A 109,428-nucleotide genomic window follows, 5' to 3' on the forward strand; every position below is an offset into this window, starting at 1 on the left:
GGCGCGCACGGCGCGGCGGCCGCGGCGGCCGCCGCCCGCGGAGGCGGTGCCGGGGGCCGCGCGCCCCGCGGCGGCGGGCGCCTGGGCGGCGCCGCTCCGGGAGTTAATCACGGCCGTGGTCCTGGAGGACCTGCTGGAAGAACTCGCGTCCCTCGTCGCCGCCGTCGCGCCGCCATTCGGCGATGACGTCCTCCAGCTCGCGCACCTCGCGGCGGCCCCGGATGATGTCCATGACCTTGTCGGTGGTGGGGGTCTCGACGCTGGAGTAGGCGTTGGGCCGCTGGATGCGGATGCCCTCGAACGGGTCCTCGCCCGAGTACTGGACGGCGTCGTTGAACCACTGGCTGCGCGGCTCGACGTAGTCGGGGTACTGGCTCTCCACGATCGGCGAGGGGCGCCCGCTCAGGAACAGGTAGCCGTTGCCGACCTCCTGCCGGCCCAGTTCGGTGAGCTGCGGGGCGCCGTCGACGTATTCGTAGTGCTCGCCCTCGGCGCCGAAGCGGTAGGTGAGGTACTCCTCGGTGCCGAAGGGGGCGGCGCAGTAGTCGAGGATCTGCAGCACCTCCTCGACCTGTCCGGGCTCGAAGCCCTTGCGGACGAAGACGCAGTGCTCGGCTGGGCTGGCGCGGTGCATGTCGGGGTCGTTGCCGTCGCTGCCGAAGACGGGGAGCAGCCCGAGCCGGAAGTCGGGGTCGTCGGGCAGCACGCCCTGGTATGCCTCGATGATGGCGCTGGTGGCGTCCTGGTCGACGAGGATCCGCCCGGAGTTGATGAGCTCCTTGTTGTTGGTGCCGCCGCCGGCGATGTCGGGGTGGACCAGCCCGGCGTCGTAGACGCGGCGCAGGAACTCCACGCTGGCCGCGAACTCGGGGGTCTCGACCTGGTGGACCAGTTCGCCGCCGGTGTAGCGCCATTCGCGCGGCGCCCCGAACACCTGCCGCATCAGCCGGTAGAAGTCGCCGAACGCCCACCGGTTGTTGTCGGGGTCGTTGATCTCCTCGCCGAGCTCGAAGAACTCCTCGGGGGAGGAGGGCAGCGGCAGGTCCATCTCCGCGAACAGGTCGGCCCGGTACAGGAACCACTCGGGGAAGGGGTTGGAGGGCAGGGGCACGCCGTACAGCCGCTCGTCGAAGACGCCCCACTTCCAGGCGTCGCTGCGCAGGTTGGCGAGCATCGGGTAGGGCTCGACGGCGTCGCCGGCCAGGAACGGGGTGAGGTCCTCGAACAGCTCGCCCGCGGCCCGGTTGAACCGGGGGATCAGGTTGATCAGCCAGTCGGGGACCATCGTGATGTCGGCGACGTCGCCGCCGGCGATGACCGCGTTCATCTTGTCGATGATCGTGTTGCCGTCCTGGAAGTTGAACTCGACGGTGGCGCCGAGTTCCCGGTTGACCAGGTCGTAGTGGGAGTTGTCGCCGAGCCCCGGCGGGACCGGGCCCCACAGGGGGGTCATGGCGGTGTAGGAGCCGCCGGAGCCCGGGGGAGCGGTGATGGCGTCGACGGCCCGGGGGTAGGACGTGTAGGCGTCGGGGGCGCCGTCGGTTCCGGGCAGGTCGGGGGCGGGGCCGTCGAACGGGATGAAGGTGGGGATCAGGTCGTCCAGCCGGTCCGCGCCGGCCGCTGCGCCCGCCCCCGGTCGCGGTCCGGTGGGCGCGCAGGCCGTGAGCAGGCCGCCGGAGAACGCGGCGGCGGCTCCGGCGCCGGCGAGGCCGAGGAACCGGCGGCGGTCGAGCGTCATGCGGGGTCGGGGATAACGGGGCATGGCACGTCCTTCGCTGAACTCGGACGGGGGGTCCGTGGGGGTAGGAAAGTCGCGTTCGCATCGCCTAGAATTAGTTTGCGGTCTAGACAAACAAATTACTTGACGGTGACCTGCCCCACAAGATGGCCTCCGGGGCGGTCGGCGGTACCCACGGGAGCGGGGCGGACAGTGATCACACCCTCCAGGGATCCACATCGTGTGGACGCGGCCGACGTCCGCAGCACCAACCTCGCCGTCGTCCTGCGCTGCGTGCGCGACCTGGCCCCTTGCTCGCGGGCCGACATCGCCGCGGCGACCGGACTCAACAAGACCACCGTCTCCAGCCTCGTGTCCGAACTGCTCAAACGCCGGCTGCTCCGCGAGGTCGGCACGACCGGCAACCGGGTCGGACGCCCCGCTGTCCTGCTCACCCTCGACGGCGCCTCCTACGCCGCCATCGGCATCGAGGTCAGCACCGACTACCTCTCCGCCGTGGCCGTCGACATCGCCGGGCGCACCGTGCTGTCGTGGCGCCGGGCCCTGCCCGGCGCCACCGGCTCGCCCGCCCGCGCCCTCACCGCCGTCGCCTCCCTCACCCGCCGGGTGATCGCCCGGGCCGAACGGGACGGGCGCAAGGTCCTGGGGCTGGCCGTCGCCCTGCCCGGCACCCTCGGCCCCGACCCCTCCGGTTCCGCCGGCCTTCCCGGCTCCTTCCCCGCCCCCGCCGATTCCCCCGGTGCGCCGGGCGCGCCCGGATCGCGCGGCCCCCGGGAGCACGCCGGCGATCCGGCGCTCGCGAGCGCCGCCGCCCGAGACTGGCGCGACGCCGATTTCGCCGCCGACCTCGCCGCCGCGCTGCGCCTGCCCGGCCTGCACGTGGAGACCGGCAACGACGCCGACTTCGGCGTGCTGGCCGAACACCGATACGGCCCGCACGCCGGCACCGCCGACCTCGTCTACCTCGCGGGCGGCGGCGCCCTGGGCGCCGGCCTGGTCATCGACGGCGCGCTGCGCGCGGGCAGCGCGGGCTACAGCGGCGAGATCGGGCACATCCCGGTGGTCCCCGGCGGCCCCGCCTGCCACTGCGGCCGGCGCGGCTGCATGGAGGCCGTCGCCGGGATCGCCGCCGTCATCCGCCGCGCCGCCGCCGACCCCCAGACCCCCGACATCGGCGGCCGTCCGCCGATCGCCGAGATGGAACCGCTCATCGACGAGATCACCGCCCGCGCCCGCGCCGGCGACGCCGCCACCCTGGACGCGCTCACCGGCGCCGGCCGCGACCTCGGCGCGGGGATCGCGATCCTGGCCAACGTCCTGGACCCGCGGGTCGTGGTCCTCGGCGGCCACTACGCCGAACTGGCCCCCTGGCTGCTGCCCGCCGCCGGCGCCGAACTCCGCGACCGCGCGATCGCCGCCGAGCACGGCGGGTGCCGCGTCGTCGCCTCCACCCTGGGCCTGGACGCCCCCGCTCTGGGGGCCACCGCGCGCATCCTCGACGCCGTGGAGACCGGGCGGCTGCCGGGCGACCCGCACACCCCGGCGCGGGTCCGCGGCGGCCGCGCCCCGCTCGACCCCTCACGTGCCGCCCGCGCCGCCGAGCGCCCCGCGCTCCCGGCCCCCGTGCCCACCGCGACAGACGGGACCCCTACATGAACGCATCCGCGGACGCCCCCTTCCGCGACCCCGGCCGCCCGCTGCACGAGCGCGTGGCCGACCTGCTCGGCCGGCTCACCCTGGACGAGCGCATCGGCCTGCTCCACCAGTACCAGGCGCCGGTCGAGCGCCTGGGGCTCGGCGCGTTCCGCACCGGGACCGAAGCGCTCCACGGCCTGGCCTGGCTCGGCCCGGCCACGGTGTTCCCCCAGGCCATCGGGCTCGCCAGCACGTGGGACCCCGGCCTGGTGCGGCGGGTGGGGGCGGCCGCCGCCGACGAGGTCCTGGCCTTCCACGCGAAGGACCCGTCCGGGGCCGGCCGCAACGTCTGGGCGCCCGTGGTCAACCCCCTGCGCGACCCCCGATGGGGCCGCAACGAAGAGGGCTACTCCGAGGACCCCTGGCTCACCGGCGTGCTGTCCACCGCCTACGCGCGCGGCCTGGCCGGCGACGACCCGCGGTGGCTGAAGACCGCGCCCACCATCAAGCACTTCCTCGGCTACAACAACGAGACCGGGCGCTGCACCACCTCCAGCAACCTGCCCCCGCGCGTGCTGTACGAGTACGAGCTCCCCGCCCACCTGCCCGCCCTGCGCTCCGGCGCCGCGGTGGCCGTCATGCCCTCCTACAACCTGGTCAACGGCCGTCCCGCCCACCTCAGCCCGCTGATCAACGACGTCCTGCGCGCCGCCGCCCCGGGCGACCTCCTGGTGGTCAGCGACGCCTACGCGCCCGCCAACCTCGTCAACGAGCAGGGCTACCACGGCGACCTCGCGCACGCCTACGCCCACGCGCTCCGGGCCGGGATCGACAGCTTCACGCAGGACGACGAGCGCACCGGCCCCACCCTGGGCCACCTGCGCCGCGCCCTCGACGAGGGCCTGGCCGACCCCGCCGCCGTCGACGACGCCGTCCGCCACATCCTCGCCATCCGCCTGCGCCTAGGGGAGTTCGACCCCGAACCCCCCTACGCCGGCGTCGGCGAGGACACCGTCAACAGCCCCGCCCACCAGGAGCTGGCCCGCGAAGCGGCGTGCCGTTCGATCGTGCTGCTGAAGAACGACGGCCTGCTGCCGCTGCGCGCGCCGCGCCGGATCGCCGTCATCGGCCAGCTCGCCGACGACGTCCAGGAGGACTGGTACAGCGGGACGCTGCCCTACGCCGTCTCCGCCCGCGACGCCATCGCCGCCCGCACCGCCACGGTGTTCTGCGAGGGCGTCGACCGCATCGCCCTGCGCAGCGGCGGCGGGCACGTGACGGCGGGCGACGGCGGCGGCCCGCTGCGCCTGGCCGCCGCGCCGGCCACCGGGCCCGCCGCCGCCTCGGTCGCCTTCGACCTCTTCGACTGGGGCGGCAGCGCCTACGCGCTGCGCGCCGCCGCCGACGGCCGCTACGTCTCGGAGGGCGACGACGGCACCCTCGTCAACGACGCGCCCGGCCCCAACGGCTGGGAGGTCCGCCAGACCTTCCGGTTCCAGGAGCGGCCCGACGGCTCGGTGGTGCTGTTCCACATCGCCACCGGCCACTACGTCACCGTCGCCGACGACGCCGTGCTGCGGCTGACGGCCGACGCCGACGCCGCGGCGGCGTTCACCGTGGACGTGCTGCGCGACGGCGCCGCCGAGGCGGCGGCCCTCGCCGCCGACGCCGATGTCGCCGTGGTGGTCGCGGGCGACCACCCGCTGGTCAACGGCCGCGAGACCGAGGACCGCCGCGACCTGGACCTGCCCGCCGCCCAAGAGGCCGTGCTGCGCGCGGTGCACGCCGCCAACCCCGCGACCGTGCTGGTGCTCACCAGCGGCTACCCGTTCGGCATCACCTGGGCCGACGAGCACGTCGGCGCCATCGTGTGGTCCTCCCACGGCGGCCAGGAGCACGGCAACGCGCTGGCCGACGTCCTCTTCGGCGACGCCGAGCCCGCGGGGCGGCTCACCCAGACCTGGTACCGGTCGGTCACCGAGCTGCCCGACCTGCTCGACTACGACATCATCGCCGCCGACGCCACCTACCTGTACTACCTGGGGACGCCGCTCTACCCGTTCGGCCACGGGCTCGGGTACAGCACGGTGGACTACCGCGACCCGCGGGTGGAGGTGGCCGGGGGCCGGGTCACCGTGCACGTCACCGTCACCAACACCGGGGAGCGGCCGGCCGAGGAGGTGATCCAGTGCTACACCCGGCAGCGGCTGTCGCGGGTGAAGCAGCCGCTGCGCCGGCTCCGCGGGTTCGGCCGGGTCCGCCTGGAACCGGGGGAGAGCCGCACCGTCGAGATCGCCTTCGACGTCGCCGACCTCGCCACCTACGACACCGCCCGCGGCCGGCTCGTGGTGGAGGACGCCCCGCGCAAGGTCCAGATCGGGCGGTCGGCCAAGGACATCCGGGTGTGCGCCCCGCTCGACGTCCCGGGTGAGCCCATCCCGCCGCGCGACCCGTTCGCCGGGCCCTGGGAGGCGATCGCGCACGACGAGTACCACGGCGTGGTGCTGTGCCCGTCGGGGCGGGAGCGGGGCGAGGCGGTCCGCTCCGCCGAACCGGAGGCGTGGGCGGCCTTCCGCGACGTCGACTTCGGCGACGGGGCGGCGGCGTGCCGGCTCGCGGTCAACGCCCTGGCGGGCGGCACCGTCGTACTGCGCCTGGACGACCCGATCAGCGGCCCGGTAGCGGGCACCTGCACGGTCCCGCCCGAGGCCGACCGCTACGCGTTCGCCGAGGTGGAGACGGCCCTCACCGGCGCACAGGGCACGCGCGACCTCCACCTCGTCTTCGAGGGCCCCGAGATCGCCGTCGCCACCCTGGCCTTCACCCGAGCGGGCCGAGCCGGGTGAGCGGCCGAGCGGGCCGGGCGGACTGGGCTACCCGAGCCGGTGGGGCGGGGATCGCAGTGGGCGATCACCCTCCCACCGCCAGGCCGGCGCGGTAGGACTCCAGCCGTTCGGCCAGTTCAGCGGGGCGCGCGAGCATGGGCATGTGCCCGGCGGGGATCTCGTCGGGGACGATACCCAGGCGCTCGCGCGCCACGCGGCGCATGAAGCCGACGGGGAAGAGCCGGTCCTCGCTCCCGATGAGCATCCGGGTGGGCACGTCCGGCCAGGCGTCGAGCGGCCACGGCTGATGGGAGGGGCCGTCCGACTGCTCCCGGGGACGCGCGCGGAGCCCGGCGGCCAGATGGGGCGGGACGTCGTGCAGGAAGTCGTCCATGAGGTCGCCGGCGGTCCGGCCGTCGCGTTCGGCCTGCTCCCGGTAGGCCCGGCCGTGGCCGGTCGCCGTCCACCAGTCGGCCAGCGTTTCGCCGGGAGCGGGGATCATGGCCTCCAGCAGCACCAGCAGGTCGACCCTGATCCGCGCGCACACGAGCAGGGCGGTGAACCCGCCGAGGGAATGCGCCACCAAGACCACACCGGCCTGGTCGCCGACGGCGTCGACGACCGCGTCCGCGTAGTCGTCCAGCCCGGCCGACGGGTCCTCACACGGCAGGTCGACGGCGACGACCTCGTGCCCGCGCCCTTGCAGATCCTCCGCCACCGGATGCCAGTACCAGGGATCACACCCGGCACCCGGGATCAGCACGTAGGTGGCCATCGCTGTGAATCCCCCCATCGCCGGCGCCGCCGTGCCGACGGCGCTCGCGGCCCGGCACCGGCCGCTCCGCTGTTCTCGCACCTGCGACCGGAGCATAGGGGGTCCTTCGGACACGCGGCTCCGGAGCGTTCGCCCCGTCGGCCGGATCAGCGGGACCACCTCGGCCGTCCGGCTGCGGGCGCGGCGGGGTCACGCGCGGGCGGGTTCCGGGGCCGGGCCGGGGAGGGGGAGGCGGCCGCTGTCGAGGGCGTCGATCAGCGCCGTCGCCCCGCCGAGCGCGGCGGCGCCGAGGCCCAGCTCGGACGCCTCCACCAGGCAGCCGCCCGACTCCGCGGCGAACGCGTCCTCGGCCAGCGCGGCGCGGCACGCCGGCAGCAGCCACGGCGACAGCGGGACGAAGTGCCCGCCCAGCACCACGGCGCGCGGCGCCACGATGTTGACCAGGACGGCCGCGCCGCGCCCCAGGTGGGTGCCGGCCTCCGCCAGGGCCGCCACCGCCGTGGGGTCGCCCGACTCAGCGCGTGCGGTGGCGGCCGCCACCAGCTCGCCGATGGCGGAGCCCGACATCGGGCCGGACGGGGCCAGGTCCGGTACGGCGCCGCGCAGAACGGCGCCGAGCCCCGCCACCGCCTCCAGGCAGCCGCGGCGCCCGCACGCGCACTCCGGTCCGTCGGCGGTCACCCGGATATGGCCGATCTCCCCGGCGAAGCCGGTCGCGCCGCGCACCGGGGCACCGCCCATGAGCACGCCCGCGCCGATGCCGACCTCGCCGGTGATGTACACGAGCTCGGGGGTCCCGCGCAGGTGGCCGAGGCGGTACTCCGCGACGGCGCCGAGATTGGCGTCGTTGTCGACGACGACCGGCATCAGCGGGGTGCCGGAGCCGGCCAGCAGCGCGGTGAGGCGGTCGTGCAGCGGGACGTCGCGCCAGCCCAGATTGGGGGCGCGGATGACGGTGCCGGTGGGCGCGTCCACCAGCCCGGGGACGGCCGTACCCGCACCGATGACCGTACGGCCGCGCAGCTCAGGGGTGTCGAGGACGCGTGCGAGGGTGCCGGCGATGCGCCGTGCGCAGGCGTCGGGCCCGGCCGCGCGCGCGTCGAAGGGGACGTGGGTGCGCAGCAGCTCCCGCTCGACCAGGTCCACTGCCGCCACCGCCAGGTAGTCGACGTTGACCTCCACCCCGACGGCGGCGATCGCGCGGTCGTCCAGCGCGAGCATCACCCCGGGGCGGCCCACGCGGCGCTCGGCGGCCTCCTCGCCGGTCTCGCGCACCAGCCGCCGGGAGATGAGGTCGGCGACCAGGCTGGAGACGGTGGACTTGTTGAGCCCGGTCGTGGCGGCCACCGCGGCACGCGAGCACGGAGCGAGTTCGCGCACGGCGCGCAGCACCACGCCGAGGTTGGTCTCCCGGACCGCCTGGAACCCGGCGGGCCCGGTACTGGCGCTCACCACGTCGCCCCCTCGTCTCTCGCACGCGCCGAACGTGCCGCACCCCGGCGACCTGGAGGCGCCGGACCGGCGCCGTCGACGGCCCGTTCCCCGGTCGCGGCGGCGACGTCCTACGGCGCTCCCCTGCGAATGGCGCCCCTGGCCCCGCCGTTTGTCCAGATTAGGCGATGCCCGAGCACGCCCGGTGCGCACGCGATGGACACGACGCCGCACTGACGGCCTGTGGCGCGGAGCTCCGGTGCCGGAGTGGAGGCCGGAACCCGGAGCACGGGGCCCGTCGCATCGCCTCGGATGGCATCGGGCGCAGGCCGTCGACGGCGTCGATCGGGGCCGCGCGGGATCTCGCCGGGGCGGCGTCGCGGGTGTCTCCCTGTGCGGGGAGCCGGTCCCCGGTGGGCGGGGTCAGCCGTAGCGCTGTGACCGGAAGCGTTCACCGGGTCGGCGCGCATGGCTCTCCGGGACGGAGCGCCGCCTTCCGGCAGCGGTCTGTTCAGACGGGGACTTCAAGGATGAGTTCGAGGCCGTCCACCTCGTCCCACTGCTCTCCGACCTCCACGAAGCCGAATCCGGAGATCGTGGCCAGGGACGCGGTGTTCTCGGGGCTGATGGTCACCCGCGCGGTCGTGACCGCGGATTCGGCGGCGGCGCGACGCATCAACCCGGTCAACATCGTCCTGGCGTACCCCTGGCGACGGAAGCCGGGGGCGACCGAATAGCCGATCTCCACCATGCCCGTCTCATCGGGCGGCCCGTGGAACCCGGCGTACCCCACGGCGACGCCTTCGGGCTCGGCCACGACGGCCCGGGTGAGCCACCCCGCGCTACCCGGGTCCGAGGCCAGCTGATCGACCCGATACCGCCACACCCACTTCGCCCGATCAGTGAGGAAGTAGTCGGTGAGCTCGACTCCTGCTTCGGCACTGGCCCGGGTGAGGTCGTCGTCCAGCAGGGCGGTCATGGCCGTGCTGGTGAGATCGACGGACCTCACCGACCTCAGGCCGGTCGGGGCGGGGGACCGGCGGGCGGGTTCATCTGTCACAGCGCGGATGATCGCGGAGCGCCCTGGGGCGCGTCCAGCGGTTTTCGGACCGACCGATGCCCCGCCGGCTCGGCGCGTTCACCCGAGCCGGGTCCCCGTTAACGATTCCGGTCACGGCACTAGGCTGAACAGATGCGAATCATTCGCAATAGGCCGCGCCGGTTCCGGCCGGCGGAGTCCGCGGAGACCGGGCCGGGTGGGACCGGGCCGCTCGGGGGCGGCCGGCGGCGGGTCGGCGGGGTGGCCGTGGCGGGTGCGGTGCTCGCGGCCATGGGGCTGGTGGCGGCGGGGGCGCCCTGGATGGCGCCGTATGACCCGCTGGCCACGGATACCACCGCGGTCTCACTGCCGCCGGGGTCGCCCGGGCACGTGCTGGGTACCGACTCCCTGGGGCGCGACCTCTTCTCCCGGATGCTGCACGGCGCACGGCTGTCGCTGCTGGTCGGCCTGGGGGCCGCCGCCGTCACGGTGGCGGCCGGGACGGCGCTCGGGGCGGTGGCGGCGGTCGGGCCGCGCTGGCTCGACGCGCTCATCACCCGGACCGCCGACGCCCTCTTGGCGCTGCCGATGGTGCTGATGGCGCTCACCCTCGCCGCTGTCGCGGGGCCCTCGGCGGCGACCGTGGTGGCGGCCATCGCCCTCACCGCGTGGATGCCGGTGGCGCTGGTCGCCCGCGCCGAGGTCGGCGCGCTCCGCGAGCGCCCGTTCGTGCGCGCCGCCACCTCGCTCGGACTCTCGCGCACCCGCGTGTTCACGCGCCACCTGGTGCCCAACGCCCTGCCGCCCATCGCGGCCATCGCGGCGTTCGAGGCCGGCCACGCGATCCTGACGGAGTCGACGCTGAGCTTCCTCGGTGTCGGGATCCCGGTCAACCAGCCCAGCTGGGGCAACCTGCTCACCGACGCGCGCGCCCACCTGCTCACCGGCCAGTGGTACACCGTCGCCTTCCCGGCGGCGGCGATCGTGGCCACCATCATCGCGCTCAACGTCATCGCGACCGGCCTGGACCACCGGGGCCCGGTCGAGGGGAGGACCTGGTGATCGACGGCTGCGCTTCGTCCCGTGGAGGCCGGGTTGCGGTCAGGCCGCTTGTGGTCTTCCGGGACGGTCCGCGCCGGGGGTGGGGCCGGGTGAACGCCGGACGCCGCCCCTCGCGCGGAACCCGGGTTACGGCCACACCGCATGCCGCGTTCCGGGTCGGTCGGCGATGGGGGGAGGACCGGTGACCGCGGGCCTCGCGTTGCCCGTTCTCGACGTGACCGGGCTCGCCGTCCGTGTCGGCGGGCGCGACATCGTCGCGGGGCTCGACCTCCGGCTGCCGCCGGGTGAGGTCACCGCGCTGGTCGGGCGCAGCGGCAGCGGGAAGAGCCTCTCCGCACGCGCGCTGATCGGGCTGCTGCCCGATGGCGCCCGCGCCCGTGGCACGGCGCTGCTGGGCACCGGTACGGGCGTCCACGACCTGCTCGGTCCGGCCGGACACCGGCTGCGCGCACTGCGCGGGGCCGCGATCGGCTACGTCTTCCAGGAGTCGCAGGCCAGCCTGAACCCCACGGTGACCGTCGGCACCCACGTGCGCGAGACGCTCGCCGCCCACGGGATCGCGCGTGCGATGCGGCGCGCCCGCGGGCTCGCTGCGTTGAGCGAGGCCGGGATCGAGGATCCCGAGCGGCTGTGGGCGGCCCGGCCCTTCGAGCTGTCGGGCGGCCAGGCCCAGCGGGTGGCGCTGGCGCTGGCCTGCCTCCTGGACCCCCGGCTGCTCATCGCCGACGAGGTCACCTCGGCGCTCGACCCCGTGACCCAGGCCCGGGTGCTGGACCTGCTGCGCGACCGAACGGCGGGCACCGGCCGGGCCCTGTTGCTCATCACCCACGACCTCGCGGTCGCCGGGCGGTGGGCGGACCGGGTCGCCGTCCTCGACGGCGGCCGGATCGTCGAGAGCGGGCCCGCGGCGGAGGTCCTGGGCGCTCCGGTGCACCCGTTCACCGCCGCACTGGTGCGCGCCGGCGCCGGCCGCGCCGCGGAACGGCACGGCGCAGGGGGCGGGGCGGCGGACCTGTGATGGGGGCGGCGCCGGGCCGGGCCGGGAGCGAGGGGGAGGCGTGCGGTTCAGGCGGCGCCGATGGCCGGGCGGGGGACGTCCGTGGCAGGGAGAGCGTGGTGAGCTTCGTCGGCTCGTGCCGGGGGATGTCCGATTCCGGGGGGCCGCGGTGAGTGCCGTCGTCGTCTGCCGTGGGGTGGGCCGGACGCTGGGCCGGCGAGCGCGGCGAATCGAGGCGTTGTCCGGGGTGGACCTCGCCATCGGGGCGGGGGAGTCCGTAGCGGTCGTCGGTGCGAGCGGGGCCGGGAAGTCGACGCTGATGGGGGTGCTGGCGGCCCTGGACCGGCCGCAGGAGGGGCGGCTGATCGTCGGCGGGGCTGATGTATGGGCGGCCCCCGAACGCGAGCGCAGGGCCGTTCGGCGCCGTTTCGGGTGGATACCGCAGGACGCGCTGTCGTCGTTCGATCCCCGCTACCGGGCGGGCGACGTCGTGGCCGAGGCCCTGCCGCGCGGGAGCGCCGACCCCGGCGAAGCCGTCGCCGGGCTCTTGGAGGCCGTCGGGCTGCCGGCGCACTTCGCCGGGCGGCGCCCCGCCACGCTCTCGGGCGGCGAGCGGCAGAGGGTGGCCGTGGCCCGGGCGCTGGCCGTGCGGCCCGACGTGCTGCTGGCCGACGAGCCCACCGCCGGCCTCGACGCGCTGGCCCAGGACCACGTGCTCGACGCGATCGCGTCGGCCGGCCGGGACCGCGCCCTCGTCCTGGTCACCCACGACCTCCGGGTGGCCCGCCGCATGGCCGGACGGGTGGTGGTCCTGGACGCCGGGCGGGTGGTGGACGACGTGCCGGCGGACGAGCTGGAATCGGGCGGCCCGGCACTCGCCCGCCTGCTGGCGGCGACGCCGTCGCTGTGAGTCCCGGCTCCCCGGCGGGTCCGAGGCCGGCGCGGGCGTGACCGCGCTTTGGTCCTGGCTTGGCCGTCGCCCGGCGGACGGGGGCCGCATGGCCAAGGCGTGCGCTCGGATTCGCCGTCCGTTGCCCCTGGGCCGGCGCGGGATCGATCGTGCTGTCGGTGCCCTCGTGCCCCGGCGGCCGGCCTTCCGGGCCCGGGCCCGCACGGGTGCGGTCGTGCGGTGAGCGCTGGTGGGCGGTGGTGCGGCCGCCCTATGGCCCTGGACGTGTGGCGGTGTGGTCGCGCGGTGTGATGGGTCAAGCCCGAGGGCGGGCCGCCGGCACAGGCGACCCGCCCTCATCGAACGGGGATGTGAGCTTCCCCCGGTCTATCCCCCCGGATACGGCACGTGCCGGGGAGATCACTCCGAGCGCTGGTTGGGGATACCGGCCAGCAGAGCGCGGACCTCGGTCTCGCGGTAGCGGCGGTGGCCACCCAGGGTCCGGATCGAGGTCAGCTTGCCCGCCTTTGCCCAGCGCGTGACGGTCTTGGGGTCCACGCGGAACATGGTGGCGACCTCGGCAGGGGTCAACAGGGGCTCCGCCTCGGGCGTGCGAGTTGACATGTGTACGGCCTCTCCTCCTGGATCTGTGTGCCGATCCTGAGCCTTATCCTGGCACTTGGCCCGGATGTCCAATATTGCCCTCTAGGTCTATATTGGCATCACCCGAGGTGATTACGCGACCACTTAACGCGACTTTGTCGGATGGGAGGTCGCAAAGTCGCCCATGGTGCGCGTCACGCTGAGTGATTCTAGCGACACGTTTAGTGGCATGTGGCGTATTCGGTCAAAACTTCGTTCTCCGGCCCTGTTTTTCTCGATCCGGCGGGCCGAAAGTGCTACGGGGGATCGGGCTGAAACGGGTCCGGAAGTCCGGCGCCGCGACGGACGTCACCGTTTTGGCCAGGTCTTTCGCGGCGCGGGGCGGCTGCGCGGCGACGCCGGTCCCATCTTGTCGACTGCTCGCCGCGATCGCCCGGAACCGCGGCGGGGCATGGGGTTTCGATTACGCAGAGTGCGCTCTGTGACGGCACGAACACAGTCTATGTCGATGTCTATGGACTGGTATGCCCAGTTTCGACGAAGTTGATGCTAACTGTGAAGGTCGTCCCAACCTATCCCGCTCTGACGTGCGACGGATTCGGCGCCCCCCGTGAAGAAACCTGGTACACCAGGTTGGCGCCCGGCGTGGCGTACACGCGCAGAACGTGACAGGGCTTCACATTCGACCCCTCTTCTCGGTCACCCTCGGTCGACATCAGGGCGAACCGGGCCACCCGGATCCGCTGCGCCGGCCGCCGGCTTCACCCGGGCCGGACCCGCTCTTGGGGTCCCGTTCACCCGGGCCGCGCGCCGGTCCTGCCTCGACGCGCCCGCGGGGCCCCTTCACCGGGGCCGCGCGCCGGTCGCGCCCCGACCCGCTCTTGGGGTCCCCTTCACCCGGCCCGTCCCCACGGCGCGTCCCCCGGGCCGGGCCGCGCGCGCCCCGCCCCGCCGCCCCGCCGCGCCGCCCCGAGCGGGCCCGCCCCCGGCCGCGCCGCTCAGTTGGCGTGCTCCAGCGCCTGGATCTCCTTCCAGCGCCGGGTAACCCTCCGGTACATGGCGACGGCCAGCTCCTCCTGCCCGGTCTCCAGGCCGGTGATCGCGGCGGCGATCTCCGCCACCGACTCGTCCTCGCGCAGCCGGTCGTCGCCGAGCAGGTGGACGAGGCCCCCGTAGTCCAGCTCGATCAGCGCATCGGGGTGCGCGACCCCGGAGAGCCAGTCGTCCAGGCGCTCGGCCGCGACCAGCGCCGCGCTCTCGCCCACGTGCTCCTGGAGGACCTGGATGGCGCGGTCGAGCCGCTCGCGCGCGAGCGCCATCTCGGTCACGTAGAGCAGGGTGCGGGCGGGCGCCTGCTCAGGGGTTCCCTGTGCCGTGGCGCCGCCCGCCGGGTGGCGTGCGCGCGCGGCGCCGTCGGCCCCCGGGTCGGCGACGCCGAGGATCAGGCACCGCTCCTTCGCCTCGAAGGGCGCGAACCACGGGAGCGGGACGGTCCAGGTGCTGGTGAGGATCTGGGTGCGCAGCGGCTCCCCGCGGTCGCGCCACTCCTCGAAGTCGCGTTCGGCGGCGTCGGCCACGGAGTCGGGCAGGTAGACCGGTGCGAGGGCGGCGGGGGTGGCGGCGTGGAAGTCGCGCAGGCCCAGCCACGACCGCAGGCGGGTCTGCCAGGGGCAGATGTACAGCTCACCGCCCATGCGGCGGACGTAGGCGTCGCGGCTCTCCTGCTCGGGTGCCGGGATCGGCGGGGTCGCCACGAGCCGGCGCAGGCTTTCGGCGTGCTCGGCCGCGACGGCGTGCACCCGGCGCGGGCGGTCCGCGGACTCCGCGTATGCCCTCCAGTAGCGGCGCTCCGGAAGGGAAAACGCGGCAATGGGCTGGTAAACGCGGAGATAGGCGGTGTAGGGCAGCACGCTCGCATCGTGGCATATATTGCGGCGTGCGGCACCCACCCCGACCGCGTGCCGCGGCGCCGTGACACGCCCGGGCGGGGGGCACGCCGACCGGTTAGGCATGGGCGGCGTAGGCAGGTCGGGTCCAAACCGGGTACGGTTGTATCCGTACGTAAGCTGGCGCCTGTCGTCAGTGCGGTGACGGCCGTCAGCCCGGTATTGCGGTTTCGCTAGTGATCTGGGGTTTCTCCAAACCCAATCGTTGAGGGGGTCGAGCCAATGGGGCGCGGCCGAGCCAAGGCCAAGCAGCAGAAGGTCGCTCGGAGGCTGAAGTACAGCTCCGGCGGTACCGACCTTGAGCGGCTGCGGGCAGAGCTGGGTGTCGCTGAGGAAGACGTGTCGCCGACGGAGCCGTCGGACGACACCTATGAAGACCCTTACGACGACCTGGTCGACCGTTATGCGGATCTCGCCGACAAGAAGTATCCCGACGGCGGCGACGGTCCGGCGGAGGAAGGGTCCGGCCGTTCGGACCGGCTCCGCTGATCCATCGCCTCGCGCCGGCGGCGCGCAGCATCCGCATAACCGGGTCCGCTGATCCACAGGCACACATAGCCGGTTCGCTCCCCGCGCGTGGAGTGGACCGGCTATACCTGTGTCGTGCGCCGACCGGGGCCGTCAGCGCGTGACCGCCCCGGACGACCCCCCGGTCACGGGTGCTCGCCATCGAGCCGCACCCCTTCCGGCCCTGCTGTCACCGTCCCCGCGACCCAGGCGTCCAGGCCGCGTGCCGCCAGCACGGCCAGGGCGCGGTCGGCGGAGCCGGCCGCGGTGATCGCGGCCATTCCCACGCCCATGTTGAACGTGGCCTCCATGTCGGCGCGCGTGAGGCCGCCGCGCTCGGCCAGGAAGCCGAAGACCGGCGCGGGCGTCCAGGTGCGGCGGTCCAGGACCGCCCCCGTGCCCTCGGGCAGTGAGCGCGCCAGGTTGGCGGCCAGGCCGCCCCCGGTGATGTGCGCGAACGCGTGCACCTCGACCTCGTCGGCCAGCGCGAGGCAGTCCTTGGCGTAGACGCGGGTGGGCGTGAGCAGCACCTCGCCGAGGTCGGCGCCCAGCTCCGGTACGCGGGTGCCGAGTTCCAGGCCCGCCTGGTCCACCACGCGGCGCACCAGCGAGTAGCCGTTGGAGTGCAGCCCCGACGACGCGATGGCGATGACGGCGTCGCCGTCGCGCACGCGGTCGGGGCCCAGGATCCGGTCGGCCTCGACGATCCCGGTCCCCGCGCCGGCGAGGTCGTACTCGTCCGGGCCCATGGCACCGGGGTGCTCGGCGGTCTCGCCGCCGATCAGCGCGCACCCGGCCTGGGCGCAGCCTTCGGCGATACCGCCGACGATCTCGGCGATGCGCTCGGGGACCACTGCGCCGCAGGCGATGTAGTCGGTCATGAACAGCGGCTCGGCGCCGCTGACCACGAGGTCGTCGACGACCATGCCGACCAGGTCGATGCCGATGGTGTCGTGCACGTCCATGCGCTGGGCCAGCAGCACCTTCGTGCCCACGCCGTCGGTCGAGGTGGCCAGGACCGGCGCGCGGTACTTGGCGGTGTCGAGGCGGAAGAGCCCGGCGAAGCCGCTGGCGTCGGTGACGAGCTCGGGCCGGCGGGTGCGCGCCACGTGCCGCTTCATCAGGTCGACCGCGCGCTCGCCGGCGGCGATGTCGACGCCGGCCGCCGCGTAGGCCGGTGTGGTGTTGGCACCCTCTGCCACGTGGAAAACCTCTCAAGCGATCGTGCCCGTGCCCCGCCATCGCGGGGACGCCGGACGCGCCCCGGGCCGGAGGCCCCGGGGCGTGCGGAAACTAGGGTCGCCCGGCGACCAGCGGCCCGTTGTCGGGGGTGCCGCAGTTCTTCTCCAGGAGGTACTTGCCTCGGGAGTCCTCGTCGACCTCGATGGGGTAGACGCCGTCGAAGCAGGCCCGGCACAGCCGGTCCTTGGGTACCTCGGTGGCCGTCACCAGCTCGTCGAGCGGGATGTAGGCCAGGGAGTCGGCGCCGATGGAGTCGCGGATCTCCTCGGTGGAGAGGTTGCCCGCGATCAGCTCCGCCCGGGTGGCGAAGTCGATGCCGTAGTAGCAGGGCCACATCACGGGCGGGCTGGAGATGCGCACGTGCACCTCGGCGGCGCCGGCCTCGCGCAGCATGCGCACCAGGGCCCGCTGGGTGTTGCCCCGCACGATGGAGTCGTCGACGACGACCAGCCGCTTGCCGCCGATCACGTCGCGCAGCGGGTTCAGCTTGAGCCGGATGCCGAGCTGGCGCAGGGTCTGGCTGGGCTGGATGAAGGTGCGCCCCACGTAGGAGTTCTTCACCAGGCCCTGGGCGAACGGGATGCCGCTGCCCTCGGCGTAGCCCACCGCGGCGGGGGTGCCGGACTCGGGCACCGGGATCACGAGGTCGGCGTCGGCCGGGTGCTCCTTGGCCAGGCGGCGCCCGACCTCGACCCGGGTGGTGTTGACGTTGCGGCCGGCGATCGTGGTGTCGGGGCGCGCGAGGTAGACGTATTCGAAGAGGCAGCCCTTGGGCGCGGCCTCGGCGAAGCGGCGCGAGCGCACCCCGCGATCGTCGATGGTCAGCAGCTCGCCGGGCTCGATCTCGCGGACGAAGGTGGCGCCGACGATGTCGAGGGCGGCGGTCTCGCTGGCCACCACCCAGCCGCCGTCGAGGCGGCCCAGGACGAACGGGCGGATCCCCTGGGGGTCGCGGGCCGCGTACAGCGTGGTCTCGTCCATGAAGACGAGCGAGAACGCCCCCTGCACGAGGGGCAGCAGCTCCATGGCCGCTTCCTCGGTGCTGCGGTCGGGGTTGTCGGCCAGCAGGCTGGTGAGGACCTCGGTGTCGGTCGTCGCGCCGCGGCGGTCGCCGGGCAGCATCGCCGCGAGTTCCGGGGTGTTGATGAGGTTGCCGTTGTGGCCGAGGGCGAGGCCGCCGTCGCGCGCCGTGTAGAAGGTCGGCTGTGCGTTCTCCCACACCGGCGACCCGGTGGTGGAGTAGCGGCAGTGGCCGATGGCCAGGTGCCCGCGCAGGGAGTCGAGGATGGCCTCGTTGAAGACCTGGGAGACGAGCCCCATGTCCTTGTAGACGACGATGCGCTCGCCATCGCTCAGGGCGATGCCCGCGGATTCCTGGCCGCGGTGCTGTAGCGCGTAGAGGCCGAAATAGGTGAGCTTGCTGACTTCTTCGCCGGGAGCCCAGACCCCGAACACTCCGCAGGCGTCCTGCGGTCCGCGTTCGAGTGGATCGATGTCCGTGGTGAGCCGGCCGTCGGGTTGCGACACACCACCAGCTTAGTGCCTGAACGTCGGTAACGGGTCAGGAGGGGCGGGAACCGGTGGCCGGCCGGCGGGAGGGGCCGGTGCCAGCCCCGGCGGCAGGCCCGCCCCCGCGGCGGGTGGCGGCGGGTGCGGAGGCGAGTGTGATCTTCTGCGCAGCCCCGGGGGCCGCGCGGGTGTCAGGGCGGCGGCCAGAGCGGGAGCAGCGGGCCGAGGTCGGCGCGCACCCCGCTGGCGGCGACCTCGTGCGCGGTGACCGCGTCGCCCCACTCCCGCCGTCCCCCCGCCAGCGCGAGCCAGGTGACGGGATCGGTCTCGACGACGCCCGGCGGGGTCCCGCGCGTGTGCCGGGGGCCTTCGATGACCTGGACGGCGCCGTACGGCGGCACGCGCACCTCCAGGCTGTGCCCGGGGGCGCGCTGGGCCAGTTCGGCGAGGGTGCCGCGGACCGCGGCGCGCACCGCCGCGCGGTCGGGGTCCAGGCCGCGGTCGCGGGCGCGCAGGACCGCGGCCGTGCACGCGGAGAGGACCGGGGACGGCCGGTCGGGCCCCGTGTAGGCGGGCTCGCCGAGGGCGGTGAGCTGGGCGTCCAGTGCGGTGCGCAGGGCCGCGTGCCGCCGTTGGGCGGGGGTCGTCTTGGCCGGCATGCCCCGACCCTACCGGGGACCGGCCGGCACCGACCTGTTCCGATCCTGAGCTGCGGATACGGTCCGGTGACGGTCGTCAGAAGGAGGTTGCCCCGAGGCCATCACGGGGGGAAACTGTCGCGGGAGGCAACATGTCCGGACACGGGGGTGAACGCCCGATGTCGATCGCAGCCGGGGCGGCGGCCGAGTGCGCCGGCCGCCCGGTGCAGCCGTTGGCGGTGCGGTCGCCCGGAGGGGGTGCGCGGCGGGCCGGAGGGCGGCCGGGGGGCGCGACGCCCGGTGCTCTAGGTTTTACTGTGCTCCGCGCCGCGTTCCGCGCGTCCGCGGTGGCCGGGGCGGGCCGCCGGATCCAGGATCCGGCAATGGCGGCCGGGACCGGCCTGGTTAGGATGAATATTCCGCTGCGTCGGCATTGGACTGTTGTCGCGCGGTGCACGTGGACAAGGAGTGAATCGCCACCGGGGTCGCGGCGCCGGGGTGCCGCAGGGCACGACCATGTCCGCATGGTGACCCATTTGCCCGATTTGTGCCCATAACATCCTCACGGACGATCAAACGCACTTCGGGAGATAGATGTGCGCCTGCGCCTGACCCCGCGTGATGACACCTACTACGAGATGTTCGCCGACTCCGCGAACAATCTGGTCATCGCCGCACGCCTGCTGGTCGAACTCATCAGCGACGGCGCCGACCGTGATGCCATCACCGAGAAGATGCGCGCCTGCGAGCACGCCGGTGACGAGCGGACCCACGCCATCATGCGGCGCCTCAACGAGAGCTTCATCACCCCCTTCGACCGCGAGGACATCTACCGCCTCGCCTCCTGCCTCGACGACGTCATGGACTCCATGGAGGCCGCGGTCGACCTCATCGGCCTCTACGGGCTGGAGCGGCTGCCCAAGGGCATCATCGACCAGGTGGAGGTCCTGGAGCGCGCCGCCGAGCTGACCGCGCAGGCGATGCCGCGGCTGCGCTCGATGAAGGACCTCACCCGCTACTGGATCGAGATCAACCAGCTGGAGAACCAGGCCGACCAGATCTACCGGCGACTGCTCGCCCACCTGTTCAGCGGCGAGTACGACGCCCTGACCGTGCTCAAGCTCAAGGACGTCATCGAGGAGCTGGAGACCGCCGCCGACGCTTTCGAGCACGTCGCGAACACGGTCGAGAGCATCGCGGTGAAGGAATCCTGACCCCGCCCACGGAGCCCGACCCACACCGTGTCCCCTGAGACCGCCATCCTGTGCGCCGTCGTGCTGGCGGCGCTGGTGTTCGCGTACACCAACGGCTTCCACGACGCGGCGAACTCGCTGGCGACCGCCGTCTCCACCCGCGCCCTCACGCCCCGCGCCGCCGTGACCATGGCCGCCGTCATGAACCTGATCGGCGCCTTCCTGGGCGAAGGCGTGGCCCGCACCATCGGGCGCGACATCATCGCCCCGCCGCACGGCGCCGACGGCCTGGCGGTGCTGCTGGCGGCCCTCATCGGCGCCATCGCCTGGAACGTCGCCACCTGGTACAAGGGCATGCCGTCCTCGTCGTCCCACGCCCTGGTCGGCGGCATGATCGGCGCCGCCCTTGCGTCGGCGACCACCGTCGAGTGGACGGGGGTCGCGATCAACTTCGCGCTGCCGATGGTCGTGTCGCCGCTGATCGGCGGCGTGGTCGGCTACCTGGTGATGCTCGCGATCCTGTGGGGCTGCCGCAACACCAGCCCGCGGCGCGTGGGCCGCAAGTTCCGCCTCGCCCAGAGCGTGTCCGCCGCGGCCATGGCCCTGGGCAACGGGCTCCAGGACGCCCAGAAGACCATGGGCGTGCTGGTGCTGGCCCTGGTCACCACCGGCTACCAGAGCACCTACGACCTGCCCCCGTGGGTGGTGGTGTCCGCGGCGGTGGCGATGTCGCTGGGCACCCTGACGGGCGGCGGGCGGATCATGCGCACCCTGGGCCGGCGGATGATCCAGCTCGACGCCCCCCGGGGGTTCGCCGCCGAGAGCACCGTCGCCGTGGTCTCCTACGCGACCTCGTTCATCTGGCAGGTGCCGATCTCCAGCACCCACACCATCACCTCGGCGATCGTCGGCGCCGGCGCCACCCGCCGCCTGTCGGCCGTGCGCTGGGGCGTCGCCGGCGACATCGTGGGCGTCTGGCTCATGACCCTGCCCGGGGCCGCGGCCATCGCGGCCGCCGCCTACGGAGCGCTGGTCCTGCTGACGGGCTGACCCGTCCCGGCGTCCGATCCCCGGGCCACGTCCCTGAACGCCCCCTGAAGCGCGACGGCGCGCGCCCCGGACCCGGGGCGCGCGCCGTCGCGGCGCGGAGGACCATCACCCGAAGCGGCCGGTGATGTAGTTCTCCGTCTCCTTCTTCTCGGGCTTGGTGAAGATCTTGTTGGTCTCGCCCATCTCGATCAGCCGGCCGGGCTTGCCGGTGCCGGCGAGGTTGAAGAACGCCGTCTGGTCGCTCACCCGCGCCGCCTGCTGCATGTTGTGGGTGACGATGACGATCGTGAAGCTCTCCTTGAGCTTCGAGATCAGGTCCTCGATCGCCAGCGTGGAGATCGGGTCCAGCGCCGAGCAGGGCTCGTCCATCAGCAGGACGGCCGGCTCCACGGCGATGGCGCGGGCGATGCACAGGCGCTGCTGCTGCCCGCCCGACAGGCCGGCGCCCGGCTTGTTCAGCCGGTCCTTGACCTCTTCCCACAGGTTGGCGCCGCGCAGCGACCGCTCCACGAGCTCGTCGGCCGCCTTCTTGGTCATGCGCTGGTTGTTCAGCTTGGCGCCGGCGATCACGTTGTCGTAGATCGACATGGTGGGGAACGGGTTAGGGCGCTGGAAGACCATCCCGATCTCCCGGCGGACCGCGACCGGGTCAACGTCGGGGCCGTAGATGTCCATGTCGTCGAGGAGCACCTTGCCCTGCACGCGGGCGCCGGGCGTCACCTCGTGCATGCGGTTGAGGGTGCGCAGGAAGGTCGACTTGCCGCAGCCCGAGGAGCCGATGAACGCGGTCACCGACCGGGGCTCGATGGTCATCGAGACGTCCTCGACGGCCATGAAGTCGCCGTAGTACACGTGCAGTCCGGAGACATCGATGCGTTTGGCCACTGGAATGTCCTAGGAGAGTCGGAGAGGAGCGGGTGGGCGGGCGGGGCGGGCGCTCATCGGCCCGCCCTCGGGGCGAAGAACCGCGAGACCAGCCGGGCGGTGAGGAACAGCAGCATCACCACGAGGATCAGGGTGAGGGCCGCGGCCCACGCGCGCTCCTCGGCGAAGACGCCGGCGTCGCCCGAGGAGCCCATGGCCCGGACCTGCTGGTAGATGAACACCGGAAGGCTCATCATTTGTCCCTCGAAGAGGTTGCCGTTGATCCGGGTCGAGGCGATGCCCGCGGTGAGGATCAGCGGGGCGGTCTCGCCGATGACGCGCGCCAGGGCCAGCATGATCCCGGTCGTGATCCCGGCGATCGCGGTCGGCAGCACCACCTTCACGATGGTCAGCCACTTGGGTACGCCCAGGGCGTAGGACGCCTCGCGCAGTTCGTCGGGGACCAGCCGGAGCATCTCCTCGCTGGAGCGGACGACGACCGGGATCATCAGCACCGACAGGGCGATCGCGCCCGCCGCGCCGTTGGTGTTGCCGGGCCCGAAGATCATCATCCACAGCGCCACGACGAACAGGCCCGCGACGATCGAGGGGATGCCGGTCATGACGTCCACGAAGAACGTGATCGCCTGCTTGAGCCGGCCCTTGCCGTACTCCACCAGGTAGATCGCCGTCATCAGGCCGATCGGCACCGAGATCAGCGCCGCGAACCCGGTGATCGCCAGCGTTCCCACGATCGCGTGGTAGACGCCCCCGGCGTCCATGCTGGGGATCACACCGTTCATCGACACGGTGAGGAAGTAGCCGTCGAACCGGCGCAGCCCGTTGACCAGGACCGTCCACAGCAGCGACACCAGCGGCACCATGGCCACGGCGAAGCAGCAGTAGACGATCCCGGTGACCAGGCGGTCGACGGCCTTGCGGCGGTTCTCGACGATCGTCGACGCGATGCCGATCCCGGCCAGGTACACCAGCGCCGTCAGCACGGCGAGCGCGGCCGGGTGGAAGGCGTTCACGGCGTACAGCAGGCCGCCCACGACGGCGGCGGAGACCGTGAGCAGCGCCGCGGGGAAGAACCGCGGCAGCGAGCCGGTGAGCAGCCGGGCGGCGTCCGGGCGCGGGGCGCCGGAGGGGCCCGCCGGCGGTGTGGTGGTCGTGGTGGTCATCTAGGAGAACTCCTTGCGCCGCGCGACGATGAAGCGCGCACCCATGTTGACGGCCAGGGTGATCGCGAAGAGCACCAGCCCGGCGGCGATCAGCGCGGACACGCCGTAGCCGGTGGCCTCGGGGTATTGCAGCGCGATGTGCGCCGCGATGGTCTGGTTGCCGCTCTGGAGCAGGAACGGGGAGATGACCAGGGCGGGGGACAGGATCATCGCGACCGCCATGGTCTCGCCCAGCGCGCGGCCGAGGCCGAGCATCGCGCCGCCGATGACGCCGGGGCGCCCGAACGGCAGTACCGCCATGCGGATCATCTCCCAGCGGGTGGCGCCCAGGGCGAGGGCCGCTTCGCGGTGGGCCTGCGGGACCTGGTGGAACACGTCGCGCGACATGGCGGTGATGATCGGCAGGATCATCACGGCCAGGACGATGCCGGCGCTGAGCATGGTCCGCCCGGTCGCCGACACCGGGCCGGCGAACAGCGGGATCCACCCGAGGTAGGTCTCCAGCAGCCCGTAGAACGGCCGGAGCTGGCCGACCAGGTAGACGACGCCCCAGAGGCCGTAGACGACGCTGGGGATGGCCGCCAGCAGGTCCACGATGTAGCCCAGCAGCGAGGCCACGCGGCGGGGCGCGTAGTAGACGATGAACAGCGCGATGCCGATGGCGACCGGGGTCGCCAGGACCAGCGCGATCGTGGCGGCCAGCACCGTGCCGAAGGCCAGCGCGGCGACGCCGAACGCGGGCGTCTCACGGGTGCTGGCGTTCCATTCGGTGGTGGTGAAGAAGTTCGCCGTGTTCGCGCGCAGCGAGTCCACCGACTGGATGATGAGGAACGCTGCGACGCCCGCCAGGATCACCAGGATCAGCACGCCCGCACCTCGGGCGCTGTTGGTGAAGACGACGTCGCCCATCCGACGCTTGCCCTTGGGGATGCGGGCCGTCGCGGACGAGTCCGTGGTGGTCATGTTTAGCGACTCCGGTCGAAATCGGTCAAGATCAGGGTCTGCCCGCGGGAGGCGGCGCCGACCGCGCCGGCGGCAAGGGGTGCCGCCCGCCCGACCTGCGTGCCTGACGCGCGGTGACGGCGCCCCGTACATTCTGAAGCCTGCCCGGGGACGGCGCCGCCATGCCGGGCGGGGCCGGGGGAGTGGACCCCCGAAACGCCGCTAAGGGCGGGGCCTGCACCCATTGGTGCGGACCCCACCCGAGCGGAGATCGGTAGCCGGTCGATCAGGCGCCGGCCGAGATCTGGTCGATGGTGGCCTGGATCGCGTCCCGCGTCTCCTGGGAGAGCGGGGCGGAGCCGGCCTCGTCGGCGGCGGCCTGCTGGCCGCTCTCGCTGTTCACGTAGCTCAGGAAGCTGCGAGCCAGATCGGCGTCGGCCTGCTCGGCGTACTCCAGGCAGGCGACCTCGTAGGAGACCAGGACGATCGGGTAGACGCCGGCCTCTTCGGTGGTGTAGTCGAGCTCGATCGCGTGGTCGTTCTCGGTGTTGGCCTCGCGGGCCGGAGAGGCGTCCACGATCGCGGCGGCGGCCTCGGGGCTGTACTCGACGAACTCGTCGCCCACGCCCACGGCCGCGGTGCCCAGCTCACCCACGTGAGAGGCGTCCACGTAGCCGATGGTGCCCTCGCCGCCCTCGATGGCGCTCACGACACCGGAGGAGCCCTGGGCCGCTTCGACGGGGTCGATCGGCCAGTCGCCGCTGACCTCGTGCGGCCAGGCGTCGGCCGCGGCGGCGGCCAGGTAGGCCGCGAAGTTCTCGGTGGTGCCGGACTCGTCGGAGCGGTTCACCGGGACGATGTCGCTGTCGGGCAGCTCGACATCGGGGTTGTCCGCGGCGATCGCCTCGTCGTTCCACGTGGTGATCTCCTGGTTGAAGATCCCCGCGATCACCTCGGGCGAGAGGTTGAGGGAGTCGATGCCCTCCAGGTTGAACGCCACCGCGATCGGGGCGACGTAACCCGGGAGGTTCACGACCTCGGACCCGGCGCAGCGCTCGGTCGCCTCGGCGGTCTCCTCCTCGTCCAGCGCGGCGTCGGAACCGGCGAAGGCCACCGCGCCGTCGATGAACTGGGAACGCCCGGAACCGGAGCCCACGGAGTCGTATTCGAGAACGGCGCCCTCGCAGGCGCCCTCCCACGCGGCCTTCCAGGCCGCCATGGCGTTCTCCTGGGAGCTGGCGCCGGCGCCGGAAAGGGTGCCGCCGCCCTCGGCACACTCGACGTCGGCGGCTGCCGGCCCGTCGGCGGGGTCGACCGCCTGGTCACTGCCGCAGGCCGAGAGCGCAAGAGTGCCGGCGAGCGCCACCCCTGCGAACGTGCCGTACTTGGAGAGCTTCACAGCCCCGTTGTCCTTCCTCTGGACTTCGTCACCTTTGGGCGAGTCCATCCGATGACCTCGCCGAATGTGACGGTAGGTAGATGAAGTGACCAGCTCTCCCGATAAGGATGAACGCAAGGTGAACGACGGTGAGGGTACGGCGGAAGGGAAGGCGGCCCTCTGATGGATGTGAGGTGAACCACGTGAAAGTCACGCCGACACGCCGTGTGCCACCTGGCTCCGTGACCCGCGATGTGCGATCTGTTACGCGCTGTGCGCGAATCCGCTGGTCGTGTGGGGTGTCGCGGACGATGTCGCGTACATCACGTCGGTGGCGAACACCCGGAACCCCAGCGACTCGTAGAGCCGCACCGCGGCGCGGTTCTCCGCGTCGGTGTAGAGCAGCACCCACGGTAGCCCGCGGTCGCGCAGATACCGCAGGCCGGTGGCGGTGAGGGCCCTCCCCAGCCCGGTCCCCTGCCAGGCCGGGTCCACCCCGACCACGTAGACCTCGCCGACCGGGACGTCGGCCAGCCCGGCTCCGTCGGCGTGCACCTTGGTCCAGTGGAACCCCGCCAGCGCGCCCGTGGCGGTGTCCTCGGCCAGGAAGAACCCCTCGGGGTCGAACCACTCCTCGGCCTCGCGCTCCAAGAGGTCGGCGCGGGTCAGCGTGCCCTGCTCGGGGTGGTCGGCGAAGGCCGCGCCGTTGACCCGCAGCCAGGCGTCCTCGTCGGCGCCGGGGACGAACGCGCGCACCCGCACCCGGTCGCGCACCTCGGGGCGCAGCTCCGGCTCCGGGAGCGGGGCGGGCGCGTCGCCGTCGAGCCGGAGCCGCATCTTGAACAGTCCGCGCACCTGTTCCCAGCCGGCCGAACGGGCCAGCGCCACGGCGCCGTCCAGGCGCCCGTGCGCCCACACCCGCAGCCCCGCGCGGGAGGCGTCGGCGGCCAGCGAGTCGAGCAGCGCCGCGCCGTGGCCGCGCCGGCGCCGGCCGGGCGCCACGACCAGCTCGCCGGAGTCGGGCTCGCCGGCGGCGCGCTGGGCGAAGGCGAACCCCGCGGGCCGGGCGCCGGGTTCGTCGTACAGCAGGTGGAAGCGGGCCGAGCCGTCGGCGGCGCCGTGCCGCACGCGCAGCAGCGTCTGCTCCGACAGCGGAGCGACGCCGTCGTGCCGCTGCGCCTCCTCGGCCAGCGCGGCCACCCCGTCCGCCTCGTGCTCGTCCAGCCGTTCGGTGATACGCACGTTGTCCATGGGACGACCCTAGTTCCCGAGGTGGCGGCGGGTCCGCCCGGCGCGGGATCGGTCAGCTCCTGCGGCGGCGGCCCTTGTACGCGCCGCCGATGCGCACCCGGCGGGTGGGCGACAGCGGGGCGGTGAGCAGCAGCAGGAGGAGCAGGAACAGCAGCAGCACAGCCGGGGTGACCGCGGACGAGGCGGCCGGTTCGCTCGCCGCCGCCGCGGAGGTGTCGCCGTCGCCGCCGTCGCCGGGCTCCACGGTGGGCAGGTCGGCGAGGTCGCCGTCGCCGAGGCCGGGGCCGCCCGGGTCGATCGGCGGCAGCTCCGGGGCGTCCGTGGGCAGCTCCGGGCGGTCGCGGTCGTCGGCGTCGCGGTCGGCGGGGCCGCTGGTGGTCACCGGGCTGTGCGGGGGAGCGGGCCGGCTCGCCGTGGCAGTGGAGGAGGGCCGGTCGTCCTCGGGTGGGGACGTCGGGGCGGAGGAAGTCGGAGAAGACGGGGGGTCGGAGGGCTCTTCCTCCTCGGGGGGCGTAGTCGACGGTGGCGGCGATGACGGAGGCGGCGAGGTGGGGTCGGGAGACGGCGCGGTCGGCTCGACGGTCACCCGCACCGGTGCGGTCTGCACCGTGACGGCGTCGTCCTTGACGGCGGCGCAGTCGGTGCCCTCCGGCGCCGGGGCGTAGTCGACGGTGGCGGTGACGTCGACGGTCTCCTCGGGCTCCCCTGTGACCGCGGCGGACGCCGGAGAGGAGTCGGTGGCTTGATCGTCGGAGACGAAGTCGTGCACCTCGAACCCGTTGTCGACACCGGGCGTGAAGAGGCAGAACCGCCCGCCGTCCGCGGGCTCGCCGTTCACCGCCAGCGTGAGGGTGGCGGTCTCCTCGGCCTTGATGTCGGTCTCGTGGCCGATGAGGGTCACGGTCGGTGCGGTGTCATCGGGGGCGGGCGCCGCCCATGCGGGGGCGCCGAACGCGACGAGGGTCGAGCCGATGAACAGGGTGCCGAGGGGGATCGCGGCGATGCGGTGCAAGGGCAGGCGCGGGCGGGCAGCGCCGGAGGACTCCGTGCCGCTCTGCTGCATGGGTGTGGCCTCCTCGGTCGGTCACTCTCCATGGCCGCGCGGCGGATGACCGGTGGATCGGGCGGTCACCTCGCCGACAGTGCGCCATCCTAATCGGTGCGTTCCGATATTCCGAGACCCATTCGGGCCCCGGGGCCGATCCCGGCCGCCCGCGGGCGGCCGACGGGGCCGGGCCCGCGGAACGGGGCCCGGCCCGGATATCAGTTGACGACCGGTGCCGGGTGCGGCACCGCGGACGCCTCGTGCTCTCCCTCGGCGGCGGTGTCGCCGGCCTTGGCCACCGGGTCCGGAACGAACCGGTAGCCGACGTTGCGCACCGTGCCGATCAGCGACTCGTGCTCGCTGCCGAGCTTGGCGCGCAGCCGCCGCACGTGGACGTCGATCGTGCGGGTGCCGCCGAAGTAGTCGTACCCCCACACCTCCTGGAGCAGCTGGGCCCGGGTGAACACTCTGCCCGGGTGCTGCGCCAGGAACTTGAGCAGCTCGAACTCCTTGAAGGTGAGGTCGAGGATCCTGCCGCGCAGCCGCGCGATATAGGTGGCCTCGTCGATGACGAGGTCGCCCCGGCGGATCTCGTCGGGGTCGTCGGCAGCGGCGTCGGCCTGTCCGATGGCCAGCCGCAGCCGCGCCTCGACCTCAGCGGGACCCGCCGAGGTCAGCAGGAAGTCGTCGACCTGCCAATCCGGTGTGAGAGCGGCCACCCCGCCCTCGGTCAGGATCGCGATCAAAGGGCAGTCGAGCCCGGTGGTGTCGAGTAGGCGGCAGAAGTTGCGTACCGCGGCCAGATCGGTGCGCGCGTCGACCAGAATGGCGTCCACGGGCGCTGTCGCGGTGCGGTCGCCGCCCGAAGCGAGCAGCGCACCGGCCTCCGCGGGCGCGACCCGCACCGAGTGCAGAAGCAGTCCGAGGGCGGGCAGCACGTGGTCCGACGGTTCGTTGGAGTTCGTCAGTAGCAGCAGATGGCTCATGCGTTTCTTCCCGTCACCCCGCATGTCGCGGTCGAACGAAGGCGCCATTGCCCCCGGTGGAGAATATTTCGAGTACGTGCCTCCGACGTGTCCAAGGATAAACAATCGATGGCGAACGGAACCATCAGGTACTGGGCGGCGGCCAAGGAAGCCGCCGGTACCGGCGAAGAACAGGTCGAGGGAAGCACCCTCGCTGACGTGCTGGAATCCGTGCTGGCTCGGCGATCCGGCGATGACCGGCTCGCGCGGGTGCTGGCCCGGTCGTCGTTTCTGATCGATGACCGGCCGGTCGGGACACGCCCGCATTCGGGCGTGGAATTCACCGACGGGTGCACCGTCGAAGTACTCCCGCCGTTCGCCGGCGGGTGAGAGCCGGGAGGACCCGGCGGCGCTCGGTGAGCGGCGGCGGGGCGGAGCAGGGCGAGTGCGCGGAGAACGGAGGCGGGCATGTGGCTGAACCGGCGCAACGCGGTGTGGGCGCCGCGACGCGCGGCGGCAGGCGGTGCGCGGGCGGAACGGGCGGAGGCGGACGGCGTGGACGGTGAGGGGCGCGCCGGGCGGCACGGGACCAGGATCACGATGCTCGGCAAGCCGGGCTGCCACCTGTGCGACGACGCGCTCGCGGTGATCGAGCGCGTGGCCGCCGACCTGGGGGTCGGCCATGAGGTGCGCGACATCACGCAGGCGTCCGCCGAGGAGCGCGACGAGTACTGGGACAAGATCCCGGTGACGTTCGTCGACGGCGAGCGGCACGACTTCTGGCGGGTCAGCGAGGAGCGGCTGCGCGCGGCCCTAGGGGCGTAGATCCCCGACGCCGGAACAGGCGCGGTCCCATCGCCGGCACCGGCCCCGCGGACCCCACCGGGCACGCGCGGCACGGCCCCGCGGTCACCGTGGCCCCCCGCCATCGGCCCCGGGGCGAGGGGCCCGCGCCGCGCGTGCCCGGTGTCCGCCCGCCCCCTGAGGGCGGCGGAGAACCGCTGCCCGCCGGCGCCGCCGGAGGCCGGCCGGGGGGCGCGAGCGCGCCCGAGGAGCCGCCGCGCGGCGGGTTCCCCCTTCGGCCACCCCACTTTGTGCGTGCTTTCACAAGGGCGTAACCTAAGGTCCGAATCCCTCCCGGCCGGGGTCTTGACAGGTGGGAAGCGAGCCCTTAGGGAGCATCGGACCCGAGTCGGCCCGGACGACGACCACGCACCGCCGATCCCGCCCAGGAGCGTACGCCTGTGATCCCCCGTACACCACGGCCCCGCGAGAGGGGAATCCCGGAGGCGACGGTCGCCCGGCTCCCGGTGTATCTGCGCGCGCTCCAGGCACTCAACGAGCGGGGCACGCCCACGGTGTCGTCGGAGGACCTCGCCTCGGTCGCCGGCGTCAACTCCGCCAAACTGCGCAAGGACCTCTCGCACCTCGGCTCGTACGGAACCCGCGGGGTCGGCTACGACGTCGACTACCTGATCTACCAGATCTCCCGTGAACTTGGTCTCACCCAGGACTGGTCGGTGGCCATCGTCGGAATCGGCAACCTGGGCCGCGCGCTGGCCAACTACGGGGGCTTCGGCACCCGCGGATTCCGCATCGCGGCCCTGCTGGACGCCGACGCGTCGGTCGTCGGCGACAAGGTGGCGGGGCTGTCGGTGGGGCATATCGACAGCCTGGAGGCGGTTGTCGGCGACGAGGCGGTGTCGATCGGCGTCATCGCCACGCCGGCGGCCGCCGCGCAGGGGGTGTGCGACCGCTTCGTCGAGGCGGGCGTCACCAGTGTGCTGAATTTCGCGCCGGTGGTGCTCAATGTGCCACCGGGCGTCGATGTGCGTAAGGTCGATTTGTCGATCGAACTCCAGATTCTCGCGTTCCACGAGCAGCGGAAGTCCGATGGGCACGCCGGCCCCGAGTTGGCCGGGCGGGCGGAGGACCCGGCATGACCCGCCGCCGGAGCCCCGCCGGCCGGGTGCGCCGCAGGTGCGCGGTCCCGGCGGTAGCAGCGCAAGAGGTACGGAACCCCGCGATTCCGCCCGCATTGGAGTGCAGATGAGTGTCCTCGCCGTCGGTCTGAGCCACCGCAGCTCGCCCGTGGCGCTTCTGGAGAGGGTCGCCCTCGACGGGCGGACCCGCCTGGAGGTCATGTCCGAGATGGCGCAGGCGCCGTCGGTCAACGAGGTGCTGATGGTCTCCACGTGCAACCGCACCGAGATCTACGCCGACGTCGACAAGTTCCACCCCGCTGTGGCCGCGATCACCGAGCTGCTCTCCTGGCGCACCGGCGTCGCCCTCAGCGAGCTGTCGCAGCACGCGTACGTGCACTACGAGGAGCGCGCGGTCCAGCACCTGTTCTCCGTCACCTGCGGACTCGACTCCATGGTCGTCGGCGAGGGCCAGATCCTCGGCCAGGTGCGCAACGCCCTCAAGGACGCCCAGGCCGGCGGTTCGCTCGGCCGGGTCCTCAACGACCTGGGGCAGCGCGCCCTGCGCGTGGGCAAGCGCGCCCACACCGAGACCCACCTCGACCACGCCGGCGCCGACATGGTGGGCCTGGGCCTGGCGGTCGCCGGCACCCGGCTGGAGCGCGCCCGCGCGGACAACGGGCCGCGCGCGGCCGCCGCCCCCGGCGCCGCCGCGGCACCCGCCGACTGCCCGGTCACCGGCGGCACGGCCGGCCCGGCGGCCGACGTGGCCGCCGCCGTGCCCGAGCCGCAGTCCCTGACCGGCCTGCGCGTCCTGGTCCTCGGCGCCGGTTCGATGAGCGCGCTGGCCGCCAACACCGTCGCGCGCCAGGGCGCCGGATCGGTCATCGTCGCCAACCGCACCTTCGACCGCGCCGCCCGCCTGGCCGAGTGCCTGACCGAGGCCTACGAGCCCATCCGCAGCCGGGCCATCCCCGTCGACGACGCCCCGGTCGTGCTGCCGGAGGTCGACCTGGTCATCTCGTGCACCGGGGCGCAGGGGCTCGTCCTCACCCGCGACCAGGTCCTCGGCGCCGTGGGCGCCGACCGCCGCCGCCCGCTGGTCTTCCTCGACCTCGCGCTGCCCCGCGACATCGACCCGGCCGTGCGGGAGCTGCCCGGCGTGCACCTGGTCGACATCGAGGACCTGCGGCAGGCCGCCGCGGAGGGCGCCGACGACACGCCGGGACGCGCCGGGGCCATCTCCGTCGTGCGCGGGATCGTCGACGAAGAGGTCGCCGAATACGGCGCGGTGCGCCGCGCCGAGCAGGTCGCGCCGACCGTCGTGGCGCTGCGCAGCAAGGCCCGCACGGTGGTCGACACCGAGTTGCAGCGGCTGAACGGCCGGCTGCCCGACCTCGACGACAAGACCCGCGGCGAGGTCACCCACGCCATGCGGCGCGTCGTCGACAAGCTGCTGCACCAGCCCACCGTCCGGGTGAAGGAGCTGGCCGCCCGTCCCGACGGCGGCTCCTACGAAGCCGCCCTGCGCGAGCTCTTCGACCTCGACCCGGCCTCCCCCGAGGCCGTCACCCGCGCCGAAACCGTCCAGCCGCCGGCGCCGCTCGACCGTACGGGCGGCCTCCAGGAGAACCGCCCATGACCACCGACGCACCGGCGCGGCTCGGTACCCGCCGCAGCACCATGGCCACCACCCAGTCGCGGATGGTGGCCGACCTCATCACCGCCCGCACCGGGGTGCCGATCGAGCTGGAGCTGATCACCAGCTTCGGCGACGTGACCAAGGCGCACCTCACCCAGCTCGGCGGCACCGGCGTGTTCGTCACCGCGCTGCGCGACGAGCTCACCGCGGGGACCGTCGACTTCGCGGTGCACTCGCTGAAGGACCTGCCCACGGCCCCGGCCGACGGCCTCGTCCTCGCCGCCATCCCCGAGCGCGACGACCCGCGCGACGCCCTGTGCGCCCGCGACGGCCTGAAGTTCGCCGACCTGCCCGCGGGAGCGACCGTGGGCACCGGGTCGCCGCGCCGGGTCGCCCAGCTGGCCGCGCTGCGCCCCGACCTCTCCTTCGTTCCCATCCGCGGCAACGCCGAGACCCGGCTGGGCAAGGTGACCTCCGGCGAACTCGACGCCGTGGTGCTCGCCTACGCCGGACTGGTCCGGGTGGGCCGGATCGACGACGTCACCGATGTGTTCGAGCCCGAGCAGGTGCTGCCCGCCCCCGGCCAGGGGGCGCTGGCGGTCGAGTGCCGCGGCGAGCGCGCGGCGGCCGACCTCGGCTACCTGTCCGAGGTCGACCACGCCGCCACCCGCGTGGCGGTCACCGCCGAGCGGACCGTCCTGGCCGAGCTGGAGGCCGGCTGCGCCGCCCCCGTGGGGGCCCACGCCCAGCCGACGGCCGACGGCCGGCTGATGCTGCGCGCCGCCGTGGTCGCCACCGACGGCACCGCCGCGGTGCGCCGGGCGCGCGCGGTCGCCATCGACCCGGACGGGCCCGGCGCCACCGCCGCAGCGGAGGAGCTGGGCCGGGAGCTGGCACGCGAGATGATCGCCGCGGGCGCCGGCCGGATCGTGGCCGCGGCCGCCGCGGAGGCGCGGGGCACGCGGCCGTGAGCCGGACCGCCGCGGGCGCGGCGGCCGGGCGGGGGGAGCGGCGTCCCGCCATGATCGGACAGGGACGGGGACGCCGGAGCAGAGGAACCAAGGAGCGAGCGCACAGTGAATCCGCAGAGTGAGACCCAGGAGTCCGGGCCGGCGGCGCAGGCCGCGCCCGCGGCCGGGCACGTCGGCCTGGTCGGGGCCGGGCCCGGCGCCCCGGAACTGCTGACCCTGCGTGGCGCCGCCCTGCTGGAGCGGGCCGACGTCGTCGTCCTCGTCCGCGAGCCCGGCCCCGAACTCGCCCGGTACCGCCGGGAGCTGCTCGCCCATTGCCGCGACGACGTCCAGGTGGTCGAGCCCGCCGAATGCGGCGGCGAGATCGACGCGTTCGCCATCGGCCACGCCCGCGAGGGGCGCCGCGTGGTGCGGCTCTACAGCGGAGATCCGCTGTTCGGCTGTCGCGGCGCGGATCTGGCCGCGGCCTGCCTGCGCGCGGGGGTGGAGTTCGAGATCGTGCCGGGGCTGTCCTCCGTGACCGCGGTCCCGGCCTTCGCCGGCATCCCGCTGATGCCCAAGGGCACCGGCGAGGTGCGCGTGGTCGACGGCCACCAGCCCGACCTCGACTGGGGCCGCCTGGCCGACGGCGACGCGACGCTGGTCGTGCTCTTCCCCGACATCGACGCGGACGACGACGGCGCCCGGCCGGGCCTGGGCTACGACCGCCTGTGCAAGTCGCTCATCGCCGCCGGCCGGCCGGGTACGACCCCGGTCGCCGTCACCCGCATGGGCAGCACCACCGACCAGAGCACCGTGCTGTCCTCCCTGTCGCGGCTCACCGCCGACCTGAAGGCGGCCGACGCCAAGGGCAACAACATCGTCGCGCCCGCCATGTTCGTCATGGGGCCGGGCGTCGGCGGGCAGAAGGACCTGTCGTGGTTCGAGGGGCGCCCGCTGTTCGGCTGGCGCGTCCTGGTCCCGCGCACCAAGGAGCAGGCGGCCCACCTGTCCGAGCAGCTGCGCGGCTACGGGGCGGTCCCCGAGGAGGTCCCCACCATCTCGGTGGAGCCGCCCCGCACCCCGCAGCAGATGGAGCGCGCGGTGCGCGGCCTGGTCACGGGGCGCTACCAGTGGGTGGCGTTCACCTCGGTGAACGCGGTCAAGGCCATCCGCGAGCGGTTCGAGGAGTACGGCCTGGACGCCCGCGCGTTCGCGGGGGTGAAGGTCGCCGCCGTGGGCGAGCAGACCGCCGCCTCCCTGCGCGAGTTCGGCATCCAGCCCGACCTCCTGCCGCCGGCCGACCGCCAGTCGGGCACGGGGCTGGTCGAGGTGTGGCCGCCCTACGACGCCGAGCTGGACCCGATCGAGCGGGTGCTGCTGCCGCGCGCCGACATCGCCACCGAGGCGCTCGCGGCGGGGCTCGCCGACCTCGGCTGGGAGGTCGACGACGTCACCGCCTACCGCACCGTGCGCGCCGCGCCGCCGCCCGCGCCCATCCGCGAGGCGATCAAGGGCGGCGGGTTCGACGCGGTGCTGTTCACGTCCTCCTCCACCGTGCGCAACCTCGTGGGGATCGCGGGCAAGCCGCACAACACCACGGTGATCGCCGTGATCGGCCCCGAGACCGCCAAGACGGCGGCGGAATTCGGCCTGCGCGTCGATGTGGTCGCCCCCAAAACCTCGGTTTCCGCCCTCGCGGAGGCGCTTTCGGAGTACGGTGCGGCTCAGCGGGCCGAGGCCGTCGCGGCCGGGAAGCCCGTTCTCAAGCCCAGCCAGAAGCGGCGCGGCAGGCGGCGCAAGACCGTCTGACCGCCCGCGCCACCGGCCCTGTTCGACCATTCATCCGTCCCGCGTCCGGCCGCCCCGCCGCACGGCGGCCCGGACGCTCCGCAGACCCAGGGGGTCCGACCCACTCATGAGTGCCCGTTTTCCCGTGGTACGTCCCCGCCGGCTGCGCCGCACGCCGGCGCTGCGCCGGCTGGTCGCCGAGACCCGGGTGCGCCCTGAGGACCTCATCCTGCCGATGTTCGTCAAGGAGGGCATCGGCGAACCGAACCCGGTGAGCTCGATGCCGGGCGTCGTCCAGCACACCCGCGACAGCCTGCGCGCGGCGGCGAAGGAGGCCGCCGAGGCCGGGGTCGGCGGGCTGATGCTGTTCGGTATCCCCGAGTTCAAGGACGAGCGCGGATCGGCCGCCGACGACCCGGGCGGCATCGTGCAGCAGGCGCTGCGCGACCTGACCACGGACCTCGGCGACGACATCGTGCTCATGGCCGACCTGTGCCTGGACGAGTACACCTCCCACGGGCACTGCGGGCTGCTCACCCCCACCGGCGAGGTCGACAACGACGCCACCCTGGAGCGCTACGCCGCGATCGCCGTGGCGCAGGCCGCCGCGGGCGTGCAGGTCGTGGGGCCCAGCGGCATGATGGACGGCCAGGTCGGGGCGATCCGCGCCGCGCTGGACCGGGCCGGCTACACCGATGTCGCGATCCTCGCCTACGCCGTCAAGTACGCCTCGGCGTTCTACGGCCCGTTCCGCGAGGCGGCCGAGGGCGCGCCCCGGTTCGGCGACCGTACGGGCTACCAGCAGGACCCCGCCAACGTTCGGGAGTCCCTGCGCGAGGTCGAGCTGGACATCGCCGAGGGCGCCGACATGGTGATGGTGAAACCGGGCCTGGCCTACCTGGACGTCGTGGCCAAGGTCGCCGAGCAGGTCCGGGTGCCGGTATCGGCCTACCAGGTCAGCGGCGAGTACGCGATGGTCGAGGCCGCCGCCGAGCGCGGCTGGGTCGACCGCGAGCGCGCCATCCTGGAGACGCTCACCGCGTTCCGGCGGGCCGGGGCGGGCCAGATCCTGACCTATTGGGCCACGGAAGCGGCGCGCATGCTCCGCTGACGGGAAGAACCGCTTCCCGGCCGGATCGGGTCCTGGGAGCGTGACGGGACACGGGATCCGAGACGGGAACGGAGCATCGATGGCAGAGGTGGTCTACCGGCGGCGGCGCCGGCAGCCGGTGGTCAGCATGGTGGCGGCCGCCCTGGAGTACGCGGCCATGGGCTGGCCGGTGTGCCGCGGCGCGGCGCCCGCCACGGGCGGCGGGCGCGCGTGCGGCTGCGACCGCATGGGCTGTCCCGACCCCGGCGCGCATCCGATGTCGGCGGCGTGGGGCCTGGAGGCCACCACCGATCCCGGCACCATCCGGCGCTGGTGGGCGGCCACCCCCGACGCCAACGTGATCCTGCCGACGGGCCGGGTCTTCGACGTCTTCGACGTCCCGGCCGGAGCCGGGGTCATGGCGCTGGCCCGCATGGGCCGCGCCGGGGTGCACGCCGGCCCGGTCGCCGCGGTCGACGCCCAGCGCTACCTGTTCTATGTGGCCACCCGTTCACCGGCCGACGAGGACGAGTGGTGGTCCTGCCACCTCGACTGCGTCCCCGAGACCATCACCGACACCCCGGGCCTGCGCTGGCACTGCCGCGACAGCTACGTCCTGGCCCCGCCGTCCCCCCTCCCGTCGGGCAACAGCGTCGCCTGGATCCGCGCCCCCCACCCCGGCGAACCCCACGCCGACCTCCCCGACCCCATCCCCGTCCTCGACATCCTCTCCGACGCCTGCGAGGAGTTCACGCCCCAGCCGAACGGGTGAGACCGGCGCCGAATTATCCCGGACCTCGTGCCCATCCGGGGCTCCACCGCATAACCTGGGACCTCAGACCATGTAGCGCAGCACACGCGGATCGGCCTTCGCGTCGATCGTCCAGGAGCAGGGTGATGACCGAGCAGCACTTCCCGTCCGACGCACCGTTGATCTCCATGCCGGCCCTCACGCCCGCGGCGCTGCGCACGGCCATCGCCCAGATCGCCCCGGCCCGGCTGCCGTCGTTCGGCGAGCATCTCGACCAAGCGGTGGAACAGGCGGCCGCCCAGAGCACCACGGCTCCCCTTCGCGCGTTCCTCCAGTACTGGGGGGAGGTCGTCGCGATCCAGCGTCGCCCGGACCGCGCGGCGCGTCTGCGTGAGCTCGAGGCCGCGGCCGACGCCGCGTCCGACCGGGAGACCCTCGACCCCGTGATCGCGGAGATCCAGCAGATTCTGGAATGGGCGCAGCGCGAGGTCGTCGCCGCGTGAGTGACGCGTGGGCGTGGCACTACAACCCCGATGCCCTGTATGTCACGAAGGGGCTGCCCGCCGAGGTGGTCGCCGAAGTCGAACGGCTCGCCGAACAGCTCACCATCCTCGGCCCTGACGCGGCCGCCGCCGGACGCGGGCCCGCGCACGGGGGCGGCCTGCGGACGTTGAACATCTTCGGAGGCCGGGGTTTTTTCATGTATTTGGCCCCGGAGGGCCTGAACGTGATCTCCATAGTCCGGATCGTGTGGGTGCACTAGCCACAGCGCCGGGCTACGGCAGCGGCAGCTGCTCGTCGCTGATGAGGATGCCGTCGTCGTCGCTGTAGAGCCAGGCTTCCGGGCTGAAGACCGCGTTGCCGAAGGCGACGGTGGTGTCGAGGACGCCCGCTCCGGTCTTCGCGGACTTGCGGGGGTTGGAGCCGAGGGCCTTGATGCCGATGTCGATCGAGGCCAGCTCGGCGACGTCGCGGACCGCTCCGTGGATGATCACCCCGGCCCAGCCGTTCTCGGTGGCGGCGCGGGCGATCATGTCCCCCATCAGGGCGGTGCGCAGCGAACCGCCGCCGTCGACGACCAGCACCCAGCCCTCTCCGGGCTGGTTGAGCTGCTCGCGCACCAGGGCGTTGTCCTCGTGGCACCGGATCGTCGCGATCGGCCCGTGGAACGCCCGGCGCGCGCCGAACTGGCGGAACTGCGTCTCGCAGCTGGCGAGCGCGTCTCCGTGCGCGTCGATCAGGTCGGCGGTGGCGTAGACCTCGGTCATCGTGCTCCTCAGCGGATCGTGCGGGCGGTGGCCCCCAACCTACGAGATCCCCGGCATCCGGCGCGGTCCGGGCGGGTCACCGGAGAGCGCGTTCTCTGGTCGCGCTCGCCTCCTCGCTCGGCTTCAACGGCCCCGCGTGGGGCCTTCGGCCGGGGGCGGCGCCGCCTCCGCTCGCTCGTCGGCTCGCCGTCGGTGTTGCCTGGTCGCGCTCGCCTCCTCGCTCGGCTTCAACGGCGCCGCGTGGGGCCTTCGGCCGGGGGCGGCGCCGCCTCCGCTCGCTCGTCGGCTCGCCGCTCCGCGGGCGGTGCCACACTGGATGGGTGAGTACACAGAAGACCTCCGTTGAGCTGTTCGAACGCGCGAGCGCCGTCGTCCCCGGCGGGGTGAACTCCCCCGTTCGCGCCTTCGGCGCCGTCGGCGGGACCCCGCCCTTCATGGTGGCGGGCGAGGGCCCGTACCTGACCGACGCCGACGGCCGGACCTATGTCGACCTCATCTGCTCCTGGGGGCCGCTGATCCTGGGCCACGCGCACCCCGCCGTGGTCGGCGCACTGCGCGAGGCGGCCGGCCGCGGCACCTCCTACGGCGCCCCGACCCCGGGCGAGGTCGAACTCGCCGAGGAGATCGTGGCGCGCACTGCGGCCGAGAAGGTCCGCCTGGTCAACTCCGGGACCGAGGCCACCATGTCGGCCATCCGGCTCGCGCGCGGCGCCACCGGGCGCAGCAAGGTGGTCAAGTTCGCCGGGAACTACCACGGCCACGTCGACGCCCTCCTGGCCGCCGCGGGCTCCGGCGTGGCGACCTTCGCCCTGCCCGACACCCCGGGCGTCACGGGTGCCAGTGCGGCCGACACGATCGTGCTGCCCTACAACGACATCGAGGCCGTGGAGCGCGCGTTCGCGGAGTCGGGCGGCGACATCGCCTGCGTCATCGCCGAGGCGTGCCCGGCGAACATGGGCGTCGTCCCGCCCCGCGACGGCTTCAACGCCCGCCTCAGGGAGATCACCGCCGCCCACGGCGCGCTGCTGGTGCTCGACGAGGTCCTCACCGGCTTCCGGGTCGGCCCCTCCGGCTGGTACGGCCTGGAGGGCGTCGCGCCCGACCTCACGACCTTCGGCAAGGTCATGGGCGGCGGGCTGCCCGCCGCGGCCTTCGGCGGCCGTGCCGACCTCATGGACCAGCTCGCCCCCGAGGGCCCGGTGTACCAGGCGGGCACGCTTTCGGGGAACCCGCTGGCCACCGCGGCGGGACTGGCCACGCTGCGCAACGCCACCCCCGAGGTCTACGCCCACGTCGACCGCGTGGCCGCCCGGGTGTCCGCCGAGGTCGGCGCCGCCCTCAGCGCCGCCGGGGTGCCCCACCGCATCCAGCACGGCGGCAACCTGTTCACCGTGTTCTTCACCGACGCCGACGTCACCGACTTCGACGGCGCGCGCGCCCAGGACACCGGCGCCTTCGCCGCGTTCTTCCACGCCATGCTGGACCAGGGCGTCTACCTGCCGCCGGCGGCGTTCGAGGCGTGGTTCTTCTCGGCCGCCCACGACGACACCGCCGTTGACCGCGTGGTGTCGGCCCTGCCCAGAGCGGCACGCGCCGCGGCCGAGGCGGGCGGAGATCGGTAGGTTGGATCCGACGCCGCCCGCCGGCGCCCCTCGTGCCGAGCCCCCGCAGGTGGGGGCGGGTGCGGGGCCGCGCCATCGCACGACCACCACTGACAAGGAACGGCCGCCCGACATGACCACGACCACCGTCGTCCACCTGCTCAGGCACGGCGAAGTGCACAACCCCGAGGGCATCCTCTACGGGCGGCTGCCGGAGTTCCACCTGAGCGAGAACGGCGTCCGCATGGCCGAACGCGCCGCCGCCTGGTTCGCCGGGCGCGACATCGCCGCCCTGTACTCCTCGCCGCTGGAGCGCGCCAAGGAGACCGCGGCGCCGGTGGCCGATGAGTTCGGGCTGGCCATCCGGCTCGACGACCGCCTGATCGAGGCGGCCAACGGCTTCCAGGGCAGGGCGCTGTCGAGCCGGTCCCTGACCGACGTCCAGGTGATGCGGCGGCTGTACAACCCGTTCCTGCCGTCGTGGGGCGAGCCCTACACCGAGATCGTCGAGCGCATGGTCGACGTCGTCAAGCTCGTCCGCAAGGAGGCGTGGGGGCGCGAGGCCGTCTGCGTCAGCCACCAGCTGCCGATCTGGATGGCCCGCCGGGCGGCGGAGCGCAAGCGGCTCTGGCACCGGCCCGACCGCCGCCAGTGCAACCTGGCCAGCGTCACATCGCTGACCTTTGAGGAGCACCGGCTCGTCGGCGTCGCCTACAGCGAGCCGGCCGCGGGGCTGTACAAGCCGGGGCGCACGGTTCCCGGCGCCTGAGGCCGCGTACCCTCCGGCGGGCGCCCGGCGCCCGCCGGCGCCGCCGCGGTGCCTGGACATCTTGGCGGAGAGGGTAGGCTGGTGCGTCGGGTGCGGCGTTGGTCTATGGCGCGCCACGCGCGCCATGTCCCTCTGGGCGACGCGCCGCCGCATTCTTACCGATGGCACCCCGTGCCGTTCGCACGGGTACTACCGTCGTGTCTCTTTTGTCGTTTGCGAGAGGTGATCCCATGGGTTCCGTCATCAAGAAGCGCCGCAAGCGCATGGCGAAGAAGAAGCACCGCAAGCTGCTCAAGAGGACTCGCATCGCGCGTCGCAACAAGAAGTAGGCTGGTTCGTCGCTCCGCGGACGCCCCCGCTGCGCGGCCGAGGCCGACGCGGAGACACCCCCCTTCATCGCGAACCCCCGTCCTTCGTGGAGGCGTGTCGTCATGGGCCGTGTCGTGCTGGTCACCGGTGCCTCCCGCTACCTGGGTGCCCAGGTGGCGGAGGCGCTTGCGCGCGAGCCCGGGGTCGACCGGGTGATCGGTGTCGACCCCGCCCCGCCCCGCCACCCGCTGGGCCGGGCGGAGTTCGCGCTCACGGGACTGCACGACGACGGCGTGAGCCGGGTGGTGCGGGAATCCGGGGCCGACACCGTCCTGCACCTGGGCCTCACAGCGGCCCTCGGGGGCGCCCGCGGCCGGGCGGCGATGCGGGAGAACAACGTCCTGGGGGCCATGCAGCTGCTCTCGGCCTGCCAGCGGTCCCACACCGTCCGCCGGCTGGTCGTGCGCTCCAGCGCGGCCGTCTACGGCTTCTCGCGCCGCGACCCCGGGCCCTCCACCGAGGACCTGGAGGCGCGGCGGCTGCCGCGCTCGGCCTATGCCCAGGACGCGGCGGAGATCGAGCTGCACACCCGCGGGCTGGCCCGGCGCCGGCCCGACATGTCGGTCGCGGTGCTGCGCTTCGCCAACGTCATCGGCCCGGCGACGGAGACCCCGCTGACCCGGTACCTCGGGCTGCGGTTCGTTCCCATGGTGCGCGGCTACGACCCCCGGATGCAGTTCCTCCACGAGGACGACGGCGCCGAGGCCGTCCGCCTCATGGCGCTGGGCGACCGCGACGGCGTCTTCAACGTCGCGGCCCCCGGGTCGCTGCCGCTGTCGCAGTGCCTGCGCCGGGTGCGCGGGCACGGGCTCGCGGTGCCCGAGCGCGGGCTCAAGGTGTTCGGGGGCCTGGCCCGCCGGACCCGGCTCGGCTACTCCCCGGATCAGCTGCGCGTGCTGTGCAACGACCGGGTCCTCGACGCCACCAAGCTCGAACGCGCCCTCGGCTGGACGCCCGCCTACAGCTCCCAGGAGGCGTTCGAGTCGTTCCTGGCCGGCGGAACACCGGGCGGCCCCGTGCGCGGGCGCCGGGACGGCCACCAGGCGCCGCGGATGCACGCGGCCCTGGGGCGCTGACCGCCCGCCTCCCGCGTTTCCCGCCGCACCGCGGTATCCGGCGTCCACATCGGCCTGCTGTGCGCTCTACGGCGCCGGTAGGCGCTAGAAGGGCCTGCGGCGCCGCATCATGCCCACCGCCACGCCGCCCGCCACCGCGCCCGCGACCGCGGCGGGCACCCCCACGCGCAGTGTCGTGCGGTGCCGGCGGAACTCGTGCACCGGCCACCCGTGCTTCTTGGCGTACTCCAGCAGCGAGTCGTCGGGGTTGACGGCGTTGGGGTGGCCCACCACCGAGAGCAGCGGCAGGTCGTTGCTGGAGTCGCTGTAGGCCGTGCAGGTGGACAGGTCGAGCCCTTCGGCGCGGGCCAGGGCCCGGATCGCGGTGGCCTTGGCCGGGCCGTGCAGCAGGTCGCCGACGAGCCGGCCGGTGTAGGTGCCGTCGACGGTCTCGGCGACCGTGCCCAGTGCGCCGTCGAGGCCCAGCCGCCGCTTGATGATGTCGGCGAGCTCGAACGGGGTCGCCGTCACGAGCCACACGCGCTGTCCGGCGTCGAGGTGGCGGCGGATCAGCCGGTGCGCGCCCTCCCAGATGCGGTCGGCCATGGTGTCGTCGTAGATGTCCTCGCACAGCGACACGAGGTCCTTGACGTCGTGCCCGGCCACGAACGCGAGCGCCGCCTCGCGGGCGGCGTTGATGTGCTCGGGGCGCTCCTGCCCGCTGACGCGGAACACCATCTGGCCCCAGGCGAACCGCAGGAGGTCGCGGGTCGTGAAGAGGTCGCGGGCGGCCAGGCCGCGGGCGAAGTGGTAGATCGACGCGCCGCGCATCAGCGTGTTGTCGACATCGAAGAACGCGATCGGCGCCGCGGGCGCGGCGGATACGGCGGGCGCGGGGGCCTGTGCGGGCGTGTCGGTGCCCTCGGCGCGGGCGGCCGGAGGCCCGTCGATCCCGCGCTCGTCGTCGGCAGCGGCGGTGTCGGCATCCCGGGCGAGGGCGGCGCGGCCGTTGTCGTCTCGTCGGAGATGGCGCGGCATGATTCGAGCCTACGGCCCGCCGGTGGTCGCCTATGCGTCCTGGCGGAGGCGGGACGATGACTCGTGAGGTAACTCACAACTCAATCACCGGATTCCGCCCAACGTGCCGGTAAAAGGTCATTTCGGGTGGATGAATCCCGGCCCGAGTTCACGTCAAGTGTCCAACGTGCACCATGATTAGCGGGATGGTCGAGGTAGGACTGGCATTCGTCTGCGCGTTGGTGGCCTGGAGCGCCGCCGCCGCGCTGATCGCGCGTAGTTACCGGAGCCCCCGCCTGCACACGGCGGCCTGGGTGGCCTCCGCGGTGTCCATGGCGATCGCGTTGAGCGCCGCCTTCCCCGGGGCGCTGCTGGACTTCTCCGGCCTGACGTTCCGCGTGTTCCAGATCGGCGTGGGCCTGCTCGGCCCGCTGCTGCTGGCCTGGGGCGTGGTCGAGTACGCGGTGGAGTCGCCGCGCACGCGCTTCGGTGCCCGCCTGGTCGTGACCACGCTGACCATCGTGCCGCTGGTGGTCCTCAGCATGGACCGGCTGCGCGGCCAGTTCGACGGCGGATACCCGCCCATGGCCGACCACTACGACATCATCCCCCGCGGTGCGCTGCTGCTCGTGCACGTCTTCGCGGTCGTGGCGGTGCTGGGCGGCGCGATCGCGTCCTGGCTGTCGCTGCGCGACCGCCCCCGGGCGCTCGGCCACCGGCTCTCGGTGGTCGGCCTGATCGGGCTCGCGATCCTGCTGGAGATCGTGGTCGGCCGCTTCGGCCTGGGGCCGTTCGGCCAAGTGATGCTGCTCGGCGCGGTGGGCAGCCTGTGGGGGGCGTTCACGCGCTCCCAGAACCCGCCCCAGGAGCGATCCGGCAGGCGGCGGGGCGGTCGGCGCCGTTCGGGTGACGGCACCGCCGGCCGCGATGACGATTCCGAGGCGGAGGACGACGTGTGGGGCAGGCGCCGCAAGGCCGACGACTACGACGACTACGACGATGACGGCTACGACTACGACGACGAGCCCGCTGCGCCCGCGCCCCGGGTGGCGTCGCGGCTGCGCGGGATCATCACGATCTATACGCTGGTCGACGGCCGCGGCGACATGTTCGACGACTACGCCGACGACGTCGTCGACCAGGTGTCCCGGCGCGAGCCCGACACCCTGCTCTTCGCCTGCCACACGGTGCCCAGCGCGCCGCAGCAGCGCATCGTCTACGCGATCTACCGCGACGAGTTGGCGCACGAGGAGCACGAGCAGCAGCCGCACGTCGCCGACTTCGTCCGGCGCAGCGCCGGCTGCGTCGTCGCCACGAACGTGATCGAATTGGCGCTTTCGGGCGCCGCGGCGGCCGACAACCTCCCCGGAATGCTGATGCCCCGCTGAGCTGTGCGAACACGCGTTTCCTGAGCGCGCGGTCAGAGTTGGCTGAGAATCCGCCCCGGAGAGCGGAGGAGGGAAACGCGTGAAGTACCCTTCCTTAGACCATTGAGTTCGGCGCCGGTGGGCGCCGTCGTGGTGCGGCCCCCGAACCCCGCGTCGGAGACGGGCCGAGCCCCGGAAACAACGGGAGCGTGCTGGAACCCCGATGCGTAAGTTCCTCGTATTTCTGGTATTTCTGCTGATCATGGTCGCCGTCGCCGACCGCGGCCTGCACTATGCCGCGCAGAGCGAGATCGCCACCCGCGTCGGTCAGCAGTACGAGATGGCTTCGGAGCCCGAAGTCACCATCGGCGGCTTCCCCTTCCTCACCCAGGCCATCGGCGGGGAGTACTCCGAGATCCACATCGTCACCGGAGCGATCACGGTCGACGACATCCAGCTGGAGCGGGTCGACGTCACGGCCCAGGATGTGCGGGCGCCGCTCGGCGACCTGCTGACCGAGCCCAGCGTCGTCGCCGGCAGCGCCGAGGCCAAGGTGATGCTGCCCTACAGCGAGCTCCAGCGGCGGCTCCCCGAGGGCATCGTCATCGAGAACGAGGACGGCAGCCCGCGCATGACCGGCGACTTCGCCGAAGGCGGCTACAGCGTGCCGGTCTCCGCCGAGCTGGAGGTCGCGATCTCCGACGACACGATCACGATGAGCCCCACCGACATCCAGATCGACGAATCGCCGTTCGACATCGCCGCCGTCGCCCAGGAGCGGCTGACGCTCGCCTTCCCCGTCCCGCAGCTGCCGTTCGGGCTCCAGGTGACCGGCATCGAGGCGCTGCCCAACGGGGTGGAGGTCTCGGCCGAGGGCACCGAGGTCCCGCTGGTCGGCGGCGACCCGCAGGCGTAGCCGCGTGGAGCCGGGGCAGTTCACGGGGGCGGCGGTCGCCCTCACCACCCTGCTGGCGGCCCTGTGCGCCGGGCTGGTGTGGCGCCGCGGCAACGGGCGCTTCCGGACGCCCGCGGCGGCCCGGGACGCGCGCCCGCACGCGGCGGGGGGCCCGGCCGGCGGCAGCGGCGCGGCGGAGAACGGGAGCGGTGCGCACGAGGCGGACACGGCGCGGGACGCGGTCCTGACCGCCGAGGACATCGGTGCCGCGCTCGGCGAGCGCGCCACCCTGGTCCAGTTCTCGACGGCCTTCTGCCAGCCCTGCCGCGCCACCCGCAGGGTGCTGGCCGAGGTCGGGGCGATGGTCGACGGCGTCGCCCACACGGAGATCGACGCCGAATCGCGGCTCGACCTGGTCCGGCGGCTGGACATCCTGCGCACGCCCACCGTGCTCGTCCTCGACGCCGGCGGGCGCGTGGTCCGCCGGGCCTCGGGGCAGCCGCGCAAGGCCGACGTGATCGCGGCTCTGGGGGCCGCCGTGGACCGGGACGCCCCGCCCGCCTGACCCCCGGGGGAGGTCCCCCGCCCGCCACCCTGTGTGGTCCGCCGGTGCCTGTGAGGGGACCCACCCGTGACATCCGCGCTCCCGCCCCGTACGATCACTAGCGTGACTTCTCCGACGGGCGCGTTCCTGACCAAGCGTCGCGCGGTCGACTTCTGCCACGTCGCCACCGCGCTCTGTCGCGCTGCCCGCTAGAGCGGAGCCCCGAGGCGCACTCCGCGCCCGTCCCGGATCAGGCCGCACCGCCGTGCCGCCACTCGACCCCCTCTCGCTCACCCATCTGGGAAGCCACATATGCAGGTCGACCCGCGGGGGCAGCGATTCGCCGCAGCCCTCACCACCGTCGTACTCGCCCTCTCCCTGACCGCCCAGAGCCCCTGGCCGCTGGCCGCGCAGGCGCTGGTGTTCGCGATCGCGGTCGCCGCCGGCGTCCGCTACTCGCCCTACGCCCTCGTGTTCTCGGCGCTGGTCCGGCCGCGGATCGGGGCTCCGGCCGAGACCGAGGACGCCGCGCCGCCCCGCTTCGCGCAGGGGGTCGGCCTGGCCTTCGCTGTCGCGGGGCTGGCGGGCTACGCCCTCGCGCTGCCCTGGCTCGCGCTGGCGGCCACCGCCCTCGCCCTGTTCGCCGCCTTCCTCAACGCCGCCTTCGGCTTCTGCCTGGGCTGCGAGATGTATCTGCTGGTCCGCCGGGTTCAGCTGGGTAGAGCCTCCTAGGAGGCACCGCGCCCCGGAACCCGGCACCGGCCCGCCGACATTCCGACACCGCCTACTGCACAACGATCAATGGAGGTTCCCCATGAGCCGCTCCGACGTCCTGGTGGACGCCGAATGGGTGGAGGCCCACCTCGACGACGACAACGTCGTCCTCGTCGAGGTCGACGAGGACACCTCGGCCTACGACAAGGGCCACATCCGCAACGCCGTCAAGATCGACTGGAAGAAGGACCTCCAGGACCCGGTCCGCCGCGACTTCGTCGACAAGACCGGCTTCGAGAAGCTCCTCTCCGAGCGCGGCATCTCCAACGACGACACCGTTGTGCTCTACGGCGGGAACAACAACTGGTTCGCGGCCTACGCGTACTGGTACTTCAAGCTCTACGGCCACCAGGGCGTCAAGCTGCTCGACGGCGGCCGCAAGAAGTGGGAGCTCGACTCCCGCGAGCTGGTCGAGGCGGTGCCCGAGCGCGCCGCCACCGATTACACCGCCAAGGAACAGGACACCTCGATCCGCGCGTTCCGCGACGAGGTCGTCGCCGCGATCGGCACCAAGGACCTGGTCGACGTGCGCTCGCCCGACGAGTTCGTCGGCAAGCTGCTGGCCCCCGCGCACCTGCCGCAGGAGACCTCGCAGCGCCCGGGCCACATCCCGACCGCGCGCAACATCCCGTGGGCCAAGACCGCCAACGAGGACGGCACCTTCAAGAGCGACGAGGAGCTGCGCGAGCTCTACACCGAGGCGGGCATCGACCTGGGCAAGGACATCATCGCCTACTGCCGCATCGGCGAGCGCTCCTCGCACAGCTGGTTTGCCCTGCACGAGCTGCTGGGCCTGTCCAACGTGAAGAACTACGACGGCTCGTGGACCGAGTACGGTTCGCTGGTCGGCGTCCCGGTGGAACTGGGGGAGGCCAAGTGAGCACCGATAGCTGCGGAGCGCCCGTCGGGGGCGTCGCCCTCGCCGATGTCGACGCGGGCGACCAGGCGGTCATCCAGGGCGTGGTGCGGCGCGACGGCGCCCCGCTCAGCGGCGCGTACGCGCGCCTGCTGAACACCGCCGACGACTTCGTCGGCGAGGTCGCCACGGGCGGCGAAGGGACCTTCCGGTTCTTCGCCGCCGACGGCGACTGGAAGGTCCGCGTGCTGGCCTCGAAGGGCTTCACCGCGGAGTACACGGTCACGGCCGAGACCGGGAAGGTGATCGACCTCCAGGTCGACGCCTGACCCCCGACCGCCCACCCTCGGCGCCGGAGGCACGGGACACGTCCCCGTGCCTCCGGCGCCGAGCGCCGTCCGGGCGCCGCGGAACGGCCTGAGCGAGTCCGAACGGAGGAGGGGCCGACGCGGCAAAGCCCCGCGGCGCGATTCCGCGGTGCCCGTGCGACCGGCCGAAACGGTCACGCGGCCCGCCCGGCGACCGCCCCCACGGTCACGCGGCCCGTCCGCGCCACCGCCGGCGGAGGAGCGGGAAGCCCGGGGCGGGCGGGGCCCGCAGGGGGCGCAGGAGTATCTTCGGGGGGTCCGCGGCAAGGAGGCCACCCCTCATGCACGCCCTCGTCGTCGGCGCCGTTCTCGCGTCCGCACTGCTGCACGCCGTGTGGAACGCCATCGCCCACGCCATCACCGACCGGCTGATCGGGTTCGCGCTCATCGGCGCGTCGGGGGCGGTCGGCGGAGCCGTCCTGGCCGTGTTCGCCGGCCCCGTGGCGCCCGCGGCGTGGCCGGCGCTCCTCGTCTCGGCCGCCCTGCACGTGGCCTACATGGGCTTCCTGATGCTCTCCTACCGGACGGGGGACTTCGGCCAGGTGTACCCGCTGGCCCGCGGTACCTCGCCCTGGGTGGTGGCACTGGGGGCCGCCCTGCTGCTGGACGAGGAGCTGTCGCCCGTCCACCTGGCCGGGGTGCTCGTGGTCTCGGCCGGGCTGACCGCCCTCGTGTTCGCCTCGGGGCGTCCCGGGCGGGCCCAGGCGCCGGCGCTGGCCGCCGCCGTCGTCACCGGGCTGCTCATCGCCTCCTACACCATCGTGGACGGGTACGGGGTGCGCGCCTCGGGCAACCCGCTGGGCTACATCGCCTGGCTGATGGTCCTCGAAGGGCCGTTCTTCATGATCGCCGCGGCCGTGCTGCGGCGCGGCCGGCTCGCCGCCCAGCTGCGCCCGGTGTGGTGGATAGGGTCGATCGGCGGGCTGGTGTCCATGACCGCCTACGGGCTGGTGCTGTGGGCGCAGACCATCGGCACGCTCGCGAGCGTCGCCGCGCTGCGCGAGACCAGCGTCGTCTTCGCCGCCGCCATCGGCGCGCTGTTCTTCAAGGAGGGCTTCGGCCGGGTGCGCGTCGCCGCGGCCGCCGCCGTGGCCTCCGGCATCGTGCTGCTCAACCTCTGACCCCGGCGGATGACCGGCGAAAACACGCGATCACCGTGCGAATGCACACGAATGCGGCGGAATGACCGCGAGTTCGGCCAACTCCGTGACAAGCGCGCGACCTCCTGGCACGATTCGCTCGTACCGAGCGGACGCGGACCCGGCTCCCCCATGCGCCGGGTGGGAGGTGCAGCACGGTGGGCGACTCCCCGGCTGGAGTGCACGGCGGCCCGACCTATCTGGGGTGGCGGCACGAGATCCTCGTCCCCGAGCCGGGGCCGCCGCCCCGGCGGCCCGCCCCCGCCGACCCCGAACCGGTCAGCGAGGAGTGGATGCTCGTCCAGCGCGAGACCGAGGCGCGCACCAACCGCCCCCTGCTGATCGCGCTGGGGGCCCTGTGCGCCCTCGCCGTGCTGTGCGTCCTGCTGTGGCCCCTGCGCGTGCTGCCGGGGGTCGTGGCCCTCGGCGGGGTCCTGTCCTGCGTGCTCGTGGCCGTCCCCGTATCGGTGGCGCTGCTCCAGGGACGCCGGGTCGGCCGCGAACGGGCCCTGCGGGAACGCGAGCGCGTCGACGCCGCGCGCCGCGTCCGCGAACAGGAGCTGCGGGAACGGCAGGAGGAGCACGCCGCCCTCTACAACGCCTGGCACGACGACAAGCGCGCCTTCGAGGCGCAGCCCCGCTGGTACGCGGTCGCGGTGCCGGCCGGCACCTCCGTCGTCGCCGTGGCCGGCGGCACCGACGCCGGGTGGTCGGCCCTGCTGACCACGATCGGCGCGTCCCGCCTGCGCGGCGGCGGCGACCTCACCGTGGTCGACCTGTCCGGCCGGGCGGTCGCCGGCGACCTGGCGTCGCTGGTCAAGCGGTCCGGTGTGGCGCCCCGGATCTGGGTGCTGCCCGCCGACCTGCCGCGGATGAACCTCGGCACCAACCTCCCCGCGGCGCAGCGGGCGCGCATCCTCGCCTCCGTCGCCCGCGCCGCCCGCGGCTCCGGCGACCCCGAGGCAGACCGCGACCTGCTGCTGCGGCTGTTCGACGTGCTCGGCCCGGACGTGAACGTCACCACGCTCATCGGCGGCCTGCGCGCCCTCGCCGCGCCCGATGACGGCTCCGAGCCCGCCGGCGACCCCGCTCTGCGGCTCCTCACCGGCGCCCAGCGCGCGGAGGTCCGCGCCCGTTGCGGGGACGACCGCGCCGTCGTGGAACAGGCATGGGAGCTCGAACACCGCCTCGCCCCGTTCGAGGGGGTCGGAACCCGCGCGGCGGAGGAGCCCTACGCCCAGGTCAAGGTCATCGCGACCGACCGCGCCTCGGGCGACGCCGCCGCGCGCTCCTTCGGCACCTACACCGTGGCGTCGCTGAGCGAGCTCCTGGAGCTGCGCGCGGCCCGCTACGGCGGGGCGGTACCCGCCGCCCCGGCCTCCTGGGCGCACACGATCGTCGTCTGCGGCGCCGACGCGCTGCCCCCCGACGAGGTCGACCGCCTGTCCCGCGCGGCCCGCGGCACGGGAACCGGGCTCGTCCTGATCTTCGGCGAACCGGGCGGGGCGTGGGAGCGGCACAGCGGCGCCGAGGGCAGCCTGCCCGTGCTCATGCGCCAGCCCGACTCCGACGCCGCGGTGCGCGCCGCCGACGCGGTCGTGCCCGCGGGCGGGACGGTCGGGCTGCACCCGCTCACCGAGGTCATCGGCGAGGCGCTGAGCACCGCCGTCGCCGACAGCTACGTGGAGGACCCCGCCGTGGGGGTCACCGCGCCGGTCGCCATGCGCAACGCGGCCACATCGGTCGCGCCGCTGGACCTCGTGCGCCACGTCCGGGCGGCGTCGGCCTGGGGGCGCGCCACCGCCCAGGCCGAGGGCATCGACGACCGGGATGCCGCCGGGCGGCTCCGCTCGCTGCGGGTCGACGCCCACGGCCTGCGGTCCCTGCCCCCGACCGCGCTGCTGCTGCCGGGCGCCGACGGCCCGGTGCTCGCCGACGCCAACCCCGGCATCCTCACGCTTCCGGCGACCACCCTGGGCACCGTGGAGGCGGCCCGCGCCGCGGGCCGCCCCACGGGCCTCGTCGCGGGGCCGGCCGCCGCCGACGGTGGCGGCGCCGACGGAGAGCCACCGCCCAACCTGGGCCCGCCCCCGGAACGCCTCGACTGGCGCACGGCCTGAGGAGCCCCGTTCCGCCCGCGCGCCGGTCCGCCCCAAGGGTGCGGGAACGCGACCGGAACGCGCCGTAGCGCACCGCCGCCCCCCGTCCGGTGAAAGGGGCACGGTCGGCCGAGGTGCCCGTTTACGGGCCGCTGGCAATAGGCTAGGAGGGCGACCGCGACCCGTTCCGGGGCGGATGCACCGCCGATCCCGACGCGGAGGGGGACCGCCCGGCGCGGTCCGGGCCTTCCGCGGCGGTTTCCGGCGGGAACGGCCCGGGGGCGCGTCGCGGTCGACGGCGCAGGAGCCACCGCCTGCTCCACCAGGCGCCTCGTACCGCACTCCAGCGGGTACGTCCAGCAACAACCGAGTTGGGGATCATGAGCGAACTTCCCTTGCGCGCCCAGCTTGCCGCGGTACTGGGCAAAGGCGCGGCGACCCTGTCCCGGGCCACCGGCCGCGGCGACGGCTCCGTGATCGGGGGCCGGATCGCGCTGAAGGTCGAACCGGACCTGCTCGCCCAGCTGTCCCGGGGCCGGCGGCTGGCGCTGGTGAGCGCCACCAACGGCAAGACCACCACCACCCGGCTGATCGCGGCGGCGCTGCGCGAGCTCGGCGAGATCGCCACCAACGAGCACGGCGCCAACATGCCCACCGGCCACATCACCGCGCTGTCGAACCACCCGCACGCCCGCAACGGCGTGCTGGAGGTCGACGAGAAGTACCTGCCGCAGGTGCTGAGCGCCACCAACCCGGCCGTCGTCGTGCTGATGAACCTCAGCCGGGACCAGATGGACCGCGCCTCCGAGATCAACCTGCTGGCGAAGAAGTGGCGCGACGCCCTCCGGCAGAGCGAGGCGCACGTCATCGCCAACGCCGACGACCCTCTCGTCACGTGGGCGGGCCTGGGCGCCCGGCACGCCACATGGGTGTCGGCGGGACAGCGGTGGAAGGAGGACTCCTGGTGCTGCCCGGAGTGCGGCGGGCACCTCAAGCGGGAGCCCGACCCCCACTGGGAGTGCCCCGAGTGCGGCATGCACCGCCCCGACGCCACCTGGACGGTCGACAACCGCAGCGACGTCATCGTCGACCCCAACGGCGTGCGGCTGCCGCTCCAGCTCAACCTGCCCGGTGACGCCAACCGCGCCAACGCCGCCATCGCCCTCGCCACCGCCGCCGCCTACGGGATCCACCCCAAGCAGGCGCTGCCGCGGCTGCGCGAGATCCGCTCGGTGGCGGGGCGCTACACCTCCGTCGTCACCAACGGGGTCGAGGTGCGACTCCTCCTGGCCAAGAACCCGGCCGGCTGGCTGGAGTCCTTCGCGGTCCTGGACCCGCCGCGGGTGCCGGTGATCCTCTCGGTCAACGCCCAGATCCCCGACGGCAAGGACACCTCCTGGCTGTGGGACGTCGACTACACCGTGCTGCGCGGGCGGCGCGTGTTCATCATGGGCGAGCGCCGCACCGACCTCGCGCTGCGGCTGGAGACCGACGAAGTGCCGTTCGAGGTCGCCGACCGCGTCGACCAGGTCCTCGCGCAGCTGAAGAGCGAGCAGCCCGACATCACGAAGGTCGACGTCATCGCCAACTACACGGCGTTCCAGCAGATCCGCACGGCCTACGGCCGCGTGCAGTAGGAGGAGGGGACACATGAGCGACACCAGCAGCGTCCTGCGCATCGTCTGGATCTATCCCGACCTGCTCAGCACCTACGGCGACCAGGGCAACGCGCTGATCCTGCGCCGGCGGGCCGAGCTGCGCGGGATCCGGACCGAGATCGTCCACGTCCACTCCAGCGACGCCGTCCCGGTCGAGGGGGACATCTACCTGCTCGGGGGCGGCGAGGACCGCCCGCAGATCCTCGCGGCCGAACGGCTGCGCGCCGACGGCGGCCTCAAGCGCGCGGCCGAGCGCGGCGCGGCGGTGTTCGCGGTCTGCGCCGGCTACCAGATCATCGGCGAGAGCTACGGCGACGACGCCGACAACCCGCTGCCCGGGGTGGGCATCCTCGACATCCGCAGCGGGCGCGGCGAGACCCGGGCGGTGGGCGAGATCGTCGCCGACTGCGACCCGGCGCTCGGCGTCGGGCGCATCACGGGCTTCGAGAACCACCAGGGCCGCACGGCACTGGGGTCCTCGGCCCTGCCGATGTCGCAGACGGTGAAGGGGATCGGCAACGACGGCCACACGGAGGGCGCCTACCAGGGCCAGGTCCTGGGCACCTACCTGCACGGCCCGGCCCTGCCCCGCAACCCCGAGCTGGCCGACATGCTCATCCGCTGGCGCGTGGGCCAGATCCCGCCCCTCCAGCCGTCCTGGGGCGAACAGCTCCACCAGGAGCGCCTGGCCGCGGCCCTCTGACGGCCGACCGCCGACACGGCGCCGTGGGGCCGGACCGCACAGGTCCGGCCCCACGGCCGTTCGGCGGCGCTCCGGCACCGTGACGCGGGCGGGACCCGGCCGCTTTTTGTCGGCCGGAACGGATAGAAACGGACGACCTGTCCGCCACACACCGCGAGGTACCCCCTGATGCGTCCCGCCCTGCCCCTGCCCCCGGCCGACGAGGGCACGCGAGTGCCCGGCATGCTGCTGATCCGCACCGACCACGACGACGACGCCTGGCGCGACGTGCTCCACCGCATGGGCGAACTGCCCGGCCTGGTCGCCCCGCGCCCGGGCGGCGATCCCCAGGTCCCCGTGCGGGAGGAGGGGACCATCCCCCGGCGCCTGGTGGTGGTCGACGACCCCGCGTGGCGGGGCGCCACCCCCGAGGAGGTGCGCGACGCGCTGCGCCGGGACGGGACGTGGGTCCCCGACCTGGTCCTGATGGCCACCGAGCGGACCGCCGCCACCCCGGACCTGCGCCCGTTGCGCGCGTTCCGCCGTGACGATGAACAGGACGACGGAGGCGTGTACCTGTTCCGGATCACGCCCCTCCAGGCGGCCCTGACCTACCTGGTACTGCCCCGTGACCTGGACATCACCTTCGACTACTTCTACGACTGGTCGCCCATCGCCCCCGAATGGGAACCCGAGGAGGGCGAGGACCTCGATGATTGGGAGTCCGGCCTGCCCGACCCCGTGGGCTCCTACCTGGAGCGGCTGGACCCCCTGCCGCGCTACACGCCCCCGGTCCCGGCGCTGCCCCTGCTCACCCAGGACGACGTGGACCTGATCGTGCGCACCGACTTCAGCGACGACGCCGCCTGGGAAGCGCTCCTCGACACGGTGTACCGACCGGGAGGCGGCGGCCCCATCGACGATTTCGGGGACTACATCGACGTGGTGGACGACCGGGCGTTCGAGGGCGCCACGCCGGAACAGGTGATGGCGGTGCTGCGCGAATGGGGGGACGTCGTGCTGATCGCGGACGGGGACACCATGCGCGACCCGGGCCACCGCGTCCTGACGGTGCCCCTGGAGCACAGAATCGGGTGCGCCTTCCGGCTGGACCCCGACCAGGTCGGGATCATGGCGGTCAACCTGTCGATCGGCAACCAGGACATCGAGGACTACATGGACGACGAAACCCTGAAGGCCATCGGCCACCGGACGTGGTGACCACCCCGCACGTGGCGATGGGCTGACCGATACGCACACGCGAAGGGCGACGCCGTGAGCGGCGACGTTCGCCGTCGACGAACGTCGCCGCTCCGCACGAGCGGGATCGCCGGGCGGTGACCGGCCACCGCCCGGGTCCCGGGGCCCGGGTCATGGCCGGCGGTCGCGGGCGCGCAGGCGCGTGGTGCGGGCGCCGGGATCCGCCGCGCGGGCGGGTCTCAGGCCGGGCGGCGGCGCAGGGCGATGTCGGCGTTGGCGCCGGTGTCGGGCGGCACGATGAGCTCTTGGGCGGCGGCGATGCCGTCGACCGTGAACTCGGCCTCGACCGGGGTGTTGCGCTTCACCAGCCCCAGGGCGATCGGGCCCAGCTCGTGGTGGCGGGCCGAGGAGCCGACCGCGCCGACCGACCGCCCGTCGAGCTCGATCGCCGCGCCGCGCTCCGGCAGCCGTTCGGCCGTGCCGTCGAGGTGCAGCAGGACCAGCCGCCGCGGCGGCCGCCCGAGGTTGTGCACCCGGGCCACGGTCTCCTGGCCCGGGTAGCAGCCCTTCTCCAGGTGCACCGCCGACTCCACCCAGCCCATCTCGTGCGGGATGGCGCGGTGGTCGGTGTCGAGCCCCAGCCGCGGCCGGTGCCCGGCGATCCGGCGGGCCTCATACGCCCACAGCCCCACCGGGCGGACGCCCGCCGCGGTCAGCGCCTCGGTGACGGGGACGAGGAGATCGGGGGGCAGCAGGAGGTCGGTCTCGTCGTCGGCCTCGCGGACGACGGGGCCGTTCGCCGCGGCGTCCTGGTCCGCGGAGCCCTCCGCGGCCTCCAGAGCGGTCGTGAGCGCTGCGGCGCGGTCCGGCCCGGCCAGGGTGAGGACGCGGCGCTCCGCGCTGAGGTCGGCCACCTCCACCCGCAGCATGAACCGCATGGAGTCGAGGAACGCCGCGAGCTCCGCGCCGGCGCCGGGCTCGGTGTGCGCCCACACGGCCTGGCCGTCCTCGACGATCGACAGGTGGAACCGGAAGTGCCCCTTGGTGTCCAGGACCAGGGCCTCGGTCGAGGTGCCCGGGGCGATGCCGGTGAGGTACTGGCTGGTGATGCTGTGCAGCCAGCTCAGCCGGTCGGGGCCGGTGACCCGCACGACGCCGCGGTTCGCGCGGTCGATCCAGCCCGCCCCGCGTTCGAGGGCGCGCCCCTCTTGCGCGGGCTCACCGTAGTGGGCGGCGACATCGGAGTCGGGTGCCTCGGCGGGGACGGCTCCGTGGCGGGACAGCAGCGGCGAAGTCATACCCCACATGGTATGCACGTCGGCAATGGCCCGCGTCCGCCGCCGTTCACTTCGCGTCGCCGCAGGTCCGGCACTCACCGAAGACCGTGAGGTGGCGGGCGTCGGCCGCGAAGCCGGACTCGCGGCGCAGCCGCCGCACGAGGTCGTCGGCGAGGTCCAGCGGGGAATCGGTGACCTCGCCGCACGAGCGGCACACCACGTGCAGGTGGTCGGCCTCCTCGGCGAGGTGGTACGAGGGCGAGCCCGCGCCCAGGTGGGTATGGGTGACCAGGCCGATCCGCTCCAGCAGCTCCAGCGTGCGGTACACGGTGGAGAGGTTCAGCCCGGACGCGGTCTGCTGCACGCGCGCGCAGATGCCGTCGGGTGTGGCGTGCTCCAGCTCGCGGACGGCTTCGAGGACGAGCTGCCGCTGCGGGGTCACGCGGTAGCCGCGCGAGCGCAGTTCCTCGCGCCAGGTGTCGGGCGACATGCCCAGAGTCTATGAGCAGACGGCGCGACCGCTCCGCGCGGCCGCCGGGCGCGGGCCGCCCCCGCCGGGCCGGCGCGGAACGGGAGCGGGCGGGGCGCGTCGGGGCCGCGATCGGCCTGGTCACCGCCCGGGTATCGGGAATTCTCCGCTCACCGCAAAAAACATTTGCCCCTCCCGCAGCACCGGACGTACTGTCGGTGCCACGCAAGAAAGGAGGTGATCCGGGCTTTGAAGACGTCTCGGACATGCGAGGTGTCCGTCCGCTAGGGCGACACGAGTGATCGGATCGCTCCGGCGAATCCACTACGGACACCTAGACCCCCGGGCCGCTGGACCTTGTCCATCCGGCACGGCCGGCACCGCACGGCGGCACCGGCCAGCCCGGGGGTTCATCCTGCGCCGGGTCCGTCTCCGGCTCGCGCTCTCGCGCGTTCCGTGCGGTCCCGGGCGGACCCGCGACCACCGTCGCCGCCGCCCAGCGCCCTCGACCATGTCGTTCCGGGCCGGGCGGGATCCACCCCTCGCCCTCGGGGCGCCGTCGCGCCCCGGCGCGTCACACCTGTTGCCCGCCCGCCCGCTTCAGCTGGGCCGACATGAACGACCGCAGGTCGTGGCCGTCCGCGGCGAGGTCCCAGGCGTAGCCGAGGGTTCCGCGGTCGTCGCCGAACAGGCCGTAGAGCCGGTGCCCCGCGGTCACCTTCCGGCCGGTCTCGGTGTGCAGCACGACGTCGGTGGACAGCTCCACCCGGTGCGCGAAGACCGTGCCCACGTAGACCTCGGTGTAGCCCTCGGGGTGGGAGATGAGCACCTCGGTGTGGATGGCGGGGGTATCGGGGGAGGAGGTGTGGTCCGCCTCCGTCACCGACGGCCGGACGCGCCAATACCCGGACTCGGTCGTCCACAGATCACCGGGCCGGCCATCGGCGGTGAGCCGCCAGACACGGCTGCGGTAGTCCAGGTGGGGACCGCCACTATGGGTGAACTCGATCTCCTGGCCGAACTGGAACTCCTCCAGGTCGGGGTAGCCGGCGACGCCGACCCCCTCCCAGCGGCCGATCAGGAACGATATCTTCGCGAGATCGGGGTGTACCTCAGGCTGCATAATGTCCGAGGGTAGTGGCGCGGGACCACCGGCCCGTACAACGCCGTGACCAGACCCGGCGGCCCACCGGCCGGACGGGCGGATCCATAGGCCCCCGCGACCCTCCCTGTTCTCCCCGCACGGTACGTTATCAATCTGTAATTCATGGTCCGGTCGCCCCGATCCGATATGACGGTGTTCACGTCCGCGGGGGCGGAGTACGAGGCCCGGACCCCGCCGGACGCCCGCCGTGGCCGAAGCCACCGCGGCGGCTGGTAAAGAGACGCTGATCCGCGGTGCCCCTTGGGCTACCCGCGGCGGGCACGGCGGATGAGACGAGAAGAGGCGGCCTCACATGCTGGCGATCGGGACGGCCCTGCTCATCGGTGCGGCGATCCTGGCCCCCCTGGCCATCCGCGCCGTGCGCCGGTGGTCCCTCCAGAAGGCCGTCGCCGACCTGCGGCCGCGCGCGCTGGCGACGCTGGCCGGGCAACGGGTCGAGATCACCGGACGGGCGGCCCCCGGCCCCGACGGCGTCATCGAGTCCGGGCTGGCCCGCACCGACTGCGTCTGGCACGGGCACGAGGTCCTGCGGCACTACTGGTCGCTGACCGCCCGCGACGCGGCCACCGGCGAGCGCGATCGCGAGCGCGCCCGCGACTCCATCGCCGACCACGGCTCCGAGGAGCTCTTCGGCATCGTGGGCACCGGCGCCGCCGGGCGCGACACGGTGCCGGTGCTGGTCGCGCCCGAGGAGGCGGCGCTGTCGGGCCTGGACATGTGCCTGCAACGCGTCGTTGGACGGCCGCAGAGGGGCGTGCCCGCCCCCGCCGACGACCTCCTGCCGCGCGTCAAGGGCCGCATCTCGGGCCTCTTCCGCGGCGAGACCATCGAGTTCGAGTACCGCGAGTGGGTCCTGCGGCCCGGCGATCCGATCACCGTGCAGGGCACCGTGGAGCTGCGCGACGGCCACCCCGTCGTCACCGCCCCCGCCGACGGCCGGCTGCGCATAGAGCGCACCCCCGCCCCCGAGGAGCCCCAGGCCCGCCCCCGCGCCGCCGACGCCGTCCTGCTCAGCGGCGGAACCCTGGTCTCGGCGTTCGCGGGACTGCTGCTCATGCTCGCGGGCGCCGCCTGAGCGCTCTCGGCGGCCTCGCGGGCATCAGCGCGGGGTCCGGTCGAGCGCGCCGGCGGCCTCGGTGGCACCGCCCGGCGGGGCATGCTGAGCGCTCTCAGGACCCCGCCGGGCGGTCCCATCCCGGGCGGCGTGCGCGCCCGGGATCGGGCCGGTCCCGGACGCGCATTACGCTGAGCCCATGAGTCGAGCTCTGGTGATCAAGGTCACGGCAGGTCAGGACGGTCCGGAGCGCTGCAACCAGGCGTTCACGGTGGCGGCCACGGCGGTGGCGAGCGGGGTCGGGGTCTCCCTCTGGCTCACCGGCGAGGCGAGCTGGTTCGCCGTCCCGGGGCGCGCCGAGGAGTTCTCCCTTCCCCACGCGGCCCCGCTGAGCGACCTCCTCGACGTCGTCCTCAAGGGCGGCCGCGTCACCGTCTGCACCCAGTGCGCCGCCCGCCGCGACCTCACCGAGGCCGACCTGATCCCCGGCATCCGCATCGCCGGCGCCCCCACCTTCGTCGAGGAGATCATGTCCCCCGACGTCCAGGCACTGGTCTACTGAGCGGCCTGCCGCTCATCAGGAGTTCATTAGCGGGGAAGACTTGTTGGCCCCTGGAGTGGCCTGGGACGCCTTGACTTGGTTGGGCTTCGTGGTCTCGGCTATCGGGGCGGTGCCGAAGTCGGAGTACACATTTCCGCCGGTGAGCCGTAAAGCCGGTGATCGCCCAAGGTTCACCTGAGTACATGGTAGATGAGCGATGAGTGGGAACATGGCACAACACCACTGCCAATCTTTCGAGTGATCACACGACGTCCATGGCCATCGACGGAAAAGAGTCTGGTGGGGTGCGTGTGTCCTGACCTTCCACCCGTCGAACTTTCGAAGGGGGTTCCGGACGCGTTTAGCAAGCCACGCCTGGGATCGAGGCTCGCGGACGGAGATTGTTGCCGCGCTGACCAGCAGCTTGGCGAGAGTCGCATGGTATCGGTCAGAAGCGTTGGACAAGCGGTGGCTTCTCGCTGGGATCTGGGCTATCCTGGAATGTTCACTGCAAGAGAGGGCTCCTCAGCGCGATGCCAGTAACCACGCCTACCGATTTGGTGTTGCTTCACATTTCAACGAGCAAAAGTGGTGCGATCTCCGCTATCCCTGTAGGAGTCGGTAGGCACCCTTTTCCTGTGGTGCAATTGCTGCAACAGGTCGTCGCTGATCGGTTGTTGCTTGCTGGTGAGCATCTAAGATCTGGGGATTATCTCCTCCGTCATTTACAGTACAGGTCGGCCATCAGTCGTCACTACTATGCAATGTACCATGCGGCGCGTGCTATTGTTTTCGCAGAGAACCGTGGTGACGATTATGAACGGCATAATATCCTTGCAAGGAATCTCCCATCCGCGTTACCGCGGTCTGCTGACCGTGAAAGTGAATTGACAGATGCGCGATTGTTGCGTAATCAAGCCGATTATGATGCATATCCAATTAGCGAGGCCCAATGGGAAGCTGATTCGCGCACGCTCGCTGTAACTGCAGCAAGATTCCTTCAAGAATGCGAATCATTCGCCTCAATGAACGGGTATATTTGATGTCAAGCATCAACTACGAATCCTTGATTTCCAGCGCCCTTGAAGAGGCGAATATCTCGATTGTGCGAGTTGATGAGAGATCATTCCCGGGTGAAATATGGTTCGTTGTCTGGGTCAACGAAGACGCCTTGGTGGCCGCCCAAAGTCTCGCGGGAACCATCGAAAAAGCATTGAATGACGTTTCCGACGTCAGTAATCAATCTCTAGTAGTGACCTTCAGGCCTCACCGAGTTCAAGAGAGCGGCGTCAGCGAGGTCAAGCCCAAGAGTCCGCTTTCCGGGCCAAAGGTCGACCAGCTGATTCAGCTCCTTGAGGCTCGTTCGCGAACTTCTGATGCACTTCCAAGTCTAAAGTACATGGAAGACCCACGGGCCAGCCTTGCTGCCATTGGGGCGTCTAGGCATCATTTGGTCTATGGTCGTCGCGGCGTAGGTAAAACAGCACTTCTTCTCGAGGCGAAACGAATGGCGGAGAGGGATGGCCACGTCACCGCATGGGCGAATGCTCACACCCTGCGACGCCTGGATGTTGCCAGTGCTTTCCTTGTGATCGCCGAGATTTCCTTGAACTCATTGATTCATCATGCAGGTTCATCGCAGGGAGATTCATATGTCCGCCTGAAGGAGAATCAACTCCGTTTAACTCGATTGCGCGCGGAGGGACCGATTTCTGAGGGCGCGTTGGGTGAAATGATTGCCGAATTGAATAGATCTTTGCGAGCGGTTCTGAGGGAGGGCTTGGTTCGTTTCTATCTGTACATCGATGATTTCTATTTGTTCCCTGGGGCGAAACAGCCGAATCTACTGGACGCTGTTGCCGGGATGCTACGCGACTGCGACGGCTGGATAAAATTAGCGAGTATCGAGCGTCTTACTCGACCCTTTGAGCCCTCCTCAATGATGGGGATTGAAGTCCCGCACGACGCCTCGAAGATTGATCTAGATGTCACTCTGGAATATCCGGAGTCCACTCAAAAATTCTTGGAATCGGTTCTTTCGAACTATACGACTATTGCCGGAATCGCAAAACCGACGAGCATCGCCCAGAACGCGGCCCTCGGGCGATTGGTCTTGGCTTCTGGGGGGGTGCCTCGAGATTATCTTAACCTTTTTGCCTCTTCAATTGTGGCTGCACGATCGCGTACCAAGGCTCGGGAAATCGGGCGGGAGGACGTCGCGAATGCTGCGAACCGGGCGGCAACGAGTAAAAGGAGGGACTTGGGACAAGACGTTTCATCGGATAGCGCGAACAGTCTACAAGTTGCACTTGACACGCTCTCGAACGAAGTTCGGGGAGCTGGATTTACGTATTTCAGGGTCGATGTCTCTCAGAAGTCGCATCAATTTTACGACATGCTCGGGCAGCTGGTTGATTTGCGATTCGCGCATCTAATTCAGGCCAGTCTTTCCGATCAGCATCGACCGGGGGTTAAGTACGAGGCGTACATTCTTGATTTGAGTCAGTATGCCGATGTCCGCTTGAAACGAAATTTGGCCATCCTTGATTTGAAGGATGGAGTTTGGATGTTTCGACGAAGCGGGACAGCGGGAACGCAGAAGCCGCTCCCGGGAACTCTCTTTCGAGACGAATTGCGCCAAGCTCCAGTCGTCGATCTTGAGAAATTGACGAAAATAGTCGATGATCGGATGAATGGGTGATTCTATGAGTCGAACCGAGGGTTTGGTGACCGCTCGATTGTCGTCCGGGTGACTCCTACGGTTCGCAGCTTTGTGCAACAACGAGGGCCCGTTTGGGACTCGACTAAATCAACGAGTTACTGGCTGTGACTGTCCCCGCCCTTCGATCTGGTGCTGCCGCAAGTGATCGGACCTGCCACCGCGCTCCATTTCACAGCGTAGTCGGTGGTTTGGTGGGGCATCTGGCGCAATCGGTCAAAGGAAATAGAAATGTGGACTCGGTCCCGTGAAAAGGGACCAAGAAATGAACGAATTGAACTTTGACGACGTCGTCACCGGGACACATTGGGGGAGAACATCACGGCCTGTGAGTGGGGCTAAGTTGCGAGGCCAACGCTCCAAGGCCCCGGCTCTCACGCACTCTCATTCGTCAACCTCAGGTTATGTGCCGGCCAACTTGTGGGCGGCAGCCTGACCTGGACTCCTCAACATATGACAGCCCAAAGGCACCTCGTTACCGTAAATAGCCCCCGGCCACGGCGGATCCGTGGCCGGGGGCGCGAAAGAGCGGGCCGCCGGGGCTACTTCTTGCCCTGGTTCTTGACCGCCTCGATGGCCGCCGCTGCGGCGTCGGGGTCGAGGTAGGTGCCGCCCGGGGTGCGGGGGCGGAAGGCGTCGTCCAGGTCGTAGACGAGCGGGATGCCCGTGGGGATGTTCAGGCCGGCGATCGTGGCGTCGTCGATGCCGTCAAGGTGCTTGACCAGGGCCCGCAGGGAGTTGCCGTGCGCGGTGACCAGGACCGTGCGGCCCGCCGCGAGGTCGGGGACGATCGAGTCGTACCAGTAGGGCAGCATCCGCTCGACCACATCGGCCAGGCACTCGGTGCGCGGCATCAGCTCCGGCGGGAGGTCGGCGTAGCGGCGGTCGCCCACCTGGGAGTACGTGTCGTCGTCGGCGATGGGCGGCGGCGGTGTGTCGTAGGAGCGGCGCCAGACCATGAACTGGTCGTCGCCGTACTCCTTGCGGGTCTGCGCCTTGTCCTTGCCCTGGAGCGCCCCGTAGTGGCGCTCGTTGAGGCGCCAGGACCGGTGCACGGGCAGCCAGTGCAGGTCGGCCGCGTTGAGCGCGATGTCGGCGGTGCGGATCGCGCGCCGCAGGACCGACGTGTGGACGATGTCGGGCCGCAGGTCGGCGTCGTGCAGCAGCCGGCCGCCCTTGCGCGCCTCCTCCTCGCCGGTCGTGGAAAGGTCGACGTCCACCCAGCCGGTGAACAGACCTTCGGCGTTCCAGACGCTCTCACCGTGTCGCAGTAGAACCAGAGTCCCCATGGGGGCCACCCTAGCGAGTCGCCCCGGCCGCCGGGGGATCGGGGGACGAACATTGGTCTATGCCAATACCCCGGCGCCCGCGCCGTGTGCTCCCCTCCGGTGGCGGCCACCTGACGCGGACACGCCCCCAGTGGTCACCCCGGCGATCCCGCGCGGTCGGCGGCCGTCTCGGGGGCGTGGCCCGGGTCCCGCGGTCCGTCCGCGGCGCCCCCGTCCGCGGCCTCGCCGATCGCGGTTCCCCCGGCCGCCGCGTGCGGGGGGTTCTCCACCAGGTGCCGGAACGCCTCCAGGTGGCGCAGGCTGTGGCCGCTCTTGCGGCGCCATTCCCATTCGCGGCGGATCGAGGACGCGAAGCCCCGCTCCAGTGCGGGGTTGAAGTTGTCGTCGGAGTAGGTGAGCGCGCAGCCCAGCAGCCGGTCGACCTCCTCCGGCGTGACCCCGGCCAGCGGCAGCCGGCCCGACAGGTAGACGTCGCCGGCCTCGTCGGCGCTGAAGGCCATCCCGAACATGTCCCGGTTCTTGCGCATGAGCCAGCGGTAGAACCCGGCGTGGTTCTCGTCGGGACGGCGGCAGAAGAAGGTGGTCAGCAGCAGGCTGTGCTCGCCCGCTCCCAGCCAGACCACGGTCCTCAGCTTGCGCCGGCCCGGAAGGGTCACCAGGAACGCGTCGGGGCGGGGCCGCTCGTACTCCAGCTCCGCTTCGGTGACGGCCGCCTCGATCGCGGCGATGGCGTCCGCCCGCGCGTCCGTTGCCATGCGCTCGTCCCTCCCGCTTCCGGCCCGGCCGTCGTTCCCCGGAGCCGTGGTCGTCATTGGCCCGCTGCGATCGGCAGCGGTCTCCCCGTCAGCGTCCCACGGTAGACGCCCAGCAGCCCGTCGACCGTGGCCTCCCAGCTCAGGCCGGCCGCGTGGGCGACGGCGGCGGCGCCCATCCGCGCGCGCCACGCCGGCTCGGCGATGACGCGCTCCAGGACCCGCGCGTAGTCCTCGGGGTCGTGGCCGTCGATCAGCACGCCCGAGACGCCGTCGCGCACGGCCGTGGGCAGGCCGCCCACCCGCGCCGCGACCACCGGGGTGCCGCACGCCTCCGACTCCACCGCCACCAGCCCGAACGACTCCGAGTACGACGGCACGACCGTGGCGGCCGCGGCGCGGTAGTAGTGGGCGAGTTCGCGCCGCGACCGCGGCGGCTCCATGCGCACGATGTCGGCGATCCCCAGCGACCGCGCCAGCTCGGCCAGGCGCCGCGGCTGGGCGGTGTCGCCGCCCGACAGCCCGCCGACGACCGCCACCACCAGCCGGCCGCGCAGGTGGGGCGCGCGCTCCAGCAGCGCGGCGGCGGACCGGAGCAGCACGTCGGGCGCCTTGAGCCGCTGGACGCGTCCGACGAACAGCAGCAGCGCGGTGTCCTCGGGCAGTCCGATGCGGCGCAGGGCACTCCGGCGGGAGCCGGGGGTGAAGACGTCCAGGTCCACGCCCGGCGGAACGGTGCTGATCCGGCGCGGGTCGGCGCCGTAGTGCTCCACGAGCTGGGCGGCCTCGACGGCGGTGTTGGCCACCAGGTGGTCGGCGTGGCCGACGACGTGGTCCTCGCCGCGGATCCGGGAATCCGGCTCGGGGGCGTCGCCGTCGGCCAGGGACAGGTTCTTCACCCGGGCCAGGGTGTGCATCGACTGCACCAGAGGGACGCCCCAGCGCTGGGCCGCGGCCAGCCCGGCGCGCCCGGAGAGCCAGTAGTGGCCGTGAACGAGGCCGTAGTGGCCCGGATCGTTGCGCGCCTCGGCCTGGAGGACGCCGAAGATGAACGGGCACAGGTAGTGGGCGAGCGCGTGTTTGTCGAGCGTCCCGAACGGCCCCGCCGGGATGTGCCGGACCGTCACGCCCGGTGTCATCTCGACCACGGGCGGCTGATCGGGCCGCGTGGAGCGGGTGAAGACGTCGCTGGCGACCCCGCGCCGGGCCAGGCGCGTGGCGACCTCGACCGCGTACACGTTGAGCCCGCCCGCGTCGCCCGTTCCGGGCTGGTCCAGGGGGGAGGTGTGCAGGCTGATCGAGGCGATCCGGCGGGGGAGGGGTCGGTCCGCGGTGTCCGCGGCGTCCTCCGCGGGCGCGTCCGTGCTGTCCGGCACCACGTGCTGTCGTCCCCTTCCCGGCGCAGCGCTGCGATCCTGTCCGCGGCCGACGCGCACCTGCGTTTCTCAACAGCGGTGGCGGCACACAGTGTTCCCATCATGGACTCGCGGTGAGCGCCGCCCGCCTCCGGGGTGGGGGTCGCGCCCCCCGAGGCCCCGGCACGGGCACGCCCGCCCCGTGGTGGTCACGGGGCGGGCGTGTGTGCGGCGGACCCGCGGGGCGGTCAGTGCTGACCGGCCGCCGCGTCGGTCCAGCCCTCGGCGAGGAAGTCGACGGATTCGTCGAAGGTCGGCGTCCACGCGTCGAACGTGTGCCCGCCCTCGGGGTACTCCGTGCGGACCGGGATGTCGCGCTCCTCCAGCAGCTTCTCGAAGCGCTCGGCCTCGCCGTTGATGCTGCCCTCCTGGAGCGGGGTGTAGTCCTCCTGGCCCTCGACGAGCATGAACCGGATGTCGCGCGCCTTCGGGTCGTCCAGCAGCTGGTCGGGCGCGTGGGCGTCCGGGTTGTCGCCGAAGGTGCCGCTGGGGTCGTCGACCTTGAAGTACCCGGCCCAGCTCACCGCCTGGGCGTACAGGTCGGGGTGGCGCAGCGGGATGGCGGCGGCGGCGTAGCCGCCCATGGAGAACCCGCCGATGGCGCGCAGCGAGCGCGGACGCTCGTTGTCGCCCTCGACCGCATCGACGGCCTTCTCGGTGACGAACGTCTCGATGTTGAACTCGCCGTCGGCCTGGTCGCCCCACTCGGTGTCGCGGCCGCCGACCTCCTGGCCGAACGGGGCCGCGATCACGAACTCGACGCCGCTGCGGCACATCTGCTCGTCCATGGCCGGTCCGACGCCGGCGTCCTTGACGGTCATGTGCGTGGTCGTGGAGCCGTGCAGCAGGTAGAGGACGGGCAGGTCGGCGCTGTCGGGGCCCGGAGGACGGCGCACCCAGACCGGGCGCTTGCCGTCGGGCGCCCCGGCATCGGGCACCTCGATGATCTCGTCGGTCCCCGGCTCATCGCACACGGCGACGTCCCCCGGGCGGGCGTCCACTGTGGCCTGGCCGGAGCGCTGGGTGTCGCCGGAGTCGGCGCCGCTCAGGGGCATCGCCGCGGCGGTGTCGGGCTCGGTCGCCGGGTTCCGCCGCTCCTCGCTCTGCGCGGCGGCGAGCACGCCTGCCGTCGCGACGACGAGAGAGGACGCCACAAGGACGGAGGTTCTGCGAGAGAGTGTCGTGAACAAAGCCGGATCCTAAGGTCAGGACGGGGCTTGCGGTCGGTTTCGGGTGACCGCGCGGTCGAATGCCGCGAATGCCTCCGTGGAGAAGAGTACGAACCTGATTTCACCCACTGTAGTCGAGGAGGCAAATGCGGTCCGTACTGCGACATCCGCGGCGTGCTGCATAGGCCACCCGTAGGCACCTGCTGAAATGGCCGGGAAAGCGATGGATTGGGCGCCCAGTTCGTCCGCTATCGCAAGGGACTTTCGGTAACACTCTGCAAGCAGATCGGTCCGATCCTCGGTGGCGCTGTGGACCGGCCCCACCGTGTGGATCACCCAGTGTGACGGAAGGTCGCCCGCTGTCGTCGCCACCGCCCCGCCTGTGGGCAGACCTTTGCCGTAGGTCGACGCGCGCAGCCGGCGGCAGGCGGCGAGGATCTCCGGCCCGCCCTTCCGGTGGACGGCGCCGTCGACCCCCGAGCCGCCCAGCAGCGACGAATTCGCGGCGTTGACGATCACATCGACGCGCTGGTCGGTGATGTCTCCTTTGATGAGCCGGATTTCCATTCGGGCGCCCTGTTTCCGTGGTGAATTGCCGAATCATCGGCGGGCGGCGCCCGCCCATGAGGTGAATATCACTGCTCATTGTGTGGCATGTACCTTTCCGGCGGTGCGGCCGGCGTGGGGCGGTGAATGGATCATCACACTGTGAGATGTGTCAATATCTCAGGGTAATCAGGGAGGGGATCCATGTATACGCCCGCCCGGCGGACGTCCGCGAGCCCCGTCAACATCGTCCTCTCCGCCACCGACGCCGGCATGGGTGAAGCGGTCGTGGTCGTGGGGTTCGTCCGCGACCACCACGTCGCCGGCGGCCGCCTCGCCGCGACTCTCCGGGGGATGGCCGCCGACGGATCGCTACAGCGCCTGGTCGCCGACTACCGCGAACGGGAGGTGCGCCGGGCCGAGATCCAGGACATCCGCGGCCGCGGCGCCGAAGCCGAGCGCGCCTGCCCCCGCTGCGACGGCGCCGGCGGGCCCGGCGGCGGCCCGCACTGCTACTTCTGCCGCGGTACGGGATCGGTGTCATAGCCCCGGCGGCAATGGATCCGGCTCCGGCGGGGTATGCATGTGACGTGCAACAGGGACCCTGCGACGGTGTGTAGTACTACGGGAAGTAGACTTGACGCATGAATCGGCTCGGCGACCTTGAACGCGCGGTGATGGAGGTACTGTGGCAGAGGAACGAGCCGCTGACGGTCCGTGAGGTGGGGCGCGCCCTTTCCGAACGCGACCTTGCGCACACCACCGTCATGACGGTGCTCGATCGACTCGCCAAGAAGGGGGTCGTCGCCAGGGCGCGCGAAGGACGTGCGTGGCGGTACCGCCCGGCAGCCAGCCGGGAGAACTACGTATCCGAACTGATGTTCGACGCCCTGGGGCAGACCGGCGACCCTGATGCCGCCTTGGCGGCTTTCGTTCGTTCGATGAGCGGGAATGAAGCCGAAGCGCTTCGCCGCGCACTCGCGGAAATCGACGAGCCAAGGACGTAGCCGTATGGTCAGTGCCGCTCTGCTCACCACGATCGCAGTCGGCTGTTTCATCGCAGCGGCACGACTCCGCAGGGCCCAGTGGCCCGTGCGCGGCCCCTACGTGGCCGTCATCGCCTGGCAGGCGCTGGGCCTGGCCTGGGGGATCTCGACCATCGGTGCGCTGCTGGCGTTCGGCCTGGCGCCCTACGGCAAGGGGGTGTTCGGGGGGCTGTTCGCGCTCTACGCCGACGCCCTCGCGCACGACCTCTACCTGTCCGAACTCGCCGGCACCCCCTTCGGCGCCACCCAGGTCGGGGCCGTCATCGTGGCGTTCGGCCTGACCCTGCTGCTGTTCTCGGGGCTCGTCGCCTCGTTCGTCCAGGTCGTCCGGGTGCGCAGACGCCACCACGACCTCCTGGGGCTGGTCGCCCGCGACGACCCCCAGGTCCCCGGCGCCCGGGTCCTGGACCACCCCGCCGCCGCGGCCTACTGCCTGCCCGGGGTGCTGCGCTCGCAGGTCGTCATCAGCGCCGGCGCCCTCGAAGTGCTCGACCGCAGCGAGCTCGCCGCGGTGATCGCCCACGAGCACGCGCACCTGCGCCAGCGGCACGACCTCGTACTGCTCCCGTTCTCGTCGCTGAAGCGCGCGTTCCCGCGCGTGCGGATGGTCGAGACCTACTACAGCGCGGTCGCCCTGCTGATCGAGATGTGCGCCGACGACCAGGCGCGCCGGGAGCGCTCCGCCAAGGAGCTCGCCATGGCGCTGCTGCGCTTCGGGGCGAAGGGCACCACGGCCGTCCCCGCCGGGGCGCTCGCCGTCACGGCCGGCCCGCAGCCCGACGTCGTCACGCGGGTATCGCGCCTGCTCAACCCCACCAAGGAGCTGTCGCTCCCGGAGTCCGCCGGGGTGCTGCTGTCGGCGCTCACCCTGATGGCCACCACGGTGGCCCTGTGGCACCTGCCGATGTGAATCCGGGCCGGGCGGGCACGATTCCGGCTTCCTGGGCGTTTACTGGGGGAGAGCCGGTGGAATGCCTCCGGCCGACCGTCCGTGACACCAAGGTTCGGAGTTCCTCGTGGCCGGTATGTGGCTCGTGTACCAGATCATCTACATCGCGATCTTCGTCACGTCCCTCTACGCGTTCATCGAGGCACTGCGCACGCCCGCACCCGCCTACGCGGCCATGGACAAGCAGACCAAGAAGCTCTGGGTGGGCCTGCTCGGGGTGGCCACCGCGCTCTCCCTGCTCGCGGTCGTCTCCGGAACCGGCATGCTCACGTTCCTCGCGCTGATCGCCGCCCTCATCTTCATCCTCGACGTCCGTCCCGCCGTGCGCAATGTCGGGCGCTCTGAGGGTCCCTACGGTCCCTGGTAGCCCTGTGCCCGGGTCGGCGGCGCGCCGCCCGGCCGCGGCAGCGGTACGCCCGCGACCTCGCCCAACTGCTCCAGCGTCGCCCCCGGATCGCGCAGCAGCAGGGGGTGGCGGTCGAAGTGCTCCTCCTCCGCCGGCTCCATCGTGTGCACGGTGAGCCGCCCGCCGGTCCGCACCACCAGTAGCGGCCCCACGCGCACCAGCGCCTCGCCCGCCGCCTCCAGCGCCGCCAGCAGGACCGACGCCGCCTCGGCGCGTTCGGGGTCGCGGTCCGCCCGCGGCGGCACGAGGGGCCGCGCCCGCAGGGCGCGGGCCAGTTCCCCCAACCGGGCCTCCACTTCCGTCCTCGTCGCGGGGCCGGCCGTGGTCACCCGGGACCGGCGGAACCACGGACCGTGCTCGGCGGCCAGCCGGGTGGCGGTCCGCCACCCGAACGCGTGCAGCAGCGCCGTCACGGCCTCTTCCACGGCGGTGATGGCGGCGTCGTCGACGACGGTCACCTGCACCTCCAGCCCGGGGTGCAGGTCGGCCCCGGTCCCCATGGCCGTGCGCAGCCGCGCCACGGCGGCCTCGACCGCCGAGACGTAGGCGGGGTCATGGGTGTAGAAGGAGTGGCCGAGGACCTCCGGGGCCAGCGCCTCCCCCTTGCGCACGTCGTAGCTCCGGGGGTCGGGCAGCGGCTCCGCGAAGCCGACCGTCGCGCCGTCGGCGCGGATCGGGCCCCCGATCGCGTCGGTGGCCCGCCACAGATTGCGCCAGCCCGATACGCGGTCGCGGATATCGGCGAGCGCCCCCGGACCGAAGTAGGCCGGGAAGTAGCGGGCGTAGAGCCGGTACAGCGGCGAGCCGTGCGTGATCAGCGCGACGGTGCCCCGGCAGCGCGTCGGCAGCTGCCACACCGTCGCCGCGGCCAGCACCGAGCCCTGGGAGTGCCCCGACAGCACCACGGCGTCGCCGTCGTCGGTCATGGCCGACACCCGTGCCACCAGCTGCGGCACCGCGCGCTCGGCGTAGGACGGCGGCGACAGCGGGTGGGCCACGCGCGGCCAGAAGGTCCCGATGTCCCAGAGCACCCCGACCCCCTGACGGGTGGGCCGGTTGCGGTAGGCGCTGCTGCCCAGCAGCACCAGCGCGATCAGGAACACCCCGCCGAGGAACGAGCCCGTGGTCACCATGGCGGTGACGGCCTCCTGGGCCGGGTCGCCCGCCGCCTCGGCCGCGACCGGCGGCAGGGGCTGGTACCCGGCGGGCCCGGCGGTCAGCCGCCCGGACCACACCGCGTACAGCACCAGGGACACCAGCGCGACCACCGGGATCAGCAGGGCCGCCAGGCACGCCGGAAGAATCTCGGTGAGGCCGCCGAGCGCCCGGCCGTGCGCGATCTCGCGGGTGCGCTGGGCGTCGCGCGGACGCGCGTAGGTGGCGGCGACGGTGTCGAGCTCGCTCTCGGTGCGCCGCCCGAGGATGACGAGCAGGACGGCGCCGATCGCCGTGGCGATCACCGCCTCCATGGTGAACGCGGCCTGGAGCCAGGCGTAGGCGCTGGGCGGGCGCAGCGGGAGGCACCCGGCCGCCTCGGCGCCGGGGTAGTAGCAGCCGCCCAGCAGGCCGGCGGTCTGGTAGACGATCGCCGCGGAGAACACCCCGCCCAGCAGCGCGCCGAACACGGCGGTGACGGGTCCGGCCATACCGTCCAGCGCGGCGTCGTCGTGCGCCGGGTTGCGCCGGAACAGGACCAGAGCGGCGATCGCCAGGGTCACGGCGAGCACGCACTGCGCCGCGAACAGCGAGTTGAGGACGCTCGCGTAGCCCGGCAGCCGCCCGGCTGCCGCCCAGTCCGGCCGCGGTAGGAGCACGTAGGCCAGCGCGCAGCCGAGCAGGACCAGTGAGGCGTTGCGCAGCGCGGCGCAGGCGAAGTCGGCCCGCCGGTTCCAGCCCGCGTCCGTGCCGGGGACCAGCACGCTGGCCGTGCTCAGCGCCAGAGCCACCGCCAGCAGCCCGGCGAGGACGGCGCCGGCCGTGCGGACCCCCGCGGCTCCTGCGGCCGAGTCGTAGGTCAGGGGCGGCATGACCAGCAGCGCGGCGACGACGATGAGCGCCACGGCGATGTGCGCCGACCGCAGCCGGCCCATGGTCTTGCTGTTGCGCCAGAAGCCGGGGTCGCTGAGCGGGGCGGTGTCGTGGGGGAGCGGGGCGTGCGGGGCGTTGGCGACCTCGTAGACGCCGCTCGTGCGCCGCGAGAGCCGCCACAGCACGGCGGTCACCGCCAAGGGCAGCAGCGAGCCGATCGCCAGCGCCGGGCCCGGCAGGGAGAACGGCGAACCCGACGCGGACAGGGGGCCCAGCAGCGGGCGGTGCGCCGCGCAGCGGTCCCCCCAGCCCGAGCACTGCCAGCCGACGAGGTCCATGCCCACCCCGGCGGCGGCGAGCACGAGGAGGGCGGTGAGGCTCAGCGCGAGCAGCCGCACCGACAGGCCGTACACCGCCCCCGCGGCGACGTGGACGCGCGACCGGGGGCCGTCCAGCCGCCCCGGACGCATCCAGTAGGCGATGTTCACGAGCATGAACGGCAGGAGGAGCAGCCACAGCGCCCGGGAGGAGCGGCCGGAGGTGAGGTTGCCCCAGGCGAATATCTCGCGCCGGACACCGTGGACGGTCTCGGTGTCGCGCTTGTGCCGCCACCGGAAGAATCCGGCCAGGCCGTCGCCCGAGACCCGCATGGCGGGTTCGACGTCGAGGAGCTCTTCGGCCTGGCCGCCGCTCACTCCGTGAATCCGCAACTCCACTATGCGTTCATCCGGCATGGCACGATTTTCACACGGGCGATCCCGCGTTGCCTGTAGCGCCGGCCCGGCCGGATCCGGCCGCGGGACCCCGTACGGCCCGGCACGGCGCCGTGTGCGCCGCGCGCCGGGAAGCCGTGCCGTCCGCGGCCACCGGGTCCGACCCGGCCACCTGGTGCCCCGCACCGGGGCCGGCGGCGGCCCCGGCCGCGCTCACTGCACCAGCGACTCGTCGGCGACCTGCCAGGTGTTGCACGCCCCCGGAGACTGGCGCTCCAGCCCGTGTTCCATCCACAGGATGCTGTTGTCCGCCGAACCGTGCGTGCGCTCGTCCTCGGGCCCGTCCTCGCGGTCGGCGGTCGACGACGCGTCGTCGAGGACGCGGTCGACGTCCGCTTCGTCGAGCGGGTAGCTCACCCGCACCGAGCCCAGGAAGACCCCCGCCAGGCAGTTGGCCTGGAGCTCGCTGCGGCGGGTCCACGCGTTCTGGTCGGCGACCTCGGTCTCCAGCCGGCGCTGCTCGTGGTAGTACTCCAGCAGCCCGGCCTCGCCCTGCACGTGGTGGCCGTACTCGTGGGCGAGAAGCGAGGCGTAGACCGCGCTGTTGCGCACGCCGTTCCACTTCTCCACGACATCGGAGGTCCCGATGTAGATCCCGGCGTTGGCCCGGCAGTAGAACGCCCCGGCCGCCGAAGGGTAGTCGCGGCACGGGCTGGTCCCCGGCTCGGTCCAGAACACGCGCTCCGGTGGCTGGAAGGGGATCCCCGCCTTCGCGAACTGGGTGGACCACGCCTGGTCGAGGCAGTCGGCGACGGAGTCGAGGAACCCGGCCACCGAGGCGGGGTCGTCGACGTCCATGCCGGGCGCCGGGCACGGCAGCGGCGACAGCCGGCCGGTGTCGTAGAGCGGGTTGTCCACGAGCGCGGCCTCACCCGTGGGGCGCCGCGCGCCGGACTCGTCGGCGGGCACGCCCGCGAGCCCTCCGGAGGAGGCCGCTCCCGGCCCCGGGGACGGCGCCTGCGAGGGATCGGCGGCGGACTGCGTGCCCGCGGCGTCGTCGCCCATGCCGCCGACGGTCACCCAGGTCAGGGACGCCAGAGCCAGCACGAGGGAGGCCAGGGCCGCGTACAGCGCCGCCCGGCCCTCGGCCGGGCGCCGCCGCCCGGCCGGCGGCCCGCCGGAGTGCCCGCTCATGCCCGAATCCACGATCGCCCCCGGATCTCCCTCAGGCGGTCCGTCTGCGGACCGCGGTCACTCGACCACGTCCTCTGGTGCCGCCCACGTGTTGCAGGCGGCCGGGTCGGCGCGGTCCATGCCGTGGGCCGTCCACATCCGCCCGTTGCCGGGCGAGCCGTGGGTGCGGTCCTCGGCGGAGTAGTCGCCGCGCAGTTCGGCATCTTCGAGGATATGCGCATGCTCGTCCCGGCCGATGGGGAAGGACCCCGCGGCCGCGCCGAGGAACGCGCCGCCCAGGCAGTTGGCCTGGAGTTCGCTGCGGCGGGTCAGCAGGTCGCGGTCCGTCCCGGAGGCCGCCCCCCGGGCGGTGTGGAAGTAGCCGAGGATCCCGGCCTCGCCCTGCACGTGGTGGGCGTACTCGTGGCTGAGCAGGAACGTGTACGCCTCGGGGTACTCGCTGTCGCCGGAGGCGCGCACGATGTCCTCGACCCCGAGGTACAGGCCCTTGTTGGCCTGGCAGTAGAACGCCGCCGTCCCCTCGGTGGGGTAGGTGCCGCACGGGCTGCGGCCGGAGGCGTACCAGTAGACCCGGTTGGGGGGTTCGAACTCCAGCCCGGTGCCGCTGAACTGCTCGCTCCACGCCGTGTCGAGGCAGTCGGAGATCTCGTGCAGGAAGTTCTCCATCGACTCCTTGTCGTCGGCGTCGAGGTCCGGCGCCGCGCAGGTGACCTCCGCGATCTCCCCGCTCCGGTAGAGGGCGCTCTGCGTGAGCACGGCGGGGCCGGATCCGGCCGCCGGCACGTTCTCGTCGGGGACGGGTTCGGACGCGGCGGGACCGCCGGCCGCCTGAGCGGGCGCGGCCGACGGGCCGAACAGAGCGGAGACCGCGAGGAACGCGGCGAGCCCGATCGCCCCCAGACCGGTGACCAGGACCAGGGTCACCCCCAGGCCCAGCGGCTGCCGCGGCCGGCCGGCGTGGCCCGGGGGCTCGTAGTCCCCGCGCACGCGGATCCGGCCGGGAACCGCGGCGGTCCCGGTATCAGTGCTGTGTCCGGCCATCGAGCCGAATCACCTCCTGGCTGCCCCCGTGTCCCGGCCCCCCGGCCGGGCGGCCGTCATGTGCCCGGCCTCCACGATTATGGCGGTATCGGGTGACAGGTGACGTGCGCGCACCCCGTGCCGCCCCGCGGTGGCCGCCCTGCGCGCCCCGTGGGGCCGCGCCCGCGCGCCCCGCGCCCGCGTCGGCCCGGTGGAACGGATAGGCTCTGGCGCCATGAGGAGGGTGGGGACCATGCGGTCCGTGTGCGCCGCGGCCGTCGTCGTGTGCGCCGCCGCGCCCGCCGGCGCCGCGACCACCCCCGAGACCCACTCCTCGGTCCCGATCGCCGGCGACGCCCCCGCCATCAGCAACGCCATCCTGCTCGACCTCGACGACGAGGGCGTGCTGCACGGCCAGGAGACCCTCACCTTCGGCGGCGGCGCCCCCGACGAGTTCACCCGCACCTTCACCGTGCGCGAGCCCTACGACACCGCCCACGAGCGCGTCTTCGAGGTCACCGGCATCACCGCCCGCGACGCCGCCGGCGGCGAGGTCGACGTCGCCGCCCGGAGCCACGACACCTCCCTGGACCTCACGATCGACACGCGCGGGGCCGAATCCGTCGTCCTCGAATACCGCGTGCGCGGCGCCCTCGACCCCGTCGGCGACGGGGTCGAACTGGAGTGGGCCGCGGTCGGCGGCTACAGCGCCCCGGTCGCCGAGACCACCGTCGCCGTCGACGCCGGGGTGCCGCCCATCGCGCTCGCCTGCACAGCGGGGGAGCCGCGCAGCTCCATCTACTGCACCTCCTCCGACATGGGCGGCCACCAGGGGCTGCTCGCCCGCTTCCTCCAGAACGACATGGACACCGGCGACCGCCTGGACATCGTCGTGAGCTACCCGCCCGGCACCGCGCCGGGCGAACCCGTCCTGGAGCGCACCTGGTCCCTGACCTCGGCCTTCGCGATCACCCCCGTCACCTCCGGGGTGTTCGGACTGGTGCTGGTCATCCTCGTGGGCGGGCTGGTGGCCCTGATCCGGCTGCGCGGGCGCGACGAGCGCGCGCTGAAGACGCAGGCGTTCGTCGGCGACAGCGCACCGCTGCTGCCCGGCGGCGGTCCCGGCGTCCTCCGCTTCCATCCGCCGGACGGCGTCCACCCGGGCCAGATCGGCACGCTGATCGACGAGCAGGCCGACGTCGTCGACATCACCGCCACCGTGGTCGACCTCGCGGTGCGCGGCCACCTCACGATCCGCGAACTGCCGCACGCCCGCTTCTCCGCGGTCGACTGGCGGCTGGACAAGTGCCCGGGGCCCGTCGACGACGACCTGCTGCCCTACGAGCGCCTGCTGCTCGACGCCCTGTTCCACAACTGGCACCAGGTCAAGGTGTCGGAGCTGGCGCGCAGCGACTTCCCCGCACGGCTCACCGAGGTGCGCGACGAGCTGTACCGCGACATGGTCCGGCTCCGCTGGTTCGCCTACCGCCCCAACCTGGAGCGCAACCGGTGGACCAGCGCCGGGATCGGCCTCACCGTGGCGGGGGTCGCGCTGACGGTGCTCCTCGCCGTCTTCACCCAGGCGGCCTTCACCGGGCTCGCGGTCATCATCGCCGGGGCGGCCGTCACCGTCGGCGCGCAGTACATGCCGGCCAAGACCCGGCAGGGCAGCATGGTCTTCGCCCACACCCTGGGGTTCCGCGCCTACCTGCTCAGCCCCGAGGCCGAGCACGTCCCGCAGGGCAGCCGGGTGCGCCTCTTCTCCCGCTACCTGCCCTACGCCATCATCTTCGACAACGTCGACCGCTGGGCCGGCATCGTGTCCTCGGCCGGCCGCGACGAACTCGAAGACGAGGAACTCCCCTGGTACGTCGGGCCCGAGGAGTGGCGGCTGGAGGACTTCACCGACTCCATCAAGTCGTTCACCCTGACGCTCACCGGCGTCATCTCCAATACCCGGCAGTTCCGCGCCCTCGGCTGAAGCCGGGGTGGAAAGGACGCGATGCGAGCGGTGGTGCAACGGGTCGCCCGGGCCGCGGTGACCGTGGCCGGCGAGACCGTCGGCGAGATCACCGGCCCCGGCCTGCTGGCGCTGGTCGGCGCCACCCACACCGACACCGGAGCGGAGGCGCGCCGCCTCGCCGAGAAGATGTGGCGGCTGCGCATCCTGGACGGCGAGCGGTCCTGCTCCGACATCGGTGCGCCCCTGCTGGTGGTCAGCCAGTTCACGCTGTACGGCGACGCCCGCAAGGGGCGCCGGCCCACCTGGCAGGCGGCCGCGCCCGGGCCGGTCGCCGAACCGCTGGTCGACGCGGTCGTGGACGCGCTGCGGGGGCTGGGCGCGCACGTCGAGACGGGGGTGTTCGGCGCGGACATGTCGGTCGCGCTCACCAACGACGGTCCGTTCACGGTCCTGCTGGAGGTATGAGCACGGACGCGGCGGACGCCCGGGGAACCCCGCCACGACGCCCGCCCGTTTCCGGCGGCTACTCCGCGGGACCCGGCTCGAACTTGTAGCCGAGCCCGCGCACGGTGACGATGAACCGGGGGTCGCCGGGGTCGCTCTCGATCTTCGCTCGCAACCGCTTCACGTGCACGTCCAGGGTCTTGGTGTCGCCCACGTAGTCGGCGCCCCAGACCCGGTCGATGAGCTGCATGCGGGTCAGCACCCGTCCGGCGTTGCGCAGCAGCACCTCCAGCAGCTCGAACTCCTTCAAGGGGAGCTGGATGCCCTCGCCGCGGACCGTGACGACGTGCCGCTCCACGTCCATGCGGACGGGCCCGGCCTCCAGGGCGCTGGGCAGCAGCGGCTCGTCCTCGCCGCGGCGGCGCAGGACGGCGCGGATGCGCGCGACCAGCTCCCGCGAGGAGAACGGCTTGGTGACGTAGTCGTCGGCGCCCAGCTCCAGGCCGACGACCTTGTCGATCTCGCTGTCCTTCGCCGTCAGCATGATGACGGGGACATTGGACTTCTGCCGCAGGGTCCGGCAGACCTCGGTGCCCGGCAGGCCGGGCAGCATCAGGTCGAGCAGCACCAGGTCGGCCCCGGTGCGGTCGAAGGTCTCCAGCGCCACTGTCCCGGTCGGTGCTACGGCGACCTCGAACCCCTCTTTGCGGAGCATGTACGACAGGGCATCGCTGTAGGATTCCTCGTCCTCGACGACGAGTACGCGTGTCACTGTGCCGCCTCCCGATCGGTGTTCTCCCCGGAGCGCTGTCGCTCCCGGGTCTCCGGGCGGGGCAGACGCAGAGTGAACGTCGACCCCGACCCCTCCTTGCTCCACACGGTGACGTCGCCACGGTGGTGGGTCATGATGTGCTTGACGATGGCCAGGCCGAGGCCGGTGCCCCCGGTCGCCCGGCTCCGGGCGGCGTCCACGCGGTAGAACCGCTCGAAGACGCGTTCCAGGTCCTGCGGCGGGATCCCGATCCCCTGGTCGGCGATGCTGATCTCCACCGCGTTGTCGGTTACTTCGACCGACACCGAGACGCGGGTGCGCTCGGGGCTGTAGGCGACGGCGTTGGCCACGAGGTTGCGCATGGCCGTGACCAGCAGGCTCTCGTCGCCCATGATGACGATGCCCTCGGTGCCGCTGGACACCAGGGAGATCTGCTTGGCGTCGGCCGCCATGCGCACGGCGTCGAGCGCCTCCTCGACGACCTCGCCGATGACGACCTTGTCGGGCTCGGCCATGGGCTCGGCGCCCTGGATGCGGGAGAGCGTGATCAGGTCCTGGATGACGCTCGTCAGCCGCGCGGCCTCCTGCTGCATGCGCCCGGTGAAGCGGCGCACGGCATCGGGGTCGTCACTGGCGTCGGCGACGGTCTCGGCGAGCAGCGAAAGCGCTCCCACGGGCGTCTTGAGCTCGTGGCTGATGTTGGCGACGAAGTCGCGGCGGACCGCCTCGACCCGGCGCCGCTCGGTCTGGTCCTCGGCGAGGACCAGGACCAGCCCGGTTCCCCCGAGCGGGGCGACCCGCACGGCGAACGACGTGGCATCGGGGCCGAACTTGCGGACGGCCACCTCGATCTCGGTCTCGCGGATCACGCCGTCGCGGCGCACGTGCCGGGCGAGGGCGAGCAGATCGCTTATCACCAGCTCGTCGCCGCGGACGATCCCGTAGGCGCGCGCCGCGGAGCTGGCCCGCAGGACGCGGTCGGCGGGATCGAGTACCACCGCCGACGACGGCAGGGCCGCGAGGACCTCGGCGATCCCCGGCGGCAGCTCCGACGAGGGCTGCGGCTCCTCGGGTGCGCGATTGCGGCCCGTCTCGCTGATCCGGAACGCGAGACCGGCCGCGACCCCTGTCACGAGCCCGACGAGTCCCGCGATCGCGGCCAGCAGTTCTCCTTGCACGATTCGATCGTAAGCGGGCGGAGCCCGGCTTTACCCGTCTGACCATGTGTTACAACCGAGGTTCCGCAGATATTCACCGATGCTTCCGAAGTGATTAAGCTACGACCTGGGACGATGTAAGCCATGCGCGACACTTATCATGAAGGTCTGGATTCGCTGAGTGACCGCCTGGTCGAGATGACCCGGCTGGCACGCCACGCGATCGCCCGCGCGACCACCGCTCTGCTCGACGCCGACCTCAACGCCGCCCAGGAGGTCATCTCCGGCGATGAAGAACTGAACCGGCTCGACGAAGAGATCGAGACCACCGCCTTCGACCTCATGGCACGCCAGCAGCCCGTCGCCACCGACCTCCGTACGATCATCACCTCGCTGCACATGGCCGGCGACCTCGAACGCATGGGCGACCACGCCGTGCACATCGCCAAGATCGCCAGACGCCGCCACCCCGACTCCGCCATCCCCGCCGAGCTCCGCTCCATCGTCTTGGAGATGGGCCACCAGGCCGAACTGCTCGTGGTCAAGGCGGGCGACGTCGTCCGCAACCGCGACGCCGACACCGCGCTGGAGCTCGACGCCGACGACGACCGCATGGACCGCCTGCGCCGCAAGCTGCTCAAGCGGATCCTCGACCCGGGGTGGTCACACGGTGTGGAGGCCACCATGGACGTCACGCTGGCGGGCCGCTTCTACGAGCGTTTCGGCGACCACGCAGTGCACGTTGCGGACAACCTGGTGTACATGGTCACCGGCGAGAAGCCGAAGGACTACGAGCCCGAGGTCTAGCACGGCGTCCGACGCTCCGTGGCGAACATCACGCACGGGGCAGCCGCGACCGGGCGCCGAGAGGCGCGGAGCAGGGGGCGGAACCGCGGTTCCGCCCCCTTTCGCGTGCCCGGGGCCACGGCGGGGCGGTCACTCTGCGTGCCCGGCGGCGCGCGCGGCGACCGGCTGAAACCCGCCCCACGGGGGCTTTCCGGGGGGTCCGGAAGCACCTCGTGTAAGCTTTGTCAAGACCTAAAATGTGCCACTGACCTGCGTGGACGTAAACCGAATAGGTACGTTAAGTCACAGATTCGTGGTACCCTTGTGGTAGCGGAAGGGGTACTTGTCACATGACTTTCAAGGTCGGCGACACCGTTGTCTACCCCCATCATGGGGCTGCTCGTATTGAGGCGATCGAGACTCGCACCATTAAGGGTGAGGATAGGACCTACCTCGTCCTGCGGGTCGACAAGGGTGATCTTACGGTACGCGTGCCTGCCGAGAACGCCCAGGACGTCGGCGTGCGCGACGTCGTGGGCCAGGAGGGCCTGGACCGGGTCTTCGAGGTGTTGCGCGCACCGCACACCGAGGAGCCCACGAACTGGTCGCGGCGCTACAAGGCGAACCTGGAGAAGCTCGCTTCGGGCGACGTCAACAAGGTCGCGGAGGTCGTCCGCGACCTCTGGCGGCGCGACAAGGAGCGCGGGCTCTCCGCTGGTGAGAAGCGCATGCTCGCCAAGGCACGGCAGATCCTGGTGAGCGAACTCGCCCTCGCCGAAAAGACCAACGAGGACAAGGCCGAGGCGCTTCTCGATGAAGTCCTCACCAACTGACAAAGGCCGTAAAGAACCACTGCATTCATGGTGAAAATGCCTCGGGTGGGCGTCGGGACCGACGTCCACCCATTCATGTCGGGACGCATTCTTTTCCTCGCCGGCCTTGAATGGCCCGGGGAGGACGGCGTCAGCGGCCATTCCGACGGCGACGTCGCGGCGCACGCCGCGTGTGACGCTCTGTTCTCGGCCTGCGGGCTCGGCGATCTCGGTGCCCACTTCGGCACCTCCGAACCCCGCTGGAAGGGGGCTTCCGGCGTCGAGCTGCTGACCGAGACGGCGGCGCGCGTGCGCGCCGCCGGCTTCGAGATCGGCAACGTCGCGGTCCAGGTGATCAGCAACAGGCCGAAATTCGCCCCCAGGCGGGCCGAGGCCGAACGCGTCCTCTCCGCGGCCGTGGGAGCCCCCGTGAGCGTTTCGGCCACCACCACCGACGGGCTCGGCCTCACCGGCCGCGGCGAGGGCATCGCCGCGGTCGCCACGGCCCTGTGCATCCCCGCGGACTGCTGACGGGGCCGACACGTCCCGCCCGGCGGTGACCGGGCAGCGCGCCCGGCCGGGCCACCCCGGCCGGGCGTTTCGCGTGGGCGGCGTCCGATGTTCCGGTCACTCCCGGTGGGCGGTCGCGAAGCGGCGGGTCGGGCAGGTGCCCTTGCGGGACGGGGACGCAGCGGGCCGTCGCCGCCCGCACCGCACCCTGTGCCGCCGCGGGTTCGCCACCGCGCGGGCCGGTACCGGCGGTCTCCCGCGTGGTGGTGCCCGCTTCGGCGCCAGAAGTAGGGACGCGCCGCCGCCGGTGGCCGTGTCCGGTGCGGCCACCGGAGAGCTTCGGACAGCGCCGCCCGCGCCGGTCCCACGGCGACCCGCGTCGACGGCGTTCCCGGGCGGGCACGCCTCGGCGGCGGGGGCGCGGATCAGTCCTTCGGGGGCCGCCGGGGCCGGCTGCGGACCCGGCGGTCTCGCGCGTGGTGGCGCCCGCGTCGGCGCCGGAGGCAGGAACGGGCCCGCCGCCGCTGGCGGTCGCTCCCGATGCGCATACCCGAGAGCTCCGACGGAGTTCCGCATGCCGGTTCACGGCGGTCGCGGTGACGATGTTCCCGCAATGGGCGCGCGTGGGCGTCGGGTGCCGGAGGCGGCGGATCAGTCCTTCGGGGGCCGGGGCTGGCTGCGGACCCGGCGCGATGGCGGGTCGGGCGGTGGGAAACCCCTCATGGGCATCCGCCGGGGTTTGAGGACCATGGGGCGCTTCTCGATCGGGGCGGCGGCGGGGAAGGCGGGGCCCGAGGGAGCGGGAACGGACGCCGCGTCGCCGCGCTGCGCGGCCTCGTCGGCGGACCGCTCCTCGCGGGCCGGCCGGGCCTCGTCGATCGGCCGGTCGTCCTCAGGCTCCCAGCCGTCGTCGGTCGACCGCTCCCCTTCGGCCGGCGCGGCCCGCCGGCCGGGGCCGGCCGGGGCCGCGGGAAACGGCTGCTCCGGCCGTGTCGCCGGTCCGGCGGCGGGGATGTCGGCCGGGACCGGGGCGGCCGGGGCGGCGGCTCCGGGAAGGGGGAGGGCCGGTACCGGGAGGGTGCCGGGCTCCGCTTCGTCGGTGGTGGGGTCGTCCGGGGCCGGGTCGTGCACGAACCCCTCATCGGCCGCGTCCGCCGCGGTCCCCTCGGAGGCGCCGGTCCCGGCCGCGCGGGTGAGCGGACGCCCGACGGGCTGGACGGCCGCAGCGCGCTTGATCGCGTTCATCCCGCCGGGTGTGCGGCGGGGCAGGTCCGTGTCGTCGGCGGAGCCGGCCTCCGCCGCGTCGGCGCCGGCGGACGCCGAGGACCGGGGCGGGCGGGCGCCCGCGGCCGTGCCGATGGCCGTGTCCGGGGTGTCCCCGGCCGGTCCACGGGCATCGCCCGCTGTGCCGTCGGCATGAGCGCCGTGGGCACCTTCGGCCGCGTCGTCGGCTTCCGCGGCGGTGCCGCGGACGTCCCGGGCCGCGCCGTGGTCCTCCGCCACCCGGCCGGACACGGGCTCAGGCGGCGAAGAGCCGGGGCCGGGCGCCGCGCCGCGCGTCTTCTCGGCGGCCGCGCCGGCGGCACCGGCCGCGGCCGCGGTGGTGACCGCGGGATCGGCGGCGGTGTCCCGCGGGTCGTCGGCCGCGGCGGACGGCAGCGGCTCGGCCGTATCGGGCAGCCGGCTGCCCTGCGGCGGGGTGCCGGGCTCGGGGTCGATGAGGTCGGCCGGCTCGCGCCTGGCGGGCAGAGGGGGCTCCGCGGCCTGAGGGGGTCCGGCGGGCGTCGCGGGAGCGGACGGCGCCTGGGCGTCGGAGGACTCCGGCGGCTCCGGGCGCGGCGACGGCTGCCGCCGCCGCTCCCCTTGCTCGCCCTGCTCCGGCACCCGGGCGGAGGGGGCGGTTCCGCCCCGGCGCGGCTCCGGAGGGCGCGGCCACAGCGGTCCCGGGCCGCGGGTGCGCCCGCGCGCGGGCGGGTCGCCGTCCTCGGCGGGCGGCACCGGGGCCAGACGCGCGGTGCCGGCCACATCATCGTCCGCGCGGCCGTCCGGTTTCTCCCCCTCTCCCCTCCCGGGAGAGGCGGGTTCGGGCGCCTCGCCTCCGGGGCGCTCGGTGGTGGCGGGAACGGGGGTGAGCACATCCGTGGGGTCGTCGGGGCCGGGCTCCCGCCGGCGCCCGCGCGGCCGGTCCCGGCCGGCCCGGCGCGGCCGGTCGTCGGGGAATTCGCCCCGCAGGTGCATCCACACCCACAGGAAGAACCGGAACGCCGCCAGCAGCGCGAGCCAGGGCGCCACGGCGGTCAGCACGACCGCGACCTGCGGAAGCAGGCGCTGGCCGGTGGCCTCCAGCGCGCTGGCCCCCGCCGCCAGCAGGATCATCGCCAGGATCAGCGCGTCGACCCACAGCCGGCGCGACCGCGGTGCGGCCCGCAGCACGTAGCCGGTCCAGAACGCCATCAGCAGCAGGAGCGTGAAGCCGCCGGGGTAGAGGTGGGCGGGCCGCGGGTCGATGTTGCCCTGGCGGGCGATCTGGTAGATGCCGTTGTAGGACAGCAGGACGGCGCAGGCCGCGATCACCACCACACCGAGCCCCGTCAGGGCGATGGCGGCGAAGCCGGGGCCGGTCCCGGGCCGGTCCGGGACGCGGCGGGCACCAGGGGTTTTCGAAGAGGTTTCAACGGCCATCGTGCGCAGAAGGGTAGCCCAGCAAACGGCGCGAACACGAGGTTCCCGCTGAAACTGACCGGAAATCGCCGCGGCCGCGAACGTATCGGAAAAGGAAATTCCTCCAGTTCACGGGCGGCGGCTTCGCTCAGGGTCACGGAAGTGCCGCTGAGGGTGGCCCGACCTGCCGGATTCTTCGCCTGGTCGTGCCGCGGATTGCGGATGTCCATTTCGTCGCGTCATTCCGACCTGACGGCACCGTCGCGGGAACGGGAGCCCGCTTTTCCGGGGCCGCCCTGGCCCTCACCGGGCGACCGTGGTAGGCGTGGAAAAGGGCTACCCTTGACAGTGTGAGTCTGCGCTTCTACGACACCAGTGCCCGGCAGGTCCGCGACTTCACACCCCTGCACCAGGGGTGTGCCTCGCTGTACCTGTGTGGTGCCACGGTGCAGGCGCCTCCGCACATCGGGCACATCCGCTCGGGGGTGAACTTCGACATCCTCCGGCGCTGGCTCACCTACAAGGGCCTCGACGTCACGCTGTGCCGCAACGTCACCGACATCGACGACAAGATCATCAGGGTCGCCCAGGCCGAGAACGTGCAGTGGTGGGCGGTCGCCGAGCGCAACCAGCGCGCCTTCACCGCCGCCTACGACTCCCTCGGCTGCCTCCCGCCCTCGGTGGAGCCGCGGGCCACGGGGCACGTCCCCGAGATGATCGAGCTGATGCGGCGGCTGATCGACCGCGGGCACGCCTACCCGGCGGCCGACGACTCCGGCGACGTCTACTTCGACGTGCTCTCGTTCCCCGCCTACGGATCGCTGTCCAACCAGCGGGTCGACCAGATGCGCGCGTCCGCCGACTCCGACTCCGACCGCGCCAAGCGCGACCCCCGCGATTTCGCCCTGTGGAAGGGCGCCCGGCCCGGCGAGCCCAGCTGGGACACCCCATGGGGCCGCGGGCGGCCCGGCTGGCACCTGGAGTGCTCGGCCATGGCCACCAAGTACCTCGGCACCACCTTCGACATCCACGGCGGGGGGCTCGACCTCGTCTTCCCGCACCACGAGAACGAACTCGCCCAGTCCAGTGCCGCCGGCGACGGCTTCGCCCGCTACTGGCTGCACAACGGCCTGCTCACCATGAGCGGCGAGAAGATGAGCAAGTCGCTCGGCAACTCGCTGCTGATCCCCGAGATCCTGCGCAAGGTCCGGCCGGTCGAGCTGCGCTACTACCTGGGCCAGGCCCACTACCGCTCGGTCATCGACTACTCCGACGACGCGCTGCGCGAGGCGGCCGCGGCGTACCAGCGCATCGAGGGCTTCCTCACCCGCGCCACCGAGGTCACCGGCCCGGTCGAGCCCGCCTACCGGGTACCCGACTCCTTCGCGGCGGCGCTCGACGACGACCTGGGGGTCTCCCAGGCGCTCGCCGTCGTGCACGGCCACGTCCGCGACGGCAACACCGCCCTCACCGAGGGCGCCAAGGAACGGGTGGCCGACCACGTCGCCCAGGCCCGTGCCATGCTGGCGGTACTGGGGCTCGACCCGCTGTCTGCGCAGTGGGCGGGCGGCGACGGCTCCGGGCTGCGCGACGTCGTCGACGCACTGGTCGCGGTGGCGCTGGAGCAGCGCCAGTCGGCCAGGGCCCGCAAGGACTACGCCGCGGCCGACGGCATCCGCGACCGGCTCCTCCAGGCGGGGGTCGCGGTCGAGGACACCCCGCGCGGGCCGCGCTGGGAGCTGCGGCGCGGCTGACGGGCCGGGCGTACCCCGGCGGGGCCGCGACCGCGGCCCCGCCGGGAGCCCGGACATGCCCGCACAACGAACCGACCACCGATAACGGGGCCGCCACCGGTTCCGGCATGCACGCGTGCGAAACGATCAAGGGGGAGGACGGCGCTCATGCCGGCGAAGAAGAGCAAGAAGGGCCCGACCAAGGGCAGCGGAGGCAAAGGGCGCCGGTCGCTCGAAGGCAAGAAGGGCACCCTGCCCGCCGAGGAGCGCCACTGGTACGGCGACCGCACGCGCGCACGCGCGGCCGCCCGGCCGCAGGCGGCCGACGGTTCCCCGGCGCACGGCGGCGGCCAGGGCGGCGGCGCCGCGTCCCGCGGCGGCTCGGGTCCTGAGCTGCTGATCGGCCGCAACCCGGTGGTCGAGGCGCTGCGCGCGGGCGTTCCGGCCGCGAAGTTCTTCCTCTGCAACAGCCTCGACCCCGATGCGCGGGTCACCGAAGCGGCCCGCCTCGCCGGCGCGGCCGGGATCGAGATCCTGGAGGTCACCCGCGCCGAGCTGGACCGCCGCTGCGAGAGCAACGGCCAGCCCGGCGCCGCCCACCAGGGCGTCGGCCTCCAGGTGCGGCCCTACCGGTACTGGGACCCGGCGGACCTGCTCGACGCCGCCCAGCGGGCGGATTCCCCCGCGCTCATCGTCGCCCTCGACGGCGTGACCGACCCGCACAACCTCGGCGCGATCACCCGCTCGGCCGCCGCCTTCGGCGCCCACGGGCTGCTGATCCCCGAGCGCCGTTCGGCGGGGGTGACCATGGCGGCGTGGAAGACGTCGGCGGGCACCCTGGCCCGGCTGCCGGTGGCCCAGGCCACGAACCTCACCCGGGCCCTGGAGTCCTACAAGGCCGAGGGCCTGTTCGTCATCGGCCTCGACGCCGACGCCGACGTCCCCCTGGACGGCCTCGACCTCGCGACGGGACCCCTGGTCGTCGTGGTCGGCTCCGAGGGCAAGGGCCTCTCGCGCCTGGTCCGCGAGTCCTGCGACACGATCGTGAGCATCCCCATCACCGGCGCGGAGTCCCTCAACGCATCGGTGGCGGCCGGCGTCTCCCTCTACGAGGTCACCCGCCGCCGCTCGTCCACGCAGTAGCCCGCAACCGATAACATGCGACTGGGTGTCAACGACACCGGCCGACGTAGCTCAATTGGCAGAGCAATCGCCTTGTAAGCGATAGGTTAGGGGTTCAAGTCCCCTCGTCGGCTCGATCACCAGGTGACCTGGGAAAACGGTGTAGCGAGACATACGATCCGCAGCCTGCGCCCGTCCCACAGAGGAAAACCATGGGAAAGCGGAACCCGGCGGGGTTTCCGGAACCTCGCCGCTGGGCCCCTCGAACCGCACTTCCGTTCGTCCCCCACATGAAGGCCCTCGGCCGCTCCGACCGCACCGTCACCATGTACGCCGACGCGATCCGCTGGTTCGCCGCCGAACACCTCTAGGCCGGCGGCCATCGCTCCGACGTCGGCCGCGAGCACGGCCGCGCCGAGTACGACGACGAAGAGACCTTCCCCCCGATCGATGACTGGGAAGTCGTCAAGCGGGTGCACATCCAACTCTGGCTCTCCCGCCTGTTCTCCCGCGGGCACGCCGACTCCTACGTCATCAACCGGTTCCGGTGCCTCCAGGCGTTCTTCAAGTGGTTCGTCGAGGACGAAGAGCTCCCCACCATCATGCTCGGCATGAAGGGGCCGACCGTCACTGAGAAGCCCGTGCCCGTCTTCGAGGACGACGAGATCACCAAGCTCTCCGACCAGGCGCAGGGCAAGGACATCTGGGACGGGCGCGACCTCGCCATCATGCTCATGCTCCGCGACACCGGCATGCGCCTCATGGAGATCTCGGAGCTCGCCCCCGACTCGATCAACGTCGTTGAACGTGAGGCATCGGTCATGGGCAAGGCGCGCACCGTGAAGTACTCCTGCTCCGCTACGTCGACCCGAGCACGTACTACCTGGCGCGCATCCACTTCACCGCCGCCGGAAACGTGTTCCTGTCGGTAGCGACGGCGGCCGGGATGGTCGGCACCAACACCAGCGCGGGGTTCACCTACGCCCCCGGCGCTCTGGTGAACGTCCGGGTGAGGGCGATCGGGCACCGGGTGCTCGTGCGCGCCTGCCGCCAACCGCCGGGAACCGCGGTGCTCGCCGCCCGCAAGGCCGAGGGCAGCCGCCAGGACTTCGGCGACCGCATCACCGGCGCCGCCGCCAAGCAGATCATGTCCCAGTTCATCAAGGCCCACCTCTGACCCGAAAGGACGGTTCCCCCATGCACATCGAATCCAAGGTGGCCGCGCCGACCCTCGCCGGCGCCCTCGCCACCGTGCTCGTGTTCGTCGTCGGCTACCTCGCACCCCACACCCCTCGGCCCCAGACGCCGCCCCCGCCTGCCACCTGACCGTGACGCGAGTATGCCCCGCCTCGGCTTCATGCCCGGGGCCGGGCGCTTCGTCGTGTCTGCCTACCGGGGGCGCGGCAGGCGAACGAGGTGCTGGGCGGCTTCGCGCGTGTTGTAGGTGATGACCGCGGCCGCGCCCGATCGCTTGTACATGGCCAGCCGTTCGATCAGGTCGGGCAGGTAGTCGGCGGCCGCCCGCGTTCCGGAGTGGGTGAGCTGCGCCCACTCGCCCGAAACGCAGAACGGCACCAACGGCACGTTGACCTGCCCGTCAGCGCCGAGCCGAGAGAGCAGGTCGATCGTGTGCAGGGCCGGTTCGAGCAAGATCATGTCGGCGCCCTCTTCGACCATGCGCCGCGCCACGGCCACAGCCTGTTCGGGGCGCGAGGGGTGCACCTGGAAGGCGCCGCGGTTCCCGCGCGGCGCGGCGTTCATCGCGGCGCGGCACCCGTCATACATCCGGCTCGTCATGATCAGGTGCGGCATCAGCGCCACGTCACGGAACCCGCCGGCGTCGAGGACGGAGCGCACGTGCCCGGTGAGGCCGTCGACCATCGCGGCGGGCCCGAGGATGTCGGCGCCCACCTCGGCTTGGTGCAGCGCCTGGGCGCCGAGGACGTCGAGGGTGGCACGGTGGTCGTAGCGGCCGTGGTCGTCGGTGAGCACGCACGCGCGCGAGGAGGTGTAGGAGCACAGGCAGGTCTCGGTCATCACGGCGAGATCGGGTGCCGCGTCCTTGGCGGCCTGGATCGCGTGGATCAGCGGGGCGGACGCCGAGGCCGCGTCGCCGCCGCTGTCGGTGCGCTCGCCCTCGGCGAAGATCTTGACCGCCCCCACCCCGAGGCGCGCGAGTTCGCGCACCGCCGGACCGACCTGGTCCAGGGTCACCGTCGGCACCGGGGACAGCGTCTCGCCGCGGCGCACGAGCAGCGGCATACACAGGTCCGCGGGTGTCAGCGGTTCCCGATGCAGGAACCGGCGCACGGCCGGCCGTGCGCGGACGGGGCTGGAACCGGTGACGGCCTCGCCGTCGTGCAGGGTCATCGGGGGGTGGTCCACGGCGCATCTCCTCTGGGGCTATTTGGTGTCCCTGATCTGCGAAAGGATGTGCTCAGCGCCCTGTTCGAGCAGGGCGATGGCCGACCGCTTACCGAGGTCGACGGGGTCGGTAGCGGGGCCGGTCCGGGTGGTGCGCACGGCGGTGGTCCCGTCGAGCGCGGTCACCTGCGCGACCAGGCGCAGCCGGTCACCCTCGACGGTGGCCAGCGCGCCGACGGGGACGCTGCACCCGCCGTGCAGCTCGGCGAGCAGGGCGCGTTCGGCGGTGACGGCGGCATGGGTGGCCGGGTCGTGCAGGGGCGCCAGGAGGTCGGCCAGGTGCCGGTCGTCCTCGCGGATCTGGACGCCCAGGACACCTTGGGCGGGGGACGGCGGATACAGGTCGGGGTCCATGTCGGTACCGATCTCGCCGCCCATGCCGAGGCGGCGCAGGCCGGAGGAGGCGAGCAGGCAGCCGTGCAGCCCCATCTCCCGGGTCGTGCGCAGGCGCGGCGGGACGTTGCCGCGGATGGGAACCGTCGTGACATCGGGGCGCAGGTGCGCGAGCTGGGCGATGCGCCGGGCGGAGCTGGTGGCGATCCGGGCGCCGGCGGGAAGCCCTTCCCAGGGGGTTCCGGTGAGGGCGTCGCGCGGGTCTTCTCGGACAGGTGTGACGGCCAGGAAGGTCCTGGGCGTGGGTGTGGTGGGGAGGTCTTTGAGGGAGTGGACGGCGATGTCGACCTCGCCCCGCAGCAGCGCTTCTTCGACCTGGGTGGCGAAGATGGAGGTGAGGGACTTACCGAGGGCCTGGAGGCTGCTCACCCGGTCCTTGTCGCCGCTGGTCATGATGGTGCGCTGCTTGAAGGTGATGTGGGGGTGGGCGGTGCGCAAGGGGGCGAGGAATTCGCGGACCATGGCTTTGGCGAGGTGGCTGCCGCGGGATCCGATGAGGAGGGTGGTTTCTGACATCTCGTCACCATCTGTATTGATTGGCTACTTTGTGTGATGACAGTAGTGGGTGTCCTGCGCCGCCGCGCACCACCCCGCCCGGTCAGCGCGGATTGCCGTCGATGATCCCCCGCGCCCCCTTGCGCAGCAGTTCAGCGGCCACCCACGCCCCCAGCTCCTCGGGGCTGTCCGCCGGCGCCCACTCCTGGGAGTAGGCGAACTGGCCTCCTTCCCGGGTGAACACCATCCCGAGCAGGCTCAACTGCCCGTCCGCCGTGGTGTGGCAGTGCCCGGCGATCGGCGAGTTGCACCGCTCCCGCAGGCCGTGCGGCATCGTCCGCTCGGCCGCCATGTGCGTGCGCGTCACGGGGTCGTCCAGCAGCCGCAGCAGCTCCGCCAGGGCGGTGTCGGCCGTCCTGCACTGCACCCCCACGACCCCCGACCCCACCGCCGGGCACATCACCTCGGGTGCGATGACCTCGCTGACCCGGTGCTCCATCCGCAGCCGGCGCAACCCGGCGGCGTTGAGCACGAGCGCTTCGAACCGCTTTTCGGCGTCGAGCCGTGCGACGCGCGCATCGACGCTGCCGCGGATGCGGTCCACGTGGAGGTCCGGGCGGTGCTTGAGGAGTTGGGCCTTGCGGCGCACTGCGCTGGTGCCGATCCGGGTACCGGCCGGCATCTCCTCCATACACGTGTACGGCGATCCCTCCCGGATCACCACCACGTCGCGGACGTCATCGCGGGGAAGGTAGGCGGCGAACGCCGTTCCCTCGGGCAGCGGGCCGTCGCCGGGGACGTCCTTCATGGCGTGCACGGCGATGTCGACGCCGCCCAGAACCAAGCGCCTGTCGATCTCCTTGAGGAAGGCACCCTTGCCGCCGAGTTCGGCGAGGTCGCCCATCCACTGGTCGCCGGAGGTCTCGATACCGACGATCTCGGTCGGAACGTCGCCGGCGGCCTTGGTGATGAGGTCTTGGACGAGGCGGGCTTGGGCCATCGCCATGGGGGAGGTACGCGAGCCGATGCGAAGCGGGGGCCGGTCGGCGAGCATGCGCCCAACGTACTGCGCTACCGGCGTGGTTCTGAAGCGTTCAACCTGGCCATGGCGGGTTGTCACGATCTCAGCGGTCACGTGTGCGCTCCTTTCGGGGGGTCGAGGGTCGGCGAGCGCCTGTTCACCTCATTGGGGGTCAGTACCAGAGGCCCTTGCGCTTCCTGCCTTGCACCCACGCGGCGTTCGTCTGGCTGTAGGCCAGGAACTTGTCGCGACACGATTCGGAGCAGAACTTGGCGCTCTCGGCCTCGACGACGTTGCCGCGGATCTCGGTGTCACATTGGGAGCAGTGCTCGTTCATCAGGTCCTTGTCCTGGTTGGGGGTGGTGGCCGGCCCCGCCTCCTTCGCAGGGCCGGCCGTCCGCGCGCCCCGGGCCTCTCCCCCCGCGGGCGAGTCAGGGCGTGCGGTCTGGGTGCCGCGCCTCGGGGGATCTGGGGGTCACGCCGGGCACGGCGGTCTAGTAGGGCGTCCGGTACCGGCGGGTGGCGCGGATCTCCGCCAGGAGGCGGCGCACGTCGGTGTCGAGGTTTTCGGGGGTCGCCGCTTCGACCAGCTCGGGCAGTTCGGGGTGCATCCCCCACCACGCGCCTGTGGTTGTCCCCTGCCACACGACCAGTCCCGGGTGACGCGCCCGCAGCCACTCGGTAGGGGTCACCCGGGCACCGCCGGCCGCTGGTTGCGCCGCGCCTCACACATGAGGTGCCGGGCGGTACGCACCGCGGCCTCCAGACGGTCGAGGTAGTCAAGCTGCTGGTCGTGGTCGGCGGCGCCCGGGTAGAGCACGATCGCCGTGTCGGGGCCGACGCTGATGGAGATCTCTCGGGCGACGTTGCTGGACACCCCGACGTGGGAGCGGTGCGGGTGGAAGACGTCGCTCACGCCTCGATCACCGCCCACACCGACCGGGACCCGATCGGGTGATCGGTGTAGCCCCAGTCCCGGGTGTACATGCTGACCAGGGTCAGGCCGCGGACGGCCACCCCCGGGGTACGGGGGATGGGAGCGGCGACCGGCGCACTCGGCCGCTCAAGGCGCGGCCCGAGGTCGGTCACCTCGATCCGCAGCATGTACGGGTCGGCGGCGACGTGCACGACCAGCTCGCCGCGCCGATCCCCGGAGCGCGAGTGCCTGACCGCGTTCTGGGCCAGCTCCGCGGCGATCCACGCGGCCAGGTTGCGGGCAGGATGATCGGCGCGCAGGGCAGCGTCACGCGCGGCTTCTCCGGCGCGCTCCGGGGCGTAGCGGTCACCGGGCAGGAAGACACCCCGACCGGAAATGCTGAGCGGGGCGGGGCTGACCACGGCCGCGTTCACCGGGTACCGGCCTCGGCGAACCGGCGGGCCGCGAACGGCCGGACCTGGTCCGCAGCGATAGCGATCAGCGCCTTGAGTCCACGCTGTTGCGCTCGCGGTCGCGCCGCGTTTGTGGCGGCCAACATCGCGGGGGACACCCGGACATACGGACGGACCATGGCGGTCCTCGGGAATCCGAGCTGTCTCCTGCCGATCGCGTACCTGTCCATGTCAGCGCTCCCGTTGCAGCGTCGGCCACACCCCGCCAGCCCTCCCACAAGCTCGCCGGGGCTTGTTGTTCGACCGTCGCATGACGAAGGCGCAGCGCGCGGCGTCCCTGCAGGCGTCGTTCCGACGACATTGGAGGCGTCATTTGGGTGTCATTTCGTCGCCTGAGCGCCTACCATCCCCGACATGGGTACACCGAACACCGCACTGAAAGCGGCGCGGAAAAGCCGACTGATGAGCCAAGACGATCTGGCGCGGGCCCTACGGAAAGCCGGAGTCGAAGGGGCATCCAAGCGGCTCGTCCAACGCTGGGAAGCTGGCAGTGTCACAACCCCCCGCCCCGTCTACGCTCGTGCCCTAGAGGGTGTCCTGGGCGTTCCCATCGAATCCCTCGGCTTCGCGCCGACGGTGCTGGGAGCAGGAGCCATCAATCACAACCGAGGACAGGACCAGGACATGGCCGGTCACGATGGGCTGACAGACGAGTCTGTCCACGAAGACAAACACGCCAACTACTCCGGAGTATGGCTGTCCCGCTATGACTACGTCAGCAGCGGTCGGGGCGCCACGTTCACCGAAGAGCACTACGTCGTGCTACTCCAACATGGTGATCGCCTCACCGTTCAGAGCATCCCCGAATCCTCCGGCTCTCCCCTGGCCATGGATCTCACGATCGACGGCGCGGTGTGCACGGGCACCTGGACGGAACAGACAGCAGAAGAGGGTTACTACAGGGGCGCGCGTTACCACGGAGCGATTCAACTTCTGATCGAGCCAACGGGCCGTCGCCTGGCCGGGAAGTGGGTCGGCTTCGGTAAGGACTTCGACGTCAACACCGGACCGTGGGAACTCGTATTTCAGGATGCATCGACCACCAAGGCCACGATCGACCGGTACCGGCGCCACCCGAGCTAAGCGGAGGGGGTGCCATATGCGTGGTCACCCCCTCACTCCTCTTCGGCGTACCCGCCGGGGCGTCCTGTCAGGCGCTGTTCGGTACGACGGACAGGCCGGACAGTGCGCGCGGGCGCCCTGACACGGCGTTCGCCGGACCCGCTGCTGCCAGCTCCTTGATCCCGGTGGCCCAGTGCGTCGACCGGGGCCGGCCGTCTGCCGCGGGGAACATCGCGGCCAGGCGCCGCAGGGACAGGGGTGCGCCGAGCGCGTCGGCCTGGCGCACCGCCCGGACGGCCGCCGCCGTGACGACCTCCGACTTCACCGTCACCGCGTTGGTGTGTCGGGGGAGGCCACCGACGGGGAAGCGGTCTACCGGACAAGCGGCGCCGTAGCCTTGGACCAGTAGTGCGACCTCGACTTCGGGGCCATCACCGCCTGGGGGCCGTGGGGAACGTCCCCCGTCGGCGCGTCCGCGCCCCGAGGGCAGCGAGCAGGACTCTGGCGACCGCATCGTCGGCGCCGTCGCCAAGCAGATCGTGTCCCGGTCCCTCAAGGCCGCGGTGAAGTAGGCGGACCTTCGCTCGATTCTCGGCCCCTGCGTTCCCGATCGTGCCGGGCCGGAACACTGGTCCGTCTGTCGCGATGCCATGGCCAGGGGCAACGTGGTTCACTGACCGGGAGACGATTACACTTCGGGCGTCCTCCCGTCGAGCATCCGGAGTCTTCATGCTTCCCGCGACCAACGCTGCGGCCTTCGCACTCTCGGCCCTGGTGCTCATCGTCGTCCCTGGGCCGAGTGTCCTGTTCGTGATCGGTCGATCGCTCTCGCTCGGTCGACGGGGCGGATTTCTCAGTGTCCTCGGGAACTCCCTCGGGACGCTCCCCGTGATCGCCGCCGTCGCGCTGGGAGTGGGTGCGGTCGTCGCGGAAAGCGTCGTCGTCTTCACCATCATCAAGATCGCCGGGTCTCTCTACCTCGTCTACCTCGGAGTGCAGGCCGTTCGACACCGGAACGCCCACACGGAGGTGAACGCGGCGAACGACACCCGAGCGTCATCGTTGCGCCTGCTGCGTGAGGGATTCCTTGTCGGTATCACCAATCCCAAGGTGGTCGTGTTCTTCGTCGCGGTGCTGCCTCAGTTCGTCAGCTACGAGGCCGGCGCCATCCCCCTACAGCTCGCCCTCCTCGGGCTGATCTTCGTTGCCATCGCCCTTGCCTGCGACATCGTGTGGGCGTTCACGGCCGGAACCGCTCGCACGTGGTTCGCCCGCAACCCCAAGCGCCTGTCGCACATGGGCGCCGGCGGTGGCGTCATGATGATCGGCCTCGGAGGCACACTGGTCCTGACAGGGAACAAGAATTAGGGGCGCCTCGCGACCCCGCCCACCACCACGCCGATGACGACGGCGAACTGGAGGACTCCCGCCAGAAAGTCCACGAGCCTCCGGACGTCCAGCGTTCCGGCGATGTAGGCGACGGCGAACCCGGCGGGGAACGCGCAGCCGGCGACCCCTACGGCTCCCGCCAGGACGCTCAGCGGGCCGTCGTCGCCCATCATCTCGGCGAGCTCGTCTTTGAAGGGCGTAGGCCAGGCATCCGATGCCGCCGATGATCAGCATGGTCCCTATCAGGGCGTTCACCCGACCACCTCCAGGGGAGCAGGGGCGCGATGCGCCCATCCCTACCCGCTGCCGGTGGTTTTCCGGACCGATCGGCCGGCCGGATCGGGCCGCCTCGCGCGCAAGCGCCGCGGCGCCTCACTGTGTCGTCCGCCGATGGCGGTCACCCGCGCGCCGCACGCGATATCGGCGGGAATGGTCACGCCGGTGGCCGGTCACCCGCGCACGGTCTATCGTGATATCCCCGGCGGCCGTGCCGGACACGGCGCCCCCGCGAACGAGCCGTCCGGGTCGGTTCAGGGCCGCGTCGTCGAGGGCCGCCCGGAGGCTTCTCTTGGACAGTGACCGCAAGAACTCGGTCGAAGGTGTGGGGCTGGGCGTGGGGCTCGTCCTCGCGTCCCTGGTCGCCCTCGCGCTTCCGGGGATCCTGAGCGCCGCCGACGCCTGGGAGACCGTGCTCTACTGCGCCGCCATCCTCTTGGGCGGGATCGGCATGTGCGGTGCGCTGCTGGACATCGGTCGGCTCCGCAAGAGGCAGTCGATGGAGAGCTTCGGCGTCAGTACGCTGTTCGCGATCGGTGCCGGGATCCCGCTGCTGATCCTCGTGCGCCATGAGCTCTGGTCCGCCCTGGACGTCATCCTCATCGTGCTCCTGGCGGCTTTCGCGATCGTGTTCTTCGGATTCTTCGGGATGGGCGTCTCCGCGGCGGTCGCGGAGAGCAACGCGTTCCAGGGCGGCGGGCCCCGGGAGGCGGACGCCGGCCGGAGCGGCACGCGGCCCGCCGGCCCGGACAGGGGCGGCCGGGGCCGGCCCGACCCGAACAGGCTCACCAAGGCCGAGAAGATCACCATCTTCGTCACCGTGATCGTCGGTATCGCGTCGGCGGTCTCCCCGATCGTCGTCGCGCTGGTGCAGGAGGGGCTGATCCTCTAGCGGCGCCCGTGCGGACGGAGGGAGCCGGGGCTCCGGCGGCGCTCCGCGCCGGCCGGCCTCAGCTCGGCGGGCGGGAGGTCAGGCGCGGGCCTCGGAGATGACCTTGTTGGCGATGACGTCGGGGTCGAGCGGTACGGCGTCGCGGGGGGTCCACGGGCCGCCGGGGGAGGTGACCTGGCCGTACTCGGGGAACGCGAGGGAGCGCCAGTGCCGGAAGAGGCGGTCCTGCTCGGTCTCGGTCCGGGCGGTGAACCAGTCGCGGTTCTCGCGGGTCAGGCGGGGCAGGAAGGCGTTCAGCTCCTCCTCGTCCGGCATGGCGCCACCTCCGGTTCCGCCGCACCCGGTGAACTCGGTGAATCACGGCGAGTGGGCATGTGGATTCACACGGTACTCGTTTTCGGATGTCCCGTCACCGATCGGCCCGCGCGCCGCCGGCGGGCCGCACCGGGGCCCCGGAGGGGGCTTCCGGGTTCTCCGGAGCGGCCGTGGGATCGCGGTCGATCTCGTTGACGACCTCGAACCGCTCCGCCGACACCCGGGTGTCGTTCACCTCCAGGGCGCGGCCGTCGGCGCCGCGCGTGATGCGGGTGATGCGCAGGACCGGCACCCCGGGGGGCAGGCCGAGCCGCCGGGCCTCGTCGGGCGACGGCATGCGGGCGGACACCGCCTCCTCCCATCTGAGCGGGCCGTAGCCGGCGTCCTCCATCCGGTCGTAGATCCCGCCCGGCCCGGTGTCGGGCTCGGCGAGGACGGGGAGCGCGTCGACCGCCGTCGGCGCGAGATAGGACGTCGCGAGCTGGGTGACGTCCCCGCTGTCGGGGTCGCCCATCACGCGGGAGCGGGTCACGACCTCTGCGGCGGGGGCGAGGTCCAGGGCGCGGGCGACATCGGCGGGGGCCGGGGCGCGGCCGACGGCGGGGGGTTCGAGCGGGCGCCAGCCCTGTGCCGCGGTGTCGAAGTAGTAGCCGATCGCGTCGCGGTGGACCCGGCGGGAGCGCGGGATGCGCCGGCGGGTGGGCGGCCGCCGGACGACGGTTCCGCGCCGGCGTACCTTCTCGACCAGCCCTTCCTTCTCCAAGGCGGCGACGGCCTGGCGGACGGTGGTGCGCGAGGTGCGGTAGCGCTCTTGGAGGTCGGTCTCGCGGGGGAGGACGTCGCCGGGCGCGACCTCCCCGCCGGCGATGGCGGCTCGTAGCTCATGGGCGATCTCGTGCCAGCGTGCCATGCGGATCCTCCTGGCGGGTGGGGGTTCGCCTGGTGTGGCCCACAGGGTAGGTCATGACCTATTGACGGATGTTCCGGGGTGGTTCACCCTGAATAGATCACTACCTAACAGTGAGTGAGTGCATGGGTGATCATGGTGAGGATCGTCCGGCGCGGTGCCGCCGACCTCGACCTCTATACCCGCCTCGGCGTCGCCGGGTTCGGCCCGTGGGCCGGTGCCGGCGAGCTCGGCCGGTTACTCGCGGCGATCGGGCTCCGCCGGCCCGGGCCCGCCGCCGATCCGCACCGCGAACTCCCCGGGATCGCCGCGGTCGCCGCCGATCCCGTGGTGGCCGGTGCGGCGCGCGGCGTTCTGGGTGCCGACCTCGACATCGAGGCATCGCGGCTCATCGTCGTGCCGCCCGGTGGCGCCGATTCCCCTCCGCGGCGAAATCGACGCGCCGACCTCGTGGAGTTCGACCCCCGTCGCACGGTCACCCTGTGGCTCGCGCTCACCCCCGCCACCGCGCGCACCTGGTGCCCGCACATCGCCCCGGGGTCGCACCGCGGCTCCGGCCCCGCCCCCGGCGGCGCGGCGGCGCGCGGCCCGGCCCGGCCGACGGCGGTGCTCGACCCCGCGGCGCCGGCCCGGTGGGAGCCCGTCCCCATGGCGGCCGGCCACGGCCTGCTCATCGACCCCCGCCTGGTCCGGCGCGTCCCGCCCAACCGCGGGCGGGCCCCGGCGGTGGCGCTGGCCATCCGCTACACCGCCCCCGGCGGCTGCACCATGCGCGACGGCACCGCTCCCGCCCACCTCGTTCCGGTCCCCTCTCCCTACCAGTGATCCGCGCGCCCGCCCGCTGATTCCCTGGCGTGCTCGCCGATGCAATGACGGGGTGGGTTTCGGTCCGCCGGACGGCGGCCGCGGCCGGCCGGCGGGGAGTGGGCGCGCGTCGAAGCGGGAAGAACCGGATGGAGGTCCGGCACCGCCGGGCGAAGCTGTGACGCCGTCCGGGGTGGTGGTGTGGTGGGGGACCGGGCTCGTGTGGCCCTCGTGCCCGGGTGTGCGCAATGGGAACCGGGAAAGCTCCGATTTTCCTCCCCGAAGTCGATCACCTGCGAAGATGTGATCGTCCTCAAAGAGGTAAGCGCACAATTCCCGGAGCGGACAGGGCTCGACGGGGTAGTGTCGGACGTGTCGGTGGCCGATCGGTGGTGCCATGTCCGCAAGCAATTGCATGGCGGGTTTTGCATTCCACCGGTCGCGGTCAGTGGACAGCCATGGAGGTGGAGCATGCCCCGTCCCATCACCTATCCCGGCGATCAGTGCGATGCGACCGATCGGTACCGGATCCGGCGGCATCGGCTCGACACCCCTGTCGGGGAGGTCGCCGTCAGCATCATCACCGACCAGGAGGCCGACAGCGGCGGGGTCAGCGCCGCGGAGGCCGACCGGATGGTCGACGACGCACTGCGCAGCATCCGGACCCAGACCGCGGTCTTCGCGCAGGCCGAGCTGGAACGCGCGAACCGGTTCAGCGCGACGGTCGGCGGATGGTAGTCCCGGGGGCCGGTTCCGGACGCGGAACCGCGTTGCCGGCCCCCAGCCGGTGCACACCCGCAGTGCGCACACCGTGACCGGGACCGCTCCCCGTTCACGGTGATCGTTCCACCACCCCATGCTCCCGGGAGGGGACCCGTGCCACACATGCGGCTGCAACGCTCGGCCTACTGGACGCCGCCCCTGTCGATCACCCTGGGCAGCCTGCCGCGGAGGACCCCCTTCATCCTCGCCAAGCGGCCAGGGGGCTACCTCATCGTCATCAGCGACGGCATCACCTTCGGCGAACTCGAACACGCCTACATGAACACGCTGCGCGGACCGGTGCGCGGCCTGCTGTACGCCGCGTGCGGGGTGCCCGACCCGGCGATCGACCCCGACGGCTACGAGAGAGCCCGATGGTGGGACCTCGACCAGGTCGTCGACTGGGAGACCATCGCGGGGCTCGAAGAGCTCGGCCGGATCGCGCGGTGGCCGCACCGCTGCTGACCCGGCTCCCGCTCCCCGTGCCCGCCTCCGGGGGCATGCGCGCCCGCGATCCGGGAAATGACGGTCTGCGGCGGCGCGGAACGAGACGGGCCGCCGCATCCCCCGACCGCGATCCCGGAAAGGCGGACGCATGGCCGTACGCGTGTGCTCCCTGATCGTCGAAACCCCGCAGACCATCCCCGCGGATGGCGCCTACCACCTGCTGCGCTTCCCCTACTCCGGGGAGTCCTCCGATGCGCACCGCATGCACCAGCCCGGCCAGCCCGACGGCGTCGACTCGGAGTTCCCCGACCCCCGCTCCGGCCTGATCTGGCCCGCGGTCTCGGGCTGGGGGGAGCTGAAGGCGCTCGTGTACTGGGATACGGGCGACTACACCGAGGTCCGCGACCGCTTCGTGCGCGACCCGCTCGACATCGCCACCGGCGCCGATTCCACCTGCACCGAGGACCACCGGGCGACCCCGGGCGGCCAGTACCGCGCGAAGTCGTGGGGTATCTTCGTCGGGCCCGAGACCCCGCTGGGGGTGATGGTGCGGCACAACGGAACGTCGCCGGTGACCGTCACCCAGGCCCAGTTCAAGCTGGCGATCCTGACCTGACGGGGGCCCGGCCCCGCCGGGCCGGGCGGACCACCCGGCCCGCCGGGCCGGGCCGCCGGTTTCGGTCCGACCCGAGTCGGCTATCGGGTGCGTCCGCAGACGGGGTCGGGGTGAGATCCCCTGAGCAGCGGGTATCCGGCGATGGGGGAGTCCGGGCAGGGGTGCAGAGGAGGGGCGTGTGCTGGACGGCGATTGGCTCGCGGAGACCGGATCGGAGATCCGCGGCGTCCTCAAGGTGATGGTCGACGCCGGCTGGCTCCCCGGGGGGACCGCCGTCGTCGGCACCGGGAGCATGTGGGAGTTCATCGCCGTTGGGCGGACCGGCGACGACCCGCAGGCGGGCCCCGCGGCACCCGATGTGCACTACGACGTCGCCAGCCTCACCAAGGTCATGGCGACCTGGCCGCTGGTGGGGCGCGCGGTCGACGGCGGCCTGCTCGACCTCGACGCCCCCCTCGAGGAGTACGTTTCCGGCGGACCGTATCCCGGCGGCACGGTCACCGCCCGGCAGATCCTCACCCACACCTCGCGGCTCAACCCCGTCACCTGGCTGGAACGCTACGTCGGCACCGAGCAGGACCTCGCCGAGGCCATCCTCTCCGAACCGCTCGACGAAGAGGGCTACCGCTACATCGACCGCGGGTTCATCCTGCTCGGCCTGGTGATCGAGCGGCTGTTCGGCGCCCCGCTGGACCGGCTGGCCGGCGACCTGTGGGCCGAGAGCGGCATGGTCGCCACCTCCTACGGCCCCTTGGCCCGGTCGCCGATGGTGGCGCCGACCGAGCGCCGCATCCCCGGCGCCGCGCCCGCGTGGGGCGTCGTGCACGACGAGGCGGCGGCGCTCATGGGCGGGGTCGCCGGCCACGCCGGCGTGTTCAGTACAGCCATCGACCTGGGGGTCTACGCACGCGAGCTGATCCGCGCGCACGCCGAGGGCGACGCCCTCGGGCTGTCGGCGGGGTTCGTCCGGCAGAGCTGGACGGCGCAGGTCCCGGTCGAGGAGCGCTACGCGCGCGGCCTGGCCTGGCTGGTGACCGACGACGGGCTGGTCTACCACAACGGCTACACCGGGGTCAGCCTCTATATGCACCCGGAGACCGGCCGTTATGTGGGCCTGCTGACCAACGCCGTGCATTTCGGCCGGCGCAGAACCGGGCTGTTCGATCTGCGCGCCGCCGTGCGCGCGTCGTTCGGCGATTAGCGCCCGGCGCCGGGCTGGAGCTCGGCGCGGAGCGACCGGAGCAGGCCGGCGACCCCCTCGGGGCCGTCGACCACGAGGTCGGCGCGGTCGGCCAGCGCCGTGACCTCGTCGGACCCGCTGCACACGGTCAGCCCCGGAACCCCGCGCTCGCGCAGGGAGGCGACGGCGTCGAACGCGGCGAGGTCGCCGAGGTCGTCGCCGGCGTAGAGCACCGCTGTGGCGCTGCGGTCGGCGACGAGCGCGGTGAGGGCCGCCCCCTTGTCCATGCCCGGCGGCCGGAGCTCGATCACCATCCGGCCCGGCTCCACCACGAGCCCCGCCCGGTGGGCGAGGTCGGCGAGCGGGCCGCGCAGGGTGCCGAGCACGGTGTCGGGGTCGGGGGTGCGGCGGGTGTGCACGGCCACGGCGTGCTCCTTGTCCTCGACCCAGGTGCCCGAGGGGGCGCCCACGCGGTCGAGGAGCCCGGGGAGCTCGGCGCGGACCAGGTCGATGCCGGGCGGCCCGCCGGGCGACGTGAGCCGGCCGTCCTCCCAGCGCTCGCGGCCGTAGTGGCCCAGCACCACCACGCCGCCGATCCGGTCGAGGCCGCCGTACTCCACCGCGGCGGCGGCCGGCCGCCCGGTGATGACCGCCACCGTTCCGACCAGCGACGACAGGGCCGCGAGGGCGTCGGTGACGCCCGGTAGGGCACGGGCGTCGCGGGGGTCGGGGACGATCGGCGCCAGGGTGCCGTCGAAGTCGAAGGCCAGGAGCGCGCCCGAAGGCCGCTCCACGATCCGGTCCAGCGCGGCGGAGGCCGCGCCGGACCGGGGTGCGGGCAGAGGCATGGGTGGATGTCTCTCGCTCGGTTGGTATATCCGCTCGTGCGCGTATGTGTCTGCTATGCCCTCGTTGCGGGTCGCGGGGCGGCGGCTGCCGGGTCCCGTGGCGCGCTAAAGCTGGATACCCAGCCGGCGGGCGGTGCGCTGGCGTCGCCTGGCGGCGCGCAGGCGGCGGAGTCGTTTGACGGTCATGGGGTCGAAGGCGAGTGCTTCAGGACGGTCGACGAGACCGTTGAGCAGCTGGTAATAGCGGGTGGGGGAGAGGCCGAACTCGTCGCGGATCGCCTGCTCCTTGGAGCCCTCGAACTTCCACCACTGGCGTTCGAAGGCCAGGATGCGCTGTTCGCGGTCTTCGAGGCCGGTTTCCTGTGCGGATGTCACCGCATCCGCGGAGAAATCGGACGGTTCTCGATCAAATAGCCCGGGATCTGACACTGGGCGCCTCCTCGTCCGGATTGGCGCGACTCATGGTAGCGACTCGGCGGGGGCGCTGAGGAGAAGTAGCAGGAGGATCGCCCCCCGCGGTTAGAGTTACCTGTCCTCGTGTCCCGCCGCCGGCGCACGCCCCCGACAGTGGATCACCCAATGCGGCGGTACATGCGAGAATGGCCCGCGTTCGCGCCTGGACGGCCTGGTCGGGGCCGCACTGTATTCGACATTGACGACGATACGTCACGGGGGTCCACCGCCATGCGCACATCCGCAGCCGGGACGCGTCCCGCACGGGCCGCGGGGGCGGCCGCGGCGGCCGCGGCCCTCGCCGTCGTACTCGCCCCGCCCGCGGCCGGCGACACCGGCGCCGAGCTGCGCGTCGACCAGTGGGGCATGGCCGCGGTCGGCGCCGCCGATCCGGCCGGGGAGACCCCCGGGGAGGGGATCACGATCGCCGTCCTCGGCAGCGGAGTCGACGACGGCCACCCCGACCTACGCGACACCGTCACCATCGGTCGCGATTTCACCGGACAGGACCGCGCCCCGGGGGACGACGGCTACGGCGGTTCCACCGGGACGGCGGGCATCATCGCGGCCAGCGGGCACGGGCGCGAGTTCACGGGCGGCATCATCGGGGTCGCCCCGGCCGCCGACATCCTGTCGGTGCGGGTCGAGCCCGGTGCCGGCGACCCCGACCCGGGGGCGGTCGACACCGCCGCCGCTCTCGCCGACGGCATCCGCTACGCGGCGGGCGAGGGCGTGCAGGTCATCACCCTCCCCGAGAGCGCCGCCGACGGCGCCGCGGCCGACCCCGGCGTGCAGGAGGCGATCGACACCGTCGCCCGCCGGGGCGTGCTGGTGGTCGTCCCCGCCGCCGGCTCGGGCGCGGCGGCCCCCGCGGCCGCGACCGGCGACACCGCGGGGGGCGGCGCCGACGAGGACGGCTCCGGCCCGGGCCCCGTTCTGACCGTCGGCGCGTTCGACGAGGACCTGCTGCTCACCGCCGATTCCCCGCGCAGCGACTCCGTGACCCTCGCCGCACCGGGTGCGGGCGTCGAGGTCCTGGAGGCAGGGGAGGGCTACACGACCGCGGACGGCACCGGCCCCGCCGCCGCGTTCGTCGCCGGGGCGGCGGCGCTCGTCCGCGCTGAGCACCCCCAGCTGCTGCCCGGCCAGGTGGCGGGCGCGCTGATCGAGGGCGCGGCCGCGCCCTCCGACGGCGGCGGCCCCGGATACGGCGCGGGATTGCTCGACGTGCCCGGTGCGCTGGAAGCGGCGGGCACGACGGCCGAGGACATCCCCCTCTACGACGAAGACCTGGCCGCCGCGGCCGACGACCCCTTCCTCCCACCGTGGGCGATGTGGACGGGGGCGGCCGTGCTGGCGCTCCTGCTGGCCGCGACCGCGACCCTCCTGGTCCGCCGCTCGACCGCCGACCCCTATGGGCTGTCGTCGCGGCGGCGCCGGGCCGAGGCCGGGGCGGCCGCCGATACCGGATCCGGCCCGCAGGCGGCCGCCCCCCGCGGGCACCGCCGCCGCGGCGGGTCCCGGCGCAAGCGCTGAGCCTCTGCCCCGCCCCGCCCCGCCCCGGCGCGTCCCGGCCGGATCGCCGCCGTTTCGCCAGGGGACACCGGGACCGGCCGCCGCGTCGGGAGCCGGTGCGGCAAGGGCTTGACGGAGGGGCCGCCGGGCGAAAAGCTTGTCCGATATGTCCCCCAGTGATTCCCTGCCCCTCCGCGGCCAGGACCGCGCCGCCCGGCCCCTGGTCGGCCGGCGGCTGGTCGACGGCCGCGTGCCCGTCGCGGATTACGACGCCAAATGGCCCTTCCTCTTCCTCCGCGAAGCCGGGCGCATCCGCAAAGCACTCGGCGAAGCCGTGCTCGACCTCCAGCACGTCGGCTCGACCGCGGTCCCCGGGCTCACCGCCACGCCGTGCGTGGACCTGCTGCTGCTGGTCGCCCATCCCGCCGACGAGGACGCCTACCTGCCGCCCCTGGCCGGCGCCGGGTACACGCTGGTCGACCGCGACACCGGCGGCGACGGTCGCCGGCTGTTCAAGGGCCCCGACGTCAACATCGACCTGCACGTGCTCGGGGCCGGCTCGGCCGAGGCCGCCCGCATGCTGCGCTTCCGCGACCACCTGCGCACCCACCCCGGCGACCACGAGCTCTACGCCGCCGCCAAGCGCGGGCTCGCCGAGCGGCGGTGGGAGAGCGTGCAGGACTACGCCGACGCGAAGTCGCCGGTCATCGACGACATCATGTCGCGGTCCTGACCCCTTCGCGCGCGGTGTCCGGCGCCGCCGACGGCCCCGCGCGGGGCCATCGGGGGGGGCCGGAGCCGGCACGGACACGTCAGCCGAGCGCGCGCAGCTGGTCGCCGAACCAGCGCTGCGGCGACACCGCAGTGGCCTTCTCGGCCAGGTGCGCGCCGCGTTCGCGGCGTTCCGCGTCGGGCATCTCCAGCGCGGTGTGCAGCGCCCGCGCGGTCTCGCTGACGTCGTAGGGGTTGACCAGCAGGGCGTGTGCGCCGAGTTCGTCGGCGGCCCCGGCCTCGGTCGACAGCACCAGGGCGCAGCCGTCGTCGGAGAGCACCGGCCCCTCCTTGGCGACCAGGTTCATGCCGTCGCGGATCGGGTTCACGAGCAGCACGTCGGCCAGCCGGTAGGCGGCCAGGGAGCGCGGGTAGTCGTCGTTGACCTCAAGGATCAGCGGAGTCCAGGAGTCGGTGCCGAACTCCTCGTTGATCTCCTTGGCCACCCGGAGCACCGATTCGGTGTACTCGCGGTACTCCGGGACGTCGCCCCGGCTGGGGTAGGCGAACGCGAGGTGGGTGACGCGCCCGTGCCATTCGGGGTGGTCGCGGAGCATCTCCCGGTAGGCGTCGAGGCCGCGGACGATGTTCTTGGACAGCTCGGTGCGGTCGACCCGGACGATGAGCCGGCGGTCGCCGACTCTTTCGCGCAGCGCGGCGCGGCGCTCGGCGACGTCGTCGGCCGCGGCCCGCTCGCGCAGCCCGTCGGCGTCGGCGCCCAGGGGGTGCACGGCGACACCGATGACCCGGCTGCCGTACTCGACGGTGCGCTTGGCCCAGTCGACGTCGGCGCGCAGGAAGGTCTCGCAGCAGCGCAAGAAGGCATCGGCCCAGCGCCGGCTGAGGAAGCCCAGGTGGTCGGCGCCGAGCATGCCCTCCAGGAGTTCGCGTCCGATGTCGGCGGGCAGCATCCGGAAGTACTCCGGCGGCGCCCACGGGGTGTGCGAGAAGTGCGAGATGCGCAGGTCGGGGCGGCGGCCGCGGAGCATGCGGGGCACCAGGGCCAGGTGGTAGTCCTGCACGGCGACCCGGGCGTTGTCGGCGGAGCCGGTGAGCAGCCCCTCGGCGAACGCGGCGTTGTAGGCGCGGTAGTCGGCCCACTCGGCGCGGAAGCCGGCGCCGAAGCCGGGCTTGTTGGGGGTGTCGTAGAGCATGTGGTGGACGAACCACAGCGTGGAGTTGGCGACCGAGGTGTAGGCGTTGGCGAAGGTCGCCGGGGGGATGTCGAGCATCCGCACGCTGGTGCCGCCCACGTCGAACCCGGCCCGGTCGAGCCGGCCCTCGGGCGCGCGGGCGGCCGCCTGGCGGTCGGCGTCGGACAGGGCCGCGCACACCCAGAGCGTGTCGGCCTGGGCGGCGGCCGAGCTGAGGCCGGACACGAGCCCACCCCCGCCGCGCCGGTGGCGGAGCCCGCCGTCGTCGTCGATCGAAAAGGACACCGGTCCCCTGTTGGATGCGACGAGGATCTGTGCCTTGTCCACCTGATCGTCCACCTCTCGCACGATGTCCGGGCCGAGCTCCCATTTGACCACCCGCCTCCGGCGCCGGGCGGGGCCGGGTGGGTGTACGGGAAGGTGTCATAGGTCTCGCCCGTCACAGTGGAACCCAAACCTGCCGAGATGTCCGCGCGTGTCCGCCCGGATACGGAGCCGGCGCCGCGGCGCGCATCCGGTGCGCCCCAGGGCGTCGCGCGCCCCGGACGGGCGTGCGGCGGCCCGGACGCGCCCGGGCGGCCGCGGCCCGCGCGCCGCCATCGCGGTCGCCCCCGGATGGCAGAGCCGGTGGGGAGTCGGTTACAGTGGCGAACGTATCCCGAGCGGATCACCGACAACTTCATATTGCTCATCCAGAGGGGTGGAGGGAACGGCCCTGCGAAGCCCCGGCAACCATCTCGGCGTGCGATTCCGCGGAAATTGCGGGGCGGCCGGGGCAGGTGCCAACTCCGTCCTGGAGCCAGATCGGCTCACAGGGAAGATGAGGGGAGACGCCTCGCATGGCGATGACCGCCACCGGCCCTGGTGCCACCACCGCCCGCCCTTTCGGCCCCGCAGTGGCCCTTTCCTGCCGCGAGTGCGGCGAGCGCTACGACCTCTCTCCGCGCTTCGCGTGTGAGTTCTGTTTCGGCCCCCTTGAGGTCGCCTACGAGTTCGGCGAGGTCAGCCACGCGTCCATCGCCGCCGGGCCCGCCAGCATCTGGCGCTACGCCGAACTGCTTCCGGTGCCCGCCAACGTCGCCGAGCTGCCCAACATGAACCCGGGCCTCACCCGCCTGGTCCGCGCCGACCGCCTCGCCGCCGAGCTCGGCATGCGCACGCTGCACGTCAAGGACGACTCCGGCAACCCCACCCACTCCTTCAAAGACCGTGTGGTGGCCATCGCCGTCGAGGCCGCCCGCACCTTCGGGTTCCGCACCCTGTCCTGCTCCTCCACCGGCAACCTCGCCGGGGCGGTCGGCGCCGCCGCGGCGCGCGCCGGCTTCGGCTCGTGCGTGTTCATCCCCGCCGGGCTGGAAGAGGGCAAGGTCATCATGGCGGCCGTCTACGGCGGCCGCGTGGTCGCCATCGACGGCAACTACGACGACGTCAACCGGTTCTGCTCGGAGCTGATCGGCGACCCGGCCGGCGAGGACTGGGGGTTCGTCAACGTCAACCTCCGCCCCTACTACGGTGAGGGCTCCAAGACGCTGGCCTACGAGATCGCCGAGCAGCTCGGCTGGCGGCTGCCGGAGCAGATCATCATCCCGATCGCCTCGGGCTCCCAGCTCACCAAGATCGACAAGGGCTTCCAGGAGCTGATCCGGCTGGGCCTGGTCGAGGACCGGCCCTACAAGATCTTCGGTGCCCAGGCCACCGGCTGCTCGCCCGTCGCCCGCGCGTGGGAGGAGGGCCACGACGTCATCCAGCCGGTCAAGCCCGACACCATCGCGAAGTCGCTGGCCATCGGCAACCCGGCGGACGGCCCCTACGTGCTCGACATCTGCCGGCGCACCGGCGGCGCCGTCGCGCACGTCGGCGACGCCGAGGTGGTCGACTCCATCGGGCTGCTGGCGCGCACCGAGGGCATCTTCGCCGAGACCGCGGGCGGGGTGACGACCGGCGTGCTGCGCAGGCTCCTCGCCGAGGGCGCCCTCGACCCCGCGGCCGAGACGGTCGTGCTCAACACCGGCGACGGCCTCAAGACGCTCAACGCGGTCGAGGCCGGGGTGACCGCCACCATCAAGCCGTCCCTGAAGGCATTCAGGGACGCCGGGCTGCTCTGACGCCGCCCCCGCGCCCTTTCCGGCCCGGTCCCGCCCCGTCCGGGCGGGCCGGCGCCCGTTCACGAAGACAAGGAGTCATGCGCTCATGAGCGTCAGTGTTCGCGTCCCCACCATCCTGCGCACCTACACCAAGGACGCGGCCGAGGTGACCGCCGATGGGGCCACCCTCCAGGACGTGCTGGACGACCTTGAGGCCGCCCACCCCGGTATCCGGGCGCGGATCCTCGACGACAGCGGGAAGATCCGCCGCTTCGTCAACGTCTACGTCGGCGACGAGGACGTCCGCTTCGCCGACGGCCTGGCCACCGCGGTCGCCGACGGCACCGAGGTCTCCATCATCCCGGCGGTCGCCGGCGGCTGCTGAGCCCCGCCCGGGCGGCGCCGGGGCGCGCCGCCGAACCCCCACCCGCATCCCCCGGGCCCGTCCCGGGGGTGCGGGTTTCGGCTTCGGGGGCCGGGTTGACCTGCGGGTGATCACCCGGCGAATTCGGGCACAGGTCGTTTGCACTCGACCATGGAGAGTGCTAAAAATGGGAGCCTTAGCACTCTGAGATGAGGAGTGCTAACTCCGGATCGAGACGATGAGGCCGCGGTCTCCGGCAGACGGGTTGCCGGGGCGAGCCGGGGCCGTCCGTCGCGGGCATCGGCTCGTTCCCACGCGTACCAGCCCGGTCTCGGGAGGACAAGAAGTCTATGGCAGCCAAACTGATCGCGTTCGACGAGGAAGCCCGGCGCGGCCTTGAGCGCGGCATGAACCAGCTCGCCGACGCCGTCAAGGTGACCCTCGGCCCCAAGGGCCGCAACGTCGTGCTGGAGAAGAAGTGGGGCGCCCCCACGATCACCAACGACGGTGTCTCCATCGCCAAGGAGATCGAGCTCGAGGACCCGTGGGAGAAGATCGGGGCCGAGCTCGTCAAGGAGGTCGCCAAGAAGACCGACGACGTCGCCGGTGACGGCACCACCACCGCCACCGTCCTCGCCCAGGCCCTGGTGCGCGAGGGCCTGCGCAACGTCGCCGCGGGTGCCAACCCGGTCGGCCTCAAGCGGGGCATCGAGGCCGCCGTCTCCCGCATCAGCGACGAGCTGGCCAACATCTCCAAGGACGTGGAGACCAAGGAGCAGATCGCCTCCACCGCCTCCATCTCCGCCAGCGACACCCAGATCGGCGACGCCATCGCCGAGGCGATGGACAAGGTCGGCAAGGAAGGCGTCATCACGGTCGAGGAGGGCCAGACCTTCGGTCTGGAGCTCGAACTCGCCGAGGGCATGCGCTTCGACAAGGGCTACATCTCGCCCTACTTCGCCACCGACCTCGAGCGCATGGAGACGGTCCTCGAGGACCCCTACATCCTCATCGTCAACTCCAAGATCTCCAACAACAACGAGCTGCTGCCCGTTGTCGAGAAGGTCCTCCAGGCCGGCCGCCCGCTGGTCCTGATCGCCGAGGACCTGGAGGGCGGCGCGCTCCAGACCCTCGTCCTCAACAAGATCCGCGGCACCTTCAAGTCCGTCGCCGTCAAGGCCCCGGGCTTCGGCGACCGCCGCAAGGCGCAGCTCGGCGACATCGCCGTGCTGACCGGCGGCCAGGTCATCACCGAAGAGGTCGGCCTCAAGCTGGAGAACACCGAGCTCGACATGCTCGGCCGTGCCCGCAAGGTCGTCGTCACCAAGGACGAGACCACCATCGTCGACGGCGCCGGCGAGGCCACCGCCATCTCCGGCCGGGTCAACGAGATCCGCAACGAGATCGAGCGCACCGACTCCGACTACGACCGCGAGAAGCTCCAGGAGCGCCTGGCGCGCCTGGCCGGCGGTGTCGCGGTCATCAAGGCCGGTGCCGCCACCGAGGTGGAGCTCAAGGAGCGCAAGCACCGCATCGAGGACGCCGTCCGCAACGCCAAGGCCGCGGTCGAGGAGGGCATCCTGCCCGGTGGCGGCGTCGCGCTGCTCCAGGCCGGCGTCCCGGCGTTCGAGAAGCTGGAG

The 109,428-nt window shown here is 72.6% G+C and carries 110 protein-coding genes, 1 tRNA gene and 1 riboswitch (1 of these 112 only partly in view); of the genes, 66 read left to right on the forward strand and 45 right to left on the reverse strand.

All coding sequences use genetic code 11. The annotated features are described in order from the left end of the window. Nucleotides 1–103 precede the first annotated feature (103 nt). Nucleotides 104–1,762, reverse strand: coding sequence for an extracellular solute-binding protein (locus ACFO4E_RS12370; RefSeq protein ID WP_378574041.1), 1,659 nt, complete (start codon nt 1,760–1,762; stop codon nt 104–106). A gap of 198 nt (nt 1,763–1,960) precedes the next feature. Between ACFO4E_RS12370 and ACFO4E_RS12375 the strand changes: the two genes are divergently transcribed. Both ACFO4E_RS12375 and ACFO4E_RS12380 read left to right on the forward strand, forming a co-directional pair. Then, entirely contained in the window at nt 1,961–3,394 is a 1,434-nt protein-coding gene (locus ACFO4E_RS12375; protein ID WP_378574042.1) for an ROK family transcriptional regulator, read from the forward strand. Next, nucleotides 3,391–6,219, forward strand: coding sequence for a glycoside hydrolase family 3 C-terminal domain-containing protein (locus ACFO4E_RS12380; RefSeq protein WP_378574044.1), 2,829 nt, complete (start codon nt 3,391–3,393; stop codon nt 6,217–6,219). Before ACFO4E_RS12375 ends, ACFO4E_RS12380 begins: the two co-directional genes overlap by 4 nt. A 64-nt stretch (nt 6,220–6,283) precedes the next feature. Here the strand turns inward: ACFO4E_RS12380 and ACFO4E_RS12385 are convergent, their stop codons facing one another. The 3 genes from ACFO4E_RS12385 to ACFO4E_RS12395 form a co-directional block, all read right to left on the reverse strand. Further along, a complete protein-coding gene (locus tag ACFO4E_RS12385; protein WP_378574046.1) occupies nt 6,284–6,973 on the reverse strand; it encodes an alpha/beta fold hydrolase in 690 nt (229 codons plus the stop codon). A gap of 189 nt (nt 6,974–7,162) precedes the next feature. Next, complete coding sequence (locus tag ACFO4E_RS12390) at nt 7,163–8,425, reverse strand: ROK family protein (RefSeq protein WP_378574048.1); 1,263 nt, start codon at nt 8,423–8,425, stop codon at nt 7,163–7,165. Nucleotides 8,426–8,915: 490 nt separating this feature from the next. Beyond that, nucleotides 8,916–9,464: a GNAT family N-acetyltransferase gene (locus tag ACFO4E_RS12395; RefSeq protein ID WP_378574050.1), complete on the reverse strand. Its 549-nt coding sequence runs from the start codon at nt 9,462–9,464 to the stop codon at nt 8,916–8,918. Nucleotides 9,465–9,596: 132 nt separating this feature from the next. Between ACFO4E_RS12395 and ACFO4E_RS12400 the strand changes: the two genes are divergently transcribed. The 3 genes from ACFO4E_RS12400 (at nt 9,597) to ACFO4E_RS12410 (ending at nt 12,412) form a co-directional block, all read left to right on the forward strand. Then, on the forward strand, nt 9,597–10,505 hold the full coding sequence (locus ACFO4E_RS12400; RefSeq protein WP_378574052.1) for an ABC transporter permease: 909 nt from the start codon (nt 9,597–9,599) through the stop codon (nt 10,503–10,505). Between the two features lie 181 nt (nt 10,506–10,686). Further along, nucleotides 10,687–11,523, forward strand: coding sequence for an ATP-binding cassette domain-containing protein (locus ACFO4E_RS12405; RefSeq protein WP_378574054.1), 837 nt, complete (start codon nt 10,687–10,689; stop codon nt 11,521–11,523). A 226-nt stretch (nt 11,524–11,749) separates the two neighbouring features. Continuing rightward, the gene (locus tag ACFO4E_RS12410; protein WP_378574309.1) at nt 11,750–12,412 is read left to right on the forward strand and encodes an ATP-binding cassette domain-containing protein; all 663 of its coding nucleotides are present in this window, start codon (nt 11,750–11,752) and stop codon (nt 12,410–12,412) included. A 399-nt stretch (nt 12,413–12,811) separates the two neighbouring features. Here the strand turns inward: ACFO4E_RS12410 and bldC are convergent, their stop codons facing one another. Together bldC and ACFO4E_RS12420 are read right to left on the reverse strand one after the other, a co-directional pair. Further along, nucleotides 12,812–13,015 (reverse strand): developmental transcriptional regulator BldC, encoded by a 204-nt coding sequence (bldC, locus tag ACFO4E_RS12415; RefSeq protein ID WP_017621302.1) that lies wholly within the window; start codon nt 13,013–13,015, stop codon nt 12,812–12,814. A 977-nt stretch (nt 13,016–13,992) separates the two neighbouring features. Beyond that, entirely contained in the window at nt 13,993–14,904 is a 912-nt protein-coding gene (locus tag ACFO4E_RS12420) for a DUF8083 family protein (protein ID WP_378574056.1), read from the reverse strand. Nucleotides 14,905–15,162: 258 nt separating this feature from the next. On the opposite strand from ACFO4E_RS12420, the gene ACFO4E_RS12425 reads away from it, so the two are divergent. Then, a complete protein-coding gene (locus ACFO4E_RS12425) occupies nt 15,163–15,429 on the forward strand; it encodes a DUF3073 domain-containing protein (RefSeq protein ID WP_378574057.1) in 267 nt (88 codons plus the stop codon). 164 nt (nt 15,430–15,593) lie between these two features. Here ACFO4E_RS12425 and purM read toward each other — a convergent pair whose 3' ends face one another. From purM to ACFO4E_RS12440, 3 genes are all read right to left on the reverse strand, one after another. Beyond that, on the reverse strand, nt 15,594–16,649 hold the full coding sequence (gene purM, locus ACFO4E_RS12430) for a phosphoribosylformylglycinamidine cyclo-ligase (protein WP_378574059.1): 1,056 nt from the start codon (nt 16,647–16,649) through the stop codon (nt 15,594–15,596). A 91-nt stretch (nt 16,650–16,740) separates the two neighbouring features. Next, nucleotides 16,741–18,216, reverse strand: a complete 1,476-nt coding sequence (gene purF / locus ACFO4E_RS12435) for an amidophosphoribosyltransferase (protein ID WP_378574061.1) — start codon at nt 18,214–18,216, stop codon at nt 16,741–16,743. A 173-nt stretch (nt 18,217–18,389) separates the two neighbouring features. Further along, nucleotides 18,390–18,857, reverse strand: a complete 468-nt coding sequence (locus ACFO4E_RS12440) for a sterol carrier family protein (RefSeq protein WP_378574062.1) — start codon at nt 18,855–18,857, stop codon at nt 18,390–18,392. Between the two features lie 575 nt (nt 18,858–19,432). Here ACFO4E_RS12440 and ACFO4E_RS12445 point away from each other — a divergent pair. Together ACFO4E_RS12445 and ACFO4E_RS12450 are read left to right on the forward strand one after the other, a co-directional pair. Continuing rightward, on the forward strand, nt 19,433–20,050 hold the full coding sequence (locus ACFO4E_RS12445; RefSeq protein ID WP_378574064.1) for a DUF47 domain-containing protein: 618 nt from the start codon (nt 19,433–19,435) through the stop codon (nt 20,048–20,050). A 27-nt stretch (nt 20,051–20,077) separates the two neighbouring features. Further along, entirely contained in the window at nt 20,078–21,079 is a 1,002-nt protein-coding gene (locus ACFO4E_RS12450) for an inorganic phosphate transporter (RefSeq protein WP_378574066.1), read from the forward strand. Between the two features lie 105 nt (nt 21,080–21,184). Here ACFO4E_RS12450 and pstB read toward each other — a convergent pair whose 3' ends face one another. The 7 genes from pstB to ACFO4E_RS12485 form a co-directional block, all read right to left on the reverse strand. Next, the gene (gene pstB, locus ACFO4E_RS12455) at nt 21,185–21,964 is read right to left on the reverse strand and encodes a phosphate ABC transporter ATP-binding protein PstB (RefSeq protein WP_378574067.1); all 780 of its coding nucleotides are present in this window, start codon (nt 21,962–21,964) and stop codon (nt 21,185–21,187) included. 53 nt (nt 21,965–22,017) lie between these two features. Next, nucleotides 22,018–23,127: a phosphate ABC transporter permease PstA gene (gene pstA, locus ACFO4E_RS12460; protein WP_378574068.1), complete on the reverse strand. Its 1,110-nt coding sequence runs from the start codon at nt 23,125–23,127 to the stop codon at nt 22,018–22,020. Beyond that, complete coding sequence (pstC, locus tag ACFO4E_RS12465; RefSeq protein ID WP_378574069.1) at nt 23,128–24,090, reverse strand: phosphate ABC transporter permease subunit PstC; 963 nt, start codon at nt 24,088–24,090, stop codon at nt 23,128–23,130. It abuts the gene before it with no gap. A 265-nt stretch (nt 24,091–24,355) separates the two neighbouring features. Further along, entirely contained in the window at nt 24,356–25,468 is a 1,113-nt protein-coding gene (locus ACFO4E_RS12470; RefSeq protein WP_378574311.1) for a phosphate ABC transporter substrate-binding protein PstS, read from the reverse strand. Between the two features lie 243 nt (nt 25,469–25,711). Beyond that, entirely contained in the window at nt 25,712–26,698 is a 987-nt protein-coding gene (mshD, locus tag ACFO4E_RS12475; RefSeq protein WP_378574070.1) for a mycothiol synthase, read from the reverse strand. Between the two features lie 52 nt (nt 26,699–26,750). Next, entirely contained in the window at nt 26,751–27,761 is a 1,011-nt protein-coding gene (locus ACFO4E_RS12480; protein ID WP_378574071.1) for a hypothetical protein, read from the reverse strand. A gap of 200 nt (nt 27,762–27,961) precedes the next feature. Continuing rightward, nucleotides 27,962–28,729, reverse strand: a complete 768-nt coding sequence (locus ACFO4E_RS12485; RefSeq protein ID WP_378574072.1) for a winged helix-turn-helix transcriptional regulator — start codon at nt 28,727–28,729, stop codon at nt 27,962–27,964. 108 nt (nt 28,730–28,837) lie between these two features. Here ACFO4E_RS12485 and ACFO4E_RS12490 point away from each other — a divergent pair, with 108 nt between their 5' ends. From ACFO4E_RS12490 to ACFO4E_RS12535, 10 genes are all read left to right on the forward strand, one after another. Next, nucleotides 28,838–29,098 (forward strand): MoaD/ThiS family protein, encoded by a 261-nt coding sequence (locus ACFO4E_RS12490; RefSeq protein ID WP_378574073.1) that lies wholly within the window; start codon nt 28,838–28,840, stop codon nt 29,096–29,098. A 210-nt stretch (nt 29,099–29,308) separates the two neighbouring features. Continuing rightward, complete coding sequence (locus tag ACFO4E_RS12495; RefSeq protein WP_378574313.1) at nt 29,309–29,533, forward strand: glutaredoxin family protein; 225 nt, start codon at nt 29,309–29,311, stop codon at nt 29,531–29,533. Nucleotides 29,534–29,952: 419 nt separating this feature from the next. Then, nucleotides 29,953–30,651 carry a redox-sensing transcriptional repressor Rex gene (locus ACFO4E_RS12500; RefSeq protein WP_378574074.1) on the forward strand — a complete coding sequence of 233 codons (699 nt, stop codon included), beginning with the start codon at nt 29,953–29,955 and terminating at the stop codon, nt 30,649–30,651. Nucleotides 30,652–30,757: 106 nt separating this feature from the next. Next, complete coding sequence (locus ACFO4E_RS12505) at nt 30,758–32,272, forward strand: glutamyl-tRNA reductase (protein WP_378574075.1); 1,515 nt, start codon at nt 30,758–30,760, stop codon at nt 32,270–32,272. Further along, on the forward strand, nt 32,269–33,243 hold the full coding sequence (gene hemC, locus ACFO4E_RS12510) for a hydroxymethylbilane synthase (protein WP_378574076.1): 975 nt from the start codon (nt 32,269–32,271) through the stop codon (nt 33,241–33,243). The genes ACFO4E_RS12505 and hemC (ACFO4E_RS12510) overlap by 4 nt, the downstream gene beginning before the upstream one ends. Nucleotides 33,244–33,348: 105 nt before the next feature. After that, nucleotides 33,349–35,034, forward strand: a complete 1,686-nt coding sequence (locus ACFO4E_RS12515; protein WP_378574077.1) for a bifunctional uroporphyrinogen-III C-methyltransferase/uroporphyrinogen-III synthase — start codon at nt 33,349–33,351, stop codon at nt 35,032–35,034. A 106-nt stretch (nt 35,035–35,140) separates the two neighbouring features. Next, a complete protein-coding gene (gene hemB / locus ACFO4E_RS12520; protein WP_378574078.1) occupies nt 35,141–36,124 on the forward strand; it encodes a porphobilinogen synthase in 984 nt (327 codons plus the stop codon). A 79-nt stretch (nt 36,125–36,203) separates the two neighbouring features. Beyond that, a complete protein-coding gene (locus ACFO4E_RS12525) occupies nt 36,204–36,875 on the forward strand; it encodes a bifunctional DNA primase/polymerase (RefSeq protein WP_378574079.1) in 672 nt (223 codons plus the stop codon). A gap of 125 nt (nt 36,876–37,000) precedes the next feature. Continuing rightward, nucleotides 37,001–37,357: a hypothetical protein gene (locus ACFO4E_RS12530; RefSeq protein WP_378574080.1), complete on the forward strand. Its 357-nt coding sequence runs from the start codon at nt 37,001–37,003 to the stop codon at nt 37,355–37,357. After that, nucleotides 37,354–37,617 carry a hypothetical protein gene (locus ACFO4E_RS12535; RefSeq protein ID WP_378574082.1) on the forward strand — a complete coding sequence of 88 codons (264 nt, stop codon included), beginning with the start codon at nt 37,354–37,356 and terminating at the stop codon, nt 37,615–37,617. The genes ACFO4E_RS12530 and ACFO4E_RS12535 overlap by 4 nt, the downstream gene beginning before the upstream one ends. A gap of 13 nt (nt 37,618–37,630) precedes the next feature. On the opposite strand, the gene rraA is transcribed toward ACFO4E_RS12535, so the two are convergent. Next, nucleotides 37,631–38,122, reverse strand: a complete 492-nt coding sequence (gene rraA / locus ACFO4E_RS12540; protein ID WP_378574083.1) for a ribonuclease E activity regulator RraA — start codon at nt 38,120–38,122, stop codon at nt 37,631–37,633. 320 nt (nt 38,123–38,442) lie between these two features. Between rraA and hemL the strand changes: the two genes are divergently transcribed. The 4 genes from hemL to ACFO4E_RS12560 all read left to right on the forward strand — a co-directional run bounded on the left by hemL (nt 38,443) and on the right by ACFO4E_RS12560 (nt 41,937). Continuing rightward, entirely contained in the window at nt 38,443–39,744 is a 1,302-nt protein-coding gene (hemL, locus tag ACFO4E_RS12545) for a glutamate-1-semialdehyde 2,1-aminomutase (protein WP_378574085.1), read from the forward strand. A gap of 112 nt (nt 39,745–39,856) precedes the next feature. Next, nucleotides 39,857–40,492, forward strand: coding sequence for a histidine phosphatase family protein (locus ACFO4E_RS12550; RefSeq protein ID WP_378574087.1), 636 nt, complete (start codon nt 39,857–39,859; stop codon nt 40,490–40,492). A gap of 230 nt (nt 40,493–40,722) precedes the next feature. After that, on the forward strand, nt 40,723–40,821 hold the full coding sequence (locus ACFO4E_RS12555; RefSeq protein WP_017621272.1) for a 30S ribosomal protein bS22: 99 nt from the start codon (nt 40,723–40,725) through the stop codon (nt 40,819–40,821). Nucleotides 40,822–40,923: 102 nt separating this feature from the next. Further along, the gene (locus tag ACFO4E_RS12560) at nt 40,924–41,937 is read left to right on the forward strand and encodes an NAD-dependent epimerase/dehydratase family protein (RefSeq protein WP_378574089.1); all 1,014 of its coding nucleotides are present in this window, start codon (nt 40,924–40,926) and stop codon (nt 41,935–41,937) included. A gap of 84 nt (nt 41,938–42,021) precedes the next feature. On the opposite strand, the gene ACFO4E_RS12565 is transcribed toward ACFO4E_RS12560, so the two are convergent. Continuing rightward, entirely contained in the window at nt 42,022–42,747 is a 726-nt protein-coding gene (locus tag ACFO4E_RS12565; RefSeq protein ID WP_378574315.1) for an HAD family hydrolase, read from the reverse strand. 392 nt (nt 42,748–43,139) lie between these two features. Here ACFO4E_RS12565 and ACFO4E_RS12570 point away from each other — a divergent pair, with 392 nt between their 5' ends. From ACFO4E_RS12570 to ACFO4E_RS12620, 11 genes are all read left to right on the forward strand, one after another. Continuing rightward, complete coding sequence (locus ACFO4E_RS12570; protein ID WP_378574091.1) at nt 43,140–44,321, forward strand: putative quinol monooxygenase; 1,182 nt, start codon at nt 43,140–43,142, stop codon at nt 44,319–44,321. 202 nt (nt 44,322–44,523) lie between these two features. Further along, a complete protein-coding gene (locus tag ACFO4E_RS12575; protein WP_378574093.1) occupies nt 44,524–45,216 on the forward strand; it encodes an LmeA family phospholipid-binding protein in 693 nt (230 codons plus the stop codon). A gap of 4 nt (nt 45,217–45,220) precedes the next feature. Further along, nucleotides 45,221–45,760, forward strand: coding sequence for a thioredoxin family protein (locus ACFO4E_RS12580; RefSeq protein ID WP_378574095.1), 540 nt, complete (start codon nt 45,221–45,223; stop codon nt 45,758–45,760). 291 nt (nt 45,761–46,051) lie between these two features. Continuing rightward, nucleotides 46,052–46,471 (forward strand): DUF4395 domain-containing protein, encoded by a 420-nt coding sequence (locus tag ACFO4E_RS12585; protein ID WP_378574097.1) that lies wholly within the window; start codon nt 46,052–46,054, stop codon nt 46,469–46,471. A gap of 82 nt (nt 46,472–46,553) precedes the next feature. Then, a complete protein-coding gene (locus ACFO4E_RS12590; protein ID WP_378574099.1) occupies nt 46,554–47,393 on the forward strand; it encodes a sulfurtransferase in 840 nt (279 codons plus the stop codon). Beyond that, a complete protein-coding gene (locus tag ACFO4E_RS12595) occupies nt 47,390–47,698 on the forward strand; it encodes a DUF1416 domain-containing protein (RefSeq protein ID WP_378574101.1) in 309 nt (102 codons plus the stop codon). Before ACFO4E_RS12590 ends, ACFO4E_RS12595 begins: the two co-directional genes overlap by 4 nt. 320 nt (nt 47,699–48,018) lie before the next feature. After that, the gene (locus tag ACFO4E_RS12600; protein ID WP_378574103.1) at nt 48,019–48,858 is read left to right on the forward strand and encodes an EamA family transporter; all 840 of its coding nucleotides are present in this window, start codon (nt 48,019–48,021) and stop codon (nt 48,856–48,858) included. 176 nt (nt 48,859–49,034) lie between these two features. Continuing rightward, entirely contained in the window at nt 49,035–50,996 is a 1,962-nt protein-coding gene (locus ACFO4E_RS12605; protein ID WP_378574105.1) for a hypothetical protein, read from the forward strand. Between the two features lie 359 nt (nt 50,997–51,355). Continuing rightward, a complete protein-coding gene (locus ACFO4E_RS12610; RefSeq protein WP_378574107.1) occupies nt 51,356–52,612 on the forward strand; it encodes a MurT ligase domain-containing protein in 1,257 nt (418 codons plus the stop codon). 13 nt (nt 52,613–52,625) lie between these two features. Continuing rightward, complete coding sequence (locus ACFO4E_RS12615) at nt 52,626–53,336, forward strand: type 1 glutamine amidotransferase (RefSeq protein ID WP_378574109.1); 711 nt, start codon at nt 52,626–52,628, stop codon at nt 53,334–53,336. A 168-nt stretch (nt 53,337–53,504) separates the two neighbouring features. Next, nucleotides 53,505–54,536 carry a DUF6924 domain-containing protein gene (locus ACFO4E_RS12620; protein ID WP_378574111.1) on the forward strand — a complete coding sequence of 344 codons (1,032 nt, stop codon included), beginning with the start codon at nt 53,505–53,507 and terminating at the stop codon, nt 54,534–54,536. 218 nt (nt 54,537–54,754) lie between these two features. Here ACFO4E_RS12620 and ygfZ read toward each other — a convergent pair whose 3' ends face one another. From ygfZ to ACFO4E_RS12635, 3 genes are all read right to left on the reverse strand, one after another. Beyond that, nucleotides 54,755–55,813: a CAF17-like 4Fe-4S cluster assembly/insertion protein YgfZ gene (gene ygfZ, locus ACFO4E_RS12625; protein ID WP_378574113.1), complete on the reverse strand. Its 1,059-nt coding sequence runs from the start codon at nt 55,811–55,813 to the stop codon at nt 54,755–54,757. 46 nt (nt 55,814–55,859) lie between these two features. Next, nucleotides 55,860–56,282 carry a Fur family transcriptional regulator gene (locus ACFO4E_RS12630; protein WP_378574115.1) on the reverse strand — a complete coding sequence of 141 codons (423 nt, stop codon included), beginning with the start codon at nt 56,280–56,282 and terminating at the stop codon, nt 55,860–55,862. Between the two features lie 553 nt (nt 56,283–56,835). Next, nucleotides 56,836–57,384: a nitrobindin family protein gene (locus ACFO4E_RS12635; RefSeq protein WP_378574117.1), complete on the reverse strand. Its 549-nt coding sequence runs from the start codon at nt 57,382–57,384 to the stop codon at nt 56,836–56,838. A 334-nt stretch (nt 57,385–57,718) separates the two neighbouring features. Between ACFO4E_RS12635 and ACFO4E_RS12640 the strand changes: the two genes are divergently transcribed. The 4 genes from ACFO4E_RS12640 (at nt 57,719) to ACFO4E_RS12655 (ending at nt 61,722) form a co-directional block, all read left to right on the forward strand. Beyond that, a complete protein-coding gene (locus ACFO4E_RS12640; RefSeq protein WP_378574119.1) occupies nt 57,719–58,501 on the forward strand; it encodes a GIDE domain-containing protein in 783 nt (260 codons plus the stop codon). Between the two features lie 178 nt (nt 58,502–58,679). Further along, nucleotides 58,680–59,042 carry a DsrE family protein gene (locus ACFO4E_RS12645; protein ID WP_378574121.1) on the forward strand — a complete coding sequence of 121 codons (363 nt, stop codon included), beginning with the start codon at nt 58,680–58,682 and terminating at the stop codon, nt 59,040–59,042. A 617-nt stretch (nt 59,043–59,659) separates the two neighbouring features. Beyond that, on the forward strand, nt 59,660–60,064 hold the full coding sequence (locus tag ACFO4E_RS12650) for a HEPN domain-containing protein (RefSeq protein ID WP_378574123.1): 405 nt from the start codon (nt 59,660–59,662) through the stop codon (nt 60,062–60,064). Then, nucleotides 60,064–61,722: an ATP-binding protein gene (locus ACFO4E_RS12655; RefSeq protein WP_378574125.1), complete on the forward strand. Its 1,659-nt coding sequence runs from the start codon at nt 60,064–60,066 to the stop codon at nt 61,720–61,722. Before ACFO4E_RS12650 ends, ACFO4E_RS12655 begins: the two co-directional genes overlap by 1 nt. A 560-nt stretch (nt 61,723–62,282) precedes the next feature. Here the strand turns inward: ACFO4E_RS12655 and ACFO4E_RS12660 are convergent. From ACFO4E_RS12660 to ACFO4E_RS12680, 5 genes are all read right to left on the reverse strand, one after another. Beyond that, on the reverse strand, nt 62,283–63,029 hold the full coding sequence (locus ACFO4E_RS12660) for a phosphoglyceromutase (RefSeq protein ID WP_378574127.1): 747 nt from the start codon (nt 63,027–63,029) through the stop codon (nt 62,283–62,285). A 134-nt stretch (nt 63,030–63,163) separates the two neighbouring features. After that, nucleotides 63,164–63,784 (reverse strand): type III secretion system chaperone family protein, encoded by a 621-nt coding sequence (locus ACFO4E_RS12665; protein WP_378574129.1) that lies wholly within the window; start codon nt 63,782–63,784, stop codon nt 63,164–63,166. A gap of 53 nt (nt 63,785–63,837) precedes the next feature. Further along, nucleotides 63,838–65,157 carry a D-inositol-3-phosphate glycosyltransferase gene (gene mshA / locus ACFO4E_RS12670; protein WP_378574131.1) on the reverse strand — a complete coding sequence of 440 codons (1,320 nt, stop codon included), beginning with the start codon at nt 65,155–65,157 and terminating at the stop codon, nt 63,838–63,840. A gap of 227 nt (nt 65,158–65,384) precedes the next feature. After that, nucleotides 65,385–66,386 (reverse strand): alpha/beta hydrolase, encoded by a 1,002-nt coding sequence (locus ACFO4E_RS12675; RefSeq protein WP_378574133.1) that lies wholly within the window; start codon nt 66,384–66,386, stop codon nt 65,385–65,387. A gap of 15 nt (nt 66,387–66,401) precedes the next feature. Next, nucleotides 66,402–66,932 (reverse strand): O-acetyl-ADP-ribose deacetylase, encoded by a 531-nt coding sequence (locus ACFO4E_RS12680; protein WP_378574135.1) that lies wholly within the window; start codon nt 66,930–66,932, stop codon nt 66,402–66,404. A gap of 183 nt (nt 66,933–67,115) precedes the next feature. Here ACFO4E_RS12680 and ACFO4E_RS12685 point away from each other — a divergent pair, with 183 nt between their 5' ends. The 4 genes from ACFO4E_RS12685 to ACFO4E_RS12700 all read left to right on the forward strand — a co-directional run bounded on the left by ACFO4E_RS12685 (nt 67,116) and on the right by ACFO4E_RS12700 (nt 69,273). Further along, a complete protein-coding gene (locus tag ACFO4E_RS12685) occupies nt 67,116–67,457 on the forward strand; it encodes a hypothetical protein (RefSeq protein WP_378574137.1) in 342 nt (113 codons plus the stop codon). Between the two features lie 98 nt (nt 67,458–67,555). After that, on the forward strand, nt 67,556–67,918 hold the full coding sequence (locus ACFO4E_RS12690) for a BlaI/MecI/CopY family transcriptional regulator (RefSeq protein WP_378574139.1): 363 nt from the start codon (nt 67,556–67,558) through the stop codon (nt 67,916–67,918). Nucleotides 67,919–67,922: 4 nt separating this feature from the next. Next, entirely contained in the window at nt 67,923–68,867 is a 945-nt protein-coding gene (locus ACFO4E_RS12695; RefSeq protein ID WP_378574141.1) for a M56 family metallopeptidase, read from the forward strand. A 115-nt stretch (nt 68,868–68,982) separates the two neighbouring features. Continuing rightward, nucleotides 68,983–69,273: a DUF2516 family protein gene (locus tag ACFO4E_RS12700; RefSeq protein WP_378574317.1), complete on the forward strand. Its 291-nt coding sequence runs from the start codon at nt 68,983–68,985 to the stop codon at nt 69,271–69,273. On the opposite strand, the gene ACFO4E_RS12705 is transcribed toward ACFO4E_RS12700, so the two are convergent. The 3 genes from ACFO4E_RS12705 to ACFO4E_RS12715 form a co-directional block, all read right to left on the reverse strand. Then, nucleotides 69,258–72,074: a hypothetical protein gene (locus ACFO4E_RS12705; RefSeq protein ID WP_378574143.1), complete on the reverse strand. Its 2,817-nt coding sequence runs from the start codon at nt 72,072–72,074 to the stop codon at nt 69,258–69,260. The two genes, ACFO4E_RS12700 and ACFO4E_RS12705, sit on opposite strands and share 16 nt — an antisense overlap. 192 nt (nt 72,075–72,266) lie before the next feature. Beyond that, the gene (locus ACFO4E_RS12710; RefSeq protein ID WP_378574145.1) at nt 72,267–73,247 is read right to left on the reverse strand and encodes a neutral zinc metallopeptidase; all 981 of its coding nucleotides are present in this window, start codon (nt 73,245–73,247) and stop codon (nt 72,267–72,269) included. Between the two features lie 57 nt (nt 73,248–73,304). Further along, nucleotides 73,305–74,288: a neutral zinc metallopeptidase gene (locus tag ACFO4E_RS12715; RefSeq protein WP_378574147.1), complete on the reverse strand. Its 984-nt coding sequence runs from the start codon at nt 74,286–74,288 to the stop codon at nt 73,305–73,307. 232 nt (nt 74,289–74,520) lie between these two features. On the opposite strand from ACFO4E_RS12715, the gene ACFO4E_RS12720 reads away from it, so the two are divergent. Both ACFO4E_RS12720 and dtd read left to right on the forward strand, forming a co-directional pair. Continuing rightward, a complete protein-coding gene (locus ACFO4E_RS12720; protein ID WP_378574149.1) occupies nt 74,521–76,248 on the forward strand; it encodes a DUF2207 domain-containing protein in 1,728 nt (575 codons plus the stop codon). Nucleotides 76,249–76,269: 21 nt separating this feature from the next. Beyond that, entirely contained in the window at nt 76,270–76,695 is a 426-nt protein-coding gene (gene dtd / locus ACFO4E_RS12725) for a D-aminoacyl-tRNA deacylase (RefSeq protein WP_378574151.1), read from the forward strand. 58 nt (nt 76,696–76,753) lie between these two features. Here the strand turns inward: dtd and ACFO4E_RS12730 are convergent, their stop codons facing one another. Together ACFO4E_RS12730 and ACFO4E_RS12735 are read right to left on the reverse strand one after the other, a co-directional pair. Continuing rightward, a complete protein-coding gene (locus tag ACFO4E_RS12730) occupies nt 76,754–77,446 on the reverse strand; it encodes a response regulator (RefSeq protein WP_378574153.1) in 693 nt (230 codons plus the stop codon). Continuing rightward, nucleotides 77,443–78,624 carry a sensor histidine kinase gene (locus ACFO4E_RS12735; RefSeq protein ID WP_378574155.1) on the reverse strand — a complete coding sequence of 394 codons (1,182 nt, stop codon included), beginning with the start codon at nt 78,622–78,624 and terminating at the stop codon, nt 77,443–77,445. Before ACFO4E_RS12735 ends, ACFO4E_RS12730 begins: the two co-directional genes overlap by 4 nt. 123 nt (nt 78,625–78,747) lie before the next feature. Between ACFO4E_RS12735 and phoU the strand changes: the two genes are divergently transcribed. From phoU to ispF, 3 genes are all read left to right on the forward strand, one after another. After that, nucleotides 78,748–79,410: a phosphate signaling complex protein PhoU gene (phoU, locus tag ACFO4E_RS12740; protein WP_378574157.1), complete on the forward strand. Its 663-nt coding sequence runs from the start codon at nt 78,748–78,750 to the stop codon at nt 79,408–79,410. Between the two features lie 329 nt (nt 79,411–79,739). After that, complete coding sequence (locus ACFO4E_RS12745; protein WP_184077545.1) at nt 79,740–80,222, forward strand: CarD family transcriptional regulator; 483 nt, start codon at nt 79,740–79,742, stop codon at nt 80,220–80,222. A 36-nt stretch (nt 80,223–80,258) separates the two neighbouring features. Next, nucleotides 80,259–80,732 carry a 2-C-methyl-D-erythritol 2,4-cyclodiphosphate synthase gene (gene ispF, locus ACFO4E_RS12750; RefSeq protein WP_378574319.1) on the forward strand — a complete coding sequence of 158 codons (474 nt, stop codon included), beginning with the start codon at nt 80,259–80,261 and terminating at the stop codon, nt 80,730–80,732. Between the two features lie 630 nt (nt 80,733–81,362). Here ispF and ACFO4E_RS12755 read toward each other — a convergent pair. Then, on the reverse strand, nt 81,363–83,393 hold the full coding sequence (locus ACFO4E_RS12755) for a hypothetical protein (protein WP_378574159.1): 2,031 nt from the start codon (nt 83,391–83,393) through the stop codon (nt 81,363–81,365). Between the two features lie 329 nt (nt 83,394–83,722). Here ACFO4E_RS12755 and cysS point away from each other — a divergent pair, with 329 nt between their 5' ends. The 7 genes from cysS (at nt 83,723) to ACFO4E_RS12790 (ending at nt 87,553) form a co-directional block, all read left to right on the forward strand. Beyond that, on the forward strand, nt 83,723–85,126 hold the full coding sequence (cysS, locus tag ACFO4E_RS12760) for a cysteine--tRNA ligase (RefSeq protein WP_378574161.1): 1,404 nt from the start codon (nt 83,723–83,725) through the stop codon (nt 85,124–85,126). A gap of 147 nt (nt 85,127–85,273) precedes the next feature. After that, complete coding sequence (gene rlmB, locus ACFO4E_RS12765; RefSeq protein ID WP_378574163.1) at nt 85,274–86,248, forward strand: 23S rRNA (guanosine(2251)-2'-O)-methyltransferase RlmB; 975 nt, start codon at nt 85,274–85,276, stop codon at nt 86,246–86,248. Nucleotides 86,249–86,288: 40 nt separating this feature from the next. Further along, a tRNA-Thr gene (locus tag ACFO4E_RS12770) sits at nt 86,289–86,361 on the forward strand. Nucleotides 86,362–86,439: 78 nt separating this feature from the next. Then, nucleotides 86,440–86,598 (forward strand): hypothetical protein, encoded by a 159-nt coding sequence (locus ACFO4E_RS12775; protein WP_378574165.1) that lies wholly within the window; start codon nt 86,440–86,442, stop codon nt 86,596–86,598. Between the two features lie 102 nt (nt 86,599–86,700). Further along, nucleotides 86,701–87,159: a tyrosine-type recombinase/integrase gene (locus ACFO4E_RS12780; RefSeq protein ID WP_378574167.1), complete on the forward strand. Its 459-nt coding sequence runs from the start codon at nt 86,701–86,703 to the stop codon at nt 87,157–87,159. Between the two features lie 14 nt (nt 87,160–87,173). Next, complete coding sequence (locus tag ACFO4E_RS12785) at nt 87,174–87,404, forward strand: hypothetical protein (protein ID WP_378574169.1); 231 nt, start codon at nt 87,174–87,176, stop codon at nt 87,402–87,404. A 20-nt stretch (nt 87,405–87,424) separates the two neighbouring features. After that, nucleotides 87,425–87,553: a hypothetical protein gene (locus tag ACFO4E_RS12790; RefSeq protein WP_378574171.1), complete on the forward strand. Its 129-nt coding sequence runs from the start codon at nt 87,425–87,427 to the stop codon at nt 87,551–87,553. Nucleotides 87,554–87,616: 63 nt separating this feature from the next. Here the strand turns inward: ACFO4E_RS12790 and ACFO4E_RS12795 are convergent, their stop codons facing one another. The 6 genes from ACFO4E_RS12795 to ACFO4E_RS12820 all read right to left on the reverse strand — a co-directional run bounded on the left by ACFO4E_RS12795 (nt 87,617) and on the right by ACFO4E_RS12820 (nt 91,910). Then, nucleotides 87,617–88,612, reverse strand: a complete 996-nt coding sequence (locus tag ACFO4E_RS12795) for a hypothetical protein (protein WP_378574173.1) — start codon at nt 88,610–88,612, stop codon at nt 87,617–87,619. 18 nt (nt 88,613–88,630) lie between these two features. Then, the gene (gene hemC / locus ACFO4E_RS12800; RefSeq protein ID WP_378574175.1) at nt 88,631–89,560 is read right to left on the reverse strand and encodes a hydroxymethylbilane synthase; all 930 of its coding nucleotides are present in this window, start codon (nt 89,558–89,560) and stop codon (nt 88,631–88,633) included. Nucleotides 89,561–89,642: 82 nt separating this feature from the next. Further along, entirely contained in the window at nt 89,643–90,593 is a 951-nt protein-coding gene (gene hemC, locus ACFO4E_RS12805; protein WP_378574177.1) for a hydroxymethylbilane synthase, read from the reverse strand. A gap of 139 nt (nt 90,594–90,732) precedes the next feature. Beyond that, nucleotides 90,733–90,897: a hypothetical protein gene (locus ACFO4E_RS12810; protein WP_378574179.1), complete on the reverse strand. Its 165-nt coding sequence runs from the start codon at nt 90,895–90,897 to the stop codon at nt 90,733–90,735. A 351-nt stretch (nt 90,898–91,248) separates the two neighbouring features. Continuing rightward, on the reverse strand, nt 91,249–91,476 hold the full coding sequence (locus tag ACFO4E_RS12815; RefSeq protein ID WP_378574181.1) for a hypothetical protein: 228 nt from the start codon (nt 91,474–91,476) through the stop codon (nt 91,249–91,251). Further along, the gene (locus ACFO4E_RS12820; RefSeq protein ID WP_378574183.1) at nt 91,473–91,910 is read right to left on the reverse strand and encodes an ATP-binding protein; all 438 of its coding nucleotides are present in this window, start codon (nt 91,908–91,910) and stop codon (nt 91,473–91,475) included. Before ACFO4E_RS12820 ends, ACFO4E_RS12815 begins: the two co-directional genes overlap by 4 nt. A 393-nt stretch (nt 91,911–92,303) precedes the next feature. On the opposite strand from ACFO4E_RS12820, the gene ACFO4E_RS12825 reads away from it, so the two are divergent. Further along, nucleotides 92,304–93,032, forward strand: a complete 729-nt coding sequence (locus ACFO4E_RS12825) for a helix-turn-helix domain-containing protein (protein WP_378574185.1) — start codon at nt 92,304–92,306, stop codon at nt 93,030–93,032. Nucleotides 93,033–93,099: 67 nt separating this feature from the next. On the opposite strand, the gene ACFO4E_RS12830 is transcribed toward ACFO4E_RS12825, so the two are convergent. Continuing rightward, nucleotides 93,100–93,342 carry a hypothetical protein gene (locus ACFO4E_RS12830; RefSeq protein ID WP_378574187.1) on the reverse strand — a complete coding sequence of 81 codons (243 nt, stop codon included), beginning with the start codon at nt 93,340–93,342 and terminating at the stop codon, nt 93,100–93,102. Between the two features lie 398 nt (nt 93,343–93,740). On the opposite strand from ACFO4E_RS12830, the gene ACFO4E_RS12835 reads away from it, so the two are divergent. Beyond that, the gene (locus tag ACFO4E_RS12835) at nt 93,741–94,379 is read left to right on the forward strand and encodes a LysE family translocator (protein ID WP_378574189.1); all 639 of its coding nucleotides are present in this window, start codon (nt 93,741–93,743) and stop codon (nt 94,377–94,379) included. Here the strand turns inward: ACFO4E_RS12835 and ACFO4E_RS12840 are convergent. Then, entirely contained in the window at nt 94,376–94,573 is a 198-nt protein-coding gene (locus tag ACFO4E_RS12840; protein WP_378574190.1) for a hypothetical protein, read from the reverse strand. The genes ACFO4E_RS12835 and ACFO4E_RS12840 overlap by 4 nt on opposite strands. Nucleotides 94,574–94,968: 395 nt before the next feature. Here ACFO4E_RS12840 and ACFO4E_RS12845 point away from each other — a divergent pair, with 395 nt between their 5' ends. Continuing rightward, nucleotides 94,969–95,568 carry a hypothetical protein gene (locus ACFO4E_RS12845; RefSeq protein ID WP_378574192.1) on the forward strand — a complete coding sequence of 200 codons (600 nt, stop codon included), beginning with the start codon at nt 94,969–94,971 and terminating at the stop codon, nt 95,566–95,568. A 78-nt stretch (nt 95,569–95,646) separates the two neighbouring features. Here the strand turns inward: ACFO4E_RS12845 and ACFO4E_RS12850 are convergent, their stop codons facing one another. After that, nucleotides 95,647–95,883 (reverse strand): hypothetical protein, encoded by a 237-nt coding sequence (locus ACFO4E_RS12850; RefSeq protein ID WP_378574194.1) that lies wholly within the window; start codon nt 95,881–95,883, stop codon nt 95,647–95,649. Nucleotides 95,884–95,977: 94 nt separating this feature from the next. Next, nucleotides 95,978–96,793, reverse strand: a complete 816-nt coding sequence (locus ACFO4E_RS12855) for a GntR family transcriptional regulator (protein WP_378574195.1) — start codon at nt 96,791–96,793, stop codon at nt 95,978–95,980. A gap of 132 nt (nt 96,794–96,925) precedes the next feature. Here ACFO4E_RS12855 and ACFO4E_RS12860 point away from each other — a divergent pair, with 132 nt between their 5' ends. The 5 genes from ACFO4E_RS12860 (at nt 96,926) to ACFO4E_RS12880 (ending at nt 100,620) form a co-directional block, all read left to right on the forward strand. Beyond that, complete coding sequence (locus ACFO4E_RS12860) at nt 96,926–97,615, forward strand: phytanoyl-CoA dioxygenase family protein (protein WP_378574197.1); 690 nt, start codon at nt 96,926–96,928, stop codon at nt 97,613–97,615. 450 nt (nt 97,616–98,065) lie between these two features. Then, nucleotides 98,066–98,332, forward strand: a complete 267-nt coding sequence (locus ACFO4E_RS12865) for a hypothetical protein (protein ID WP_378574199.1) — start codon at nt 98,066–98,068, stop codon at nt 98,330–98,332. A gap of 147 nt (nt 98,333–98,479) precedes the next feature. After that, nucleotides 98,480–98,821, forward strand: coding sequence for a hypothetical protein (locus ACFO4E_RS12870; protein WP_378574201.1), 342 nt, complete (start codon nt 98,480–98,482; stop codon nt 98,819–98,821). 130 nt (nt 98,822–98,951) lie between these two features. Next, complete coding sequence (locus ACFO4E_RS12875) at nt 98,952–99,419, forward strand: hypothetical protein (protein WP_378574203.1); 468 nt, start codon at nt 98,952–98,954, stop codon at nt 99,417–99,419. 178 nt (nt 99,420–99,597) lie between these two features. Beyond that, nucleotides 99,598–100,620, forward strand: coding sequence for a serine hydrolase domain-containing protein (locus ACFO4E_RS12880; RefSeq protein ID WP_378574205.1), 1,023 nt, complete (start codon nt 99,598–99,600; stop codon nt 100,618–100,620). On the opposite strand, the gene otsB is transcribed toward ACFO4E_RS12880, so the two are convergent. Then, complete coding sequence (gene otsB, locus ACFO4E_RS12885; RefSeq protein WP_378574207.1) at nt 100,617–101,447, reverse strand: trehalose-phosphatase; 831 nt, start codon at nt 101,445–101,447, stop codon at nt 100,617–100,619. The two genes, ACFO4E_RS12880 and otsB, sit on opposite strands and share 4 nt — an antisense overlap. Nucleotides 101,448–101,552: 105 nt before the next feature. Then, the gene (locus tag ACFO4E_RS12890) at nt 101,553–101,822 is read right to left on the reverse strand and encodes a DUF3263 domain-containing protein (protein WP_378574209.1); all 270 of its coding nucleotides are present in this window, start codon (nt 101,820–101,822) and stop codon (nt 101,553–101,555) included. 309 nt (nt 101,823–102,131) lie between these two features. On the opposite strand from ACFO4E_RS12890, the gene ACFO4E_RS12895 reads away from it, so the two are divergent. After that, nucleotides 102,132–103,436 carry a S8 family serine peptidase gene (locus ACFO4E_RS12895; RefSeq protein ID WP_378574211.1) on the forward strand — a complete coding sequence of 435 codons (1,305 nt, stop codon included), beginning with the start codon at nt 102,132–102,134 and terminating at the stop codon, nt 103,434–103,436. 145 nt (nt 103,437–103,581) lie between these two features. Continuing rightward, nucleotides 103,582–104,148 carry a GrpB family protein gene (locus ACFO4E_RS12900; RefSeq protein ID WP_378574213.1) on the forward strand — a complete coding sequence of 189 codons (567 nt, stop codon included), beginning with the start codon at nt 103,582–103,584 and terminating at the stop codon, nt 104,146–104,148. 79 nt (nt 104,149–104,227) lie between these two features. Here ACFO4E_RS12900 and ACFO4E_RS12905 read toward each other — a convergent pair whose 3' ends face one another. Beyond that, the gene (locus ACFO4E_RS12905) at nt 104,228–105,667 is read right to left on the reverse strand and encodes an alpha,alpha-trehalose-phosphate synthase (UDP-forming) (RefSeq protein ID WP_378574321.1); all 1,440 of its coding nucleotides are present in this window, start codon (nt 105,665–105,667) and stop codon (nt 104,228–104,230) included. Between the two features lie 358 nt (nt 105,668–106,025). Further along, nucleotides 106,026–106,167: riboswitch (SAM riboswitch) on the forward strand. A gap of 12 nt (nt 106,168–106,179) precedes the next feature. Between ACFO4E_RS12905 and thrC the strand changes: the two genes are divergently transcribed. The 3 genes from thrC to groL all read left to right on the forward strand — a co-directional run. Next, nucleotides 106,180–107,445 (forward strand): threonine synthase, encoded by a 1,266-nt coding sequence (thrC, locus tag ACFO4E_RS12910; protein ID WP_378574214.1) that lies wholly within the window; start codon nt 106,180–106,182, stop codon nt 107,443–107,445. An 85-nt stretch (nt 107,446–107,530) separates the two neighbouring features. Next, nucleotides 107,531–107,809, forward strand: a complete 279-nt coding sequence (locus ACFO4E_RS12915) for a ubiquitin-like small modifier protein 1 (protein WP_378574216.1) — start codon at nt 107,531–107,533, stop codon at nt 107,807–107,809. Nucleotides 107,810–108,138: 329 nt separating this feature from the next. Beyond that, a protein-coding gene (groL, locus tag ACFO4E_RS12920) for a chaperonin GroEL (protein WP_378574218.1) crosses the window boundary here: on the forward strand, nt 108,139–109,428 show its 5' portion. 336 nt of this gene lie beyond the right edge of the window; only the first 1,290 of its 1,626 coding nucleotides appear in the window; its start codon is at nt 108,139–108,141; the stop codon falls past the right edge of the window.

Source organism: Nocardiopsis mangrovi, assembly GCF_042653925.1.
Taxonomy (GTDB): Bacteria; Actinomycetota; Actinomycetes; order Streptosporangiales; family Streptosporangiaceae; genus Nocardiopsis_B; species Nocardiopsis_B mangrovi.

What these genes read in the sequence shown, in the direction of transcription:
- otsB (WP_378574207.1), bottom strand. Translation starts at nt 101,447, where the DNA reads ATGCCTCTGCCCGCACCCCGGTCCGGCGCGGCCTCCGCCGCGCTGGAC.
- hemC (WP_378574076.1), top strand. Translation starts at nt 32,269, where the DNA reads ATGACCACCGACGCACCGGCGCGGCTCGGTACCCGCCGCAGCACCATG.
- ACFO4E_RS12550 (WP_378574087.1), top strand. Translation starts at nt 39,857, where the DNA reads ATGACCACGACCACCGTCGTCCACCTGCTCAGGCACGGCGAAGTGCAC.
- ACFO4E_RS12705 (WP_378574143.1), bottom strand. Translation starts at nt 72,074, where the DNA reads ATGCCGGATGAACGCATAGTGGAGTTGCGGATTCACGGAGTGAGCGGC.
- ACFO4E_RS12600 (WP_378574103.1), top strand. Translation starts at nt 48,019, where the DNA reads ATGCACGCCCTCGTCGTCGGCGCCGTTCTCGCGTCCGCACTGCTGCAC.
- ACFO4E_RS12485 (WP_378574072.1), bottom strand. Translation starts at nt 28,729, where the DNA reads ATGAGCCATCTGCTGCTACTGACGAACTCCAACGAACCGTCGGACCAC.
- ACFO4E_RS12530 (WP_378574080.1), top strand. Translation starts at nt 37,001, where the DNA reads ATGACCGAGCAGCACTTCCCGTCCGACGCACCGTTGATCTCCATGCCG.
- ACFO4E_RS12715 (WP_378574147.1), bottom strand. Translation starts at nt 74,288, where the DNA reads ATGGCCGGACACAGCACTGATACCGGGACCGCCGCGGTTCCCGGCCGG.
- ACFO4E_RS12710 (WP_378574145.1), bottom strand. Translation starts at nt 73,247, where the DNA reads ATGAGCGGGCACTCCGGCGGGCCGCCGGCCGGGCGGCGGCGCCCGGCC.
- ACFO4E_RS12745 (WP_184077545.1), top strand. Translation starts at nt 79,740, where the DNA reads ATGACTTTCAAGGTCGGCGACACCGTTGTCTACCCCCATCATGGGGCT.
- ACFO4E_RS12620 (WP_378574111.1), top strand. Translation starts at nt 53,505, where the DNA reads ATGCGTCCCGCCCTGCCCCTGCCCCCGGCCGACGAGGGCACGCGAGTG.
- ACFO4E_RS12480 (WP_378574071.1), bottom strand. Translation starts at nt 27,761, where the DNA reads ATGCAGCAGAGCGGCACGGAGTCCTCCGGCGCTGCCCGCCCGCGCCTG.
- ispF (WP_378574319.1), top strand. Translation starts at nt 80,259, where the DNA reads ATGCCTCGGGTGGGCGTCGGGACCGACGTCCACCCATTCATGTCGGGA.
- ACFO4E_RS12490 (WP_378574073.1), top strand. Translation starts at nt 28,838, where the DNA reads ATGGCGAACGGAACCATCAGGTACTGGGCGGCGGCCAAGGAAGCCGCC.
- hemB (WP_378574078.1), top strand. Translation starts at nt 35,141, where the DNA reads ATGAGTGCCCGTTTTCCCGTGGTACGTCCCCGCCGGCTGCGCCGCACG.
- ACFO4E_RS12610 (WP_378574107.1), top strand. Translation starts at nt 51,356, where the DNA reads ATGAGCGAACTTCCCTTGCGCGCCCAGCTTGCCGCGGTACTGGGCAAA.
- phoU (WP_378574157.1), top strand. Translation starts at nt 78,748, where the DNA reads ATGCGCGACACTTATCATGAAGGTCTGGATTCGCTGAGTGACCGCCTG.
- ACFO4E_RS12685 (WP_378574137.1), top strand. Translation starts at nt 67,116, where the DNA reads ATGTATACGCCCGCCCGGCGGACGTCCGCGAGCCCCGTCAACATCGTC.
- ACFO4E_RS12655 (WP_378574125.1), top strand. Translation starts at nt 60,064, where the DNA reads ATGTCAAGCATCAACTACGAATCCTTGATTTCCAGCGCCCTTGAAGAG.
- ACFO4E_RS12810 (WP_378574179.1), bottom strand. Translation starts at nt 90,897, where the DNA reads ATGAACGAGCACTGCTCCCAATGTGACACCGAGATCCGCGGCAACGTC.
- ACFO4E_RS12875 (WP_378574203.1), top strand. Translation starts at nt 98,952, where the DNA reads ATGGCCGTACGCGTGTGCTCCCTGATCGTCGAAACCCCGCAGACCATC.
- ACFO4E_RS12555 (WP_017621272.1), top strand. Translation starts at nt 40,723, where the DNA reads ATGGGTTCCGTCATCAAGAAGCGCCGCAAGCGCATGGCGAAGAAGAAG.
- rlmB (WP_378574163.1), top strand. Translation starts at nt 85,274, where the DNA reads ATGCCGGCGAAGAAGAGCAAGAAGGGCCCGACCAAGGGCAGCGGAGGC.
- ACFO4E_RS12755 (WP_378574159.1), bottom strand. Translation starts at nt 83,393, where the DNA reads ATGGCCGTTGAAACCTCTTCGAAAACCCCTGGTGCCCGCCGCGTCCCG.
- ACFO4E_RS12440 (WP_378574062.1), bottom strand. Translation starts at nt 18,857, where the DNA reads ATGCCGGCCAAGACGACCCCCGCCCAACGGCGGCACGCGGCCCTGCGC.
- ACFO4E_RS12915 (WP_378574216.1), top strand. Translation starts at nt 107,531, where the DNA reads ATGAGCGTCAGTGTTCGCGTCCCCACCATCCTGCGCACCTACACCAAG.
- ACFO4E_RS12565 (WP_378574315.1), bottom strand. Translation starts at nt 42,747, where the DNA reads ATGCGCGGCGCGTCGATCTACCACTTCGCCCGCGGCCTGGCCGCCCGC.
- hemC (WP_378574177.1), bottom strand. Translation starts at nt 90,593, where the DNA reads ATGCTCGCCGACCGGCCCCCGCTTCGCATCGGCTCGCGTACCTCCCCC.
- ACFO4E_RS12835 (WP_378574189.1), top strand. Translation starts at nt 93,741, where the DNA reads ATGCTTCCCGCGACCAACGCTGCGGCCTTCGCACTCTCGGCCCTGGTG.
- ACFO4E_RS12505 (WP_378574075.1), top strand. Translation starts at nt 30,758, where the DNA reads ATGAGTGTCCTCGCCGTCGGTCTGAGCCACCGCAGCTCGCCCGTGGCG.
- pstC (WP_378574069.1), bottom strand. Translation starts at nt 24,090, where the DNA reads ATGACCACCACGGACTCGTCCGCGACGGCCCGCATCCCCAAGGGCAAG.
- ACFO4E_RS12640 (WP_378574119.1), top strand. Translation starts at nt 57,719, where the DNA reads ATGCTGGCGATCGGGACGGCCCTGCTCATCGGTGCGGCGATCCTGGCC.
- ACFO4E_RS12855 (WP_378574195.1), bottom strand. Translation starts at nt 96,793, where the DNA reads ATGGCACGCTGGCACGAGATCGCCCATGAGCTACGAGCCGCCATCGCC.
- ACFO4E_RS12785 (WP_378574169.1), top strand. Translation starts at nt 87,174, where the DNA reads ATGGTCGGCACCAACACCAGCGCGGGGTTCACCTACGCCCCCGGCGCT.
- dtd (WP_378574151.1), top strand. Translation starts at nt 76,270, where the DNA reads ATGCGAGCGGTGGTGCAACGGGTCGCCCGGGCCGCGGTGACCGTGGCC.
- ACFO4E_RS12860 (WP_378574197.1), top strand. Translation starts at nt 96,926, where the DNA reads ATGGTGAGGATCGTCCGGCGCGGTGCCGCCGACCTCGACCTCTATACC.
- ACFO4E_RS12645 (WP_378574121.1), top strand. Translation starts at nt 58,680, where the DNA reads ATGAGTCGAGCTCTGGTGATCAAGGTCACGGCAGGTCAGGACGGTCCG.
- hemC (WP_378574175.1), bottom strand. Translation starts at nt 89,560, where the DNA reads ATGTCAGAAACCACCCTCCTCATCGGATCCCGCGGCAGCCACCTCGCC.
- ACFO4E_RS12635 (WP_378574117.1), bottom strand. Translation starts at nt 57,384, where the DNA reads ATGCAGCCTGAGGTACACCCCGATCTCGCGAAGATATCGTTCCTGATC.
- ACFO4E_RS12615 (WP_378574109.1), top strand. Translation starts at nt 52,626, where the DNA reads ATGAGCGACACCAGCAGCGTCCTGCGCATCGTCTGGATCTATCCCGAC.
- ACFO4E_RS12630 (WP_378574115.1), bottom strand. Translation starts at nt 56,282, where the DNA reads ATGTCGCCCGACACCTGGCGCGAGGAACTGCGCTCGCGCGGCTACCGC.
- ACFO4E_RS12570 (WP_378574091.1), top strand. Translation starts at nt 43,140, where the DNA reads ATGGTCGAGGTAGGACTGGCATTCGTCTGCGCGTTGGTGGCCTGGAGC.
- ygfZ (WP_378574113.1), bottom strand. Translation starts at nt 55,813, where the DNA reads ATGACTTCGCCGCTGCTGTCCCGCCACGGAGCCGTCCCCGCCGAGGCA.
- ACFO4E_RS12870 (WP_378574201.1), top strand. Translation starts at nt 98,480, where the DNA reads ATGCGGCTGCAACGCTCGGCCTACTGGACGCCGCCCCTGTCGATCACC.
- ACFO4E_RS12380 (WP_378574044.1), top strand. Translation starts at nt 3,391, where the DNA reads ATGAACGCATCCGCGGACGCCCCCTTCCGCGACCCCGGCCGCCCGCTG.
- bldC (WP_017621302.1), bottom strand. Translation starts at nt 13,015, where the DNA reads ATGTCAACTCGCACGCCCGAGGCGGAGCCCCTGTTGACCCCTGCCGAG.
- thrC (WP_378574214.1), top strand. Translation starts at nt 106,180, where the DNA reads ATGGCGATGACCGCCACCGGCCCTGGTGCCACCACCGCCCGCCCTTTC.
- ACFO4E_RS12895 (WP_378574211.1), top strand. Translation starts at nt 102,132, where the DNA reads ATGCGCACATCCGCAGCCGGGACGCGTCCCGCACGGGCCGCGGGGGCG.
- ACFO4E_RS12900 (WP_378574213.1), top strand. Translation starts at nt 103,582, where the DNA reads ATGTCCCCCAGTGATTCCCTGCCCCTCCGCGGCCAGGACCGCGCCGCC.
- ACFO4E_RS12690 (WP_378574139.1), top strand. Translation starts at nt 67,556, where the DNA reads ATGAATCGGCTCGGCGACCTTGAACGCGCGGTGATGGAGGTACTGTGG.
- ACFO4E_RS12840 (WP_378574190.1), bottom strand. Translation starts at nt 94,573, where the DNA reads ATGATGGGCGACGACGGCCCGCTGAGCGTCCTGGCGGGAGCCGTAGGG.
- ACFO4E_RS12575 (WP_378574093.1), top strand. Translation starts at nt 44,524, where the DNA reads ATGCGTAAGTTCCTCGTATTTCTGGTATTTCTGCTGATCATGGTCGCC.
- ACFO4E_RS12865 (WP_378574199.1), top strand. Translation starts at nt 98,066, where the DNA reads ATGCCCCGTCCCATCACCTATCCCGGCGATCAGTGCGATGCGACCGAT.
- ACFO4E_RS12700 (WP_378574317.1), top strand. Translation starts at nt 68,983, where the DNA reads ATGTGGCTCGTGTACCAGATCATCTACATCGCGATCTTCGTCACGTCC.
- ACFO4E_RS12370 (WP_378574041.1), bottom strand. Translation starts at nt 1,762, where the DNA reads ATGCCCCGTTATCCCCGACCCCGCATGACGCTCGACCGCCGCCGGTTC.
- ACFO4E_RS12585 (WP_378574097.1), top strand. Translation starts at nt 46,052, where the DNA reads ATGCAGGTCGACCCGCGGGGGCAGCGATTCGCCGCAGCCCTCACCACC.
- ACFO4E_RS12560 (WP_378574089.1), top strand. Translation starts at nt 40,924, where the DNA reads ATGGGCCGTGTCGTGCTGGTCACCGGTGCCTCCCGCTACCTGGGTGCC.
- ACFO4E_RS12695 (WP_378574141.1), top strand. Translation starts at nt 67,923, where the DNA reads ATGGTCAGTGCCGCTCTGCTCACCACGATCGCAGTCGGCTGTTTCATC.
- ACFO4E_RS12850 (WP_378574194.1), bottom strand. Translation starts at nt 95,883, where the DNA reads ATGCCGGACGAGGAGGAGCTGAACGCCTTCCTGCCCCGCCTGACCCGC.
- ACFO4E_RS12590 (WP_378574099.1), top strand. Translation starts at nt 46,554, where the DNA reads ATGAGCCGCTCCGACGTCCTGGTGGACGCCGAATGGGTGGAGGCCCAC.
- ACFO4E_RS12525 (WP_378574079.1), top strand. Translation starts at nt 36,204, where the DNA reads ATGGCAGAGGTGGTCTACCGGCGGCGGCGCCGGCAGCCGGTGGTCAGC.
- ACFO4E_RS12385 (WP_378574046.1), bottom strand. Translation starts at nt 6,973, where the DNA reads ATGGCCACCTACGTGCTGATCCCGGGTGCCGGGTGTGATCCCTGGTAC.
- ACFO4E_RS12495 (WP_378574313.1), top strand. Translation starts at nt 29,309, where the DNA reads ATGCTCGGCAAGCCGGGCTGCCACCTGTGCGACGACGCGCTCGCGGTG.
- pstA (WP_378574068.1), bottom strand. Translation starts at nt 23,127, where the DNA reads ATGACCACCACGACCACCACACCGCCGGCGGGCCCCTCCGGCGCCCCG.
- ACFO4E_RS12425 (WP_378574057.1), top strand. Translation starts at nt 15,163, where the DNA reads ATGGGGCGCGGCCGAGCCAAGGCCAAGCAGCAGAAGGTCGCTCGGAGG.
- rraA (WP_378574083.1), bottom strand. Translation starts at nt 38,122, where the DNA reads ATGACCGAGGTCTACGCCACCGCCGACCTGATCGACGCGCACGGAGAC.
- ACFO4E_RS12720 (WP_378574149.1), top strand. Translation starts at nt 74,521, where the DNA reads ATGCGGTCCGTGTGCGCCGCGGCCGTCGTCGTGTGCGCCGCCGCGCCC.
- ACFO4E_RS12680 (WP_378574135.1), bottom strand. Translation starts at nt 66,932, where the DNA reads ATGGAAATCCGGCTCATCAAAGGAGACATCACCGACCAGCGCGTCGAT.
- ACFO4E_RS12775 (WP_378574165.1), top strand. Translation starts at nt 86,440, where the DNA reads ATGGGAAAGCGGAACCCGGCGGGGTTTCCGGAACCTCGCCGCTGGGCC.
- ACFO4E_RS12790 (WP_378574171.1), top strand. Translation starts at nt 87,425, where the DNA reads ATGCACATCGAATCCAAGGTGGCCGCGCCGACCCTCGCCGGCGCCCTC.
- ACFO4E_RS12400 (WP_378574052.1), top strand. Translation starts at nt 9,597, where the DNA reads ATGCGAATCATTCGCAATAGGCCGCGCCGGTTCCGGCCGGCGGAGTCC.
- mshD (WP_378574070.1), bottom strand. Translation starts at nt 26,698, where the DNA reads ATGGACAACGTGCGTATCACCGAACGGCTGGACGAGCACGAGGCGGAC.
- ACFO4E_RS12825 (WP_378574185.1), top strand. Translation starts at nt 92,304, where the DNA reads ATGGGTACACCGAACACCGCACTGAAAGCGGCGCGGAAAAGCCGACTG.
- ACFO4E_RS12660 (WP_378574127.1), bottom strand. Translation starts at nt 63,029, where the DNA reads ATGGGGACTCTGGTTCTACTGCGACACGGTGAGAGCGTCTGGAACGCC.
- ACFO4E_RS12665 (WP_378574129.1), bottom strand. Translation starts at nt 63,784, where the DNA reads ATGGCAACGGACGCGCGGGCGGACGCCATCGCCGCGATCGAGGCGGCC.